Here is a 115,343-nt window from a genome sequence, read left to right as displayed (position 1 = left end):
AGGCCAATCATCGAGCGCGCGCGACATGAATTCGGTGCCGTGATCGACGGTGATCGAGCATGGCACCGAGTCCCCGGCGATGGCCCGATCGAGGGCCACGCTCACCGTGCCCCCTGACATGCTGGACGCCGCCTCCAAGATCGGACTCTGGCGACTTCACTAGATCGACGACCTTCAACACCCGAAACGGCCGTTCATCGGCCAACGCATCGTAAACGAAATCCATGCTCCAGCGCTCGGTCGGACCAGCCGGCACGGGTGCAGGTCCGCGCAGCGGTGCAAAGCGACGTGTTTCCGTCGACGGACCCGCATCCGCAGCTGCAGGCCGTCGAGCCGATACAGCGGCCAGCTCGCGGCGCTGTGGGGCCTCAGACTGTTTTTCGCAGGGCCTCGGTGAGGATGTGTTTGTCGAGCGACAGGTCCGCGACGAGCCGCTTCAGGCGCGCATTCTCATCCTCGAGCGATCGTAGCTACCGCAGCTCAGCGACGCCTAGCTGCGCGTATTTTCTTCTTCCAAATGTAGAACGCGCCGAGTTCAGCCGCGTGCACGTCCTTGAAGGCGCCACCGAACTTGCCGATTGGGGGGCGGGCGGCGCCCAGAATCACGACCTGCGGGGCTGGCTGGGAGGTGGGGGGCATTTGCAGAGGAGATGATATCAAACGAACGTTCGAATAGACCGGTTGAGAGTTCTTGTCTTGATGGCCGTCTATCTCAATAGCGGTCAGGAATAGGTGGCCAGCCGAAATCGGCTGCTTGGTTTCTCGATCGCTGCAACTCAACCAGTCACGTCGGAGACGAGGGATTGATGAAAACTAAGTTCATTGCGTTAATGTTTCTAGTGTCCACGGCCGTCGCTGTCGCTTCAGTGGCCAACCTACAGGCCAGTCGCGAGTACTCGACGGTGCTGGCTTACTACTCAGACAGTTCGCTAACGGAGCAAGTCGGCGAGGGGTTCATTGACTGCCAGTGGCATTTCACTCTGATGTGGGGTTCAACATCGGATTTCTACACCGAGTCGAATGATCCATGCGGCAACGGCGGTTTCGGCTGTTGGCCTGAATGCACTGGTGGCTGGGTTTGCTACGCCGGGGCTTGCATACCGTAGCTGCGGAGGCATTGCCTCTCGAACGAACTCTCGTGACTACCCGCGTTTGAATGCGGGCGTGAAGGAATACCTCGGTGGCTGCAGGATATTTCGCAATGGTGGGAGTGTCGCAAGGCCATCTGCGACACTTGTTGGCCCACTAGGCGTGGAGACGTCCTGCAGTTACCGCGGGCAGTGCCGCCGTTCTTACTGGGCTTCTAAGAGGGGAATCAACTATGAGATGGCTGGATAGGATTCTACTCATCGGCACTGTGGTCATGCTGCTCATTGCAATTGGCGTAATGGGTCCGCCGCTCCTGCAACGTTTCAGGAAGACCGTCGATGTCGGTTCGCAGGTAGAGCCGAGATTGGCGGAGCGCCAGTGGACAATGGTAGCAGCCCTATCGCCTCAGTGCCGCTTCTGCACGGAGAGCATGCCATTCTATAGTCGGTTGCGCAGCACCTACGCCTCTGTCCCGCTCGTCGTGGTCGGACGGGCAGGGCCGGCGGAACTAAAGGCATATTGCGAAGCAAACGGACTAAAGGCGCTTCGCTACGAGAATGTTACGCCCCGTGATCTGGAGTTGGCCGCAACGCCGACTTTACTTCTGGTGGACCCTTCGGGAGTCGTTCGGTCCATCTGGAGAGGACGCCTGTCTCCAGCCGCAGAGAGGTCGGTTGAAGCGGCACTCACGGCCATTCGGTAGGTCTTTCATTAGTGGCTCAGTCAATGCCCATCGACGGGTTGAACCATGACGTGTCGCGTGACCCGCGGCACGTCGGCCGCGTCGATCGGGAATGGCTCGGGGCTCGTGTTCTCGATGCCGTCAGCGAGGGCGACGTCCGATTCGCCCAGCAGGATGCTCTGCGCGCCCGACGCCACCGCCTGCATGCCGCCCGCGCACGCCTTGTTGATGGTGTAGGCCGGCGCCGTGTGCGGCACACCGGCGCGGTGCCCGACCTGGCGAGCCGCGTTGGGGCCGACACCGGCGGGGCGGCCGTGCCCCATTAGCACTTCGTGAATGTCGTCGGCGGTCACTCCGGCGCGCGCCAACGCCGCCCTCGCCGCCACGGCGCCGAGCTCCGCCGCGTGCACGTTCTTGAAGGCGCCACCAAACTTGCCGATTGGGGTGCGGGCGGCGCCCAGAATCACGACCTGCGTGGCTGACTGGGATGGGGAGGGCATTTGCAGAGGAAATGATATCAAACGAACGTTCAAAAAAACCCAGCAATTACGCGCAAAAACAGCGAATTCCGAGTGTGTCCGACCCCTGAAACCCTGCACTTAATCACACGAATTCGTCGATTCGTCCCACATTTGGCCCCTTGACTGGACTACCATTCCATTGTTCCCGAATTCCGGGAATCGGAGCGGCGGTGACCCTGCCGGCCCGGGTTGGTTTTTCCCTCGTTGTTGTTGCTTTCCAAAGGAGGAAAGGTAATGTTCGCAAGACCTTTCGCAATACTGTTACTGATCGGTGCGTTGGCTGCTCCCGCATGGGCGCAGGAACAGCGTGGCTCGATCGAAGGCGTCGTCAAAGACGCTTCCGGCGCCGTGCTGCCGGGTGCCACCGTCGAAGCTGATAACAATGGTCGCGTCACTTCGACGGTGACCGACTCAGTTGGCGTCTACCGCTTCCCGTCCCTCGCTCCCGGCAACTACCGCGTGAGCGCGAACCTCCAGGGCTTCGTGGCCAAGGAAGTGTTCGAGGTCCGCGTGGGCCTGGGCCAGATCAAGAAGGTTGACTTCGCGCTGCCGCTCGCCGGCGTCGCCGAGTCGGTCACCGTCACCGCGGAAACCCCGTTGGTGGACGTGCGCCAGAGCGCGCGCCAGACCAACATCCGCGCCGAGCAGCTCGAGTTGCTGCCTCAGGGCCGCGACTTCACGACGCTGGTCACCCAGGCGCCCGGCGCCAACAACGAGTCGAAGCTCGGCGGTCTCTCGATCGACGGCGCCAGCGCCGGTGAGAACCGCTACATCATCGACGGCATCGAGACCACTGACATTCAGGACGGCACTTCGGGGACGAACCTGATCGCCGACTTCGTGGAAGAAGTGCAGGTAAAGTCCAGTGGATACACCGCAGAGTTTGGCGGCGCGACGGGCGGCGTCATCAACGTGATCACGAAGAGCGGAACGAACAACTTCACCGGCACGGCTGGCTTCCAGTTCCAGGGCAGTTCCCTGGCGGGAGCACGGCGTCCGACACTGCGATCCAGCCTCACTACTCCCGCAACCGCGGCGGAGTATGTCAGCTATCCGAAGGACGATGAGACTCGAATCGAGCCGGGGTTCGCCGTGGGCGGTCCAGTGGCGAAGAACCGGGCCTGGTTCTTCGGCGCCTACCAGCCGGCCATCACCAGCACCGACCGAATCGTGAGCACGTCGACGGCAGTCAACCCGTCGGCGAGCGCGTTCAACGAGGACCAGAAGATCACCACGCACAACGTCACCGGCAACCTCACGACGCAGCTGAGCGATAACATGCGCGGGCGCGTGGCCTACAACAACAGCTGGCGGAAGGAAGACGGGCTTCTCCCGTTGTTGGCGGGCACCGATGCGGCCGGCACCAACTATTCCAAGAGCACCACCTTCCCGAACTACTCCGTGTCGGGAAACTTGGACTGGGTCGTGTCGCCCAAGGTATTCTTCGGCATCAAGGGCGGTTATCGCTTCTCTGATGTGTCTGACGAGAACGTCCCGGAGATTGCACGCATCATCTTCTCCACCGGCAACAACCTCGCGTTCCCAGAGGTACCGGCCAGCCTGCGGCAATCGACCGGCTACCAGAACATCCCGTCCAACACCAAGATTACGCGCGATCAGCAGACGCGCCTGTACTTCCAGGCTGACGGCACCGTGTACGGCAACCTGGGTGGTGCCCACCAAGTGAAGTTCGGTGTTCAGTACGACCGCCTTGGCAACAACGTGCTGAGCGGCGAAGCGAACAACCTCGTGCGGCTCCGCTGGGGTACACAGCTGGTGTCGAACGACCCGACAACGCGTGGCACCTACGGCTACTATCAGGTGCGTAGCAACGGCGTGAACCCGAAACAGGGGTTCATCACCGAGGGCGACATCCACATGAACGTGCTGGGGCTCTTCATCCAGGACGCGTGGACCATCAACAACAAGCTGACCGTGAACCTCGGCGTGCGCACCGAACAGGAGAAGGTGCCCACTTACACGACCGGCGCTGATATTCCAGAATTCGGCGTCGAGTTCGGCTTCGCCACGAAGTTGGCGCCGCGCGCTGGCTTCGCCTATGACGTCAAGGGCGACGGCAAGTGGAAGGTCTCCGGTTCGTGGGGTGTCTTCTATGACATCTTCAAGCTCGAGCTGCCTCGCGGCTCGTTCGGCGGCGACAAGTGGCTCGAGTACTACTACACGCTCGACACTTTCGACTATACGAACCTGACGGCGAGCGCCAACTGCCCGCCCGCTTGCCCAGGACGACTGCTCCGTGGCCCGGTGGACTTCCGTCACCCGTCGTTCGGCTCCGACGCGATCGACCCGGACCTGAAGCCGATGAAACAACAGGAAGCGACCTTCGGCCTCGATCACCAGTTTAACGACGTCATGGCCCTCGGCGTCCGCTACGTTCACAAGCAGGTGGACCGCGGCATTGAGGACACCGGCTCCCTCGACGCCCAGTCCAACGAGATCTACATCATCGCCAATCCGGGCGAGGGCCTGGCGGCGCTGGCTCATCCAGGCGTTGCGCTCCCGAAGCCGGTTCGCGACTACGACAGCGTCGAAGTGGCGTTCGACAAGCGGATGGCCGACCACTGGTACCTTCGGACGAGCTACCTCTGGAGCCGGTTGTATGGCAACTACTCTGGCCTCTCGCAGTCTGACGAGAACGGCCGCACCAGCCCCAACGTAGGTCGACTCTATGACTATCCGTTGATGATGTTCGCTGATGGCGGCAAGGCCGTCCTGGGTCCGCTGCCCACCGATCGCCCGCATCAGTTCAAGACACAGTTCATTTACCAGTTCGGCTTCGGCACGAGCGTCGGGCTGAACCAGTACGTGGCCAGTGGCTTGCCGGTGACGCGCGAAATCGGCATTTACCCTCCTAACACACTGCCCGTGCAGTACCTGGGACGAGGGAGCGACGGCCGCACGCCGATTTACTCGCAAACCGACTTGCTCGTACAGCACGGGTTCAAGGTCGGTGGACGCGAAGTGCAATTGAGCCTCAATGTGCTGAACTTGCTCAACCAGGACACGGCGGTCGGGAAGTATTCGACCTATCAGTACAGCGGTGGCGTGATTCCTGATGAGGACGCGTTCTACGGCGGCCGTCAGACGCTGGCCTCCTTGATCACCTCGCAAGGTGTGGCAAAGGATCCGCGCTTCCTGATGGACAATGGCTTCCAGTTGCCCATTCAGGCACGCGTGGGCGTGAAGTTCCTGTTCTAAACGCTCTCACCGCCCGGCTCCTCGACGAGCCGGGCGGAGTTCGGCTATCGTCAGCCCCGCGGGCCCACAAGGGCTCGCGGGGTTTTCTCTTGGAGTCGCCCATGCGCAGCCTAATCGCCCTCGCCCTTGCGTTCCTGAGCCTCGCCCCGACGTTGTCGGCCCAGTCCGTGTCGCCCGGGGATCGCGAGAGGTCGCGCGCGCAGAACCGCCTCGGCTGGGAACAGATGCGCAGCGAGTCATTCGAGCAGGCCGTCAAGCACTTCCAGGAGGCGGTCGCGATCGACCCCGAGTTTGAGATGCCCTTCTACGGCTTGGGTCGCGCGCACATCGCGCTCAAGCAGTATGTCTCAGCCATCTCGGCCCTGTCGCGATGCCGCGATCTGTATCGGGCGCAGGTTGGCCGCCAGTTCTCGAACCAGCAAGAGGCTCAACGCTATCGCAGTAATCGCATCGTTGAGCTCGACGAAATGGTCCGGCAAGTGCAGTCCGGTCCGCAGACCACTCAGGCGCAAGACCAACTCCGGCAGCTGCAGGAACAAAGGCGCCAACTCCAAGACATAATCGCTCGGGGCAATAGTGTCACCATCGAAGCGGCCGTGCCGGCGTGGGTGTCGTTGTCTCTCGGCAGCGCGTACTTTCGCTCGGGCAAGATCGCCGACGCCGAACGCGAATACAAGGCCGCAATCGAGGCCGACCGCCGGTCTGGCGAAGCACACAGTAACCTCGCTGTGGTGTATCTCGAAACGGGACGTCTCGTGGAGGCCGAAGAGGCTTTGAGGGCCGCCAAGAAGGCCGGCTTCAAGGTGAACCCGCAACTCGAGCAGGCGATCAAGGACAAGAAGAACGCTCGTCCATGATTGAGATGTCATTGGTCCCAGCACTGGTACCAGTCGATCCAATACTTTGAGCGACTCTCACCAAATATTGGCGTTTTCGTCCCTGCTCGAAAGTAGTCCCTCCCGTATTTCGTAGCGATCAGCGCGCTATTCGTCCCGTGGCGGGTGGCACGGCTTTTCCTTTACTGAACAACTGTTCGACTCTGTTGTTTGTCGTTTCTTCAAAGGAGAAAGTCTCTTATGCGTATCCGCACGAGCGCCATTTTCATGGCCCTCTGGCTCGTCTTTACCGGCGTCGCCTCCGCCCAGGTCACCAATACCGGCACCATCGAGATCGTGGTGGCGGATGCTGACGGCGGCCGGTTACCGGGCGTCACCGTCACCGCTGCCGCGGCTGACACCATCACCAAGCGCACGGTCGTCACCGACGGCCAGGGCGTGGCCAAGCTCGAAGCGCTGGCGCCATCGGCGCAGTACACGGTCACGGTGGTCCTCCAGGGCTTCAAGGACCTGACCCGCGAGAAGATCCTGGTCCGTTCGGGCCAGACCGCCTCGCTCACCGTCACCATGTCGATTGCCGGCCTCACCGAAGCGGTGCAGGTGACGGCGGCGACGCCCCTGGTGGACGTCCGCAGCGCCACCACCGGCCAGGACATCACGCTGGAGCTGACCGAGTCGCTGCCGACCGGCCGCAGCTACCAGAGCTACCTGCAGCTGGTGCCGGGCGTGCTGCCTGACGACCAGGCCTCTGGCGGCAACCCCGCGGCGCGGTCGGGCCTCAACTACAGCGACATCGGCGGCAACGTCGGCATCTCGGCCGACAACGTCTACTACTTCGACGGCATCAACGTCACCGATCCGGTCAGTGGCACCTTCGGCGCCAACCTGAACACCGAGATCATCCAGGAGCAGCACGTCATCACCGGCGCCATCCCGGCGGAATTCGTCGGCGCGCCCGGGCTGATCTCCAACGTGATCACCAAGTCGGGCAGCAACACCTTCCACGGCTCGGCCAACTACTTCTTCCAGAACAGCAACCTGGTCGCGGAAAACAAGAACGGCGCGGCCGAGGAGTTCTCGACCAAGGACAGCGCCTTCACGTTCGGCGGCCCGGCGTTCAAGGACAAGGCGTGGTTCTTCGGCAGCTACCGCTACACCAACCGCAAGGACGACGTGTCGACGCTGGACACCAACACGTTCATGCGCTCGGTGGACAACACCCAGCACCAGGGCTTCGCCAAGGGCAGCTGGGCGGCGACCACGTCGGACCTGTTCAGCGCCAGCTACATGAGCGACCCGACGAAGATCAACGGCCGTCGCCAGCGCGACATCACCAACGCCCGCGACCGTGCCCGTGAACAGGGCGGCGCGCGCTACGGCGCCACCTACACCCGCGTCTGGGGCGGCACGCTGCTCGAGCTCGGCGCCAACAAGCACAACGGCGAGGTGACCGACCTGTCGGCCATCCGCTCGTCGCGCAACGACGTGCTGTTCCAGCGAACCGATGCGCGCGTGCTGACCGACGAGCAGGTGGGCGGCTTCGGCCGCGACCTGATCGACGAGCGCGATAACCAGGCCATCCGCGGCTCGCTCCAGCACGTGTGGAAGAACCACACGTTCAAGGGCGGCGGCGAGTGGAGCCGGTCCGACAACTTCCGCGACACGCTGTACGTGGGTCAGCAGGGCTTCACGACCCTGGCCGACAAGTACCGCGGCGCCGGGATCACCGCTGCGCAGGTCGCGGGCGGCAGCTGGACGGGCCTGCAGTTCGATGTCACCAACACCAGTGACTTCAACGGCCTGATCCGCACCATCGACGCCAGCAGCGACCGTGCGGCCTTCTACGCCGCCTACGACGCCAACCGCGACGGCGTGATCTCGCAGGCTGAAGCCGGCACCGGCATGGTGTTCAACACCGCCAACTCGGCGGGCGGCGTCAACTACGACCGCGACTTCCAGGCCGCGACCGGCCCGCAGGAAACCTACTCGAAGGGCCTGAGCTTCTTCGTGCAGGACGAAATGACCTTCAACCGCCTGACGCTGAACCTCGGGCTGCGCACCGAGCGGTGGGAGCACTTCGCCACCACCGGCGACAACATTTACACCTTCCCCTGGGAATTCGCCCCCCGCCTGAGCGCGGCGTACGACATCTTCGGTGACGGCAAGCACAAGGCCTCGGCGTTCTGGGGCCGCTACTACGACCCCGTCCGCAACAACATGACCAACTTCGCGGGCACGCTCACCGGCTCGATCCTCGAAGAACAGGTCTTCGTGTCGGCGCTCAACAAGTTCGTCACCTACCGGACCCGCGGCGGTCCGGCGGTGCAGGACGCGTTCTTCTCGCCGACCACGCAGACGCCCTACACCGACGACATGCAGTTCGGGTACGCGGTGGACCTCGGCCACAACATGAGCTTCGACGCGCTCTACTTCAACCGCAAGAGCCGCGACATTCTCGAGGACTACGACCTCGAGCTCTACGCGGATCCGAACGGCTACCCCGGCCCGGTCAACCACCCGGACTCGCTGTTCCTGGGCTATGACTACTTCGGCTACACCCAGAACCCGGGCTCAAACTTCGTCATCGGCACGCTGGCCGGCGGCGAGCGCAACTTCCAGGGCCTCGAGTTCGTGTTCCGCAAGCGGTTCGCGAACAACTGGCAGATGCTGACCTCGTACAACTGGAACGACGCGGAGGGCAATACCAACTCCGACTCGAACGCCGACTTCCAGGGTGACGTGGACTTCCTCGACCCGCGCGCGCCGAACCAGTACGCGACGCAGCCCGGCTTGATCCGCAACATGGTGAAGGGCGCCGGCTCCTACACGTTCCCATTCGGCCTCCAGCTCGGCGGCACGTTCACGTGGAACTCGGGCACGGTGGCCAGCCGCACGTTCCTGGCCTCGGGCCGCAACCTCCCGCTCCGCGTGACCACGGCGAACGCCTTCGAGTTCGCCGGCTACACCACCCGCTGGCTGGCGCCGGACTCGGTGGGCTCGCTGACCAACCCCTCGTGGGGCCAGGTCGACCTGCGGGCGCAGTACAACCGCAAGATCATCGGCGAAGCGTCCGCTGAGCTGTTCGTGGACGTCTTCAACGTGCTGAACGCGCAGGGCGCGGTTCGCAACCAGGACCTGGTTGCGGGCTCGGGCGGCAAGGCATACGGCGCGCCCATCCTGTGGGTGAACCCGCGCCGCGCCTTCGTCGGCGCACGCCTGAAGTTCTAATGTGACTTGGGGCTTGGGGCTTGGGACTTACCCAAGCCTCAAGTCCCAGGCCTCAAGCCTTCTCCAGTCAGACCTTCCTCAGACATCCCTGCCATTAATTGGCGCTACCAGTGACGTCCTGTGTCACTTTCTGACCGCAGCACACGTCTATTTGTGTAGGAATCACGCCAATTCTGAGTGGCGCGGTTCTTGTAGGTCAACGGAGCGAGGGTCGTCGGCACATGTCCGACGGCCAGGGAGGCAGCCATGAGGCCCGTGCAGGCGCAGGTGGAAAGCAGCGTAATGCGGCAAGCCCTGATTGTCGGGGCGGGTCCGGAGGCGCTCGTCGGCATCGAGCCGATGCTCGGCACCAACCGCTTCCGCGTGGACTTTCTCGACAAGAACGCCACGCCGTACATCGCCATCCGCGAGCGGCGTCCCGATCTCGTGGTGCTGTGCTTCGCGCCGGACGACGAGGAGGCCTGCCAGGTGCTGCAGATGCTGCAGCTCGATCCGGCCACGCGCCGGCTGCCCATCCTCACCTACGTCAACGGCGAGGCCTACGCTATAATTCCGAGCCAATGGAGTCGGACGACAAGAGAGATTCCGAGCGCGTCGAACTCCTGGGGGCGTTACACGGCGAGGTAATGGTGTACCAGCCGACCGCCGTGCGCCAGATGAGCCACGGCGGCATGCAGGTGGAGACCGCGTTTCCGCTACAGCTGGATTCCCTCCATGAGTTCCGCCTGACGCTGGGCAGCCGCTCGGTCGTCGTGAAAGGCCGCGTCGCGCATTCGCGCATCAGCGACGTCGATCAAGACATCATCACCTACCGCACGGGCGTCGAGTTCATCGAGCTGTCGGATCGCGTCGCCGCCGCGATTGCCAGCTTCGTGGACGAACTCGCCAAGTAGAGTGAAAAATACTTTTCACCTTCTACTTTCCATTGAGGTGTTCCAGGTAATCGCCTGATTCGATGCGCCGCGCCTGACCGAGCGGCGCGTTGTAGAAATACGCCCACGCCTTCTCCGCGCGCCCATCGTCGAGCGTGACGTCGGTGAGAATGCGCGTATACAAGCTGCGCTCCGGCTCGTTGGGCCGGTAGCCCTCGATCTCGTCGAGCGCGGCCAGCACCGATGGGGTGTCTTGCGTCTCGTAGACCTCGCCCCAGACCACGCTCGCGTCTTCCGCCGGCACGGCCGCGGGGTAGATGCCCAGGTCGAAGAGCGCAGCCTTGATGGTGGCGCGGCCGGTATAGGTGAGCTTTGGGGTGATGCGCTGGCGGCCTGGCCGGTTGAACGGCGACATCAGGGTTCCGTAGAAGAAGACGTGGTCAGGCACGTCCGGGTATTTTACACCCGGCCGCGGGCGCCGTACACGCGAAGGGCGGCACTGAAGTGCCGCCCTTCTGGCACGCTACTGGATGGCGCCGACGGACTTGCGGCCCTTGGCGAGCCCTTCGAGGACGTCGAGCACTTCGGTGGGCACCGAGAACGACAGGGCCACCGTCTTGCCGTCGCCCGAGAGCACCAGCGAGTCGGCCATCTGCTGCATGCCGGGCTTGTTGCCCGCCTGCATCTTGGCCAGCGCCAGCAATCCCTTGAGCACGTCGCGCAGGTTCTGCGCCGAGGCCTCGTCCTTGGTTTCGGCCTTGAACACGCCGCTCAGGCCGCCGTTGATGTGGCCGGCCGCCGAGAACCAGGAGATGGCGGGCATCTGCGACGCGATTTCGGTCGGCAAGCCCGCCTGGCCGGCGATGGCGTCGAAGCGGCCGACGGCCCATGCGTTGGCGTTATCGAGCTCGTTCACGAGGCGCATCATTTCGTTGTTCGACACCACGTTGCGGTTGTCGCGGTGGGCGTCGATCGCGGCGTGCACGGTGTTCACGCTGCCGAAGGCGATGAGGTCGGCTTCGACGAAGCCCACGGCCATGTCGTCGGCCGCGGGGTCGTTGACGTCGTTGTCGTGATGGGTGATGAGGCGCTTGCCCTGGTAGTCGCCCACCGTGGCGCCGTGCTCGAGCGCGAGGGCCTCGAGGCGGGCCGCCTGGAAGCGGCCGCGGGCGAGGATGAGGAAGGCTTCCTGCGGCTTGTTGGCGAGGTTGCCCTTGGGCATGACCGCCGCGACCACGCTGTCGATGTCTTCTTCGAAGTTGAGGCCGGTCTTCTCCTCGAACTCGTTCCGATGTTCCTGGGTGGGTTCCAACTCGCGGAACCGCTGGCGGAGCTGCGAGTTCATGACGTCCCGCACGTTGGCGTAAGCCACGACCGCCGCATCGGCCGGCACGTACTGGAGTTCGTCAGGACCGGCGGCGCTCGAGAACACCGAAACCGGCAGGCCCATGTAGGACGCCACGATGCCCGTCCCCAGGCCAATCACCAGAATCGCTCCCGAAACCGCCACGAAGTAACGCGTCTTGTTCGACATGCGGGTCTCCCTGCCTGAGTATACGGACTGCCGGGGCCTAAGTTCCATTCGGCTGGCCATTTCCGGTGACGGACTCCCCCGGGCCGCCCGCACTCCCCCCGTGGCTCCGGGGGGGCCGGGGGATCAGGGGGCCGGGACGACCTCGAAGGCCCGGCTGACCCGTCCCACCGGCTGGCTGTCCAACATTGCCACCACGCTGGCCGTATAACGCCCCAGAGGGAGGTCGGCCGTGTTGATCTCCGCTCCGTTCAGCAGGATCGCATCGGAGCTTCCGGTCCGGGCCGCCATCAGAATCCTCCGCACCGGTTCGGCCGAACCGGCCGGGATCACCTCCATGACGGCGCGTGCCGTCTCCAAACGAGTTGGGTCCACCGACATCAATTCGATTAGAGCCGACAACGGCGTCCCCTGCGTAATCCGGGAGCGCGGCTGCAGCTTTCCGCCATCGGCGACCCCGACAATCAAGTCGCTCATCTGCAGGTCGCCCGCGGCGCGCAGCCCGACGACCAAGGGCACATCGGCGACTCCCACGCGGCCGTCTGCGTCTTTCGCGGCCACGCGGAGCCGGTAGCGGCCGGGCAGGAGCTTGGCCGAAATCGTCACGGCCGGCGGACCCGGCGTTCCGGCATCGATTCGCTCGCGGCCGGTGGCAATGACGTTGCCTTCGTTGAGCACGACAAATCCCCAGCCGGCCGGCAGGTGCGCGCGTTCGGCCCCGAGTTCAGACGAGATGAGCACCCGCAGCGTGCTGGCTTCGGTGCCGCGCGTCGAATAGGCGGTCGCGCTGAGTGCCAGCTCACCAATGTCCGTCGGTTGCGCCAGCAGCGTCGCCAGCGGATCCGCGGCCGTTAGGACGGGCAGGCCGGCACGGGACACGACGTCACGACGCGATCGCACCGTCACACCCGGCCGGCCCACGGCCACCTTCACCTCACGGGGCGCCCCTGACGCATCGTCCGACTCGCTCTCGACGCCCAACACGTAGAAGTTGTTGATCTCGGTCGTGATGCGGGCAAATACCCCGGTGGCGCGGCCCACGCCCATGAAGAGCGCGCCGCCGGTCATGCCGGTCAGGGCGCCGAGGCCCGCGGTCATGTCGCGCCCGCCGAAGGCGGACGCGATGGTCCGCCGATTGGTGACGTCGGAATCGGGCTGGTCCAGATGCAGGGCGTGGAGCACCAGTTGCGCCTCGGCGGCCCTCTTCGCGAACCGCTCGAAGTGCACGACGAGATCCTGGCCAAACGGCAGGCCGCCAGAGATCAGGATGACGTGTTTCGATCCACGCAGCGGCGCCAGCTGCGCGGCCAGGCGTTCCAGCGCCGACGTTGTGCTCTGGACCTGCGCGCGGCCGGCTTGCAGCAGTTCGCGGGCCTGGCCGACCAGGTCGTCCGGGCAGCGGTTCTGCAGTCCCCCGGGGTCGACCGGGATGCGATAGCACTCGCGCTCGATGACCTCGGCAATGACCCGCGGGTCGCGCCGCTCGTAGGCGACCGCCTCCTCCCAAGTGACGTTGCGGTCGCGATACATGTCCTGTCGCGGGCGCGTGCCGGTCATTAATGGCAGCGCCGCGCGCACGCGGTCGTGATCGCGGGTCAGGTCCACGGCGCCCACGGGAATGCCGAGCAGGCCCACGGCGTCGGCGGGACCAAGGCTGTCAAGCACGGTCGATGCGGTTTGCAGCAGCGCGGCCTCGTTCCCGGGCGCCAGCGAGTCGCGATCGATCACGAAGACCACGATGCGGCCGTCACCTCCGGTCGCGCCGGCGCGCCGCGCGCGCTCGGCGGCGACCGCGTCGGTCACCGGTTCCATTCGATCGCCATGGAAGTCCGCGAACACGACCTTGCGCGACCGTCCGCCGACCGTGACCGAGAAGTCGCCGGGGCCCAGATCTCGCGCCGGTACGCCGTCGCGATCGAGCACCGTCGCCTCGAGGGTGATCAGATCGATGCCCGCACGGAATGCGGCAGCCGGCTGCTGATCGGGTTCGGCCGCGAGCGGCGGCATCGCGATGATCGTGATCCCGAGCCACAACAAGGCAGCGGTACAGCGCACGTGGACTCTCCTGACGAGATCTATTGCTTGGGGACCACGAGCGTCCCGGCGGTGGCGAACTGCTTGAAGTCCGAGTAGGTGGCGCGAGTCGTCGATCGGCCGACCGACGGGTTCACCGTCAGGGTAATAGGGCCATTGTAGAGCTCCTCCATCACGGCAGGCAGCCACACACCGACCTCTGGGCTCCGCTTGTAAGTGACTTCGATGTCGGCGGAGCTCTCGATCTTTTGCCAGTACATGGTCGGCACCGCCGCGGAGCGCCGCCCCTGCGGCTTGGACGGATCCATCTCCGGCCGCTGAGCCGGGGCGCTCTGCACCGGCGACGTCATCTGGTCGGCGAAGTTGTTCATGCGCAGGCGCGTCCGCACGACCGTGCCGTCGTCGGGCTTGACCCACAGGGTGCCCGACACCGGCACGTCGGCGCCGGCGCGGGTCATGATGAATGTGGGCGTCCGCGTTTCCTTGAACGCGATCTCCCACGTGTCGACGCCGTCGATCTTCCTGGAGCCCTTTCGCGTGAACTCAAAGCGCGGGAGGTGCGCCGGCAGGAAGAAGAACATGGCCGTCGTCGGCACGTTGAAGTTGCGGCTGACCGGCCCGGCATTGAACCGCGCGCTCTCGTTGGCGATGCGGGTGACCTCGCTGGCGTCGGTGTTCGCGGTCGAGGTAAACAACGAGACCAACCGGTCGCGTCGATCCGTCAGCTTCTTGCCGTCCACTTCCACCACGTCGCGAAAGCCCACCCAGCCCGAACCGTCGCCGGTCTTGACGATCGCGAATTCCGCGACCAGGCGGCGCGGCTGAGCGGGGGCCGGCGCGCCCTCGAACATCACGGTTTGCGTGTATTTTTCGACCGCGACAATGAGGGCGGCCTTTTCGCCGTAGGCGCTGATGTACGCGCCCATTTTCGCCAGCACCGGCTCCAATGCGGGGTCGGCCGGCGATTGCGCGAACCCGGCGTCGGTCACGCCGGTCACCAGAGTGACAACTAGAACCGCGCGACCAAGCAAGGAATACCTCCGGGCAAGGAGAGACGACCTGTCTGAGGGATTCTAGCAGGGCTCGACCGGGACCGTCGGCTTCAGCTTGAAGCCTGCGCGGGGAGGCGCGTTGGCTCACCCTCAGTAGAACTTCGACAGCATCTCCATGTGGCTGCTGATCGTGTTGATGACCTTGGCCACCCCGAGCCCGCGCGCCTCGAGATCGCGGAGGCGCGCCAGGATGCTGCCCGCATCGCCCACCGTCGTGCCAATCGCCTCGTAGTCGGCCCCGATCGTCGTCCACTGGGTCCTGAGCGCCCGCAAGCGTGACGCGCCGGCGGCGTCGCCAGCCGCCTCCGCGGCCTTGAGCTTGTAGTCGATGTAGGGCACGACTTTCGTGTTCACGTCTTTACCCAGGCCGCGGGTTGCCTCCTGGACCTTCGAGACCTCCGACAGCGACGTCGTGTTGATCGCATGCCGCGCCTTGAACGCCGCGACCTCGCCGGCCTGAGCCGCGCTCGGATCGATCCCCTCGAAATTGATCTTCTTGGTGACTTTGTCCCCGAGCCATGCGAGATCTGCGTAGGCTTCGGGGTGGCTGCTGGTCGTCAGGTTCAGGAACGACATCTCCGGGTTGCGGGCCATCCGCTTGTAGTACACGTCGTTGAGGACTGCCTGCGCGTCTTTCTCGAAGGTCAGCGCGCTCACCCGCTCGCCGTTCTTCCTGATGATCAGGCCGGGCTGCTGCTCCAGCATGAGATCGAAATCCATGCCGACAGACCCTTCGCTCGACGCGTTCCGGATGGCCTTCAGGCGGATGTTCGCAACGTCGTAGCCTTTCTGCTCGAGCGCCTTCAGCAGCGGATCGGACATGTCGTCGTACACGGTCGTCATGACCTGGCTGTACGCGCGTCCCGTCTCTTTGTCCACATACTTGAGCCGCAGCTTCGCTTGGTACGACGCGTTGATGTCGGCCGCCGCCTCCTGCTGCACCTGTTTGAGCGCGAGGATCCGCTCGGAAGGCGCGCCGGCGGCCTGCGCGCCGGACAGTTCGTCCGACACGCGCTTGAAGGAGGCGATCTTCTGCTCCGCGCCCCGCAGCTCCTGCTGATAGCGGGCGACGTTCAGCCGAGGAGCCGCCGAAGGCGCCGCCGGTCCGAACAACGCGGCGCCGAACTGAAACGTCTTCTCGATCAGCTTCCCGCCGACGTACGCCTCGGCACCGCGAGACGCCCCCGCGGTCGCCGCGGCCCGCCAATCGCCCGACTGCGCCATCTCCTGTTCGTAGCCGTTGAACGCCTCGACGGCGACGAAGGAGACGCCTGACATCCAGGTGAGCGCTCCTTTCACCCCCTCGACGGGACCGCCTTCCCGGTACCCGGTCACGCCTCCGTAGACGAAGCCGGCAGCCTTGGGCGCCCAGCTCATGACCAACGCCGACTCTCCGAGCATCGCGACGGCCGCCGGCGCGCTGAGGCCGACGAGGGCAACCCCGATTGCCACCTTCGAGATCGTCTTCGGCGTGTTCTCCACCCAGTCGTAGTACGCCGCCTTCTCGAGATTCCGTCCCGCTTCGCGGCTCCAGTACGACTGCACCGAGTTACTCACCGACAACAGCGCCTGTTCGGCCTTCGCCATGTCGTCGACGCTCGTCCCTCTTCGATTCGCCTGCTCGTTGACCGACATCCGCCAGTTTTCCCCGAGATTGTCTGGCAGGATGGCAATCTGTTTGTCGATCGCGGTCCAGATGCGCCCCATCGCGCGGCTGCGGGCCGCCTCCTCGACGCTCTTCTGGTATTCCATCCCCCGGACGTAATCGCCGAGCGCGGTGCGGATGAACGCGGGCTGGCCGTCCGATGCCGGCTGGAGGCGGGCCTGCTCGAGCTGAATCTCGGAGACCGCAATCAGCTTGAGATACTCGAGGTCGGAGCGCCGCTTGGAATCCGTCTCAGTGGCGAGCTGCTTGTCGTACTCAGAGACGCGCCGCGTGATCGCCTGGATGTACTGCTGCCGCGCGGCGTCTTCGTTGACGATCGGAGCGGCCGGCGGTGTGGGCTTCGAAATGGAAGGCCCAGGACCGCGTGTAGCTGTGTTTCGGGAGGGCACATTGCGGCCGATGAGGCCCCTTTCGTAACCAAGTTCGATGCTGATAGCCTGCCGCTGCAACCGAAGGCGTTCTCGCATCGCGGGAGAGATCTCAGCGCCATTCTCGTCCTTTCCCGATTTCAACTGCGCGTCAATTTTGTCGATACGGCCTTGAAGGCCCGCGATGAAATTGCCGCGCCCTGCCCAGGTATCGATCCCAAAGAGATTCGAGCCGTACGAGATCCGCCATTCCACATTCGTCGTCTTCGCATCGAGCGTGAACGCGTCGAGCCCAGTCGCCGCCGGCGTGCCGGCGGCCGACAATGAGTCACCGCAAAAGAGCACCTGATCCATCAGCATGCGGGTTCCCTGGCGATGGGCGGCCCGAAACTCACGGGCGACCGTGTCGAGATCGCGACCGTCAGGATCATGGATGCGGACGCGGTACAAACCTGGCATAAGCGCTGACAAGGTCAGCGTTCCGGTGCTGTCGGCAACGCCTCGCGCAGAGGTGGGCCCCTCCAGAACAACCGTTGCGCCCACCAGTGGGCGCGTGCCGACAAAGCCGCAGATCTGTGGCGCCAGAGCCATCGACATTGCCTCGTCTTCGACATACAGGTGGAACGTGGCGCTCCCCTGCGCTTCGAAAATCGACAGCGCCTCCTTGGCCCGCTTGCCTGCACGGCACTTCAGATCGTATGGGCTCGGCGGGTTGCCCAGGGCCTCGATGGCGGCGACGAGCTCTTTGAGCCTGGCCTCGTACGACGCCATCAACTCGCGATAGGCTCGCGCCTGCAGCCACGCGTCGTTCGCCCCTTCCTCGCTGCCGTTGGCCATCGCGAGCCCGCCGTCGTGCAGTGCCACGAACAGACCGTTGGCGGCCGCCGCATACCCCGACCGCGCGACCAGGAACTGGCCGAGCAGGGGATTGAGCCGGTTCAGGTAGGTGACGATCTCGATCGTCGGAAAGTCGAGCAGCGGCGCCCATTTCTTCTCGAACCGCGCCGTGTCCTCTGGCGACAACGGACCGTAGACGAGCCGCATGCTTTCCATTGCCGCGGAAACCGCGCCGCCGTACTGGACGGATGTCACCGTGCCAAAATCGAGCGGTGGCGCGACCGACGCCGCTGCGGTGTCAGCCTTCGCGGCCGGCGTCGGCGAACCCGGCTGACTCTGCCACGGCACGTCCTTGGTCGGCCACCGCGACTGATCGCACACGCTATCGTCGGTGAACTTCGCCGTCGGCACGCCAACCGCGCCGGATGGCAACTGCGCCTGCGGCACCGTTGTTGAGGGTGCCTGCGTCCCCCCTGGGGATTGGGCGGCCGTACCCGCGGGTAGCGCCGGTTTGCCTGCTGGCGCAGGAGGCGGCGCAGGCGTGGCGGCGGTAGGCTTGTCCGGTGGCGTGGAAGCCACCGGAGGTGTGACGGCCGGGCGAGACGCGGCCGGCGGCGGCTCGACGGTGAATCGGGCTTCGGCCGCCAACGTACCCGCTATGAGCAGGTCAACGCGGTACGATCCCGGCGGCCAGACTTTACCTTGCGCCAGTTCCAAACTGAATTGTCCCCAGTCATGGGTCGGCTGAGTCGTGATCGTGCCTTCGCCGATGGGGAACGGTGGAGCGACGCCAAGGTAGTACCAACGCGCGGTGATCGTCGCGCCCGCGGGAACGTTCTCGTGCCGGAACCACACGTAGACAGGATCCCCCGCCGGTGCGAACACCTCGGTTGGTCCCACGGGCTTGCCAGACGTCACACCGCGCGCCGCCGTGACATCAAAGACCCGCGCGGGAGACTGCGTGGATCCGCCGCGGGTCTGCGGGGCTGCGGGCCCCGCAAGAGTGAGCACGATCAGGAGGGTGGCCAGCAGCAGTCGACCGTCAGGCGAGCGCGGCATGTCATGTTCCGTGCATCACGCGTGCCGGACCATAGGCGCAAAGCCTTGAGAGGTCGCCCGGCAGATAAACTCAGCGTGCGTGATATTCCGCCCGGCGTGGCAAAAATCCGCGAATTCACCGTCCAGCGCCCCGACGCCCTATTGCTCCAGAATATATTCCTTCCGCTCGACCACCCGGGTCGCCAGATAGAGAAAACCAACCAAGTACGAGAAAAGCCACGCCAGGCAGACCGCCATGGGCGGGTTCTCGCGGAACATTCCCTGGAGAATGCTGGTCACCCCGTCGGACGGCATGGCGTGGGGGACCAGGGCCTGCAGGTAGTAGGCAATGGTGAACTGCTTCAGGTAGCCCGGCAGGGCCATGACCACCTGTTCCCAGCCGAAGGCGAACAGCAGGCCGATGACCAGGGGGCGCTTGAAGAAGGCGCCCACGAAGGCAAAGACCGCCCCGTAGACCGCCAGTCCCAGCCCGAGCAGCGCCATGTCGATCGCGAGCGAGCCGAAGGTTTCCGGCAGCGCCGAAAACGGTACCAGCAGGAAGTAGACGACCATCACCGACGGCAGCACCACCAGCAGCGTGCAGGCGAGGTAGGCGAGGTACTTGCCGACCAGCACCGCCCCGCGCGGAATGGGCCGCGTGAACAAGTAGGTGATGGTCTTGTCTTCCACTTCGTCGGCCATCAGCGCCGTGCCGTAGAAGACGCCCAGCACCGGGACGATGAAGCGGAGGAACAGCATCCAGATCATCACGCCGAAGACGCCGAAGCCGGCGACGCGCTGGCCGTTCACGCGCAGCGCCGACATGCCGAACATCTCCACCACCTTGACGATCACCGCCAGCAGCACGGGGCCACCGACCACCAGCGCCATGAAGATGGTGCGGCGCGACCACAGCATCTCGCCGAGCGACAAGTCGAACACCCGGCGTGACGCATTCCAGTAGCCCAGGCTTCTGCTTTTCTGCGTCATCTGCGTCATCTGTGGCCCTGGGGAATCTGCGTTCATGACTTCACCAGGTATTTGAAGACCGCCTGCAGGTTGTCGTCGGGCGACTGCACCTCGTCGATGCGGCCGGCCTCGCCGGAGGCGGCCAGATCGGTGAGCCGTGCGTAGAAGTTGTCGGGCTTCGAGGTTTCCACGATCACCGCGCCCGGCTCGAACTTCAGGCTGAGCACGTCGTCTTCGGCCATGAAGCGGCGCGCCAGCGCGCGCGGGTCTTCGCCGCGCACGAACACCGTGTGCGGATGAGTGTCGATCAGGTCGCGAATCTGGTGCACGTTGCCTTCGGCCAGGATGCGGCCGTTGTTGATCAGCAGGATGTTCGAGGTCATCGACTCGATCTCGTGCAGGATGTGGCTCGAGACGATGATGTGCTTGCCGGCGCGGGCCCAGTCCTTGATCAGGCGGATGGTCTTGCGCCGCATCAGCGGGTCCATGCCGGTCAGGGGCTCGTCCAGGATCAGCAGCTCGGGATTGTGGACCAGCGCCTGCGCCAACTTGACGCGCTGGCGCATGCCCTTGCTGTAGGCGCCAATCTTCTTGCCGGCCGCGTCGAGCAGGTCGACCTTGTCGAGCGCGGCCTTGGTGGCGGCTTCCGCCTCGGCGTCGCTGTAGCCATTGAGCCGCACGAGGGCGTGGATCCACTCGAACCCGGTCATGCGGTCGTAGAAGGCGTCCTGCTCGGGACAGAAGCCGATGCGCGCGTAGACGCCCGGGTTGCCCCAAATCGGCTCGCCCAACACGTGGATGGCGCCCTGGCTCGGCTTGAGCTGCCCGGTCATCAACTTCATGAACGTGGACTTGCCGGCGCCATTCGGCCCCAGCAGTCCCGTGATGCCCGGCGGAATGGACACGGTGACGTCGTTGAGGCCACTCACCTGCCCGTACCACTTCGACACGTGATCGGCCTGGACGAGCACCATGCCCGCCGGGTGTTGCCCTCCCGACGAGAATTGCCCTCCCGGGGGCATCACGTCACGATCTCCACGCCACGCACGCGGCGGTGCAGGATGTAGAACGACGCCGCGATCAGCACCAGCACGGTGACGCCGGCAATGCTCGGCGGCAGTTGATACCGCGGCGGCAGGCGGAAGATCACGTCGCCCAGCTGTTCGAGGGCGGCCGTCGGCGACAGCCACGCGAAAGTAGTCTTGCCGGTGATGCCGCGCAGCGCGTTGAACAGTGCGGTGGTGAAGAAGAACAGGCCGGCGTACATCACCGCCACGAACCGGCTGCTCTTGGACAGCGACGACAGCGCCAGCATGGTGGTGGAAGCAAGCAGCACCTGCGCGAGCGAGAACAAGGTGATGGCCGGCAGCAGATAGAGGTTGTTGCTGACGAAGGTGAGGCTGCCGGCGAAGATGGCTTGCGTGAGCAGCAGCATCATGGCGGGCAGGAACGTGACCGACACCAGGAACAGGAACAGGATGGCGAGCTTGCCGGCGATGTACTCGGCACTGGTCATCGGCTTCGACAAGTACAGCTGAAGCGCGTTGGCTCGCCGGTCGTTGGCGATGAGGCCGGCGCCGACGTAGATGGTCACGAAGAAGACGAAGGCGCCTTGCTGGTCGAGGAACTCGCGGAAGGTCTCGCCCTTCGGCGCCAGGAACGAGGCCTGCTGGAAGTTGGAGGCCACGTAAATTTGCACCGCGCGCACGACGAACGGCGCCCAGGCGAACAGCATCAGGCCCAGGAACTTCCGGTTGGAGATGATCGACAACACGCCGGCGCGGGTCATCACCTGCCAGGCGTGGCCGACGGCGGTGCGGGTCCCCCCGTAGCGGCGATAGCCCTGATCATGAATCGGCATCGGCTACTTCTCTCCCACCGCGCGGGCGAACACGTCTTCGAGCGTCGGCACGCTCGGGCGCACGTGGCGGACCTGCACGCGCTCGCGCGCCGCCAGCTCGAACAGCACCTTGGGATTATCGCCGCTGGCGCCGGGCACGAACACGCGCATCACGTCTTCGTCCGAGTCGTGCACGTCGTAGCCTTCGCCGCGCAGCGCGCTGATGAAATGCGCCTCGTCGCCCTTGATGCGCAACTCGTACACCCGCCCCGTCGTCCCCTTGAGCGCATCGATCGGCCCGAAGGTCGCGACGGTGCCCTTGTCCATCACCACGACGTGGTCGCAGGTGAACTCGACGTCGGGCAGCAGGTGCGATGACAGGATCAGGTTGACGTTCTTGTTGTGCGCCAGGTCGTGGATCAGCTCGAGCATCTCGTCTCGGCCCTTGGGATCCATGCCGTTGGTGGGCTCGTCCAGGAACAGCAGGTCGGGGTCGTGGACGATGGCCTGGGCGAGCTTGATGCGCTGCTTCATGCCGGTCGAGTAGGTCTCGATGTTGCGGTAGCGCGCCTCGCCGAGGCCGACGTAATACAGGACCTCGTGGGCGCGCTGCATGGCGTCGGTGGCGGGCAGGCCCGATAACTGGCCGCAGTAGGCGACAAACGAAACCGCGTTCATGCCGGGGATGTGCGAGTCGCTCTCGGGCATGTAGCCGATGCGCTCGCGAATCTCGAGCGGCGAGGTGGCGACATCCATGTCGATCACCTTCATGCTGCCCTTGTCAGGCTTGATGAAGCCGAGCAGCGACTTGAGCAGGGTGCTCTTGCCGGCGCCATTGGGACCCAGCAGGCCCACGGCGCCGGCCGGAAACACCGCCGTGACGTCGTTGAGCGCCCAGTTCTTGCCGAAACGGACGCTGAGGTTCTGGCACTGGACCACGGGTCCGGCAAAACGTGTGGCGTCCAAGGGATGGGCCTGACCTTCACCCGATTGGGTCATCTGCGTTGAGTATACGGGGGTAACGGTTACAGCGTTCCCCGTAAGCCGAGGGCATCGGCCTGGAGGCGCAGGAACCCGATCACGTTGGTCACGTGCTGGTCAAGCGGCAGGCCCATCAGCTCGGCGCCGCGGATCAAATGGTCACGCGGCACCTGCCGGGCGAAGGCCTTGTCTTTCATCCGCTTGATGACCGAGGCGGCCTCCAGGTCCAGCACGCTCTTCGACGGCCGCACCAGCGACGCGGCGGTCACAAAGCCGGCCAGTTCGTCGCAGGCGACCAGCGTCTTCTCCACCGGCGACTCCGGCTGCACGCCGGTGATCTCGGACGCGTGCGACAAGATGGCCCGCATGACCCATTCGGGATAGCCCAGCGAGCGCAGGTGCTCGCACCCCTTGTTCGGATGGTCGCCCAGGGTCGGGTACTTCTCGTAGTCAAAGTCGTGGAGGAGGGCCACCACGGCCCATTCCTCTTCGTTGGCGCCCTGCTGCCGGGCGTAGCCGCGAACAGCGGCCTCGACCGCCAGCGCGTGCTTCCGCAGGCTTTCACTCTGGGTCCATTCGGTCAGCAATTGCCAGGCGGCGTCGCGTGAAAGGGTCATGACGGAAAAGGATACTCCAAGCCCTTTCGAATCACGGCCGCGGCGTGGGCGTTGACGCCGTAGGCGTCGAGCTCGCCGGCAGTGACCCAGGCCACCGCTTCCGCGTCGGAGCCGGCCACCGCCTCGCCATGCGGCGACTCGCACACGAAGTCCACGATCACGAAGTGATACCGGATGCGGCCGTCGGTATCACGATGCACGCGATCGAAGGTTTCGATGATGGGCCCCGGGTGCACGTCGAGGCCGGTCTCTTCCTTGACCTCGCGGCGCATGCCGTCGGCCAGGGCTTCACCGAGGTGGAGGTGGCCGCCCGGCAGCGACCACTCCCCTTGGCGCGGCTCGTGGGCGCGCTTGACGATCAGCGCCCGGCCGTCGCGCACGACGACGGCGCCGACGCCGACCACCGGTTGAGCGGGGTATTCTCTGGCCATATGAAGTCGCACACAGAATATCTGACGTTCAACATTCCCGCGCGGGTCGGGTTCGAAAACATCACGCCCAAGGTCGACGCGGCCGTCCGCAAGAGCGGCGTCCGCGAGGGCCTCGTGCTGGTCAACGCCATGCACATCACCGCCTCGGTGTTCATCAACGACGATGAGCGCGGCCTGCACCAGGACTACGCGAAGTGGCTTGAATTACTGGCGCCGTTTGATGCCTCGCCGGCCCGCTACGCCCACAACCGCACCGGCGAAGACAACGCCGACGCCCACATGAAGCGCCAGCTCATGGGCCGCGAAGTGGTGGTCGCCATCACCAACGGCGCGCTCGACTTCGGGCCGTGGGAGCAGATTTTCTACGGGGAGTTCGATGGAAAGAGAGCGAAGCGAGTGCTGATCAAAGTGATCGGTGATTAGCGGATTTCGTGATCTGGTGATTTGGCGATCTGGTGATTACAGCGTGAGGCTGGCCGACGCGTTCAAGTCGGCTGGGGCGATACGCCCGGCATCAAGCAAACGGATACCGGCGGCCGCAATCATCGCCGCGTTGTCGGTCGAGAGCGCCAGGCTGGGGATGTAGACCGGGATCTCGCTACGCCCGGCCTTGGCCAGCGCCTCGCGCCGCAGGCGCGAGTTCGCCGAGACGCCGCCGGCGATGCCAATGGCGCGGGCGCCGTGCCACTGCGCGGCGGCAAACGCCCGCTCGATCAGCGTGTCCACGACCCGCCGCTGAAAGCTCGCCGCCAGATCGACGATTTCGTTCTGAGGCAACTGCTCGGTGCCGAGTACCGCCTGGCGTTGCCGCACGTGGCGCAGCACCGCCGTCTTCAGGCCGCTGAAGCTGAAGTCGAAACGGCCGTCGCGCTCGGGGGCGTTGCGATCCGGATTGGTCAGGCGCGTCCCGGGCCAGCGGATGGCCACGTCGTTGCCGTCCTGGGCCAGGCGATCGAGGATCGGCCCACCCGGATAGCCGAGCCCCAGCAGCTTCGCCACCTTGTCATACGCCTCCCCCGCCGCATCGTCTCGCGTGCGGCCGAGGAGTTGGTAGTCGCCCACCTGTTTCACGAGATACAGGCTGGTGTGCCCGCCCGACACCACCAGGATGATGGCGGGCAGCGGAATGGTCCCGTGCTCGAGCCAGATCGACTCGATGTGGCCGGCGAGGTGATGCACGGCCACCAGGGGCTTCTGCAACGCCCAGGCCGCGGACTTCGCGAACGACACGCCGACCAGGAGCGAACCGACCAGCCCGGGGCCTTGCGTGACCGCCAGGGCATCCACGTCCGGCCAGGCGGCGCCGCCGTCGGCGAGCGCACGCTCGACCACGCCACAGATGTCGCGCACGTGCTGGCGCGAGGCCAGCTCGGGCACCACGCCACCCCACTCGCGATGAATCTCGACCTGCGAGGCGACCACGTTCGACCGCATGAGCCACGGCCGGGCGGCATCATCGGTGGTGGCGACGAGGGCGGCCGCGGTCTCGTCGCACGAAGTCTCAATCCCAAGAACCAGCAATGGCACCTTTCAGAACGGTTCAGAACCGTTCAGAACCGTTCTGAACCCATCCCCAAATGGCGGGCGGACAATGCCGCGCTCGGTGATGATGGCGGTAATGAACTCGCTCGGCGTCACGTCGAACGAGGGATTGCGGATGTGCGCGCCTTCAGGGGCGAGCCGCGTGGATCCCACGTGCGTGACTTCCCGCGAATCGCGCTCCTCGATCGGGATGGCATCGCCATCCGGAGTCGCCAGGTCGATGGTGCACCACGGCGCCGCGACATAGAACGGAATGCCGTGCGCCCGCGCCAGCACGGCCACCGAGTAAGTGCCGATCTTGTTCGCGGTGTCGCCGTTGGCGGCAATGCGATCGGCGCCCACCACCACCAGGTCGATCTCGCCCGCCCGCATGATGGCGCCGGCCATGTTGTCGGTGATCACGGTGGTGTCGATGCCGTCCTTGACGAGCTCCCACGCCGTGAGCCGCGCGCCCTGCAGGAACGGCCGCGTCTCGTCGGCGATCACGCGCACCTGACGGCCCGCTTCGACCGCGCCGCGGACGACGCCGAGCGCGGTGCCGTAGCCGGCCGTGGCCAGCGCGCCGGCGTTGCAGTGCGTGAGAATGGTGGCCACCGCCGGCACCAACGTCGCGCCGTGCGCGCCAATCGCCCGGCAACTCGCCACGTCGTCATCGTGAATGCGATCGGCCTCCGTCCGCAGGCGCGTCTTCAACTGGTCCACCGACTCACCGGCGAGGGCACCGTCCGCGAAGGAGAGCTTCATCCGCTCGATCGCCCAGAACAGGTTGACCGCGGTCGGCCGCGTCGCCGCGAGGATCTCGCAGTTGCGCTGGAACTCGGTGGTGAACTGCTTGGTGCCGGTGGCCTTGCTGCGGGCGGCGCCCAGCGCGAGACCCATGGCCGCGCTCACGCCAATGGCCGGCGCACCGCGAATGACCATGGTCTTGATGGCCTTGGCCACCTCGTTGACAGTGCGGCAGGTCACGTAGACCTCCGCGGCCGGCAGCTTGCGCTGATCGACCATCACGATGTCGAAGTCTTGCCACGCGATTGTTGGAAGCATGTCTTGACCGATCATACCGGGAGGGCACTGCCAGTCGGGAGGGCAATTCGCCCCGGCCGCTACAAGAGGCGCCGGTCGAACGGCAACGGCAGGAGGTCCTTCATCTGCAACGTTGCCGTCACCGCCGTCTTGTTGGCGAGAATCACTTCGATGTCGCCGGCGAACTCCCACAGGATCTGCCGGCACGCGCCGCACGGCGGGGTCGGTGATTCGGTGTCGGCGACGACGACGATGCGCGTGAAAGAACGTTGGCCTTCGGAGATGGCCTTGAAGATGGCGACGCGCTCGGCGCAGATGGTGAGGCCGTAGCTGGCATTCTCGACGTTGCAGCCGGTGATGATCTGGCCGTCGGTGGTTTCGAGGGCCGCGCCCACCTTGAAGCCCGAGAAGTCGGCGGCGGCCCGTTCGCGCACGGCGCGCGCGGCGGCGAGCAGCTTGGCCGCCGAAGCTTCAGCGGAGGGGGCGGCGTCAGAGGCGGCCAATGACCCCCTCCAGCAGACCGATGAACTGTCCCTTCACCTGACGCGCGGTCTCCATCACCTCGTCATGATGAAGCGGCTCGGGGAACACGCCGGCGGCGGCGTTGGTGATGCACGAGATGCCCAGCACCTCCATGCCCATGTGACGCGCGACGACCGCTTCCGGCACGGTGGACATCCCCACGGCATCGGCACCGAGCGTCCGGAACGCGCGAATCTCGGCCGGGGTTTCGTAGCTGGGGCCCAGCACGGCCACGTAGACACCGTGCTGAACGGGCAGGCCCTGTTCCGTCGCGGCCTCGTCCGTGAGGGCGCGCAGCCGGGGGGAATAGACGTGGGTCATGTCGGGAAAGCGCGGGCCGAGCCGATCGTCGTTGGGTCCCACGAGCGGGTTGTTGCCCATCAGGTTGATGTGATCGTCGATCACCATCAGGGCGCCGCGCGAGCACTTCGGCGAAATGCCGCCGGCCGCGTTGGTCAGGATCACGCGCGGCACGCCGAGCCGTCCCATTGCCCGCATGGCAAAGGTCACGGTCTTCAGGTCGTGGCCTTCGTAGGTGTGCACGCGCCCGGACAAGGCCAGCACGCGCTTGCCGCGGAGCGTGCCGCCCACCAGCTTGCCGGCGTGGCCGATCACCCGCGACTCCGGCCAGTGCGGAATGTCGGCATACGGAATGGTGAACGCGTCACCAAGATGATCCGCGAAATCCCCAAGACCGGACCCGAGCACCACGGCCACGTCGGCGCCGCCGCAGCCGTGCCCGCGCAGCCACTCGGCCGCTTCCGTCGCCTGGGCGAAGTCGCTCACAGTAAGAAGCCCACGATGATGGCGGTCAGGAAGTTGGCGAGCGTGCCCGCCAGCATCGCCCGCAGGCCGAGCCGGGCCAGGTCGCCGCGGCGGCTGGGCGCGAGCGCGCCGATGCCGCCGATCTGCATGCCGATCGAGGCGAAGTTGGCGAAGCCGCACAGGGCGAAGGTGGCGATGGTGAACGACCGCGGATCGAGCGCGTCCTTCATGCCGCCCAATTGCGCGAACGCGATGAACTCGTTGAGCACCATGCGCGTGCCGAGCAGGTTCCCCACCGCGGCGGCGTCCTTCCACGGCACGCCCAGGCTCCACGCCACCGGCGCGAAGACCCAGCCGAAAATCGTCTGCAGCGAGAACCCCTGCAGGCCGATGGTGCCGCCGATGGCGCCGAGCATGGCGTTGACCAGCGCGATCAGCGCCACAAACGAAATCAGCATGGCGCCGACGTTCATCGCCAGGTGCAGGCCCTCGCTGGTGCCGCGGCCGGCGGCGTCGATGATGTTGACGTCCTGGTTCACCACCTCGAGCTTCACGGTGCCGCGCGTTTCCGGGGTCTCGGTTTCCGGCACGAACATCTTGGCCATCATCAGCGTGCCGGGCGCCGTCATGATCACGGCGGTGAGCAGGTGCTTGGCGTCGATGCCGAAGGCAATGTAGGCGGCCATGATGCCGCCGGAGATGTGGGCCATGCCGGAGGTCATCACGGTCATCAGCTCCGACTGCGTCATCTTGGCGAGGAACGGCCGGATCGTCAGCGGCGCCTCGGTCTGGCCCATGAAGATGCTCGCCGCCACGTTCAGGGACTCGGCGCCGCTCGCGCCCATCACCCTGTTCATGACGACGGCCAGCAGGCGGACGATGACCTGCATGATCCCGAGGTAGTAGAGGATCGCGAACAGCGCGGCGATGAAGATGATGGTGGGCAGGATCTGGAACGCGAACACGACGCCGTAGCGCGCGCCTTCCTCCCCCAGCGCGCCGGTCATGACGCGGCCCCACACCGAGGCATCGCCGAGCGCGCCGAAGACAAAGCCCGACCCGACGACCGAAAAGTCGAGCAACTGCCGCATCTTGTCGCCGAGCACCTGGAAGACGCGCTGCCCGAGGTCGGTCTTCAGCACGATCAACGCGAACAGGAGCTGCAAGCCGAGGCCCCATCCCACCACCCGCGGACTGATGGCGCGCCGGTTGGTGGACAACCCATACGCCAGCGCGAGGATGCCCACCAGGCCGATCAGCGGTTGCAGCGTGCCCAGGATTCCCACATGTCCCTCGCTAATCGTTATCGTGGACCCACTCGAGGACCAGCGACTGCCCCGTCGGGGCGGTGTCGCCAATCACGATCGCCTGCGTGACCAGCGCCACCGCGGCCTCCAGCCGGGCGGGATCGTTGTAGCGGAGTTCGACCACCGGCTCCCCGGCCTGGACCGCCTCGCCGGGCTTCTTGCGCAGGATGAGTCCGGCCGACAGGTCCACCTGGTCGCCCTTCTTGTCGCGTCCGGCGCCCAGGGCGACCGCCGCCCGCCCAATCGACAGCGCGTCGAGTTCCACCACAAATCCTGAACGCGGGGCCGGCACCAGGTGCGTGAACTTCGCCTGCGGCAACAGGCCGGGGTCGTCGGCCACCGCGGGATTGCCGCCCTGGCGCGCGACCATCTCCTTGAATTTCGCGAGCGCGGCGCCGGATGAGAGCGCGGCTCGCACCCTGGCCGCGGCGTCATCATCGGTGGCCGCCAGCTCCGCCACGCGCAGCATGCGGGTGGCGAAGGTGACGACCAGGCCAGACAGATCGGCAGGCCCGCCGCCCTTCAGCACCTCGATGCACTCGGCGATCTCCACGGCGTTGCCGACCGCCCGGCCGAGCGGCACGTCCATCTGCGTGATGAAGGCCTCGGTGTGCACGCCGGCGGCGTTGCCAATCGACACCAGCGCGCGCGCCAGTTCGCGCGCATTGGCGCGGTTCTTCATGAAGGCGCCGCGGCCGCACTTGACGTCGAGCACCACGGCGTTGCTGCCTTCGGCCAGCTTCTTGCTCATCACCGACGAGGCGATCAGCGGGATGCTCTCGATGGTCCCGGTCACGTCACGCAGCGCGTAGAGCACCTTGTCGGCGGGCGCGATGGTCGCGGTCTGGCTGATCAGGCAGCAGCCCACGTCCGCCAGCATCGCCCTGAACTCGTCGATCGACAGGGCGACGCGAAACCCGGGAATGCTCTCGAGCTTGTCGAGCGTGCCGCCGGTGTGGCCGAGGCCACGGCCCGACATCTTCGGCACCACCACCCCGCACGACGCCGCCAGCGGGGCCAGAATGATGGAGACCTTGTCGCCGACGCCGCCGGTACTGTGCTTGCCGACCTTGATGCCGGGAATGTGGCTCAGGTCAACCCGCTCGCCCGATCGCACCATGGCGTCGGTGAGCCAGGCGGTTTCCTCGGCGGTCATGCCCTTGAGGACAATGGCCATCAGCAGCGCCGAGGCCTGGTAGTCGGGCCACGATCCGTCGGTCACGCCCCCGACAAATGCCTGGATCGCCTCACGCGACAGGGCCTCGCCGTCCCGCTTCGCGCGAATGATGTCGACGGCTCGCATGGGCGGCGGCAGTATATCGTAGTAATCCGCATGGCCCAGCGAACGGCCTCACCCGCCGACCTCACCCGGAGCGCCATCAACCTGGCGCGCGCGATCACGATTGCGCTGCGCAGTTGGGGGTTCTATCCGCCCGAACATCCGGCGGTCGTGCTCGCCGTGGACCGCCTGGTCGCGGCCGCGGCCGACGCGGCAAACAGCGGCCTGATGCAGCTCGCCGTCACGCCCCACCAGCTGCTGCTCGACGGCGTCGCCCTCGATTCCACGGAGCTGGCGGTGGTGGAATGCGCGGAGCTGCTCCACGACCGCGACATCCTGCAGGTCAGCATCATGGTGGCGCCGGCCGAACCGGTGGTGCGGGCGCTGCTGGCCGTGCTGTCGCTCGACCGTGACACGCGGCGCGCGCGCGGCGGCCCCGCCGCGCTGTGGGCCGCGGAAGACCAGAACGCGATCCTCGTCGAGCAGATCGACTACCAGGAGATTCTCGAACGCGAGCTGGACGAAGGGCCGGCGCGGCGCGATGCCACCTGGAAGGCCATTGTCCGGTCCATCATCATGGGCCGCTCGACGTTCAGCGCCGAGGAACAGCAGCGCCTGCTGGACATCTCGCGCGACGTCGGCGCCATCGGCGAACTCGCCAAAGACAGCAAGGAGCCGTTCACCACCCCCGACGGCTCGCCGCTGGTCACGACACAGGCGGCGACGGTGCTGGCGGTGTATCGCCACATCGCGAAGACGGTGGCCGCCCTCGAGCCCGAACGCGTCCAGGAGGTGATCCAGTCGCTGGCCCTGGCGGCGTCCAATCTCGACCCGTCCACGGCGCTGGAGCTGATGCTGCAGGAAGAGAGCGCCGGCGAGAACGTGCAGATTGTCGGCGCGCTCAAGCAGGCCTTCGACGACCAGCAGGTGGCGATGTTGCTGGCCCGCGCCTGTTCGGCCCCGGGGCATCCCACCAACCGGCTCGCCAAGGTGCTCGACACCCTCGCGCCCGACGCCGACCGCAAGCGACGCGTGCTGACGCTGGCCAAGCGGTTGATCTCGGAGCGCGATTTCGGCAGCAAGCGGCCGATCGATGACATCCGGCAGTCGCTCGACGAGCTGCTCCTCAAGTACGACGAGTCCAGCTACGTGTCGGCCGAATACCGGGAGTCGATGGACCAGGCCGCGGCGCGGGCCGTGGACCTCTCGGCCCGCGGCCTCCCGCCCGAGCTCGGCGCCTGGCTCGAGACGCTCGGGCACGACAGCGTCCGCCGGCTGTCGGGCCAGTTGCTGATCGACCTGCTGCGCAACGAGTCGCAGGCCGAGCGCATGGCGGAAACGGCGCGCGACATGGCGGCCTTCGTCGAAGAGCTCCTGCTCGCCGGGGCCTTCGCCGATGCCGTGCCCGTGGTCGGCGAGCTGCTCGCGGCCACCACGCGCAAGGCTGGATTGGCGCCGGAGGCCTGCCGGCGCGCGCTCGACGGCCTTGGCGCGGCCGCCGCGCTGGCCGAGGCCACCACCGGGCTTGCCGATCAATCGAAGGATGAGCTCGCCAGCTTCGAGTCCGTGGTTCGCGACATTGGCGCCGCGGCGGTGCCGGCGCTGTTGAGCGCCTATCAGCAGGAAGCGGGCGGCGTCGCCACCGAGCGGGCGTCGGCCCTCCTCGTCAAGCTCGGGCCGTCGGCCATCCCCGGCCTGGCGGCGGCCGTGGACGACAAGCGGTGGTTCGTGCAGCACGAGGTGGCGCAGGTGCTGGGCCAGATCGGAACGCCGGCCGCCGTGCCACCGCTCCAGGTGCTGCTGCGCCGCACCGACCTCCGCGTGATGCACGAGGCGGTGTCGGCGATGGCGCGGATCGACGACCCGGCCGCGGCGCGCGCCATGCACATGGCGCTGAAGGCAACTTCGGGCGAGGCGCGGGCCGCCGTGATCGCGGCGCTGGTCGGCCTCAAGGACCCGCGGGTGGTGCCGATGCTGGGCCGCATCCTCGGCGACAGCGACCCCTTCGGCGAAGACTTCTCCATCGTGCTCGACACGCTGGGCGCGCTGGCGTCGTTCCGCGACGACCGTGCGCTGGCCCAGATTGCGGCCACCGCGAAACGCCGCCGCTGGCTGGCCTGGGGCAAGACCACGCAGCTGCGCGAGGCGTCGCTGCGGGCGCTCGCGCGCATCGGCACGGCGAAGGCCAGGCAGACGGTCGATGACCTGGCCCGCACCGGCGACTTCTTCCTGCGGCGGATGGCGGCATCCGCGGCGACGCGGCCACCGCTATGAGCGTTCCACACGAAGACATCATCCGGCGCCTCGGCGCCGCCGTGCGGGCCGCCGAGCTGTACGCGCCCAGCCATCCGCTGGTGCAGCGGTCGGCCACCGGCCTCCACGGCATCCTGGCGCCGGCGCTGGTGGACACCCCCACCGTGATCGTCGGCTTCCTCGAAGACGACGTGGTGATCAACGACTTCCGGCTGCCGCGCGGCTCGGCGGCGCTGGCGGGGCTGCTGCGGGACATGCGCGAGCGGCAGATCGAGAAGATCACGTTCGCGCGCGGGCTCGAGGTCCCGGACCTGCGCGCCCTGATGGATGAACTGACGGATCGCACGTCGCGGACGGGCGTCAACGACCGCCTGACCTCGCGCGGCATTCGCCGCATCCAGGTGTCGAAGGTCGCCGCCGAGGAGGAAGACGACTCGGAGGTCGGCCTCGCCGCGGCGAAGCAGATGTACTCGAAGGCGGTATCGACCGCGGAGACCATCTGGACCGCGGCCAAGGCCGGCGAGCAGCCCGACCCGGCCGACGCCCGCGGCATCATCGACAGCCTGTCGAAGCTGGTCTACCAGGACCGCACCTCGCTGCTCGCGCTCACCGCGCTCAAGCGCCACGACAACTACACGTTCACCCACATGGTGAACGTCGCCGCGCTGTCGATGGCGATGGCCCGCTCGCTCGACCTCGAGGGCCCGATGCTGCGGGAGTTCGGCTTCGCCGCGCTGATGCACGACATCGGCAAGGTGCACACGCCGCTGGAGATCCTGAACAAGCCCGGCAAGCTGACCGAGGAGGAGTTCACCATCATGAAGCTCCACGTGGTGAACGGCGCGCACATCCTGCGCCGCACGCCGGAGACCCCGGCGCTGGCGCCGGTGGTGGCGTTCGAGCATCACCTGAAACAGGATCTCAGCGGCTACCCCGAGAACATCGGCGCGCGCACGCTGAACCTGTGCACGATGGTGGTGAGCGTGGTGGACGTGTTCGACGCCCTCCGCAGCAACCGCGCCTATCGGGAAGGGCTGGCCACCGATCGCATCAAGCACATCATGGGGCAGCAGGACGGCACCGCCTTTCACCCGGCGCTGCTCCGCCGTTTCGTCAACCTGATGGGCCTGTTCCCGGTGGGCACGCTGGTGCGGCTCAACACCGAGGAAGTGGGGGTGGTCACGCAGACGCATCCGGAGGACCCGTTCCGGCCGCAGGTGAAGCTGGTGCTCGACGGGACGGGGGCGCTCTATGAAACGCCCCTCCTGACCAACACCTGGGACCGCGATGCGCGCGGGAATTACCCGCGCGCGGTCGTCGAAGCAGTAGACGGGCCGCAGGTAGGCATCGACCCGCTCACGTATCTATAATTCCTGATTACCTCTGTCATGGCGTCCCCTTCCCCCACCAAGCCGGAACCGCTCTCACCCGAGACCGCCGTCCGGCTGTCCGAGTTCGCCAAGGCCTGCAAGGCGGCGACGCGCGTGGTGTCGATGTACCCGCCCAGCCACCCGACCATCCAGGCGGCGCTGTCTCGCATCACCGAGGCGGGCAAGAATGCCGTCTACAACGGGCCGCTGCCGATCACGGTGCTGCCCGATGCCCTGCTGGTGGGCGGCCGCGGGTTCGCCAAGCCGGACGCCGCGGCCGGCGAGCTGGCCTCGCTCCTCCACCAGCAGTTGATTGGCGAAATGACGTTGCTCGGCACGCTCGACAACGACGAGTGGCACGCCTTCCTGTCGCTGCTGGCGAAATCGCCCGAGGATGCGCGGGCCATCGGCGGCGTCGCCCACGCCTGGGACGCCTCGGGCAACAAGTCGATCGCCCTCAAGGAGATCGACTACGCCGAGGTCCTGCGCGAGCGCGCCGGCAGCGGCGAGTCGGCGTCGTGGGACCGCATCCTGGCGACGCTGGGCGAAGAGCGGCAGGAACTGGGCGGCGGCGGACTCGAGCCGGGCGGCATGGCCGACATGCTCGAGATGGCCAAGGATTCGGCGCGCCTGGCGCAGTTCGCCGATCGCCTGCAGGCTCACGGCCGCGCGAGTGGAGACGACTCGATTCAACAGCGCAAGTCGCTGCTCGAGCTGATGCACGGCCTGGCCAACTACGCCGCCGAGCGCCAGCCCGCGGAGCTCGATGCCGTCCTCGACAAGATGGCCGGCGCGGCGGCGCAGATGTCGCCCGAGATGCTGCTGACCCTGATCACCGATCCGCCGCCGCTGCAGCCGCCGGGCACCACCGCGCCGCGCATGGACCTGGGCGGCGAGCTGCAATCCCGGCTCACCGACGAGATGCTGACCAAGTTCCTGGTCGAGAACGTCGTCAAGGACCGCGGCGCGAGCAACCGCCTGGCGGCGGCGTTCCAGACCCTGGTGCCCGACCCCGAGCGTCAGCACAGCATTCTCGCCGCCGCCACCGAGCAGGCCGCCGCCCTGTTCGGCAAGGATCCGCAGTTTGAAAGCATCTGGTCGAGTTCCACCGAGATGCTGACGTCGTATTCCGACTCGCAATTCGTGTCGGAGGACTACGCCCGCGAGCTGACCTCGGCGCGGACCCAGGCGATGGAGGTGGACAAGATCGGCGATGACCCGCCGGTGCGAATCCGCGCCTGGGTGTCCACGGTCAGCAACGAAGAGGTGCGCGCGCTCGACCAGCGGCTGCTGTTGGACCTGCTCACCATCGAGGCGCGGCAGGACGCGTGGGCCGGCGTGCTCGACCTGACCGTCGGCAGCATCGAACAGCTCGTGCTGGTGGGCGACCTCGCGCTGGCCGCCCAGTTGGTGGACGCCGTCGTCAACGCCTCGAACCGGACCGAGGCGCCGTCCGCGGCGTACGCCGCGGCCGGCGTGACGCGGCTCGTGGACGGCGCCCTCGTGCGCCACCTCGCGCTGTTCCTGCGCCAGGCGACGGATGGCGAGGTCGGCCTCGCGGCGCAAATCTGCGCGACGATTGGCCCGGTGCTCGTGGAACCGCTGGCGGATGCGCTGGCCGCCGAAGACAACGCGCGCACCGTGCGCCGCCTGCGCGACATCCTGATCGGGTTCGGCACCGCGGCGCGCCAGTACGCGGACGAGCTGCGCACCTCGCCCAACCCCGCGGTGCGGCGGGCGGCCGTGGACCTGCTCCGTGCGCTTGGCGGCGAAGCCGCGCTGCCCGACCTGCGCGGCCTGCTGGACGATGCCGACCCGCAAGTGCAGCGGGAGGCGCTGCGGGCGATCGTGCAGATTGGCACCAACGAGGCCTACGGGGCGCTCGAGCAGGCGCTCAAGAGCGGCAAGCCCCACACGCGTGACGCGATCATGCAGGCGCTCGGGTCGCTGCGCGACGAGCGCGCCGCTCCCCTCTTCGTCCACCTCCTCACGCACACCGGGTACACGGGATCGCTCGAGGGTGACTACCTGTCGACGATCGAATCGCTGGGCCGCGTCGCCAACGACGAGCGGTCGGTGGCAACGCTGAAGGACATCCTGCATCGCGGCGAGTGGTACGCGCCGGGCCGCACCGCGCGCATTCGCAGCGCCGCGGCCCGGGCGCTGCGAGGCATCAGCCTGCCGAGCGCCGAGCGGGCGCTGACCGAGGCGGCCGAGCGCGGGGCGGGCGGCGTCAAACGCGCCGCCAAGACCGCGCTCGCCGAGGCGCCACCGATGCGGCCTCCGATGCGGAGGGCCCAGTGATGGATCCCGTCACCCGGTTACGAACGGCCGACGAGTTCATGCGGCGTCTGGGCGCCGCGTTACGTGGCGCCCAGCTCTACGCGCCGGCGCATCCGCTGGTGCAGCGGGCGTTCGACGCCCTCAACGAATCCGTCACCCTGCTGCTGACCGATCAACCGTCGATCGCGATCGGCATCATCGGCAACGAGGTGATCGTCGGCGACACGCCGCTGCCGCGGGCGGCCGAATCGATGGGCGAGATGATCCGCCGCCTGAAGGCGCTGGGCATCGAGCGCATCGTCTTCGACCGCGGCGTCACGCCCGAGGAGTTGTCGACCCTGGCGCAGACCATCGCGCATCCCGAGCGGCGCCCCGGGCAGAGCGGCCCCGGGGTCGAGCCGAGCGATCCGCTCGGCGTGCTCGCCGCCCTGCCGCACATTCGCGTCGGCCGCATCCAGACCGAGCAGAAGGTCGAGGCCTCGGCGGCCGACGTGGCGACCATCCGGCGCTTGTACGCCGACGCCTCGAATGTGGCCGGCGCGGTGTGGGAAATGACCAAGGCCGAAGGGACGCCGGATCCCAAGGCGGCGCGGGTCCTGATCGACTCGCTGGCGCAGGCGGTGTCGGCCAACCGCACCGCCCTGATCGCGCTCACCGCGCTCAAGAACTACGACAACTACACGTTTACGCACATGGTGAACGTGTCGATTCTCACCATGTCGCAGGCGCGCGCGCTCGGCATGGAGGGTTCGATGCTGCGCGAGCTCGGGCTGGCGGCGCTGATGCACGACATCGGCAAGGTGCGGACGCCGACCGAGATCCTCAACAAGCCCGACAAGCTGACCGACAGCGAGTTCAACATCATGCGGATGCACGTGGTGGACGGCGCCGAGATCCTGCGGCGCACGCCGGAGATGCCGGCGATCGCGCCGGTGATTGCCTTCGAGCATCACCTGCGCCTCGACGGCACCGGCTACCCGTTTGGCGTCTCACGGGCCGGCCTCAACCTCGGCACCATGCTGTGCAGCATCGCCGACGTCTATGACGCCATGCGCTCGCAGCGCTCCTACCAGCAGGCGTTCCCGTCGGACCGCATCCTCCAGGTGATGAAGCGCAACGACGGCCAGCAGTTCGACCAGCACCTGGTGCGGCGCTTCACGCAGTTGCTCGGCATCTACCCGCCCGGCAACCTGGTGCGACTCGATTCCGGCGCGCTCGCCGTGGTGATCGCGGTGCACGCCCCGGAACCGTACAAGCCCCGGGTCCGCGTCATTGTCTCGCCGTCGCGCGAACGCCTGGACGTGCCGCTGGACGTGAACCTCTGGGAGGCGCCCGACGAGGGCCCCGGCCCCAAGGCGATCACCGCGCCGCTCGATCCCGCCGAGTACGGGATCGATCCGCTCAGCTACTTGTAGACGTGTTTTTCGGCCGCGGCGCCGCAGCCTATACTCGGCGCATGCGAATTGCCGCCGTCTTCGCGTTCCTCGTTCTCGCGGCCTGCCAGGTCACCGAACCGCTACCGCTCGCCGACCTCATCATCCACAACGCCGTCGTCTACACGGCCAACGACACCCAGCCACGCGCCGAGGCGGTGGCGGTGCGCGGCGGCCGCTTCGTGCTGGTGGGCACCAGCGCCGAGGCGCTGAAGCGGCGCGGTCCCAACACCCGCGTCGTCGATGCCGAGGGCCGCGCCGTGCTGCCGGGCTTGCAGGACGCGCATGGCCACTTCACGAACCTCGGTGAGAGCCTGCAGATGTTGAAGCTGCGCGGCACCACCTCCTTCGAGCAGATCGTGGCAATGGTGCGCGCCCGCGCCGCCACGGCGCGCCCCGGTGAGTGGATCCTGGGCCGCAGCTGGGACCAGAACGACTGGGACGACAAGGCCTGGCCGACGCACGACCAGCTGACCGCCGCCGCGCCCAACAATCCGGTGTATCTGACCCGCGTCGATGGTCATGCGGCGGTCGTGAACAAGGCGGCGCTGGACGCCGCCGGGGTGACGCGCACCACGCGCGATCCGGATGGCGGTCGCCTGATTCGCGACACCGCGGGCGCGCCGAGCGGCGTGCTGATCGACCAGGCCCAGCGCCTGGTGGCCGGTAAGATTCCCGACATCTCCGAGGCGCAACTCGAGGAGCAGATCCTGCTGGCCGACGCCGAAGCGCGGCGCCTCGGCCTCACCATGGTGCACGACGCCGGCGCGTCGGTGCGCGAGGTCGCGGCCTACCAGCGGCTGATCGATCAGGGCAAGCTCAAGACGCGCATCTACGCGATGCTCAGCGGATCCCTCGACACGCTGAAGGAGGAGTTCAAGAAGGGGCCGATCAAGGACTACGGCAACCGCCACTTGTCGGTGCGGGCGATCAAGATCGTCGCCGACGGCGCGCTCGGCTCCCGCGGCGCGGCGTTGCTGGAGCCCTACACCGACGAAGCCAAGAACACCGGCCTGCTGACGACGCCGCCCGGCGAGGTCTACGCCCAGACGCTGGCGGCGGCGCAGGCGGGCTTCCAGACCGGCATCCACGCCATCGGCGATCGCGCCAACCGCGAGGTGCTGGACCTGTTCGAGAAGGTCGCCGCCGAGGTCCCCGCGGCCCGCGACCTGCGCCAGCGCAACGAGCACGCGCAGATTCTGGACGAGGCCGACATCCCCCGCTTCAAGGCGCTCAACGTGATCGCCTCGATGCAGGCGACGCACGCCACCTCCGACATGCCGTGGGTGGCGGTCCGCATCGGCCACGCGCGCACGGCGGAAGGCGCCTACGTGTGGCAGAAGCTCCTCAAGACCGGCGCGGTACTCGCCAACGGCTCCGACTTCCCCGTCGAAGAACCCAACCCGATGCCGGGCCTCTACGCCGCCATCACCCGCCAGGACCCCTCGGGCAACCCGGCGGGCGGGTGGATGCCAGACCAGCGCCTGTCGCGGGCCGAAGCCCTGAAGTCGTTCACGTGGAGCGCGGCCTACGCGGCGCATGCCGAACATGACCTTGGCTCGATCGAGACGGGCAAATACGGCGACCTCCTGCTGCTCGATCGCGACGTGATGACGGTCGAGCCCGCCCAGATCCTGGGCACCTCGGTGTTGCTCACGGTCATCGGCGGCGAGGTCGTCTACGAGAAGTCCAAGTAAATCGTCGGGGACGCGGCCCCGGCTCCCGCCCGGGCTAACATGGCGCTATGACTGTTGCGCGACCAGTGTGGCGGGCCGTCCGCGGGGCGGGACTCGTGGGCGTCACGGTGGCCGGCCTCCTCACCGCCGCCGGCTCCGGTCAGGAGCGGCCGGCGCCCGCCGCCTCGCGGCTGTTGGTGCAGGACGCCGCCTTGCCGCCGCTCGATCGCGGCCTGCGCGACCAGGAGCCGCCACGCGCGGCGCGCAATCACGACGACGCGGATCGCGTGCGCGCCGATCGCAGCGCGGCCGCCCTGCCCTACGTGCGCGGCTCGGTGATCGTGAAGTTCAGGGACGGCACCGGCTCCGCCGCCATCACCGCCGCGACCCGGCAGGTTGCCGGCGACACGGTGGATCGCTCCGGCTGGGCCAACTTCGACATCATCGACATCCCCGACTCCGCGGATCCCGAGGCCGCGTCCGCTGTGCTGCGCGCGCGCCCCGACGTGGAGTACGCGCAACCGCGGTACAAGAACTACGCGCTGAGCCGGCCCAACGATCCGCTCTACACGAACCAGTGGAACTTCCCCGCCATCGACATGGAACGGGCCTGGGACATCCAGCCTGGCGCCACCTCCGACATCATCGTCGCGGTGCTCGACAGCGGCGTCGCCTTCAAGTCGGGCACCTTCCGCTACAACTCCCGCTTCAACTTCCGCATGACGCAGAACGGACCGATCTATCCCGCGCTCGGCGTCGTCGACGTGCCGTTCGCGGCGGCGCCGGAACTCGGCGCCAGCGGCTCCACCCGTTTCGTCGCGCCGCACGATTTCATTTGGGATGACGACGCGCCGGTGGACCTGGATTCACACGGCACGCACGTGACCGGCACCATCGGCCAGCTCACCAACAACGGCATCGGCGGCGCCGGCATGGCTTACAACGTGCGCATCATGCCGGTGAAGATCATCCAGGCGCTGTGGGACGAGATCTTCTCGAGCCCCAACGAAGGCACCGATGACGTCGTCGCCCGCGGCATCCGCTACGCCGCCGACAACGGCGCCAAGGTGATCAACCTCAGCATCGGCCGCGACGATGGTGGCCCGGCGCCGGTGGTGACCGATGCCGTGCGCTACGCCGTGAGCAAGGGCGCGTTCGTCGTGGTGGCGGCGGGCAACACCCGCGACAGCGGCAACCAGGCCAACCGCCTGGCGCAACCGGCGCCCGACATCAACGGGATGGTCGCCGTCGGCGCCGTCGGCCGCACGCTCGAATCGGCGTACTACTCGACGTCCGGCTCCTTCGTGGAACTCTCCGCGCCCGGCGGCGATCAGCGCGCCGGGGGCACCAGCGCCGGCATCCTCCAGCAGACCCTCGACCTCGACCTGCTCGAAACCTACGAGCGGCCAGTGTCGCGGTTCGGACCGCCGCGTGCTGATTCGTTTGCGTTCTACTACTTCCAGGGCACGTCGATGGCGACCCCGCACGTGTCGGGCTTTGCCGCCTTGTTGATGCAGCAGGGCGTGACCAGCCCGGCCGCGATCGAAGCCGCCATGAAGGCATTTGCCACCGACAAGGGGACCGCCGGCCGCGACGACCTCTTCGGCTACGGCCTCATCAACCCTCGCGCCACGCTGCGCGGCCTCGGCCTCGCCCGTTAGGACCTCATCGATGACACGCCGATTGCCTTTTCTCGCCGCCGTCGCCATGCTCGTGGCGGTGGCCAGTGCCAATCCGGCCGCGGCGCAAACACGGCGGCCGGCGCGGCGGCCCTCGTCGACGTCGAGCAGCATCCAGATCGGCGGCTACGCGACGGTCGGCCGGTTCACCTTCGCGGCGACCGAGAGCTTTGACGCCATCCTCGGCAAGACGGCCGCGCCCATCGTCGGCGGCGGCGCCACCGTGGGCCTGCCGTTCGGCGGGCTGTTCGTGGACGTGGGCGCCTGGCGCTTCGCGGGGTCGGGTGAGCGCGTGTTGGTGCTGGACGGCGACGTGATCCCGCTCGGCATCCCGCTCGACGTCACGATCGTGCCGATTGAATTCAGCGCCGGGTGGAGGTTCCGTATCCCGCGAGTCCCCAAGCTGGTGCCGTACGCGGCGGCCGGCTACACCTCGTTCGGCTACCAGGAAACTTCGTCGTTTGCAGGCGCGGGCGAAGACGTGGACGAGCGGTTTGGCGGCTATCACCTCCGCGGCGGCGCGGAATACAAGATCACGCGCTGGCTGGGAGTGGCCGGCGAAGTGGCGTGGACGACGGTGCGGGACGCCATTGGCGAAGGCGGCGTGTCGGCCTCGTTTCACGAGACCGACCTGGGAGGGACCAGCTTCCGGGCGCGCATCACGGTAGGCCGGTGACCCCCTTCGAGCGAAAGGTGCTGACCATCGTGTCCCGCATTCCGCCTGGCCGGGTCACGACCTATGGCGACGTGGCGCGCCTGGCAGGCAAGCCGCGCGCGGCGCGGGCGGTCGGCAACATCATGCGCACCGCCGACCGTCCGGGCCTCCCCTATCACCGCGTGATTGCCGCCGGCGGGCGGCTCGGCGGGTATTCAAGCCTCCTCCTCAAGCGGTCGCTGCTCGCGGCGGAAGGCCTCACGGTGACCCCCGCGCGGGTGGTGGGATTCGCCCGGCGGCGTTGGCCCGCCTCCGCTCGCGAAGCGAGCTCCAGCGAGGTCGCGCCGAAGCGGCCTGCGGCCGCGAAGGCGGATAAGTAGATCCGAACCAACCGGGGGTTTAACACGTCTGTGTGGGAGTGGCTCCGGCCCTCATCAACCCCCGACCCCATGCCGCCGTCTAACCCTACAGGTGACGTGAAAAGCGCCGATCTCGAGCTGATTGGGCGCATCCGGGCGGGCGACGGGACGGCCTTCGAGACGCTGTACCGCCAGCACGCGACCCGGCTCTACAATCTGGCCAGCCGTATGATCGGCGCGAACGGCGAGGCCGACGACCTGCTGCAGGACATCTTCCTGCTGGCGTATCGCAAGATTGGGAGCTTCCGCGGCGAGTCGTCGCTCGGCACCTGGCTGTACCGGCTGGCCATGAATCACTGCCTGGACGTGCTGCGCAACCGGCACACGCGCATGGGCCAGCAAACAGACTCGCTGGACGAGCCGGACGCGACGCCCGTCACCTCGCCGGTGCCGGTGTTGAGCGCGGTCAGCCGCATCGACCTGGAGCGGGCCATCGCGGCGTTGCCGCCCGCCTGCCGGGCCGCCTTCCTCCTCCACGACGTCGAGGGGTTCGGCCACCAGGAAGTGGGCGCCATGCTGGGCGTGTCGGAAGGGACGTCGAAGTCGCAGGTGCACAAGGCGCGCCTGCGCATCCGGGGTTACCTGGCCGACGGGCTGAAGAAGAAGCGGGAAAGCTAGAAGTGGGAAGTCATGAACTGTAGCGACCTCAACGAAGCCCTCGTCGACTTTGTCGATGGGCGTCTCGCGCCCGCTGAACAGCGGAACGTCGAGCGGCATCTCGAGGGCTGTGACAACTGCAGCGCCCTGGTCACTGACCTGCGGACCATTCGCGCCGCCGCGTTCATGCTCGATCGGCACGAGCCGAGGGCCGAGACCTGGACCCGCCTGCAGGCGGCCGTTGCCGCCGAACCGTCGCCCAAAGGCCGGCTGCTTACCCTGCCGGCGCGTGGCCGCCGGCTTGTCCGCCGTAGCCCTGGCGAAGGTCGCAACTGGCCGGTGTGGCTCGGCGCCGCCGCCGCGCTGGTGCTGGCCACCGTCATTGGCCTGATGCCGTTGATGAACCGCGCGACGGATCCGAACGGCGCCGCGACGGAGGCGGCGGCCGAACCCGAGATCAGCGTCGAATCGGTGGCCGCGGAATTCGAGAAGGCCGAGCAGCACTACCAGAAGGCGATCGACGACCTGCAGACCATCGCCAACAAGGACACCGGCGAGCTCGACCCGCAGGTGGCCACCGTCCTGCAGAAGAACCTGTCGGTGATCGACCAGGCGATCAGCGAGAGCCGCGCCGCGCTCAGGTCGCAGCCGGCCAGCACCAACGCGCAAGACGGGTTGTTCGACGCCCTCCGCACGAAGGTGGCGTTGCTGCAGCAGACCGTGGAATTGATCAACGAAATGCGGAAGGGCAATCAAGCCGAGGCGGGGCGCAAGATCCAGTCCCTGTCGCAGTAGCCGACTTATGCGGAACAGAATTCTCACACGCCTGATCGTGGGCCTCGCCCTCCTCCCGGGCGCGGCGCCGGCGACCGCCGCCGTCACGCTGCGCGGCATCGTGCCCGAAGACGGCCCGCGCACCGGATGGTTCGAGCGCTACCAGGAGACCCGGCAAGGGCCCGAGACCGTTGACAAGGTGACGCAGACCTTCAAGGTCGGCGCCGAGGGCGCGCTCGACCTGGCCGGCCTGTCAGGGGACGTCCGCGTCACCGGCGGCTCCGGCAATGAGATCAAGGTCGAGGCCACCAAGCGCGTGCGCCACCGCGACGCCGGGGAAGCGCGGCGGCTGCTGAACGACCTCCGCGTCGAGATGAACAACTTCAACGGCCGCGTCGAAGTGCGGACGGCGTATCCGCGCCGCGGGGCCTACGACGAGCGCGGCCTCGTCGCGCGCGTCGACTACGTGATTGCCGTGCCGGCCGGCGCGTCGGTGTCGGTCAAGTCGATTTCCGGTGACATCATCGTGTCCGGGGCCCGCGGCGAGGTCCGCGCCGAAACCGTGAGCGGCGACGTGGACGTCAGCGCCACCCCCAACGTGACGGTGGCCAAGACGGTGTCCGGCAACGTGATCGCCCGCGACATCGGCGGCGCCACCACGCTGGTGTTGAGCACGGTCAGCGGTTCCGTGATCGCCTCGGGCCTCCGCGTCCGCGCCCTCGAGGCCGGCTCGGTCAGCGGCGACGTCAAGCTGTCGGGCATGCAGGTCGAACGGGTCGAGGCCAGGTCGATGTCGGGCAACATCGAATTCGACGCGCCGTTCACCAGGGCCGGGCGCTACGAGTTCACCTCGCATTCCGGCAACGTCCGCATTGTCGTCTCCGGATCCACCGGGTTCGAGCTCGATGCCGACACTTTCAGCGGCAGCGTCCGGTCGGACCTGCCGGTGACGCGCCGGGCCCTCGGCCGGGAGGACCGCGACCGCCGTGGCGGCGCCGGCAACCGGGCCATCCGGGGATCCTACGGCGACGCCAGCGCCATCCTGTCGGTCCGCAGCCACAGCGGCTCGGTGGTAATTACCAAGAAGTGACCCTTCGACTCGCGACAAGGCGTCCAGTGACGCCTTGCCGCTCGCTCAGGGCAAGGCTCTGCCATTGTTCGGCCTTGGCCTACCCCCTTTTAGCAATGGCCTGCCATGAGCGAGACCCGGCCTGGCCTGCCAGACGGGGTCGAGTCGAATGGCAAGGTTCTGGCATAATGAGAGCCGTAGGCGATCCACCGGATTGCCGCTGGAGGAGAACTCATGAAGGTCAGGTTTCTTATCGCAATGCTTGCGGGCGTGCTCATGGCGGGTGTCGCATCCGCGCAGACCACTCCGCAAGGCCAGGTTCCCGCTGGTGAGGCCACCCTCGGTTCGGTGCGTCTGCCCCGCAGCGTGATGGCCGATGGCAAGGCGCTGAAGGCCGGGACCTACCAGGTCCGTCTGACCGCTCAGGCCGCCGCGCCGGCCGTCGCCGGACAGTCGATGGAGCGCTGGGTCGAATTCGTGCAGGGCGGCAAGGTCGCCGGCCGCGAAGTCGTCAGCATCATCCCCGCCTCGGAAGTGAAGGACCTGCAGCCCGGTCCCGACGCGCCGGCGTCAACCCGGTCGGGCTCGAAGGTGGAAATGCTGAAGGGTAACGAATACCTGCGCGTGTGGATCAATCGCGGCGGTGTCGGCTACCTGATTCACATGCCGCCGTCGGCAATGTAGACCGCCAACCGTACCAGACAAAGCCGGGACCGCCAACGCGGTACCCGGCTTTTTCTGTTTCTAGCCGCCGATCGACATGACGTCGAACTGCTCGTGGTGCAGGTGCACGTCGGGCTTGACGATGATGTCGCGGCGCAGCAGTTCCTTGAGATCGCGCAGCACGCCCTTCTCTTCTTCCTGCAGCGCCCGCGCAATGTCGGGATTGACGCGCAGCAGCACGCCCGGGCCGTCGAGGTCCGCCCCGACCTTCCTCACCTCCGACAGGATCTCGTAACACACCGTCGCGCTCGACTTGATGGTGCCGGCGCCCGAGCAGTACGGGCACGGCTCGGTGAGCACGCGCTCGAGGCTCTGCTTGACGCGCTTGCGGGTCACGATCACGAGGCCGAAATCCGAGACCTGGAGGGCCTTGGAGGGCGCCCGATCCTTGCGCAGCTCCTGCTCCACCGCCCCGAACACCTTCAGGCGGTTCTTCTTCTCCTCCATGTCGATGAAGTCGCAGACGATGATGCCGCCGAGGTCGCGCAGGCGGATCTGGCGGACGATCTCCTTGGCGGCTTCGAGGTTGGTCTTGATGATGGTGTCTTCGAGGCGCCCGGCGGTCTTCTTGCCGACGTAGCGGCCGGTGTTGACGTCAATGGCGACCAGCGCCTCGGTCTGGTTGATGACGATCGAGCCGCCCGACTTGAGCCACACCTTGCTGCGCAGCGCCTTGTCGAGCTCGGCCTGCACGCCGTATTCCTCGAAGATCGGGAAGTCCTTGTCGTACAGCTTCACGCGCGGGGCCAAGCTCGGCATGATGCGGCCGATGAACTCCAGCGCGCGCTGGTATTCCACCGGGTGATCGATGCGAATCGCCGAGTAGTCGTCGGTGAGCAGGTCGCGGAGGAGCTTGGCGACCAGGCTGGGCTCCTGGTAGACGGTGACCGGCGAGCGCTTCTGCTCGCCGCGCTGCCGCATGTCCACCCAGATCTTGTAGAAGTAGTTCAGGTCGGCGAGGATGTCTTCCTTCGAGCGGTTCGACGCCGCGGTGCGGATGATCACGCCGCCGCCGAAGTGATGCTGGTCGCGGAACTCCTTGACGATGCCGCGCAGGCGCGTGCGCTCCTCGCGGCTGTCGATCTTGCGCGAGATGCCGATGTGGTCGACCGTCGGCATGAACACCAGGAAGCGCCCGGGCAAGGTGACGTGGCAGGTCAGGCGCGCGCCCTTGGTGCCCAGCGGCTCCTTGGCCACCTGGACGATGACGTCCTGGCCTTCCTTCAGCAGCTCTTCGATCTTCGGCTCGGGGGCGCGCTCCTTGCCTTCCTCGCGGTCGCCGCGGCCGCCGCGGCCACGGCCGCGCCGTTCGGGCTGAGGGCCGCCGGTCGCCACCGCCTCGCCGTTGGCGGCGTCCGCCGCCGGCTCGGCGGCCGGCGTCTCGTCGTCTTCCTTGTCGTAGTCATCCAGGTTGGCGATGACGTCGGAGACGTAGAGGAAGCCGTCGCGCTCGAGGCCAATGTCCACGAACGACGACTGCATGCCGGGCAGCACCTTCGAGACGCGGCCTTTGTAGACGTTGCCGACCACGCCGCGGTTCTGCTCGCGCTCGACGAAGAGTTCAGCGAGCTGGTCGTCCTCGAGAATGGCCACGCGTGTCTCGTGGCCATTCGAGGCAATGATCATTTCTTTGTTCATGGACAGGGTCCTGCGGAAATCGGCATCAGTTGGTAAACCGGCGCATCCGCACGTTGAGGATGAGCCCGAACCCGGCCAGCGTCGCGATCATGGAGGAGCCGCCGTAACTCATCAGCGGCAGCGTGAGCCCCTTGACCGGCGCCAGACCCGCCGACATGGTGATGTTGTAGACAACCTGGAACGTAAACGACGAGAGTACGCCCAGGACGAGATAGGCGCCGAGTCGGTCCTTGGCCAGACGGGCCGCATCGAGCGCGCGCACAATCACAAACAAGTACAACCCGAGCGCGACGAGCACCCCGACCAGCCCCTGCTCCTCGGCGAGCACCGAGAAGATGAAGTCGTTGTGCGCGACGGGAAGGAAGCGCAGCTGACCCTGCGTGCCCCCCATGAAGCCTTTGCCCCACACGCCGCCGGAGCCGACGGTGATGCGGGCCTGGATCTGCTGGTAGCCGGCGCCACGGGGGTCCTGCGCCGGATCGAGGAAGGTGGAAATGCGTTCCCGCTGATAGTCCTGCAGGCCGAACTTGTAGGCGATGGGCGCGGCGAGCACGGCGACCAGCACCATGGCGTAGACGTACTTCATCGGCATGCCGGCCACGTAGGCGACCACCAGCAGGATGGGCAGCAGGGTGACGGCCGTGCCCAGGTCGGGCTGGCGCGCGATGACCAGGAACGGCACCGCAGTGAGCACCACGGCGATGGCCAGGTCGGTGTTGGTGAGCGCCGCGCGCCGCTCTTCGCCCAGCATCTTGGCGAGCATCAGCGCCAGCGTCGCCTTGGCGAACTCCGACGGCTGCAGGTTGAAGAAGCCCAGGTCGATCCACCGGCGCGAGCCGCCGCGGACGGCGCCAAAGAACAGCACGCCGATCAGCGCCGCGACCATCGCCAGGTAGAAGAAATGCGACTTGTCGGCGAGCGACCGGTAGTCGAACATCAGGCACAGCACGAACGCCATCGCGCCCAGGCCGACGGCGTAGACCTGCGTCCAGTAGACGCGGCCGGCGCCCCCGGTGGTGCTGTAGATCATCGCCAGGCCGATCGCGACGATCGCGATCACGGCGCCGATCAGCAGCCAGTCGATGTGGTAATAGAGCCGGCGCTCGAACACTAGCGTGTGCCTCCGCCCGGCCCGCTGATGACGGCGGCGCGCACCAGCGCCGGCGCGGGGGCCGGCACGGTCAGCACCGGCAACGGCTGGCCGTCGCGCTGCGCGTAGTAGGTCTCGATGATGTGCCGGGCGATGGTCGCGCCTTCGGAGCCGTGCTCGGCGTGCTCGGCGAAGATCACACCGGCCAGTTCCGGGTTGTCGCGCGGGGTCACGAACACGAACCAGCCGTGGTCGCGCAGATCCTTCTCGCTGCCGCGGGCGCGCTCCTTGCCCTGGTTCGAAATCACCTGCGCCGTGCCGGTCTTGCCGGCGACGTCGCGGCCGGCGACCATCGCGCGTCTCGCCGTGCCGGCGCCGTTCACCGCCATCCACAGGCCATCGCGCACCGCCGCAATCGTGGCCGGCTTCAGGAGGAATGGCGCATACGGGCTGGGCGGGATCGGCACTGGCATCCAGCCCTGGCCATCATCGAACGCCTTCACCAGCCGCGGGATCACGCGAGTGCCGCCGTTGCCGACGGTGGCCATCATCACCGCCATCGACATCGGGGTCACCGACAGCTGGCCCTGGCCGATGGCGACGGAGATGGTCTCGCCCGCGTACCACTTCTCCCCAGTCCGCTGTTTCTTCCACTCGGTCGAGGGGACGATGCTCTCCACTTCGTTGGGCAGGTCAATCCCGCTCTTGCCGGCCAGCCCGAGCTTCTCGGCCCAGAGGTGCATCCGGTCCACGCCGAGCATGTCGCCCAGCGTGTAGAAGTAGGTGTTGCACGACTTCTCGATGGCGTGCCGCATGTCCATGTAACCATGCCCGCCGGCCAGGTGGCACTTGAAGAAGCGGCCGTAGAACGTGCCGCCGCCCGGGCAGTAAATCTGGCGCTCGGGAGTGATCACGCCCTCTTCGAGGGCGGCGGTGGCGACCACGATCTTGAACGTCGAGCCCGGCGAGTAGCGGCCCTGGATCGCGCGGTTCTGCAGTGGCCTCAACTTGTCGGTGTTGAGCTGGTTCCAGGTCGCGCGATCGATGCCGGTGGCGAAGTCATTGGGATCGAAGGCCGGCAGGCTGGTGAGCGTCAGCACGTCGCCGGTCTTCGGCTCGAGCACGATGGCCGAGCCCCAGCGGCCGTAGGCCTTGAACGCGTCCTCGGCCGCCTGCTGCATCGCGTAGTTGATGGTCAGCTGCACGCGGCGGCCCTGCACCGGCGGCACTTCCTCGAGGGTGCGGATTTCGCGGCCCATGCTGTTGACGACCACGCGGCGCGCGCCGTCTTCGCCCATCAGCATCTTGTTGTAGACGCGCTCGATCCCGAATTGCCCGACGATCGAGCCGCTGGCGAGCCGGTCGGCGGCCACCTGGTCCTCGCTCGCCTCACCGACGTAGCCAATCAGGTGCGCCGCCATCGACTGGTCCGGGTATTCGCGCGTCGGCACTTCCTGGACGATGACATCCGGCAGCTCGAAGTCGAGGCGCCGCGCCGTGACGGCCGCGACCTGGGCCAGCGTGGCGTCCTGGATGATCACGATCGGGCGATAGCTCGGCTCGCGGCGCTGGCGATCGACGATCTCGCGGACCGTCTTCTCCTCGACGCCGGTGACCGAAGCCAGCGTGCGCACCGTGCGATCGAGGTCCTTGGTGTGCTCGCGGACAATCGAGATGTTGAAGGAGTTGCGGTTTTCCACGAGCAGGCGGCCGGTGCGATCGAACATGATGCCGCGCGGGGCGCGCAACGTCAGCGTGCGCTGATGGTTGTTCTCCGCCATCTCCTGGAACTTGGCGTGCTGCACCACCTGGAAGAACCAGAAGCCGCAGGCGAGCAGGCCGAACGCCACCGCCACCGACACCCGTAGCACGATGAGCCGGGTGGTGAGACGGCGCCGATCTTCGCCTATGGCCATACGATCCTGTAATTATCGCTTCAAAAACCGCCCGGCGCGACGCCGGTCTACGAAGCCGGGCAGCCATTCGATCAGCTGGAACCCGACCACCCCGACAAACCCGTTCCCCAGGGCCTGCCCGATCACCGCCGGCGTCGGGTTAGGAAACTGACGAAGGTCCAGCAACACGTAGAGCCCCATGAAAATGGCGGCGTGCAAGGCCGTGGCCATGACCAGCAGGACAAACCTCGGCAGCGGCCCGGTCAGGATGAACTGCGTCGCCAGCACCCCCGACAGGAAGCCGACGATGGTCTTGGCCAGCCCGCCGATGCCCAGGATCGGGTTCGACATCGCGTCCTGGATCAGCCCGGCGACCGTGCCGGCCAGGAGCCCGGTGACCGGCCCCGACTTGAGCGCGATATAGACGACCACGATCAGCACGAGGTCGATCGCAGCCGTGCCGCGGATGACGACCCCCGCCAGCGTGGTCTGCGCCGCCAGCGCGGCCAGGATGGCGGCCGCCGCGGCGGCGGTCCTCACGACTCACCCTCGGGCACCTCGCGCGACGCCGGCGGCGTCCGCACGATCAGCACTTCCTCGAGGCGGGTGAAGTCCACCGCGGGCCTCACCGTGATCTGATGATAGCCGCCGCTGCCGCGATCGACCTGCTCGATGGTGCCGATGACGAAGCCCTTGGGATAGATGCCGTCGATGCCCGAGGTCACGACCAGGTCGCCGGGTTTCACGTCCGACGTGGCCGGCACGTACTCCATGCGGAGCGAACCGTCGCCGAACCCTTCGACCACGCCTTGCACGCGGGTGCGTTCGATGAGCGCGCCGGCCGCGGCGTTGCGATCGATCAGCAACTGCACCTTCGAAGCGCGGCCGCTCGGCAGAATCACCCGCCCGACGACCCCGGCGGGCGAGATCACCGCCATGTCGGTCCTGAGGCCGTCCGAAGTGCCCTTGTCGATGGTGACCGTGCGGAACTCGGGGCTGGCGGCGCCGGCAATCACTTCAGACGCCGTGGTGTCGAGGTTGGCGCGCTCGCGCAACTCGAGCAGCTGGCGCAGGTTGTCGGTGCGCTGGGCCTGGGCGTGTTCTTCCTGCAACCGCACCTGCAGGGTCTGCAGTTCGCCCTTGAGCGCCTCGTTCTCGGTGCGGACCTGGCGGAGCGCGATGTAGCCCGACCACAGGTTGCTGACGCCGTTGACGACGGCCATCGTGCCGCGCTGCACTTCCGCGAACGACCCGAACGTCACTACCTGGAGCACCGGCAGCCCCGAGGCGGTGTTGACCTGGGCGGAGATCAGCACGACGTGCAGCAGGATGGCTGCGCCGAGCAGCATGCCCGGCCGTTGTCTGATGTCGGCGATCGCCATGGGCCACCCGGCCTTAGTCGATGGCGATCTTGCGGAGCAGATCGAACTCGCCCAGCATCTTGCCGGCACCGAGCACGACCGACGACAGCGGGTCTTCCGCACTCGACACCGGCAGGCCGGTCTCTTCGCGCAGCCGCTTGTCGAGGTTCTTCAGCAGCGACCCGCCGCCGGTGATGACGATGCCGCGATCGACGATGTCGGCCGACAGCTCGGGGGGCGTGCGCTCGAGCGCGATGCGGACCGCGTCCACGATCACGTTGACGGTCTCGGCGAGGGCCTCGCGGATTTCCTCGTCGCTGATGGTGATGGTCTTCGGCACGCCTTCGATCAGGTGGCGGCCCTTGATCTCCATGGTCAGCCGCTGGTCCAGCGGATACGCGGAGCCGAGCTCCATCTTGATCTGCTCCGAGGTGCGCTCGCCGATCAGCAGGTTGTAGGTCTTCTTGATGTACTGGATGATCGCTTCATCCATCTCGTTGCCGGCGACGCGCACGGCCTTGCTGTAGACGATGCCCGCCAGCGAGATCACGGCGATGTCGGTGGTGCCGCCGCCGATGTCGACGATCATGCTGCCGGCCGGCTCGGTGATGGGCAGGCCGGCGCCGATCGCCGCGGCCATCGCCTCTTCAATCAGGTGCACCTCGCTGGCCTTGGCGCGATACGCCGAGTCTTTCACGGCGCGCTTCTCGACCTGGGTAATCTCCGACGGCACGCCGATGATGATGCGCGGCCGCACCCAGACGTTGCCGTTGTGGGCCTTCTTGATGAAGTACGTCAGCATCTTCTCGGTGACGTCGAAGTCGGCGATCACGCCGTCCTTCATCGGTTTGATGGCGACGATGTTGCCGGGCGTGCGCCCGAGCATCTCCTTCGCGCCGGTGCCGACGGCCTCAACCCGGCCGGTGACCTTGTTGACCGCCACCATGGAGGGCTCGTTGACGACGATGCCTCGTCCCTTGGCGTACACGCAGGTATTGGCCGTGCCGAGATCGATGGCCAAGTCGGTGGAGAGAAATGAGAGAAACGAACCAAGACCCATGTTTTGCAGAACCGTGTAATTCCCGCCGGCCTATTCGGCTTGGGCGATGCGAACCCCGTTTTTACCCGAATCCTTGACTTGGTACATCGCCATATCGGCCGCACGCACCAACTCTTCAGCAGACGCAGCGACGTCGGGCAAGGTCGCCACGCCAACTGAGGCGGTCAGCCGCAGGTTCAAGCCGTTCCCAGCCAGGAACGGATGAGCCGCCACGCGCTCCCGCACACGATCACCAACCGCCACGGCACCCTCCGACCCCGTGTCGGGCAGGACGATTGCAAATTCGTCGCCACCAAAGCGGGCGACCATGTCGGTTTCACGGGCGCACCGCCGGATCACGGCGGCGGCCTCGACCAGTGCCGTGCTGCCGGCCTGGTGCCCGTGGTTGTCGTTGACGCCCTTGAACCCATCCAGATCCACGAACAGCAGTGAAAGAGGACGGCCCGAACGCGACGCGCGCTTGGCTTCACGCCGCAGCACCTGGTTCAGGTACCGCGAGTTGTAGAGCTGCGTCAGGTCGTCGGTAACCGACAGCGCCTCGGACCGCCGCAGCCGCAGGGCGTTGTCGAGCGCCTGCGCGGGGCCTTCCAGCATCACCCCGAGCAACTGGCCAACGGCCGGTGTCAGTTGCGGCGCCGACGACGCCGCCTGCCGTTCGGCGACCACCAGCGCGGCCACGGTTTGCGCCCGGCAGCGGAGCGGCCACGCCAGCACGGCGCCAGCGGCGCCGGCCGCCCTCGGGTCTTTCCGGAGGTCCGCCGACGCGAGTTCACGCCCGTGCGCCATCACCCAGCGCGCCACACCGATCGCCGCGGGCGTGAGCGCCGGCCCCATGCCCTTTGACGACAGGCCCACGACTTGTCCGTCGAGGTCGGCCGCGAACACCCCGCACGCCGGCGCCTTGAACCACTCGTCTGCACGGGCCACGACCAGTTTGCCAATGCTTTCGGGGTCAAGCGTGTCGTGTGCGATGCGAAGTAGTGCCAGGACGGACTCAGTCCGTCCGAGACGGTTTTTGAGCGCGCGCTGACCCCGACGCAGGCGGGCGGCCAGATCCGGACGGCGAGAACCGCCGTAAGTCATTCAACTGTCAGAATATATCATGCGACACCGGCTTCCGCACGGGGGTTCCACCAAGGAATACCCTTCCGGCGGTTCCGCCCGGGGTTCGTGCTACGATTCTTTTTTCCCAGAGGACTCACAGCGATGACGATGCTCGACCGGATGCGGAGACACAAGGGCTGGCTCAAGTGGAGCCTGGCGTTGGTCGTCTTGACCTTCGTGGTCTTTTACATCCCAGACTTTCTGACCACCCCCACCGGCGCGGCGCCCAGCGAAGTGCTGGCCGACGTGGAAGGCGAGCCCATTCTCGTGGGCACGTTCACGAGGCGGTACAACGCGCAAGTCACGGCGTACCGCAACGCTTACGGCGCGCAGATGAACGACCAGTTGCTCAAGCAGCTCGGCATCGACCGCCAGATCCTGCAGCAGCTCGTGGACGAAGAGGCCATGGTCGCCGAGTCGCGCAAGCAGGGCATCACCGTCAGCGACGTCGAGATTCGCGAGCGCATCCTCGCGCTGCCCGGCTTCCAGGAAAACGGCAAGTTCGTCGGCGAGCAGCGCTACCGGCAGATCCTGCAGTTCCAGAACCCGCCGCTGTCGACCACCGAGTTCGAGACCAGCCTGCGCCGCGCGCTGCTGATCGAGAAGCTGCGGACCGCGCTCACCGGCTGGATGTCGGTCAGCGACGCCGACATCGCCGCCGAGTTCCGCAAGCGGAACGAGAAGGTCAAGCTCGACGTCGTGCCGGTCACGGCCGACGCGTTCAAGAGCCAGGTCACGGTGACCGACGCGGAACTGGTCCCCTACTTCGAGAAGACCAAGGACAAGTACCGCATCGGCGAGAAGCGCAAGATCAAGTACGCGATCGTCAACGTCGATCAGGTCCGCGCCACGGTCACCGTGCCCGAGGCCGAGATCGCCGCGTTCTACCAGCAGAACCTGACGCAGTACCAATCCCCCGCGCAGGTGCGCGCCAGTCACATCCTGTTCAAGCTCGAAGGCAAGGACGAAAAGACGGTGCAGGCGCTGGCCGCAGACGTGCTGAAGAAAGCCAAGACCCCGGGTGCCGACTTCGCCGCGCTGGCCAGGCAGTACTCCGAGGACGACACCAACAACACCAACGGCGGCGACCTGGATTACTTCGGCCGCGGCCGCATGGTGGCGGAATTCGAACAGGCCGCGTTCGCGATGAAGGCCGGCGAGATCAGCAACCTGGTCAAGACCGCGTTCGGCTTCCACATCATCAAGGTGGTGGACAACAAGCCCGACGCCACGCGCGCGCTGGCCGAGGTCCGCGCCGAGATCGAGGATCAGCTGAAGTGGCAGAAGGCGCAGGCCGAGGCCGAGCAGATCGCCAAGTCGCTCGAAGCCACCACCAAGACGCCGGCCGACCTCGACAAGGTCGCCAAGGAGCGCGGCCTGACGGTGGTGGAGACCGGCCTGATCGCGTCGGACGAGGCGATCCAGGGCGTCGGCGCGCAGCCGGAACTGTCGGGGCGCGTGTTCGGCATGAAAGAAGGCGAAGTGACGCCCGCCATGCGCGTGGCCACCGGCTGGGTGTTCGCGACCGTGACCGGCCGGCAGGATTCGTACGTGCCCAAGCTGGATGAGGTCAAGGCGCGGGTGGCGGATGACGTGCGCCAGGAGAAGGCCGCGGAGCTGGCCAAACAGCGCGCCACCGCGATCGCCGCCGACCTGAAGAACGCGAAAGACTTCGCCGCCGCCGCCAAGCGCGCCGGCCTCGAAGTGAAGACCACCGAGTTGATCGCGCGCGGGACGGCCATTCCGGACCTCGGCATCAGCGAAGCGGTCGACGCCGCCGCCTTCGCGCTGCCCCAGGGTGGCGTCAGCGACGCGATTTCCACGCCGGCCGGCACCGCCGTCATCCGCGTGGCGGAGAAAGTCAGCGTCACCGACGCCGAGATTGAAGCCGGCAAGGACGTGCTGCGCGATGAGCTGGTGAACACGCGCCGCGACAAGTTCTTCGGCGCCTACATGCAGAAGGCGAAGACGGGCCTGAAGATCGCCATCCGCGAGGACACGCTGGCGCGGGTGGTGGGCGGGGTCTAGGGTTCGCGGGGACTGCCCCCGAGCAAGGGGACTGACCCCGACCAAGTAGTGCGGAGGGGTCTGTCCCCTCCGCGCGGGCACAATCGCGAACGGGTCAGACCCCTCCGAACCACTTGGTCGGGGTCAGACCCTTATCTGACAAACACATACGGCATGTGCGCGAGCACCTGTCCCGAGCGGAACAGCCGCGCCGGCGCCAGCAGCGCCGACAAGGCCTTCCGCTCGCGCGGGCCCAGCAACTGGACCAGCGCGTCGGCGGCGGAACGTTCCTGGATGCGCCCGATCGGTGACTGCAGTTCCTCCGCCAGCACCTCGTAGACGCTGCGGCGCGGCGGGTAGACCACCAGCTCCACTTCTTCGTCAGCCGGAATCCTGGCGCGCTGCTTGGCCAGGTCGATGGCGGTGTAGAGCCCGCCGAGTTCATCCACCAGGCCCAGCTGCCGGGCCTGCTCGCCCGTCCAGACGCGGCCCTGCGCGACCTCATCCACTTTTTCCGGCGGCATGTGGCGCGCCGCCGCGGTGCGCTCCACGAACTGGTCGTAGACCGATTGCATCGACTCCTGGATCTTGGTGCGCTCCTCCGGTGAGAAGCGGCGGTCCGGTGAGTACATCTCGGCGTGCTTGCCGCGGCTGATCGACTCGATGTTGGCGCCGAGCTTGTCGAGGCTGCCGGCGGTCACGAACTTGCCGGTGTAGACGCCGATCGATCCGGTGAGCGTGCCGGGCTGCGCCACGATCGCGTCGCCCGCCAGCGCGATGTAGTAGCCGCCCGACGCGGCCAGGTCCGACATCGAGACAATCAGCGGCCGCGTGTTCTCGCGCGAGATCGACAACTCGCGCCAGATCACGTCGGAGGCCGTGGACGAGCCGCCGGGGCTGTCAACGCGCAGCACGAAGGCGCGGATCGAGCGGTCGGCGCGCGCTTCGCGGATGTACTTCACGAGCGAGTCGGAGCCGACCACGGCGCCGTTGACCGGGTCGAAGCCGCTCTGGCCGGAGTTGATCACGCCCACCGCGTTGATCACCGCCACCTTGGCGCGGCGCGTCACGCCGGTCGCGCTCCACGACACCTGGGCGTAGTCTTCGGCCTTCACCAGGTGGGCGTCGCGCAGATCCGGGTTGATGTCGTCGAGCTCGTCCTCGTAGGCGACTTCGTCGATCAAGCCCAGGCGCAGCGCGTCCACCGGCAGGAACGGGCCCTGGTCGATCAGCGCCCGGACGTCGGCTTCCGATTTCTTGCGCGCGTCGGCAATGCCGCGCACCAACTGGTCGTACTGGCTGCGATTGAGCGAATCGGCCATCTCGCGATGAGCGGGCGTGAACGACTTTTCCAGGTAGGTGTTGACGGCGCTCTTGTAGTCGCCAACGTGCAGGAAGTCGGGGTAGGTGCCGATCCAGTCGAAGGCGCCGCGGAGAAACACCTCGTAGCTCGCAATGCCGGTGAGGTCGAGCGTGGCCGACGGCAGGAGGTAGACCCGATCGGCGGCGGTGGCCAGGTAATATTCGCGGTCGCCGGCGTACTCGAGCCAGGCGTGGACGTACTTCCCGCTGGCGCGGAAGTCATCCAGGGCGTCGCGCACCTCCTGGATCTTCGCCCAGAACGGCGAGCTGAGGTTGCCCGGCCGCAGCAGGATGCCGGCAATGCGCGAATCGCCCTTGGCCTTGTGGATGAGCTCGATGTATCCGCGCACGGTCAGGTCGTCGCCGCCGAACACCACCTCGGGCAGCACCTCGGGCAGGTCGCCGGTGGGGCTCAGGACGAGCGTGGCGCGGGCGGGCACATCGGGCTCCTGGCCAACCACGAAATACAGCATCAGCAGGGCGGCGGCCGAGACGAGGGTGGCCACGACCAGGAATCCGAAGACGAACCCGGCAGCACGTTTCACAGGGATCAGTATACCGGCGCGATTTTCCTGCACAAATCTATGCGGCTGAGCCGCCTTTCCCTACACTTCGGAGCGTGGTGTTCGCGCAAGACCGCGTCGTGCCCAAGGCGGCGGCCATCCTGATTGGCGCCGCGGCCCTGCTGCTCGCCCTCGCCGACGCGCCGGTGGCCCACCGGTATGCAGATACCGACCTGATCGCAATCGTGCTATCGCTGGTGATCGGCGCCACGGCGGTCATCACCGCGTTAGGGCCCGGACGGCTGTGGTTCGCGCTGGCGCGGCGGTGGCCGCACATCGCCCTTGGCCTCACGGTCAGCGCCGTCACCGCCGCCATTGCCCTGGTGGCGGCGGAGTACACGACGAGGTGGCTGTATCGCGACATCACCACCACGTCGGACGACCGCGGGTATTTCTCCCATCGCTGGCAGCGCACGGCGCTGTCGCTCAACACCCACGGGTTTCGCGATCGTGAGTTTCCCGAGGGCAAACCGGCGGGTGTCTTCCGCGTGGCGGTGCTCGGTGATTCGTTCGCCTACGGCAACGGCATCGCCGCCGGGCAACGGTTTTCGGATCTCGTGCGGGGTGCGCTGCCATCCGGCGTCGAGATCCTCAATTTCGGGGTGCCGGGACACAACACGCCGGAGCTCGTCTCGGAGTTGCGCTCGCGCGTCGTCCGCTTCGCGCCCGACTTCGTGCTGGTCCAGTGGTTCGTCAACGACGTGGAGGGCGACAACCGCGAGCGGCCCCGCTACCAGCCCTTGCTGCCCTTCCCTGCCGCGCATGAGTGGCTGCACGAGTCATCCGCGGCCTACACCTTGTTCGACACCTGGTGGACCCGCCGCCAGGTCGCCGGCCTCTCGGGCACGTCGTACGCGGGCTACATGCGCGCCAGGTTCGGTGACCCACAGAGCGAGGCAGCGCGGCTGGACCGGCAGGCCCTGCGCGCCCTCGTTGCCGAAGCGGAAGACCGGCACATCCAGATCGGGTTTGTGCTCTTCCCCGACATTGCCTACGAGCTTGGGGACGCGTATCCGTTCACGTTTCTCCATGAGCGAATGCAGGCCTTCTGCGCCGAGCGCGGGCTGACCTGCCTGGATCTTCGTCCCGACTTCGCGGGCGTGCGGAACCGGCCGTCGCTGTGGGCCAACCGGCTCGACACGCATCCGGGCGCGCTCGCCAACGTCATCGCCGCCACCCGCATCGTCCAAACCTTTGAACCCCACTGGCCAGGCCAACGCCGATAGGAGTATCCCCATGTCCGTCGAGCGCAATCGTTCCCTGACGACTTTCCTGCTGATCGTGATCGTGATCCTGTTGGGCCAGATCGTGTGGCAGGGGCTGCGCCTGCGCGCACTTCGGGAGGAGATGGGGTTCAACCAGCGGCACTTCGACGAGCAGATCGGCCGGCTCGCCACCGAGCGGCTGCAGGGACACCGCGAAGACATCGTGCGAACGACAGCGTGGCTGCACGAGTTCTACGCCTCGCCCGATGGGCTCGCGCGCCCTGACGGCTTGTGGATCGCGAACGGGAAGCACCCAGACTTCGAGGCCATCGGCGCGTGGGTGTTCGACGTCTACCTGAATGCCCGGGTCAACGGCGCGACCGATGCCGACGCGCGGCAGGCCGTGGTGGATGCCATCCGCGGAACCGACGAGTGGCGCCGGGTCCACGCCCGCTAGCGGCTCGGGCAAAAAAATGCCGGGGCCCGAAGACCCCGGCATCAGGAGGGACGCGAGTTGTGGGTTACGGGTTGATCGAGCCGAACAGTACCAGCCGGGCCGCTTCGCGCAGGCCGCGCGCGGTGAACGGCTTCTCGAGGAACGCGGCGCCATCTTCCAGCTCCATGCGGTTTTCGAACAGCATGTCGCTGAAGCCGGTCTGGTAGAGCACTTTCACCGACGGAAAGCGCTGGCGCACATGGTCGGCCAGTTCCCGGCCCTGCATGTCTGGCATGGCGTAGTCGGTGACCAGCAGATCGACGTCACCGGAATGCTCGCTGAGCTTCTTGATGATTTCAGGACCACCGTTGGCCATGATCAGCTCGAAGTTCTCACGCTGCAGGATGCGCGCCAGCACGTCGAGCATCATCGGGTCGTCGTCCACCACGACGACGGTCTTCTTGATGCCGATGGGCTTGAGTTCCGCCTGGGGCGCCTTCGGGCGCGAGTCGTCGTTGGGCGCCGTCAATGGGTTCGAGGTCAGCGGGATGTCGGGGATCTCGAGCGGCGGGCGCTCCGCAATCGCGGCGGCTGAGGTCGGGTCGGCCAGCTTCGTCGGCAGCACGGTGACGTTCGCCGGCTGGGCGGCCACCGGCTCCGGACGCGGCGGCGCGGGCGGCAGGTCAACGTAGTACGCGTGCGGCAACTCGCCGTGTCCGACGGCTCCCCACAGTTGATTGAGCAGGTGTTGCGGCAAGCCGATGTCCACGCCGGCGACGAGCACGTCGGTGCAAAGCGATTCGAGTTCACGAATCCGTGCGCGGAGTTGTTCCTGATCCTGTTGATCCGCCACAACTTTGCCTGCGGACCAGACGCGAGACCCTGCCCCGTCCAGCCCGCCAAAGAAGCTTACCGCCATACTATCCTGCTTCCAGCCGGACTCGCGCACAAGGCCGCACATGGGCGCGCACGCCTCGGACTGTGCGCCAGTGTCGCAGATTTCCGCGAAAACCGGCCAAATTGCTTGCGTTCCCATTGACGTCTTGCCTCCTGATGCCCATCCCTGGTTCAGGAGTCGTGCCAACCGGGACCGACTCAACCACACCGCCTTCGTCTGTATTAGTAGACGGACAGACCCGGCAGCCTTCTCACCGCATTCGGCCCCGAAATAAATCCTTCCGTGTCCGTTACCGTCCTTGTGTTAGCGGCGGCGCGTCCAGATAATCGTACGGGTTCCCATCCAAATTCACGTGGATTATCAGCGGCTGCTCATCGACCACCTCGATCTCGTTGAGCAAATCGTGAGGACGACCGGCCATCGCCGCCATATGTCGGCGGCCGAACAGGACGACTTTGGCGGTTTCGTCCGCCTGCGCCTGATCGACAACAACTACGCGGTCCTTCGCAAGTTCCAGAATCGCAGTTCGTTACGGACCTACCTGGCCGCGGTCGTCGAGCGGCTGTCGCTGGATTATTGCGTGGAGCGCTGGGGCCGGTGGCGGCCCTCGGCGGTGGCCAACCGGCTGGGACCGGTGGCCGTGCTGCTCGAACGGTTGGTGACGCGCCATGGCAAAACCCTCGAGGAGGCGATCGAAATCGTCCGCACCAACCACAGGGCTCCGGCCTCGGAGGCGGAGCTGCGCGCCATCTGGAGTCAGCTCCCGGTCCGCATCAAGACCACGGAGGTGAGTGAGGATGCGGCTGCCGCCGTCAGCGCCAACGACAGCTCCGAGACGACGATTGAAGATGCAGAGCGACACCAAGACATCCAGCGACTCGAACGCACGTTGCGATCGGCCTTCGACGCCGTATCGGACCAGGATCGCGTGTTGATTGCACTGCGATTCGACCAGGATCTCCCAATGGTCGAGATAGCCAGACTGATGGGGAGCTCGGTCCCCACGGTGCATCGACGGCTGGAGCGGGCGGTCGGGCTGTTGCGGCTGGCACTCTCACAATCCGGCGTCGATCCGCGCGAAGTATCCGGCCTGATCGGCCACGCCACCATTGCCCTGCCACCGATGCTGCGGGCGGAGGTTGAGAGATTTATGGGACCTGTCCGTCTACCTAATCGAGATGGTTAATCCACACGCGCGCTGCCCGGAGCCGGAACTCCTGGCGGCGTACATCGACCGGGGCCTCAGTTTGGCTGAACGTGCCCGGGTGGAGCGCCATCTTGCCTCGTGCCCTCAGTGCGTTGCACTGGTGGCCGGGGTCGTGCGAACGGTCGCGGAGGTGTCAGAGTTCACACCCCACGTCGAGGTCGCGATGGAGGCAACTTCACGCGTGGCCCGGCGAACCCTGGTGGGTGTGCTGGCAGCCGCGGCTGCCGTGCTCGTGTCCTTGTTCGCGCCCTCACTCGTGAGGCCGTGGCTGGGTCGCGACACGGGGCTCGTGAGTCTTGTCGGCGTTGGTGAGCAGCGATCGGTTCTCGGCCGGCTGACCGGGGGGCTCCCGCATGCCCCACTGGGTGAGCCATCTGCTGGGGGGCAAGGTGGCCGAGCCGCCGAGACCGATCGCATTCTCCTGATGGCCGCCAAGATTCGCGAGTCGTTCGGCGAACGTGACACCCCGTCGCGGCTGCACGACCTGGGCCGGTCGCAACTGCTCGCCGGCCGCTACGACGACGCCGCCGAGTCGTTGCTGGCGGCGTCGCGCGAACAGCCGGCCAACGCGCGGTATCTCAACGACGTGGCCGCCGTGCAACTCGAACGCGCGCGCCTGGGCCTGCGTCCCGACGACCTGCCGCGCGCCCTCGCCTCCGCGGATCGGGCGCGCCGTCTCGATCCGTCGCTGAACGAGGCGTGGTTCAACCGCGCGCTGGCGGCGACGGCCCTGTCGTTGCACGATCAGGCCAGGAGCGCCTGGGTTGAATACCTCGCCCGCGACTCCTCCTCGGCATGGTCCGCGGAGGCCCGCGCGCGGCTGGACCAACTGTCGAAGCCCACGGCCGCGGCCGCCTGGGTGAGCCTGGAGCGGCGGCTGGATGGATCGATCGATGCCGCGCTCGCCGACGAGGCCGTGCGCACGCAGACCACCGAGGCGCGCAAGCTCCTCGACAACACCCTGCTGCCTGACTGGACCGCGGCCGTCCAGGGCGGGCGTAGCGCCGCTGGTGAACTGGCCCGCATCAGGAGCATGGCCGACGCCTTTGCCCGTGTCGCCGGGGATTCACTCTACCGTGACGTCGTCGCGGCGATCGATCGGGCCGAGGCGCGAGGCCCGGCGGCCGTCACCGCGCTGGCCGCCGCTCATGCCACCTACGCCACCGCCGCCGCGTTGTACGCGGAGGATCGCTTCGCGGAGGCCGCGCCTGGCTTGTCTGCATCCAGGTCGTTGCTCGCCGGTTCGGGGAGTCCGTTTGCCGACCGCCCGGCGCTCGACCTGGCGACCATCCTCTACGTGGGCGGCAAGGCCGACGACGCGCTCGCGACGCTGAGCAGCACGCTGGCGTCCGCGCAAGCCAGCGGCTACGCCTTCCACGAGGCGCGAGCGACGTGGATCCAGGGCCTGATTGCGTTTGGCCAAGGTCGATTGGCGGAGGCGCAGTCGCGGTACGAGCAGACGCTGGCGAGTTTCGAACGGATGGGCGATGCCGAGCAGGTGGCGACCGCGCACACGCTGTTGGCGGCACTGCACTTCTACCTGGGCGATCGGGCCACAGAGTGGCATCATCGGCTTCGATCGCTCGAGGGCCTCGGCGTCTCCAGGTCGCCACGGCTGCGGCATGCGGTCCTGAGTACGGCCGCCGCCGCGTTGCGATTCGACAACCCTGACATTGCCCTTCTCATCCAGGACGCCGTCCTCGAGAACGCCACCAATTGGGGCCGCAAGGCGGCGATTGCCGAGACGCTGTCACAGCGTGGTGCGGTATTCCTCGCACTCGGTCGCCTGTCTGAGGCCTCCACCGACCTCGCCAACGCCCGCAAGACGTTGCTCGAGGTGCCCGACGCACAATTCCGGAGCCGCCTCGAAGTTGCGCTGTTGGCTTCCGAGAGCGACCAGTTGCGCGGCAGTGACCCTGAAGCCGCCGTCGCCGCGGCGACGCGCGCGATCGCCCTGGTTAGCCAGCGTCGCGATCAACTCAGGCTGGCGCAACTCAATCTCAAGCTCGCGACTGCCAACCTCGCGTGGGGACGCATACCGGATGCCGAAGCCGCGATTGACCGTGGTCTTCGCGCGTTCGAAGCGGAGCGGGCATCGCTTGCAGACGAAGGCAGACTCTCGACGCTGGACGAATCGTGGCGTTTGTTCGACGTTGCGGTCCAGCTCGCGTTGAAGAAGAAGGACTATCCTCGAGCGTTTGCCCTGACCGAGAACGCACGCGCGCGGACGCTGGTCGAGGCCAGGCGGAACGCGCGGCCGCGCACGCTCACCGATGTGCAACGCGTCGTCCAGCCGGATGAAGCACTCGTGGCCCTGAGCCAGTTCGACGACGAGCTGGCCATCTGGGTCATCAGGCACGACGGCACCACCGTGGTGCATCGCCCCGTCACCAGACTCGATGCGGTCCGCCTCGTCGCCAGGCAGCGCGACGAGATTCGCCACGAGGCGCGCAATCCGGACGCCAGCGCGGACCTCTTCAACCAGATCCTGCGCCCGATCGCGTCCCAGTTGAAGGGCGTGTCGAGGCTGATCGTGGTGCCGGACGCCCCGTACGAAGATGCGGCCTTCGCGGCATTCTGGGATCGGTCCCGGCAGCGCTTTCTCGTGGAAGACGTCTCGGTGAGCATGTCACCCAGCGCCTCGCTGTTCGTGTCCGCCGCCGGACTGCGACAGTCCGCAGGCAACAACGACCCGCTGATTCTCGGCGGTCCCGGTTCCAAGGCGGAAGCCGAGGCCCGCGCGGTGGCCGGCGTCTATCCCGCCCGCACCTTGTTGACGGGTGCGGACGCCACCAGGACGCGGTTCCTGGAGCAGGCCGCCGGCCGGCGCGTGTTGCATGTCGCGGCCGGCACCGCCACCAACGCGACCCACCCGATGCTCTCGCGCGTGCTGTTGGCCGACGAGCCGGGCCGCCGATATTCCGGCGCGCTGATGGGGCTGGAGATTGCCCAACAGGCCATGCCGACGACCAGTGTCGTGGTCATCGATGAGGTCGAGCCTGGCGAAAATAACCGCGGCGAAGGCACGCTCGCGCTAACCCGGGCATTCATGGCGGCTGGCATCCCGGCCGTCGTCGGAACGCTGCCGGGCGCCGACGAAGCAGCCGCCCGCGAATTGATGGTGGGCTTTCATCGCCAGATGTCCACGGGCATCTCCGCTGAGCGGGCCCTCGCCACTCTCCAACGCAACGTACTGCACAGTAACGGCCGTCGACTCGGCGCTTGGAGTGCGTTGGTGCTATACGGCTCCGATCGATAGCCCCCCAACGACAGGAGCGTAGAATGAATCGCCGTCAGTTTGTCAGCCGGGTCTCCCTCGGCGCAGCAGCCGCTTGCGCCCTCACGCCGTCCACGCTTGCCGCATCCGCCCCCGGACAGGTCAACGTCCGCTTCGTCGGCATGATGACCTTCATGGAGCGGGCCGACCGTTCGTTCCTGGTGGCCACACCCGGCCACCACGCGTTCCATCACATGACCCACACGCCGTTCCTGATGGCGCGCAAGGGTTCGGCCATTGCCAAGGCGCTTGGCATGTCGCCGGTCGCCGGTGTGGTCCCCGCCGCGTTCGACACGAGGCTCATTGGTTCCCGCGCCGATGATTTCGTTTACCGGAATCTCGACAACGTCTCACTCGACATCACGTCCGGCGCGAACGATGCGGTGACCAACGAGGCCACCGAGATGGCCTTGATGAACCGCATTGCGCCGGGCAAGCGCGTCCGCGGCAACGTCGAGAAGTGGGCATCGTCCACCGTCTCACTTCGCGGCGGCCGCATCGAGAATTCCGCCGGGCATCCCGATGCCGGGAAGGTATGGTCGTTCGGCGGCTACCGGCAGCAAGTGACCGACGCGGTGGATTTCCGCAACCTGAGCGGCGCCACCACGACGATCCGCCTGACGAGCGCACTCGAGGCAGCCTCGTTTACGGCGCAGGCCGGCGCAACAGCCGACCTGTGGGTGTTCAGCGCGGCGCAGCCGGGCGAGAGCGTCGGCGAGCCGACCATGCTCGAACACGCCGAGGTGCTGTTCGACTACCTGGTGGACGCCAAGCCGGTGGTCGCGACGTGCCCCGAGGCGACCGGCCGCATGGTGCCACCCACCGCGCTGCCGTTCGTGAAGCCGACGAGCGCCAGCAACGGGCTCGTGGCCGGCGAAGCGGTCATGCCACCGCTCTCGGAGTTTTGCTTTATCGCGGCAATCTTGTTTGGTGACGGCAGCAAATAACCAGTTCCCCCGTCGAAGGCCGGGCTACCTGGGCCCGGCCTTCATTTTTTCCCACTCCGCCAGCGCCGCGTCCACCGCGGCGGCCGTTGCCTTCCACGCCTCTCGCACGACCGGTGTCGGCGCGGCATCCGCGGATTCCACGGCGCCAAACAACTGACCGAGCGGCGCGCTGGCCCGCGACAGGCGCTGCTCCAGTTCGGTGAGCGCGGCGGTCTTCGCCTGGGCGGCGCGGATGTCGCGAATGGCGGCGTTGCTTCGCCGCAGCGCCGCATCAATCGCGCGCGACATGTCGTACTGCAGCTTGAGGTCGGCCGCCGTCGCCCTGACGCGCGGATCCATCTTCACCACCAGCGGCTGCGTCAGGGTCTTGCCGTCCACGGACAGGCGGACTGTGTACTTGCCGGGCGCCGCGAATGAGCCCGCGGGCGTGCGCGGCGTGTTCGCCAGGATGGCGGAGATTGGATAGCTGAAGCCGGCGACAGCGGGACGCTCGTGATGCAGGTCCCACACGAAGCGATGCAGGCCGGCCGATGCGGCCAGCGGCCGATGGGGCCGAATCCAGTAGTCCGGCGTGTTGCGGCCCTCCACCAGCGGCTCCACCGGGTCGGCACTCGAGTAGCGGCGCACCACGCCGCCCTGCCCATCGAGAATCTCGATGGTGACCGGCCCGTTTGACGCCGCCTTCAAGTAGTAGTGCAGCACGGCGCCATCCGGCGGGTTCTGGCCGGCCGGTTCGTCTGGCGGCAGCGGCGTATCGGTGTTCTTGTTCCACCGGAAGCGCCACGCGTCCTGCGGCGCGAACAGGTGAGCATCCGGAGCGGCCGCCATTGCGGCCGACACCTGCCGGAGCGGGGTGATGTCGTCAAGGATGTAAAACGAACGGCCGTGCGTGCCCACCACCAGGTCGTTGTCCTTGATCACCAGGTCGCGAATGGACGTCGCCGGCATGTTGTTTCGCAGCGACTGCCAATGGTCGCCGTCGTCGAACGACAGGTAGACGGCCTGTTCGGATCCCGCGAACAACAGGCCCCGCCGCTTCGGGTCCTCGCGGACCACGTTGATCGCGCCGCCGTCGGGGATGCCACTGGTGATGTGCGTCCAGCTCTTGCCGCCGTCGCGCGTGCGATAGATGTGCGGGCGAAGGTCGTCCAGCCGGAAGGTGTTGATGGCGGCGTAGGCGGTGTTCGCGTCGAAGTGGGAGGCGTCCATGATCGACACCTTCGCCCACGGCGTCAGCGCCGGCGGCGTCACGTCCTGCCAGGTCTTGCCGCCGTCGCGCGTCACGTGAATCAGGCCATCGTCGGTGCCGGCCCAAATCGTGCGTTCGTCGAGGTACGACGGCGCAATCGTGTAGATGACGCCGCGCTGTGTCGGCTGCGCCTCCGGCGAGGTTGAGTAAACGCCGACGTTCCCGGGAATCTCCCAGGTCTTGCGGGTGAGATCCGGGCTGATCTGATCCCACGACTGTCCGCCGTTGACGGTCTGCCACAGCACGTTGGAAGAGAAGTACAGCTTGCGCGGATTAACCGGCGAGAACAGCACCGGCATGGTGCGCACGACGCGGTAGCCGGGGTCACGGCCGAACTTCGGACCGACCTGCTGGACCTGGCCCGTGCGGCGGTCCCAGCGCGACACCTTGCCACCGTAGACGATGTCGGGATCAAGCGGGTCTGGCGCGACGTAGCCGTACTCCTCCACGCCCACCGGCGACCATTCGCGGAAGGTGATCTGCCCGTGATCGCCGCGACTCTGCACGCACGCCGATCCGCTTTCCTGCTGTCCGCTGCACACGCGGTACGGGAACGCATTATCGGTGGTCACGTGGTAAAAAGCGGCGGTCGCCTGGTTGTACCAACTGCTCCACGAGTCGCCGCCGTTCAACGAGATCACGGCGCCCTGGTCTGACGTCAGCGCCAGGATGTCGGGGTTGTTCGGGTTGAACCACACCTTCTGATAATCGTCGCCGCCGGGCGCGCCGCGAATCGCGGTGAAGGTGCGGCCGCCGTCCGTGGACTTCCACGTCACGATCGTCGGCACGATCACGATGTCCGGATTGGTCGGATGCACGCGGACGTCGCTGGCGTCAGAGGGGCGGGCCAGCACGCGCGGATCGCTGTTGACCCGCGTCCAGGTCTCACCAGAATCGTCCGAGCGGAACAGGCCTGGGTTCCGCGCCTCGACGACGGCGAAGATGCGGGAGGGGCGGCTGGGGGCAATGCCAATACCGATGCGGCCAATGCGATCGGCATCCCAGGTCGGCAGTCCGGTAGTGAGCTGGCGCCAGGTGGCGCCGCCGTCGGCGGACTTGAACAGTCCGCTGTTCGGCCCGCGGAAGTCGCCGTTCTCCCATGGGCCCTGGCGGGCTTGCCACAGCGAGGCGTAGACGACGTCGGGGTTCGACGGATCGATCTGCACGTCCACGCCGCCAGTGTTCTCGTCCTTGTAGAGCACGCGCGCGAACGACTTCCCGCCGTCGGTGGATCGGAAGATGCCGCGCTCGGTATTCGGGCCGTATGGATGCCCGAGCGCCGCCACGAACACGCGGTCGGCGTTGGCCGGGTCGACGACGACCTGCGCAATCTGCTGGGTGTCACGCAAGCCGAGGTGGATCCACGTCTTGCCGGCGTCGCTGGACTTGTAGATGCCGTCACCGGTGGCGAGGTCAGGGCGCTGCTGCGCTTCCCCGGCGCCCACATAGATCACGCTCGGATTCGAGGGCGCGACGGCAAGAGCGCCGATGGCGCCGGTCGGGGCCGAGTCGAAGATGGGCGCCCACGTGCGGCCGGCATCGGTGGTCTTCCAGACCCCGCCGTTGACCACGCCGATGTAGAAGGTATGCGGCTGGCTGGGCACGCCGTCGAGCGCCTTGGTGCGGCTGGCGCGATGCGGGCCGATGTTTCGCCACTCCATTTCGCGCAACTGTCCTTCCGCAACAACTACGGAGGGTAAGCCCGGTGCGAGGGTCGCCGGCCCCTGGGCATGTGCTATCGGCCACCCCACGACTGCCGCCAGGACCAATGCCGCAAGAGATATCGCTGTTCGCATGCGGTGAATATACCCTTCCTGCATGCGATACTTTTCGCCATGCGCAAGCTCACCCTTCTCTCGCTGACGACCGGCGCGCTGATTGCGGCCATGACCCTCCCTGGCGCCGCCCAGTCGCGCGCCGCGGTCACGGCCGCCGACTACGCGCGCGCCGAACAGTTCCTGGGTTACAACACCTCGCCGCTGGTCTCGAACGGCCCGGTGCAGCCCAACTGGCTGCCGGATGATCGCTTCTGGTATCGCAACGTGACCGTCGCGGGCAGCGAGTTCATCCTGGTGGACCCGGCGCGCGCGGCCAAGGCCCCGGCCTTCGACCACGCCGCGGTCGCGGCGGCGCTGACCTCCGCGATGGGCAAGCCGGTGACGCCGGCGCGGCTCCCGTTCCAGCAGTTCACGTTTGCCGCCGGCCAGCAGTCCTTCTGGTTCGACAGCGACCTCAAGCGGTGGACCTGCGACGTGCAGGGCAAGCAGTGCACGAGCGGCGATCGCCCGGCGCGGCTCCAGAACAGCGTGGTGTCCCCGGATGGCAAGCTGGCCGCGTTCATCCGCGACTACAACCTGTGGGTGCGCGACCTCGCCGCCGGCACCGACCAACAGCTGACCAGCGACGGCATCAAGGACTACGGCTACGCCACCGACAACGCCGGCTGGATCCGCAGCGACAGCCCGGTGCTGGTGTGGTCGCCCGATTCGAAGAGGATCGCCACCTTCCAGCAGGATCAACGCAAGGCGGGCGACATGTTCCTGGTGAACACCGTGGCCGGCCACCCCAGCCTGCAAGCGTGGAAGTACCCGCTGCCGGGCGACGAGTTCGTGACCATGATCGAGCGCGTGATCATCGAGATCGAGGGACCGAAGGTCGTCCGCCTGCAGATGGGCCAGGACCAGCACCGCTCCACGCTCTGTGACGATGTGAAGTGCGGCGGCGAATGGGTGGACGTGCAGTGGAGCCCTGACGGCAGCCAGGTGTCGTTCGTCTCGACCTCGCGCAATCACCAGCAGGCCAACCTGCGCGTGGCCGACGCCGCCACCGGCGGCATTCGCGAGGTGCTCGAAGAGAAGGGTGAGACCTTCCTTGAAGCCGGCAACGGCAAGGTGAACTGGAAGTACCTGCCCGGATCGAACGAGGCCATCTGGTTCTCTCAGAAGGAGAACTGGGGCCACCTCTACATGCACGACCTGCAGACCGGCAAGCTGAAGCACCCGATCACCAGCGGCGACGGCAACGTCACGCAACTGACGCGCGTCGACGAAGCCACGCGAACCCTCTACTTCCAGGGCGTCGGCCGCGAGCGCGGGCGCGACCCGTACTTCCGCCACTTCTACCGCGTGGGCATGGACGGCAAGGGCGTGCAGCTGTTGACGCCGGACGACGGCGATCACACGGTGTCGGTGTCACCGGACGGGAAGTACTTCGTCGACACCTATTCGAAGCCCGACGTGCCGTCGGTGTCGGTGCTGCGTGACAACACCGGCAAGGTGGTGCTGCCCCTCGAAAAGACCGACATCTCGCGGCTGGTCGCCACCGGCTGGAAGCCGCCGATGCCGATCACCGTGAAAGATCGCGGCGGCGTCGGCGACCTGTACGGCCTGCTCTACCGGCCCACCAACTTCGACCCGACGAAGAAGTACCCGATCATCAACAACATCTACCCGGGACCGCAGACCGGCAGTGTGGGCAGTCGCAGTTTCTCGGCCGCGCGCGGCGATTCACAAGCCCTCGCCGAACTCGGCTTCATCGTCGTCCAGATCGACGGCATGGGCACACCGTGGCGCTCGAAGCGGTTCCACGCCGCCTACTACGGCGACATGGGCGACAACACGCTGCCCGACCAGGTCGCCGGCATGAAGGAGCTGGCGGCACGCTACCCGTGGATCGACATCGATCGCGCCGGCATCTACGGCCACTCGGGCGGCGGGTTCGCCACCGCCGCCGCCATGTTCAAGTACCCAGACTTCTTCAAGGTCGGGGTGTCGCAGGCCGGCAACCACGACAACCGCGTGTATGAAGACGACTGGGCCGAGAAGTGGCAGGGACTGCTCGAGAAACGGCCCGACGGCACCACCAACTACGACAGCCAGGCCAACCAGAACTTCGCCAAGAACCTGAAGGGCAAGCTGCTGCTCGCCCATGGCTCGATGGACGCCAACGTGCCGTTCTACAGCACGCTGCTGGTCGTCGACGCGCTGATCAAGGAAAACAAGGACTTCGACCTGATCATCTTCCCGAACCGCGGGCACGGCTTCGGCAACGAACCGTACATGGTTCGCCGTCGCTGGGACTACTTCGTGAAGCACTTGTTGGGAGCGGAACCGCCGGCGGGATTTCAGTTGAAGGGCCCGCCTTCGCCTACTTCGTAGGCTTACGGCGAGGTAAAGCCGGCGAGAGAAGGCGGGCCCGAAGGCCCGCCTTTCTTGTTAGCCCCGAGCCGCGGCGACCTTCTGCGGGAAGATCTTCTTGAACGCCGTCATGAACTTCTCCATGTCCTCCGGCGTGCCGACCGACACGCGCAGGTGGTTCAGCATGGGCGGGAACGGACGGCCGACCAGGATGCCCATCTTGCGGAACTCCTCGATCACGCCCTGCACCTGGCGCTCGCCCAGGCTCACCATGAAGAAGTTGGCCTGCGACGGGATCACCGGGTAGCCCCACGACTCCAGCACCTTCGTGGTCTTGTTGCGCATGTCGACGATCTTGGCCTTGACGTCGGCCTCGGCGGCCTTGTCCTTCAGCGAGGCGACCGCGCCCCACTTGGCCAGCACGTTGACGCTATTGGACGCGTAGATGCGCATGTCGCGAATCATCTCCGCCGGCGCCACGGAGTAACCGATACGCATGGCGGCCAGCGCCGCGATCTTCGAGAAGGTTCGGGCCACGACGACCGGCCGGCCCTCGAGCACGTACGGGATCGCGGTGCCATACGCGGGATCATCCACGAAGTGATGGTAGGCCTCGTCGATCAGCACCGGCATGTCCTTCGGGATGTTGTCGAGCAGGTCCTTGATTTCCTTGGCGGTCACGATCGCGCCGGTCGGGTTGTTCGGATTGCACATGTAGACGAAGCCGATGTCGCGCGCGTTGCGGTTCGTGGCCTCGATCATCTGGCTGATGTTCTGCCGGTAGTCCTTGGTCAACGGGATCTGAATGGAGCCGGCCTTCACGTTGGCCGCCTGCTGGAACACGCTGGCGTAGGACGGGCTGACGCCCAGTACCTTCTTCCCCGGCCCGAGGTAGGTGGTGGCCATCACGTTCAGCCCTTCGCCGGACCCGGCGGTCAGCAGCACGTTCTCGCGCTTGACGCCGTGGTGATCGGCAATGACCTGGGTGATGTTGCCGTCCGGGTAGCCGTAACGGTTCGCGTATTTCCACGCGTCGTTCATGGCCTTCATCACCGATGGCGGCGGTCCGTAGTTGTTCTCGTTGCTCGCCAGCTTGACGAAGGCGTCGTACTCAGCATCGCCGCCGGTGAACTGCTGGGTCACCCCCTGCGCGAGCAGTTCGGCCTCGGGCCGAAGACTGAGGGCGCCAACGGCAGCGGCCACTCCCCCAACAAACTGACGACGAGAAAACGGCGACCGAACGTCCATGTATGCCTCCAAAAGGAACGAAGAATTCGCTGAATTCTACTCCGAGACCCGGCAATCCTAAAGAACTGTTGGCGCATGGCCATCAGAAGGAAAAGTAACCAACAGCCGGGCTGCCCGGTCGTATCCATTACCATGTCGCCCATGCTTCGTCTCGTTTCCCTCGCGTTGTTGGGTTTGTCGCTGGTATTGCTGGCTGTGGACGCGCCGGGAGCCACCTGGCGGGAACTGCTGTTCCTGGGTGAAATCCTGTTGATCACCGTCGCCACGCGATCGCTGGCGGCCGGCTCGGCGCTCTCGACGCTGGCGCTCGGCCTGGGCCTGGTCGTGCCGTTGATGGTCGGGGCGGGGCACGCCCTGGCCACCGCCGGCCTCGACACCACCGCCGGCTTTGCCAATTGGGGTTTAATCCCCGCCATCGAGGAAGGGCTGAAGCTGATCCCGGTCGCCGTGGTCGTCCTGCTCTACCGGCGCCGATCCGGACGGGCGCCGAACCCGTCCGATCTGCTGATGCTCGGCTGCTTCGCCGGCGCCGGGTTCGCGCTCGCCGAGAACGCCTTGCTGGTCCGGAACAGCGCGGGCATCGCGCGCGACATGGCCCGTCAGTACGGCCCGCACCTCGGCACGTTCTACGTGGTGCCCGGCGCGTGGGGCGCGGCGGGTTACGTCGGACACGCGGCCGCCACGGGGCTCGCGTGCGCCACGGTCGGCTTGGGCCTCGCGCTCCGCGGTCGGCTGGGGTCGTCGTGGCGGGCGGTGGCGGTGAGCGGCCTCGCGTGGGTGGGGCTCGAGCACCTGTTGACCAACTACTACGTCGGCAGCGGATCGGGCGCGGCCCTCATGCTCGGCAACGGCCGGCTCACGCCGTGGATTTTCGTCGCCGTCGCGGTCGCGGTGGTCGCCTTCGACTGGTCGCGGGCGCGCGCCACGCTGGCGCACTCCGCGAGCCTGCGCCGCCGCGTGGCCATGGCGCGAGCCGCCCTGCTCCGCACGAAGCCGCCGCTGCCGAAGTCGCGCGTCGCGGCGGTCACGATCTACCTGTCGCAACTGCGCAATCTGAACGCCACCGCCTGGTTCGTGCGCCAGGATCCGCGCCTGGCCGGAGGGACAACGTCATGAGCGCCGAATTCGCCGACCTGATTCAGCTGGTCTCCACGGCCGCGCGCAATCTCTACGGCGCCGGCGGCGGCAGCGTGCACCAGTCCGCCTACGCCGCGGCGCTCGGCGGCCTCGCCTGGGCCTGGGCCAACGAGGCCGCGCTCCGCGCCGGCCAGCACGTTTACGACCACGGCGGCGACACCACGCTGATCGAAGAGGCGTTCAAGGACAGCTTTGCCGACAGCCTGGGCTGGAGCGACGAGGAGTTCGAACAGTTCTGGAACGATCCCGACTACGGCTTCACCGCGTCCGACGCCCATCGCTACGACGAGACGTGGGACGCCTGGGAGTCGATGACGAAGAAGCGGTAGCGGAATTCCGCCACGCCAGGGTCATGGCCTCGCCCAGGGCCTCTTCGTCCACCGTGGCGAACAGCACCCGGGTGCAGCCCTGGCGGCCCCACGCGCCGCTTTCGGGCATGAACGACTGGGGATCGCCGGCAATGAACCTCTCCTGTTGTTCGGGCGTGAGCTTGACCATGCCGCGCTCGGCCGCCTGGAGGCTGGCGAAGACCCGTCCGTGTGCCCGGAAGTCGGGATGGCCCATATGCGCGCCCTCGATCGCGCCGTCTAACCCGAGGGCGATGCGGCGAAAGTCTGTGGCGGTAATCACGGCTTGACCCTCATCGAAAAATCCCCGGGATTATGGGAGTCTAGCCCAGGGCCGAACCTTCCGCGGGCGGCCTCGTATGTTTAGGGAAAGGAGCCTATGGTGTTTGGACCCCTGCGCCGCGTGAAGTTCCTCGTCACCGCGCCGTTCATCGTGCTGATGCTGTTCATCATCAACGTGATGACCTCGCCCGGTGAATGGTGGGTGCAGTGGGCGGCCTTCGGCATTGGCATCGCCTGGGTGATCAACCTGTTCAAGTTGATCCGCGACGTCATCCTGCTGGGCGGGCTGGCCGCGTTGGGCGCCTACCTGTTCAACCGCAACCGGCAGCACTGAGGCCTCAGCGGCCGGCGACGCTGCGCAACATGGTGAGCAGCAGATCCACGGCCACCGTGTTGTGGCCGCCGAGCGGGATCAGCACGTCGGCGTAGCGCTTGCTCGGCTCCACGAACTCCAGGTGCATCGGCTTCACCGTGCTCTGGTACTGGTCGATCACCGAGTCCATGGTCCGGCCGCGTTCCGCCACGTCGCGCTGCAGGCGGCGGATGAACCTGGTGTCGGAGTCGGTGTCCACGAACACCTTGATATCCATCAGCTCGCGGAGCGCCGGGTCGGTCAGCACCAGGATCCCTTCCACAATCAGGGCGCGTCGCGGCTGGAACGTGTCGGTCTCGGCGAGCCGCGCGTGCCGCGTGAAGTCGTACTGCGGAACCTCCACGGTCTGTCCCGCCTTCAGCGCCCGGACGTGCCGCACCATCAGGTCGGTTTCGAGCGCATCCGGATGGTCGTAGTTCAGCGCCGCCCGTTCCTCCAGGCGCAGGTCGTTGCGGTCCCGATAGTAGCGGTCGTGATCGAGACGCGTGACGTGGTCAGGGCCAAGGCTGTCAACGATCCGCCGGACGACGGTGGTCTTTCCCGACCCGGAACCACCGGCCACGCCAATTACGAACGATGCCATTTGTGAGATCGATCATAGCCGGTTGTGAGACTCTTGCCAGAGTCAAGTGAGCACGTCGACACCCTCTCCGCGCAGCCAGCCGTCGCCGTTCCGGCACCCACCGCGGACCGCCCGGCGGAGCTATCGGCCGGCCCTCGATCCGCGGACGACGAAGCCGAAGGGAAGCTCCACCGCGTGGACGCGGATCCGCCATGTCATCTGGTCGTGGTGGGTGTGGGCGGGCCTGGCCGTGTATTTGATGAACATCGGCGCGTGGTGGCTGGCGATTGCCGCGGCCGCCGTGGCCGGCATCTGCTCGATCTCCACGTCGGTGGAGATTCCGCCGCAGTGGGGCCTCGACCACAGCCTCGAGGTCGGGTCGCCCGAATTCCTCGACACCATGGCCGGCGCGGCCGGCGTGCCGTTTGCGCCCGGCAACACGCTCGAGATCCTGAACAACGGCGACCGCTTCTTTCCGTCGATGCTGACGGCGATCCGCGAGGCCGCGCGCTCGATCACGATGGAGGCCTACATCTACTGGGCCGGCGAGATCGGCGTGACGTTCGCGCGCGCGCTGGCGGAGCGCGCCGCGAATGGCGTGCGGGTCAAGATCCTGCTCGATGCCGTCGGCTCCTCCAGCGTGGGCGAGGAGATCCTAAAGATCCTCCGCGACGGCGGCTGCCACGTCGCGTGGTACAACCCCCTCAGGTGGAACCGGCTGCGGCACTTGAACAATCGCACGCACCGCAAGTCGCTGATCATCGACGGCCGCATCGGTTTCACCGGCGGCGCCGGCATTGCCGACCACTGGGCCGGAGACGCACAAGACGAGAAGCACTGGCGCGACTTGCAGATCCGAGTGGAGGGGCCGGCGGTCAGGCCCCTGCAAACCGGCTTCGCCCAGAACTGGCTTGAAGCCACCGGCGAACTGGTGACCGGCCCCGACTTCTACCCGCCGATCGAAGCGGTGGGCCCGGTGGCGCTGCAGACCGTGATGAGTTCACCGGACACCGGCGCGTCAACGGTGCGGGTGATTCACTGCCTGGCCATTGCCGCGGCCCACCTGTCCATCGAGATTGCCAACCCGTACTTCATCCCGGACCACCTCGCCATCGACCTCTTCCGCGAGGCCGTGAAGCGGGGCGTGCGCGTGCGCATCATGGTGGCCGGCAGGCGCAACGACAACCGCGTGGCGCGCCTGAACAGCATCCGGCTGTACGGCGCGCTCCTCGAAGCCGGCGTGGAGTTGCTCGAATACAACCGCACGATGATGCATCACAAGACCATGGTCGTGGACGGCTTGTGGGCGACGGTGGGAACCACCAACTTCGACAGCCGTTCGTTCGCGCACAACGAGGAGAGCAACGTGTGCGTGTGCGACGCGGCGTTCTCCCGTCAGTTGAACGAACTATTCGCCCGCGACGCGGAGCTGTGCGAGCCGGTCAGCCTCGAGGCGTGGCAGTCGCGGCCGCTGGTGGACAAGACCCTGCAGGCCCTGGCCTCGATCTTCCAGGACCAGGTCTGATGACGATGCGGCTGAGGTTGATGTCTACCTTCGGCCAGGCTGTCGGCCGCGTGGCCCGCCATGAGCGAACCGACGATTCGCCGCCGGCGAATTGTTGGTGAGTCGAATGGTGCGGAAGAGAGGACTCGAACCTCCACCCGGTTGCCCGGACTAGCTCCTGAGGCTAGCGCGTCTGCCAATTCCGCCACTCCCGCACGGAGGGTATTCACGAAGGCAGTGAGTCCTTGAGTATACCTAGCGCTCGGCCGCGAACGCAAACCTTCCCCGCTTTAGCGCGCTCTGCGCTTCCACCACGGTCAACATCGCCTCCGCCGCATGCGACAACGCGCCCTCGCGGCGATGGATGAGCCGAAGCTTGCGGTCAAAGGCCAGCTCGGGCACCTCGACACGGACCAGCTCCTTGTGCTGCAGCTCGTGCTCCACGGTAATGGCCGGCAGCAGCGCGACCCCGTTCCCCATCGCCACGAACTTCTTGATCGCGTCGATGGTGGGCATCTCCACCGGCATGCGCAATTCGACCCGGCGCTTGCGGAAGGTGTCGATTACCTTCTGGCGGTACGGCGACGACACGTGGTGCGCCACGAACGACTCGCGCGCCAGTTCCGCAATCGACACCTTGTCGCGCCGGGCCAGCGGGTGCGACGGCGGCACCACGAAGGCCAGCTCGTCGTGGTAGACGACGATGGAATGGAGGGCGGTGGTGTCGGGGCGGAAGGTGACCACGCCGAAGTCGGCGCCGTAGTCGAGCACCTGCGCCGGCACGCGGCTGCCGAGCGCGCGCTGGACCGTGATGTGCACATCCGGGTAGAGCCGGCGGTATTCGTGCAGAATCGGCAACAGGTAGAGGCACGTCAACTCGTTGGCCGCCACCGTGAGCCGCCCGGTGCGCAACTGCCGCACGTCATCCAGCGCTGCCATCGTCCGCTGCCGGAGGTTGACGAGGCGCTCGGCGTGGTCGGCCAGGACCCGGCCGGCGTCGGTCAGGACGCCGCGGCGGCTGGAGCGGTCGAACAGTGGCCGGCCAATCTCATCCTCGAGCTTCTTGATGGTCTGGCTGATGGCGGGTTGGGTCCGGTAGAGCGCCTTGGCGGCGGCCGAGAAGCTGCCTTCACGCACCACCGCGAGAAACGCTTCGAGTTGGAATAGTTCCATCGCGACTCATACTATAAGCGAAGACCCTTCCATCCATAGATATTATTACTTTGACTTATCTTGGTCGCCCGCCCGAGACTATTGCGGAGCTTGGACACCATGGCCACCAGATCCCGCATTCACGTGTTTGACACGACGCTCCGCGACGGCGAGCAGGCCCCCGGCTTCAGCATGACGCCGGCCGAGAAACTGCGCCTGGCGCAGCAGCTTGACCGCTTGGGCGTGGACATCATCGAAGCCGGCTTCCCGATCTCGTCGGACGGCGACTTCGAAGCCGTGAAGACCATTGCCGGCGCGGTGCGCCGGCCGATTATCGCGGGCCTGGCCCGCGCCGTCCCCGCGGACATCGACCGCGCATGGGCGGCCCTCTCGGGCGCCGCCCGGCCCCGCATTCACGTGTTCCTGGCGACCTCGGACATCCACCTCGAACACAAGCTGCGCATCACGCGCCAGCAGTGTGTCGAGCAGGTCACGAAGGCGGTAGCCCACGCCCGGGCGTACTGCGCCGACGTGGAGTTTTCCGCGGAAGACGCCACCCGGACCGAGCTGGCGTTCCTGTGCGACGTGGCGGCCGCCGCCGTTGACGCCGGCGCCACCACCATCAACCTGCCCGACACGGTCGGCTATGCGCTGCCGGCCGACATCGAGCGGATGTTCTTGACGGTCAAGAAGCGCCTGGGCGACCGCGCCGTGCTGTCGGCCCACTGCCACAACGACCTGGGCCTGGCCGTGGCCAACTCGATTGCCGCCGTGCAGGCGGGCGCGCGCCAGGTGGAGTGCACCATCAACGGCATCGGCGAACGCGCCGGCAACGCCTCGCTCGAAGAGATTGTCATGGCCTTCGAGGTGCGGGCCGACGCCCTGCCCCACATGACCGGCATCCACACGCCCGGGCTGGTGCCGGCCAGCAACACGCTATCGGCCATCGTCGGCGTGTCGGTGCCGCCGAACAAGGCGATTGTCGGCGCCAACGCGTTCGCGCACGAGGCCGGCATCCACCAGGACGGCATGCTCAAGAACGAACTGACCTACGAAATCATGCGGCCCGAAAGCGTGGGCGCGCCCGGCACCCGCCTGGTGCTCGGCAAGCACTCCGGCATGCGCGGCCTCGACGCGCGGTGCCGCGCGCTCGGTCACCGGCTGCGGCAGCCCGAACTCGAGCGCCTTTACACCAAGGTCACGGCGCTGGCCGATCGCACCAAGTCGGTGGACGACGATCAGCTGGCGGCCATCATCCGTGACGAAATGGCGGCGCCGCTGGCCATTGGCGCGGGCGCCGGCGCGGGCGCGCGCCGTGGAGACGCTGCATGTCACTGAAGATCGCCCTGCTGCCCGGCGACGGCATTGGTCCGGAAGTCACGGCCGAAGCCGTGCGGATCCTGAAGAACGTGGCCGAGCACGCGGGCAAGACGTTCACCTTCACCACGCATCGGATTGGCGGTGTCGCGATCGACGCCGACGGCACGGGCCTGCCCGAGGCCACGCTCGAGGCCTGCCTCGGCGCCGACGCGGTGCTCCTGGGCGCCGTCGGCCATCCCAAGTTCGACGGCCTGCTGCCGTCGGAACGGCCGGAAGCGGCGCTGCTGGCCCTGCGGCAGGCGCTCGGCGGGTTCGCCAACCTGCGCCCGGCCATCTGCCATGCCTCGCTCGCGAAGCGGACGGCGTTCCAGCCCGAAAAGGTGCGCGGTGCCGACCTGCTGATCGTCCGCGAACTGCTGGGCGGCTTGTATTACGGCGAGCCGCGCGGCTTCGAGGCCTCGGGGAACACCGCGTTCAACACCTTGATCTACTCGCGTCATGAGATCGAACGGGTGGCGCGCGTGGCGTTCGAGCGGGCGCGCGAGCGCAAGCACCGCGTCGCCTCGATCGACAAGGCCAACGTGCTCGAAACCTCGCGCCTGTGGCGCACCGTCGTCACCGAGGTGGCGAAAGACTACCCGGACGTCGCGCTCGAGCACGTTTACGTTGACACCGCGGCCATGCGGCTGGCGACGTCGCCGACCAGCTTCGACGTGATGCTCTGCGACAACCTGTTCGGCGACATTCTCAGCGACCAGGCGGCGTCGATCGCCGGCTCGCTCGGCGTGTTGCCGTCGGCGACGCTGGGCGGCCGCGTCGATCTGTACGAGCCGGTGCACGGCTCGGCCCCCGACATCGCCGGCAAGGGCTGGGCCAACCCGATCGGCGCCATTGCCAGCGCCGCCATGCTCCTGCGCTTCACCGCCAAGATGGAGAAGCAGGCGGCGGAAATCGATCACGCGATCGAAGACGCGCTGGCGGCCGGCGCGCGGACCCGCGACCTGGCCGGACCGGGCGAGCGCGTGCTGTCCACGCAGGAAATGGGCCAGGCCATCGAAGACGCATTGACCGACGTGCGAGACAGGCGGCATTCCTACCATGCCGTCTAGTGGCCCGCGGACGCTGCTCGACAAGGTGTGGGACGCGCACGTCGTGCGCGTGCTCGACGACGGCCGCACCCTGCTCTACGTCGATCGCCACCTTGTGCACGAAGTCACCTCGCCCCAGGCCTTCGAGGGCCTGCGGCTGGCCGGGCGGCCGGTCCGCCGGCCCGACCTGACCTTTGCCACGGTCGATCACAACGTGCCCACGACGGGCCGTGAATTGCCAATCGCCGATCCGCTGGCGCGCGCGCAGGTCGAGGCGCTCCGCCGCAACGCGGTGACGTTCGGCGTGCCACTGTTCGACTTCAACAGCGGCCGCCAGGGCATCGTCCACGTGATCGGGCCCGAGCTGGGCCTGACCCTGCCGGGCACCACGATCGTCTGCGGCGACAGCCACACCAGCACGCACGGGGCGTTTGGGGCGCTGGCGTTCGGCATCGGCACCAGCGAGGTCGAGCACGTGCTGGCCACGCAGTGCCTCGTCCAGCAGAAGCCCAAGGCCATGCGCGTGCTGCTCACCGGCACGTTGAGCACCGGCGTCACCGCGAAAGACGTGGCGCTGGCGATGATCGCGCGCCTCGGTTTCAGCGGCGGCACCGGCTACGCGCTCGAAATTGCCGGCCCGCTGGTGTCGGGGTTGTCGATGGAAGAGCGCATGACGCTCTGCAACATGAGCATCGAAGCCGGGGCGCGCAGCGCGCTGGTGGCGCCGGATGACACGACGTTCGCCTACCTGAAGGACCGTCCCCACGCGCCCAAGGGCGCCGATTGGGACGAGGCCGTCGCGCGATGGCGGCAGTTGCGCAGCGATGACGCCGCCGCGTTCGACGCCGAGATCACCATCGACGTGACCGCGCTGGCGCCGGTCGTCACCTGGGGCACGCGGCCCGACATGTCGCTGCCGATTACCGGGCAGGTGCCCGACCCGAAGGGCGCGGGATCGGAAGGCGACGCCAAGGCCATGGAACGGGCGCTTCACTACATGGGGCTTACGCCCGGCACGCCACTCGAGTCGGTGCCGGTCGATCGGGTCTTCATCGGCTCCTGCACCAACGCGCGGCTGGCCGACCTGCGCGCCGCGGCGCAGGTGGTGCGCGGCCATCACGTGCACGCCAGCGTGCGGGCGCTGGTCGTGCCCGGCTCGCAGCAGGTCAAGGCGGATGCCGAGCGCGAAGGCCTGGATCGCATCTTTGCCGACGCCGGCTTCGAGTGGCGCGAACCGGGCTGCTCGATGTGCCTCGGCATGAATGACGACGTGCTGGGGGAAGGCGAACGCTGCGCGTCCACCAGCAACCGGAACTTCGAGGGCCGGCAGGGCCGCGGCGGGCGCACGCACCTGGTCAGCCCGGCCATGGCCGCGGCCGCCGCCATCCAGGGCCACTTCACCGACGTGCGTCACTGGGAGTATCGGTAATGTCCGCGCCTTCGACTCCGCTCAGGACCGGCCGCGAACCGTTCCGCGTGCACCGGGGCCGCGTCGCGCCGCTGCGGCGGAGCCACGTCGACACCGATCAGATCATCCCCAAGAACTTCCTGAAGCGGATCGAACGCACGGGGTTCGGGCCGTTCCTGTTTCACGACTGGCGGCGCACGCCGGCGGGCGATCTGGATCCGGCCTTCGTGCTCAACCAGCCGGCCTACCAGGGCGCGACCATTCTCGCGGCGGGGCCCAACTTCGGCTGCGGGTCGTCTCGCGAGCACGCCGCCTGGGCGCTCCAGGACGCCGGCTTTCGCGTCGTGATTGCGCCGTCGTTCGCCGACATCTTCAAGAACAACGCCGTCGGCAACGGCCTGGTGCCGGTGGCGATCGCGGAAGCCGCGGTCAACACCATCCTGGACCGCGCCGAAGCCGGCAACGGCTACGAGCTGGAGATCGACCTCGAACGGTGCGAAGTCCGCGACTCGCAGGGACTGGCCGAGCGCTTTGCGTTCGACGAGGCCTCGCGGCAGCGATTGCTCGAGGGCAAGGACGAGATCGACCTGATTCTGGCGCACGAGTCCGACATCGCGGCGTTCGAACACCAGCGGCACGACGTCATCGCGTAGGGCGAAGGCGCCCGAAAGACACAACTATGAAGCAGCGCGGAGCTCACATCATCTGGTCGTGCCTGGTCGAACAGGGCGTTGACACCGTCTTCGGCTATCCCGGCGGCGCCATCCTGCCCGCCTACGATGCGCTGCTGGACCACCCGATTCGCCACGTCCTGGTGCGCCACGAACAGGGCGCGGCGCACATGGCGGATGGCTACGCGCGCGCCAGCGGACGAGTCGGCGTGGCCATCGCCACGTCCGGACCTGGCGCCACCAACCTCGTCACCGGCATTGCCACCGCGATGATGGACTCGATTCCGGTCGTGTGCATCACCGGGCAGGTCCCCGAGGCGCTGTTGGGCACGGATGCGTTCCAGGAGACCGACATCACCGGCATCACGCTGGGCATCACCAAGCACAACTACCTCGTGACCAGGGCCGCCGACATCGCACCGACCATCCGCGAAGCGTTCCGGGTGGCCACCTCGGGCCGGCCCGGCCCGGTGCTGGTGGACATCACCAAGAACGCGCAGCAGGAAGAGACCGAGTGGGAGCCGGGCACGCGGACCAGCGCCGACAAGGCCCAGAAGCCGGTGGTCACGAAACTGGCGACCGGTTCGCTCGAGCAGGCCACCGACCTGCTCGCGTCCGCCAAGCGCCCGGTGATTCTCGCCGGCCACGGCATTCTCAAGAGCGGCGCGATGGCCGAAGTGCTGACGCTCGCCGAACGCGCGCACATCCCGATTGCCATGACCCTGCTCGGCATTGGCAGCGTGCCCGCCCAGCATCCGCTCAACCTCGGCATGATGGGCATGCACGGCGAGGCCTGGGTCAACGACGCCATCCAGGAAGCGGACCTCCTGCTCGCCTTCGGCATGCGCTTCGACGACCGCGTCACCGGCAAGCTGACGCAGTACGCGCCGCACGCCAGGAAGATCCACGTCGACATCGATGCGTCGGAACTCCACAAGAACGTGCGCGCCGACGTCGCCGTGCACGGCGACCTGAAGACGGTGTTGCGGGAATGGCTCCCGCAGATCGAAGCCGCGCGACACGACGGCTGGACCACCCGCATTGCCGAACTCGCCGGCGGCCTCACCGTCCGCGACATCCAGGAGCTCCCCGACGACGGCCGGCTGTGCGCGGCGCATGTCATCCACGACATCTGGAAGGCGACCGAGGGCAAGGCCATCGTGGTCACCGATGTCGGCCAGCACCAGATGTGGACCGCGCAGTACTACAAGGTCCACGAGCCCGGCACCTTCATCACCTCCGGCGGCCTCGGCACCATGGGCTTCGGGCTGCCGGCGGCGATTGGCGCCAAGATGGCCCGCCCCGACAAGGAAGTGTGGGCGATCGTCGGCGACGGCGGCTTCCAGATGACGCAGGCCGAGTTGCAGACGCTGGTGCAGGAGAACGTCAAGGTCAACATCGCGATCATCAACAACGGCTACCTCGGCATGGTGCGGCAGTGGCAGCAGTTCTTCCACAATCGCCGCTACTCGTCGACGCCGATGTTGTCGCCCGACTACGTGAAGCTGGCCGACGCGCACGGCCTGCCCGGCGTGCGCGTCACGCGGCGGGCCGACGTCAACGATGCGCTGCGCCACGCCCGCGCCTCGGCCGGCACAGTGGTCATGGAGTTCAAAGTGGTCCAGGAAGACACCGTGTATCCGATGGTGTCGCCCGGCGCCGCGCTCAACGACATGATCCGGCGGCCCGGCTCGCCGTCGCTCGTCGAGGCCGGAGCGGACGCATGACCGCCGATGACGCCAAGCCGCGGACCATCGTGGTCCGCTACGAGCACGAGATCGACGCCCTCGATCGGGTGGCGTCGATCCTGCGGCGGCAGCGCGTGCGCGCGGAAGCCTTCACCGCCGTGGCCTCGCACGATCGGGCCACCGTGCAGGCCACGATCATGTTCGACAGCTCCGACCAGACCGCGGCGCGCATCGTGTCGCTGCTCGAACGGCAAGTCGGCGTGCTGGCCGTCGAGGACTGGACCTCGATGGCGAGTCCCCTCGAAGAGTAAGTCCGGGCCGCGCCGAACCGACGGGCGGCTCCCAACCTTTCACCGTTGACCGAATGATCGGGTAGATGAGGCAGACGATGGCGAAGATGATTCACGACTCTGATGTGGACGTGGCGGCAATCCTGGGACGGCGCGTGGCCGTGATGGGCTTTGGCTCGCAGGGCCATGCCCACGCGATGAACCTGCGCGACAGCGGCGCCGACGTGCGCGTCGGGGTGCGGCCGAACAGCCGCGGCTGGCGCGCGGCCGAGGCCGCGGGCTTCGCGCCGATGGCACCGGCGGCGGCCGCCGCCTGGGCCGACGTCATCATGATGCTGGTGCCCGACCTCGTGCAGCCCGAGTTGTTCAAGACGGCGATCGAGCCGCACCTGACGCCCGGCAAGATGCTGATGTTCGCGCACGGCTTCGCGATCCGCTTCGGCTGGATCACGCCGCCGGAGGGCGTGGACGTGGCGATGGTGGCACCGAAGGCGCCGGGCCATCGGGTGCGCGAGGTGTTCAAGGAAGGCGCCGGCGTGCCCGGGCTGATCGCCGTCCACAAGGACGCCACCGGCACGGCGCGGGCGGCAACGCTCGCCTACGCCAAGGCCATCGGCTGCACGCGCGCCGGCGTCATCGAGACCACGTTCTCGGAAGAGGCAGAGACCGACCTGTTCGGCGAGCAGGCGGTGCTGTGCGGCGGCGTGAGCGCCCTGGTCACCGCGGGCTTCGAGACGCTGGTGGAAGCCGGCTACCAGCCCGAAATCGCCTACTTCGAGTGCCTGCACGAGCTGAAGTTGATCGTCGACCTGATGTACCGCGGCGGGCTCAACTTCATGCGTTACTCGGTCAGTGACACCGCCGAGCACGGCGACTACACCGGCGGACCGCGCCTGGTGACCGACGAGACCAAGAAGGAGATGCGGCGGATGCTGGCCGAGATCCGGTCGGGCGCCTACGCCGAGAAGCTGGCGCGCGACACCCAGAGCGGCTGGTTCGCGGCCGAGCGCGCCAAGCTGCGCGACCACCAGATCGAGCAGGTCGGCGCCACGCTCCGCGCGCGCATGCCGTTCCTGGAGCCGGCGGCCAAGCCGCAGGAAGAGCCGGCGCTCAAGGCATGACCTGAACGCGCGCAGGCGCCGCTCCCTGCCGATGTTGAAGGATGATGGGCTGGTGCAGCTCCGGAATCTCTGCTGAGGCCCGCCTTGGCCATCCACGTCGTACTCGTTCACCCCGACATTCACTGGAACACCGGCAACGTGGGCCGGACGTGCCTCGCCACCGGCGCGACGCTCCACCTGATCGAGCCGCTGGGCTTCTCGCTTGACGACCGCCGGGTCAAGCGCGCCGGGCTCGACTATTGGGAGCATGTCGATCTGCGGGTGTGGCCGAACTGGGGCGACTTCGAGCGGCAACTGCCGGCGCTCGGCGAGCCGTACTTCTTCTCGACGAAGGCGGCGCAAGTCCTGTGGGACGCGCCGCTGGGCACACCCGAGGGGGTCGTGCTCATCTTCGGGCGTGAGACCGGCGGGCTGCCGCCCGAGCTGCACGAGCAATATCGCGATCGCTTTGTCGCGATGCCGATCCTGTCGCCGTGGGTGCGGTCGCTCAACCTGTCAACGAGCGTGGGAATCGCGGTCTACGAGGTACTTCGTCAGCGCCGGGCTCCGGGCGCTGACTAGTCTAGATGCCGTGCCCGTAGCCGGAATCCTGGCTGAAGCCCGAGTCGAACACGTCCACGTAGACGGGTATCGGCGAGACCGGCTCGGCCTGCGGACGCGGGGCGGGCGGGTCCACCATCAGGATCACGGCGCGCACGCCGGCACCCTGGTGCGCGCGGACGGCGCGCTCCACGGCCTGGCAGAGTGAGGTCAGCGCCGCATCATTGCGGTCCGCTTCGTGCAACCGGCCGTTCATCCACACCTTGGGACTGCTACTACTGCCATCCATGATCGTCACCTCGTTATCGGTCTCAAGCGCCAGGTCCATCAATCGCCAAATCGCCAAATCACCAAATCACCAAATGAAAAGGGCCACCACCCCTGCGGGTGATGGCCCTTTTTAAACTTTGCTGTTTCGGTTTGGGCTACATCATCCCGCTGATCGCGGTGGGTCGAAGGTGAATAAGGCTAATCAGCAGCCACAACCCCAGCCCGACGCCCGCAAGAACAACCAGCGCGTACCCAAACGCCACGCCCGCGCGCACGACGACCGTGTTGGGGACACCCAACAGGGAACGGCGGGCGGCGATTGCGACGGCCTTCATGTGTGTAAGCAAAGCTTATCGAGCCACAGGCCCACCGGTCAAGTGCCTTATGGCCGGGGGTAGCGCTTGAGGATCTCCCGGACGCGGTCAACGGGCAGCGCCTCGGCGGCGCCCCACCGGCTCTTCACCGGCGTGGCCTTGAGCAGCGAGTTGTAGATCGCCTCTTCCGTGGCCTCGAGGGCGGCTTGGAACAAGGGCGACACGCCGTCGGCGGGCAGCAGCGTGCGGGCCTGCGGCGCGGAGGAATTGAACCGCGTGCGGAGATCGGGTGCGGTCGAGAAGGCGACGGCGAAGTCACCGCTGCCGTTGCTGTAGGAGGATCCGGTGCGGGCGAGGCCGAAAATGGCGCGGGCGGCGACGCGCTTCAGGTCGCGGGCATCAATCGGCGCGTCGGTGGCCACCACGATCATGCACGAGCCGTCCGCCTGGTCGCCGCGCGGCGTCGGCGGCTGATAGGCGTAACGTCCGAGCAGCTGCCCCACTGGCGCGCCGCCCATCGTGAGCACGCCGCCGTAGTTCGACTGCACGATCACGCCCAGTGTGTAGCCGCCGAGGTTCGCGGGCAGCTTGCGCGAAGCGGTGCCGATGCCGCCCTTCCAGCCGAACGCCTGGGTCCCGGTCCCGGCGCCGACGGTGCCCTCCTGCACGGCGCCGGTCGAGGCCGACTTCAGGGCGTCCAACACGTGCTGCGGGCGCACGTGCTGGCCGCGGATGTCATTCAGGCCGCCGTCGTTGGTCTCGCCGACCAGCGCGTTGACGGAGCGGACGTTCTGGTTGCCGGGCTGGTCGAGCGTCCACCGTACGAGTCCATCCATCGCCGCGCCCACGCTCAACGTGTTGGTGAGCGCGATGGGTGTCTCGATGGTGCCGAGTTCCTCGACCTGCGTGGAGCCGGCGAACTTGCCGAACGCGTTGCCGACGAACACCGCGCCGGCGACCTTGTCCTGGAACACGTTGCCGCCGTGCGGCACGATCACGGTGACGCCGGTCCGCACCGTGTCGTCCTGAATCAGCGTGGCCTGCCCGACGCTCACCCCGGCCACGTCGGTGATGGCATTGAGCGGCCCCGGCTCGAACACGCCCGGCGCCAGCCCAATTTCCCGGGCTCGAGGCCGCGCGCCAGTCTGCGCCAGCACACCGGCGGCGCAAACGACAACCAACGCGGCAATCAGTCTGATCTGTTTCATCACTCCCACCCCGGCTGTTGAATGATACGATTTTCGCTACCGGTATGCGGCAAATCCCCATCGAGGCCATTGACGAAGCCGCCAAACACGTCTACGAAGCCGCGGTTCGCACGCCGCTGATCAAGCTCGACTTGCCGTTCGAGGCATCCGGACAACACCGGCCCGACGTCTACCTGAAGCTCGAGTCGCTCCAGCCGATCGGGTCGTTCAAGATCCGCGGCGCGTGGAACGCGGTCCGCAAGCTCAGCGCCGACCAGATGAAGGACGGGGTCTGGACGGTCAGCGCCGGCAACGCCGCGCAGGGCGTGGCGTTCGCCGCCAGGCGCGCCGGCGTGCCGTGCTCGGTGATGGTGATGGACACCGCCCCTGACACCAAGCTGCGTTCCATCGAGCGTCTCGGCGCCACCATCGTCAGGGCGAGCTACGACGAATGCTGGCGGACCGTGGAGTCGCATGCCTCGCCGCGGATGCGCGGCCACTTCGTCCACCCGTTCGACGACGACGACTTCATCGCCGGCAACGGCACGGTGGGACTCGAGATCCTGGAAGACCTGCCGGACGTGGATGCCGTGGTCGCCTCGCTCGGCGGCGGCGGGCTGCTCGCCGGCATCGGCACGGTGATGCGGGCCCGGAAGCCGTCGGTGAAGGTCTACGCCGCCGAGCCGGCGACGGCCTCGCCGCTGGCCACCTCGCTCGCCAAAGGCGAGCCCTGCTACTTCGACGGCTGGACTGCCTCCTTCGTCGATGGCGCCGGCGGCAAGTCGGTGCTGAAGACCATGTGGCCGCTGCTGAAGGACCTGGTGGACGACTCGATCGTGATGGAGCTCGACGACATCGCCGCGGCCATGCGCCTGGCCGCCGAGCGCGTGCACGTGGTGGCCGAAGGCGCCGGCGGCTGCGCCATCGCCGCGGCGCTCAGCGGCCGCGCCGGCGCCGGCAAGGTGGTGGCGGTGGTGTCGGGCGGCAACATCGACCTGGGCAGGTTCGCCAAGCTGGTTGGCGCCGCATAAATCACCAACTCGCCAACTCGCCACTTCACGAGATCATCAATGTCTGAGGAACGTTTCGCCACCGCCGCGCCGCTGCCCGCGCGCATTCATCGCCTGCACGAACTCGCCCTCGACCTGTGGTGGAGCTGGGACCAGCGCGCGCGCGAAGTGTTTCGCCGTCTCAACTACGAGCTGTGGCGTTCGACCGCGCACAACCCGGTGCGCATGCTGCAGGGCATCACCGCCGGGCAGTTGGCGTCGGCGGCGATCGATCCGGCGTTCCTGAAAGCCTACGACCAGGCGATCTTCGGCCTCGACGAGGCGCGCACGCAGGCGCACCCGTGGTGGAAGGAACGCGCCTCGATGATGAACGGCGGCAGCATCGCCTACTTCTCCGCCGAGTTCGCGCTGCACCAGTCGCTGCCGATCTATGCCGGCGGCCTGGGCGTGCTCGCCGGCGATCACTGCAAGGAAGCCGCCGACCTCGGCGTGCCGCTGGTCGGCGTCGGCTTCATGTATCCGCAGGGCTACTTCCTGCAGCGCATGAGCAACGACGGCTGGCAGGAAGAGCGCTACCAGCGCATCAGCTGGACCGAGGCGCCGATCGAGGCCGCGCTCACGCCCGAGGGCAAGCCGTGCATCACGGCGGTGCCGCTCGGCGACCGCACGGTGCTGGCCGCGGTGTGGCGCGTGCGCCTCGGCCGCGTGCGGCTGTTCCTGCTCGACACCGATCTGGCCGAGAACGCGCCGTGGGACCGCGAGCTGTCGGCGCGGCTCTACGGCGGCGATCGCGAAACCCGCATCCAGCAGGAGATCATCCTCGGCATCGGCGGCGTGCGGGCGCTGCGCGCGCTCGGCATCACGCCGACGGTGTGGCACCTCAACGAAGGCCACGCCGCCTTCGTGGCGTTGCAGCGCATCCGCGAGGGCATCGAGAAGGGCCAGTCGTTCGACCAGGCGCTCGACGCCGTGCGCCGCTCGACGGTGTTCACCACGCACACGCCGGTGCCGGCGGGCCACGACGCCTTCCCCTTCCACCTGGTTGAGAAACACCTGGCCGGTTCGTGGGGTGAGATTGGCGAGCACCGGCCGCAATTCCTCGCCCTGGGCGAATACGACAACGGCGGCGGCTCGCAGTTCAACATGACCGCGCTGGCGCTGCGGACCTCGGCGCACGTCAACGGCGTCAGCGCCCTGCACGGCGAGGTCACCCGCACGATGTGGCGGCCGATGTGGCCCGACCTCCCGGCGGATCAGATCCCGGTGCGAAGCATCACCAACGGCGTGCACGTGCCGACCTGGATGGCCGGCGCCGTGCTCGAAGTCCTGAACCAGCACTTCGGGGCCGGCTGGCTCGATCACGTGGACGAGCCGGAACTCTGGGAGCGCCTGCTCGACATCCCGGATTCCGAGATCTGGACCATGCGCAACGCGATGCGGATGGACCTGTTCTCGTTCATCCGCGAGCGCATGCGCTCGCGGTGGTCCGACGAACAGGTCAGCCCGGCCCGCATTGTCGCCGCCGGCAGCATGCTCGATCCGCACGCGCTGACGCTGGGCTACGCGCGGCGATTCACCGCCTACAAGCGGCCGGAGCTGATCTTCCACGATCCGGATCGCCTGGCGCGCATCCTCAACGCCATCGACCGGCCGGTGCAGATCGTGTTCGCCGGCAAGGCGCACCCCGCCGATGAGCCGGCCAAGCACCACCTGCAGAGCGTGTTCAAGCACGCGCTCGATCCGAGGTTCGGCGGCCGCCTCGCCTTCATCGACGACTACGACATGCACCTGGCCCACTACCTCGTGCACGGCTGCGATGTCTGGCTGAACAACCCGCGCAAGCCGCTTGAAGCCAGCGGCACGAGCGGCATGAAGGCGGCGCTGAACGGCGTGCCCCACCTGAGCATCGGCGACGGCTGGTGGGCCGAGGGCTACAACGGCAGGAACGGCTGGCTGATCGAAAGCCACACCAATCCGGACGATCAGGACGCCACCGACGCCGCCGACGCCGAATCGCTGTATACCCTGCTCGAGAACGACATCGTCCCGCTGTTCTACGATCGCGACCAGCGCGGGCTGCCGCGCCGCTGGATCCAGGTGGTGCGCGAGGCCATGCGCTCGAACGTCCCGCGCTTCTCGACGCGGCGCATGGTGAAGCAGTACATCACCGAGATGTATGCGCCAGCGGCACAGGTGCCACCCCGTCCGGAGTTCCCGGCGTAGACCACCATGCCTGCCCGCACTGTCGTCCTCTACGGCGGTAGCGACATCCTGCACGGCCCCGTGCGAGAGGCCTTGGCCGGCGCCGGGTACTCCATCCGCGAGGTCCCGGACTGGGCGGCATGCCGGGCCGGGCTGGAGCAGGACCAGCCGGACCTGGTGCTGGTCCACGACCCGGCAGCGAGTGGCGGCGCGGCCGATCTGGCGCGACAGCTCCGAACCGGAGCACTGTCCCCGGACGCGATCCTGATCCTGCTGGTCGACGGCGGCACTCCGCCGGCAGATCGCGCGGCCGCCCTCGAGAGCGGCGCCGATCTCTGCCTGCCCCGTGATGTCGCCGCACCCGAACTGCTCGCGGCAGTCGCGGCGTGCCTGCGCCGCAAGACGACCATCGATACGCTGCGCGCCAGCGAGTCGCGATTGCGCGCCATCGTCGAGACGGAACCCGAGTGCGTCAAGGTGGTCTCCCTCGACGGCCGACTCTTGGACATGAATCCCGCCGGGCTGCGGATGATCGAGGCGCAGGATGCCGGCGAGGTCCTCGGTCGCCCGGTCGTGGAACTGGTGCATGCCGGCGACCGCGGGGCGTTTCTGGCTCTGCACCAGCGGTCCGCGGCCGGCGAGGCCGGCCGCCTGCAGTTCCGCATCGTCGGCCTGCGCGGCACGCCACGATGGGTGGATACCCACTCGGTGCCGCTCAGGGCCGCTGACGGCACGATCACCTCGATCCTGAGCGTCACCCACGACGTCACCGACCGAAAGCGGGCGGAGGACGCCCTGCAGCAGAGCGAGGCGCGGTTCCGCGAGTTGGCCGACAACCTGCGCGACGTGTTCTATACCTTTGACCCGCGCAGCGGCCGTACGCTGTATGTGAGCCCGGCCTACGAGCAGATCTGGCAGCGCACGTGCGAGAGCCTGTATCGGGTGCCGTTTTCGTATCGAGAGGCGGTGTATCCCGACGACCTGCCACTGGTGGTCGACGCGAACCGGCGGCAACAGCAGGGCCTGGCCACCGACATCGAATATCGCATCCGCCGTCCAAGCGGCGAGATCCGCTGGATTCGCGATCACTCATCGCCCGTGCGCAGCGCCACCGGAACATTTGAGCGCGTCGTCGGCACCGCCCACGACGTGACGGAGCACCGGTTGGCCGGCGATCGCGTGCGCGAGCAGGCGTCGCTGCTCGACAAGGTTCCCGACGCGATCATGGTCCGCGACCTGAATCAGCGGATCACCTACTGGAACCACGGCGCCGAGCGCATGTACGGGTGGGCAGCGGCTGAGGCGACGGGGCGCCCCGTCCACGGCCTCCTGCAGACGGAGGGGCGGGCGTTCCAGGCCGCCTGCGAGCAGGTCGTCGCAACCGGCGAGTGGGCAGGCGAACTGCAACAGAAGGCCAGGCACGACCGGAACGTGACCGTGGAGGGACGCTGGACCCTGATGCGCACGCCGCAGGGCGAGCCGCAAAGCATTCTGGCGATTGAAACGGACATCACGGCGCGCAAGGCGCTGGAGCTTCAGATCCTGCGGGCGCAGCGCATGGACAGCATCGGCACCCTCGCCGGCGGCATCGCCCACGACCTCAACAACATCCTGACGCCCATCATCATATCGGTCGACCTCCTCAAGAAGAGCGTGACCAGCGACGCCGGTCGCCGGGCAGTCTCGACCATCGGCAACAGTGCCAGGCGTGGCGCCCAATTGGTGGGCCAGGTGATGTCGTTCGCCCGCGGCATCGAGGGCCAGCGACTCAGCGTCGCCGCCGCGGACGTGATTGCCGAAGTGGCGGCGATCGTCCGCGAGACCTTTCCCAAGAACATCCGGCTGCGGATCACGTGCGAGCCCGGCACGTGGACGCTGTTGGGAGACCCGACGCAGCTGCACCAGGTGATGCTGAATCTCTGCGTGAACGCGCGCGACGCGATGCCGAACGGCGGCGAGCTGACCCTGTCGGCAGGCAACCAGGTCTTCGACCAGCGCGATGCGGCCGTCAACCTCGAGGCCCATGCCGGCCCCTACGCGGTCCTGGGCGTGGACGACTCGGGCACCGGCATTCCGCCGGACCTGCTCGAGAACATCTTCGACCCCTTCTTCACAACCAAAGAGGTTGGCAAGGGGACGGGGCTCGGGCTGTCCACCGCGCTGGCCATCATCAAGGGCCACGGCGGCTTCATCCGCTGCGATAGCACGCTCGGCGCCGGCACACGCTTCCGGCTTCATCTGCCGGCGCAGACGAACCCGGTGGACAAGGCGCCGGTGGACAAGGCGCCGGACCTGCCCCGTGGCGACGGTCAGACGGTGCTCATTGTCGATGATGAGGCGGCGATCCGCGAGGTCACCCGCGACGCTTTGGAGGCCTTCGGGTATCGCGTGCTGGAGGCCGCGAACGGCCGGGAAGGCCTGCGGGCGTACGTCGATCATCAGGGGGACGTCGATCTCGTGCTCGTCGACATGATGATGCCCGTGATGGACGGCGCCACCACCATCCAGGCGCTCGTCCAGATCGATCGCGCCGTCCGCATCGTGGCTATCAGCGGCGTCGCGACGGATGCCAGCATGGCCAGCGCCGCCGCATCCGGGACCCATCACTTTCTGCCGAAGCCATTCACCATCGAAGGCCTCCTGCAGATCCTGCGCCGGGCCCTGACCACACCGGCCCGCCAGCCCCCGCCCGAGACCGGACACAGCCGCAGATTCGATACCGATTGAATACGGATTTGTCTAATCTGCGTCTGATCGGTGACTAATCTGTGGCTGTCTGGTCTGCGGCTTAGCGAAGCCGTTCGACGCTCTCGATCGCTTCGACGTACCACCTGCGCCACGCCTCGAGAATCTCGGGCGTGGCGTTATTCGCTTCCTCAGTGGCCCTCCGCGCCGCGCGCGCCGCGCCCAGCAACCGCGTCATCGGCCCGACGTCATCCGCGCCCGCCGTCGCCAGGTACAGCGCCGTCGTCGCCACCGCGATCCCGACGTGCTGCATTTCGGCCGGGCTGGTGTTCTCCAGCGTGTCGAGATTCGTGTGGTAGTAGCGATCGGTGAAGTGCCAGTTGAGCAGCGCCGGCACGCCGGCGTTGGTGAACACGGTGTGGTCGCTGCCGCCTTCGTAGGGATTGGTCCGCACCACCCAGCCGGTGTCGCGGGCCCGCCGCAGGCTCACCGCGAGGTGGAGGTCGTTCAGAAAGCTTCCCCGCACGGTGGCCGGGTCCACCTTGCCGGCGCCCCACTCCGAATGCGGATCCGAGGGACGCTCCCAGATCGCCGACGGGTCCGGGCCTTTCTCGATCAGGAAGGTGCCGCCGGTCCTGGCCGTGTCTTCACCGGTCATGTCGAGCGACAGCATCGCCAGCACGCGTTTCGCCTGGTCGGGATGGTCCTTGATCCACTGCTGGCTGCCGCGAATCTCGTCCACCCACAGGAAGGTGATCGTGCGTTCCGGCGCCGGCAGCGCGCCGCGGCGCACGGCGTCCTGGATGGCCAACGCCGCCGCCAGCAGCGTACCGCACCCGCTGGCGTTGTCGTTCGCCCCGGGTTCCTGGACGTGCGCCACGAGCATGACGCGCTGGTCCGCTTTCGATCGGCCCGGGATGTCCACGGCGAGCGTGCGATTCGGCCGCCGGTGGAAGATCGTGTCGGCCGCCACGTGCACGGTGACCGGTCCCGCGGCCAGCGCGTCGTGGAGCCGGCGCGCCGCGCGCGGCGTGGCCTTGAACCCGAACGACTTGAGCGCCTCGTCGAACGGGATGCTGCCCCACTGCAGCACGTCCGGCGTCTGGTCGGGCCGCGTGTATGCGGGCAGATCCGACGAGATCACGCCGGCGGCGCCGCGGTTGCGCACGGCTTGCTGCCAGGCCGCGCCGAGCGGCCCGCCGGCGAGCACCACCGCTCCCTTCACGTCCTTGCCGTCGTAAGCGGCGGCGGTGTTGCCGGCGCCCACGTCCACGAGCCGGAACGACGCCCCGCCCGGCGGCGTGCTGAACGAGTTGATGGCCAGCGCGACCCGATGGGTCTCGCGCGACAACAGCACGTCCCCGTTCGCGTCGCCAATCCGCAGGGTCCCGGTTCGCTGTTCCCAGCCCATGCCTGAGTCGGTGAACGTCTCGAACCGCGGCGACAGGCCGGCCGCGGCGAGGCGCTCGAAGATGAACTGCTGCGACTGCTCGAACGCCGGGTTGCCCGCCAGCCGCCACAACGGCGCCATGGTCCGCACGGTGTCCATGGCCACCTCGGCGTCGACCCGCATCGCCAGCGCCAGGTAGATCGACTCGGCCACCGGCGGCAGCACCCGGTCAAGGGGCGGCAAGTGGGGTGCCTGCGCTACGAGCGACGCCGACAACAGCAGAACGAGTGCGCACCCCTGCCCGCCTCCGCGCGCGACAGCACTGCCCGCGCACTTCGGCGAGGTCTCGCCGTAGCGGCCTTCGGCCGCGTCGGCGGACACCCCCGTCCCCTTGCACCTCTGCACCATGGGGTACAATTCGCTAGTCATGTCTCGCAAGTCAATTGGGAACAAGAAGGGCTGCGCGTTGTGCGGGGCCAAGGAAGTCTCGGAGCCTCGCGGCGAAGAACGCTACTGCCGCGACTGCTGGGACAAGAAGATCGCGGTTGAAGAAATCGTCGCGCGCGAATTCGCGCTGAAGCGCTACATCCGCGCGCACAGCGCCGAGAAGTACCTCGTCTATCACTCCACGCAGAAGCGCCCGATCGGACAGATCATCGTGGTCGACGACGGCTACGACCTGTTCCTGACGATGACGATCTACCCGAACTTCGCGTGGGACGACCCGGCCTACCACCTCGAGGGCGACCCCGAAGGCCGCACGTTCGCGGAACTCCTGGTGGATGTCGTCGCCACGGAAGTGATTGAGCCGTGGGGCGGCGGCAAGTGGCACCTCGAAGTATTCCGGTCAACGGCTGCCGAGCCTGAAGACTGGAACGGCGAAATGTAGGTCCGCCTTCGCCCTAAGGGCTACGGCGCGACTCGGCCGGTCTTAAAAGGCAAAAGGCGGGATATAATCCGGCCTCGGAGGGTTCATCGTATGAAATTGCAACAGCGGTTGGCAGTGGCGGCGACAATCGGACTGCTACTCGCCCCGGCGGCGTTCGCAGGCCAGACACCTGCGCCGGCGCCCGCGGCCCCGGCCGCACCTCGGAAGCTGATCTCGCCCGTGCGGGGCGAGGCCACCGTGGAGTACACCAAGCCCAATACCAAGGTGACGGGCGCGAACGTGGTCACCGTGATCACGATCAAGAACACCTCGGCAGCTCCGATCGCCGGGTTCAAGCTGGAAGAAAGCTGGATCGACAAGGCCGGCACGCTCTCGGGCGGCGATACCTATCGCCATCCCAAGCCGTTCATGCCCGGTGAGATCATCACGGTGACGCTCACCACCCCGAAGAATCCCCGCATGTCGAGCAACAGCTACAACTTCTCCCACGCCAACGGCACCGTGAAGCCGAAGGCCGTGCCGAAGATCACGCCGACCACCTAACCGGCGGTCGCGGTCAACCAGAGGGCGGGCGTCGTTCCCCTACGCGGGGGACGATCCCCGCCCTTTTCTCATCTGTTTATGAGCTTGTCGGCCAGGTCGGCGGCCAGCGGCACGCGCCACGTTTCTCCCCGCCACGTTTTCAGCAGCAGCACCAGCCACAACGCCACCGCGCCCAGCCACACCACGTTGCCGGCGGCCTGGAGCAATTGGAACGACGGGCCGGCGACGAAGAAGGCCACCGCGCTCAGGCCTCCCGACGCCAGCATGACGGCCGAGAAGACGCCGAAGACGATTAGCGACTGGGCGGCGTGGAAGCGAACCCCGCGATGCTGGCGTTCGGCAAACAGGAAGACCAGCCCCGTCACCCACCAGCCGGCGTAGCAGAGCACCGAGGCCAGTCGGGCGTCAACGCCCGTGCTGGTGGGCTCGGTCACTTACCGGCCTTCTCGAACCTGATCGGGCCGGTCACTTTCGGAACGGTCACGATGTGCGCCGGCGACGTCAACACCTGCGCCGCCACCGTGCCTCGCTCTGGACTCCGCTCGCTCCACTCCACGACCAGGCCCGCGCCCTCGGCGCGGGTGCCGACAATCTCCACGGCGTAGCCGGCCGACGGCCGGGTGCCGAGGAACACGGCGATGACCGTCCGCGTGGCGAAGTCCACGCGCGGCGCGGGCTGGTCGCCGGCGTGCTGGCGCCACAGCGCGGCCCAGTCCTCGGCCGAGCGGGCCACGGCCTCTCGCGGCTCTTCGATGCCACTCATCATGTCGCGGGCGATGGTCTGCATCGGTGCCGGCGCGGTCTGCAGGATGGCGGCGACCAACAAGGGTAACAGGTTCATCATGGCTGGCTCGCGGCGGGCGTGGGCAGCACCCGGAACACAACTTCCTGGAACGTCGTCTCGCGGTCGCCGATCTGCGCCGTGGCCTCGACCCGAAGCACGTAGAGGCCCGGCGCCAGGCCTTTCATCGGGATGCGCGCCTGGAAGCCGTAGCCGCCGGCGGCGCCGGCCAGTTCGGAACTCTCACGCGTCTCGCGCGTCTGGAACACGGTCTGGCCGCCTTCGGCCTTGATCATCGCGTTGATCTCGACCTTGTGGGCCTGCTTGATGTTGTCGTAGACCTCGGCGAAGAACGCGAGTTCATCGCTCTGCGGGAAGTCGCGGTAACTCGACAGCGGTCCCGGGAGGAGCTTCTCGAGCGGATCCTTGGGCCGGATGGTCGGCGCCGCGCCGCTCAGGGCGCTGGTCAGCGCGAGGCTGCTCATCGACAGCGGCGTCTTCGCAAAGTCGGGCACCTCGAGGTCGAAGGTCACCGACCCGGCCTTCCGGGTGTTGCCTTCGCGCACCGCGACCCGCAGCTGATACCGGCCGGGCGCCAGGTCAATCGACTGGATCACGCGGAAGCCGGTCACCTTGACGCGGTTCGCGGTGTCGGGCTTCATGTTCAGGTTCACCGTGTTGCGGTCGCTGTAGGTGGTCTTGCCCTTCTCGTCGGTGGCCATCGCCATCACTTCGAGATCGTTCTTGAACATGCCGCCCGCTTCCGCGAACGGCAGCGTGCTGCCGTTGACCAGCGTGGAGATGACGACCGCGCCCTTGGGCGCGGGGCCCTTGAACACGGCCGCGGTCATGCCGAGCGGCAGGCCGGGCAGCGGCAACGGGCTTTCGATCGCCTCGCGCAGTTCTGCCGACGCCGCATTCGGCGTGGCCGGCTTGACTTCCGGCACGCGTCCGCGCGGCGCGACGTAGCCCTTGCGGGCGCGGACCACGAGGCCCGACTTGTTGTTCAACTTGACTTCGATCTTGCGGAAGCGGCCGTCGCGCCGATCGTTGGTCGAGTAATAGCCCATCACGTAGTAGGCGCTGTTGTCGTCAACGATGCGCTGGAAGGCGGTGGCGAAATCGTTGCGGTTGACCACGGCGAAGCCGCCGGTCTCTTCCGACAGCACCCGCAGGCTGTCTTGCGCCAGCCGCACTTCGTTGAACATCGCGCTGCTGCCGAGACCGACCGTGGTGTCGTCCGGGAACGACTGCACTTCGATGAGGTCGTCGCCCGCCGAGGCGATGCCGCGCGGGTCAACGCCGTAGACGGCGACGTTGGCGCGGGTCGCCGCGGCGATCAGCTCGCGCGTCGCGTCCATCACCATGGTCGCCTCGGTGTTCTCGAACACGTTGGTGATGTCGTAGTCGATGCCCTCGCTGAACATCACCAGCGCCTTGCGGCGGCCGCGGATGTCGCCCAGGTACTGGGCCAGGTTGCGGACGGTCTCGAGCGCGTTGCGCGCCTGGTAGCCCCGCTCCTTGTCGTCGAGGTCCACCGGATTGCCGGTGTCGGAGGTGCCAGCCCGCCGGAAGTAGTCATCCACCTTGTTCATGGTGGACGACCGCAGCTTGCGGCCCAGGAATTTGTCCACCGACTGCAGCAGCAGCCGCTGGCTGCTGGTGAAGTCCTGGGCGGCGTCGGTGCGCCCGCCGGTGAAGACCACGGCGGCGAGGTCGTTGCTGCCGATGTAGCGCTCGATGAACTGGCGCGCCGCGTTCCGCGTGCGCTGCGAGCGCAGCGCGTTGGTGTGCAGGTCGTCCAGGACCAGCAGGTAGATGCGCCCGTCGGCGGCCTGCAGGTTGGTGCGGACGTCGGACTCGATCGGCTTCGACGCGAACAGCGGCCGTTCGGGACGCTCGACCGGGATGTTGACCAGTGAAAACGCCGTCACCTTCTGCGGCTTGCCGTCTTCGAGCACCTGGAAGTCGCCGGCCTTGAGATCCGGGATGAACTTGCCCTGCGCGTCGAGCACCCGGGCATCGACCTCGACGTAGTTGACCTCGGCGCGAAACGTGATGGGCGGCTGCTGCGGAGCCGGTGGCTGGGGTGCCGCGGGCTGAGCCGCCTGGCCGTGCACTGGTCCGCCGGCGGCAAGGATGGTCAGCAATAGGGCGCAAAAAATCGTTCGTGTCGTCATAACAGTTGGCTCAGAGGCTGGCACCGCTGATTATAGGACGCCAGGCGGTACCGGGCGGTTCTGGGCGTCCGCTATAATCGGAGGAATATGCCCATTGACGTGGCCGCCGTACAGGAGGCCCTGCGGGCCCACGGCCTGGATGCCTGGCTCCTCTACGACTTCCAGGGTTCAAACCCGGTCGCCTACCGCATGGCGGGTCTCGCCGGCGCCGGCCACCTGGCCACGCGGCGATGGTTCTACCTGATTCCCGCCACCGGCGAGCCGCGCGGCCTGGTCCACGCCATCGAGCGCTACAACCTGGACCACCTGCCCGGTGCCAAGGCCGTCTACGCCGGCCGCGAGCAGTTGGAGACCGGCCTCGCCTCGCTGGTGAACGGCGTGAAGCGCGTGGCCATGGAGTACTCGCCGCGCTGCGCCATCCCCTACGTGTCGCGCGTTGACGCCGGCACCATCGAGCTGGTGCGCGGCCTCGGCCTCGAGGTGGTGTCGTCCGGGGATCTCATCCAGCAGTTCGAGGCGCGGTGGAGCGACGCCGCGATCGTCACCCATCGCAAGGCCTCAGAAGCGCTGTACCGCATCAAGGATCGCGCGTTCGCATCGGTGGCCCGGCGGCTACGCGACGGCGTGCCCACCACCGAGTACGACATCCAGCAGCAGATGGTCGGCTGGTTCGGCGACGAAGGCCTGGTCGCCGATTCGGCGCCGTGCGTGTCGGCGCAGGAAAACGCCGGCAACCCGCACTACCTCGCGTCCGCCGCCCAGCATCGGGTGATCCGCAAGCACGAGCTGGTGCTGCTCGACCTGTGGGGCAGATTGACCGAGCCGGGAGCCGTCTACGCCGACATCACGTGGATGGGATTTGCCGGCGCCGAGGTCCCGGCGCGCATGACCCAGGCGTTTACCGCCATCTGCGGCGCGCGTGATGCCGCCGTCGCCGCGATCCAGGACGCCGCGAAGGCGGGACGCGACATCCGTGGCTTCGAGGCCGACCGCGCCGCGCGGCGCGTGCTGGTCGAGGCGGGGTTCGCCGACGCCATCCTGCACCGGACCGGCCACAGCCTGGGCGAAAACGTCCACGGCAATGGCGCCCATCTGGACGATTACGAAACCCACGACGAGCGGCGCCTGCTGCCCGGCAGCGGGTTTACCATCGAGCCAGGGCTCTATTTCAAGGATTTTGGCGTTCGGACCGAGATCAATATGGTCTGGACCGGCAACGGCCCGGAGGTCACAGGGCCTCGCCAGGCGTCCTTCGTCACGTTAGTGTAGGCAGTGCAATCGGCGCCCCGTGAAGGGGTGCCCTACGAAATACGCGGGTTTTGGAGGAAGTCTCATGTCGAGCCGGAAAACGACGCTGTTCTATTCGTTCCTGATCATGGTGGCCTCGCTCGCGGTCGGGATGGTCATTGCCTCCCGCCTCGAGCTGACGCCGGCCTCGTCGGCGCAGACCATGGCGCCGCCGCCCATGAACAGCGCCCCCTTGAGCGGCCCGGTGGACGCCGCCACGTTTCGCAACATCGCCAAGGCGATGAGCCCGGCCGTGGTCAACATCCGCAGCACCTCGACGCAGCGCGCGCAGGAGATGACCGAGTTCTTCGGCGGCGGCGGCGGCGGCGGCGGCGACGACCTGCTCGAGCGCTTCTTCGGCGGCCAGGACCGCGCCCGCCCGAAACAGCCGCGCGAGCAGCAGACGCAGGCGGCCGGCACCGGCTTCGTGATCAACAAGGAAGGCTACATCCTCACCAACAACCACGTGGTCGAGGGCGCCACCAAGATCGAAGTGAACTTCCTGGGTGAAGAAGGCGACGTCTATCACGAAGCCAAGCTGGTCGGCCGCGACCCGCTCACCGACAGCGCCCTCATCCAGCTGGTCGAGCCGAAGAAGGACCTGATGGAAGTGAAGTTCGGCGACTCCTCCAAGATGGAGCCGGGCGACTGGGTGATGGCGATCGGCAACCCGTTCGGCCTCGCCCACACCGTGAGCGTGGGCGTGATCAGCGCCACCGCGCGCTCGTTCCCGATCGCCGAGCAGCGCTTCGCCGACGTGCTGCAAACCGACGCCGCGATCAACCCCGGCAACTCGGGCGGCCCCCTGCTCAACGCGCGCGGCGAAGTGATCGGCATCAACACCGCCATCTACACGGACTCGCGGGCGCAGGGCAACATCGGCATCGGCTTCGCCATTCCGATCAACAGCGTGCGCGAGCTGATTCCGCAACTGCGCACCGGCAAGGTGACGCGCGGCGTCATTGGCGTGCAGGTGACCCCGGTCCCCGCCGACGCGCTCGCCGAGTTCGGCCTCAAGGAGCGGAAGGGCGCGCTGGTCGGCGCCGTCACCCGCGGCCAGCCGGCGTCGAAAGCCGGCATCGAACCCGGTGACGTCATCCTGGAATTCAACAGCAAGTCGATCAAGAACCGCGACGAGCTGGTCGCCACCGTCATGGCGACCAGGCCCGGGGCGACCGTGCCGGTGAAGGTCATGCGCGATCGCGAAGAGAAGACGCTGAACCTGACCGTCGGCGAGCTGGACCTCGAGGATGAAGGCAATCGCGCCGCGGCCACCCGCGAGACCTCGGCCGAGCCCGACGAGCAGGCGTCGCAGGGTTTCGGCATCACGCTGACGCTGCTGACCGCCGACGTCGCCCGCCGCTTGCGCGCGCCGGCCGACACGCAGGGCGTGCTGGTGTCGGACGTGGAACAGGGCAGCCCGGCGTTCCGCCAGGGCCTGACGCGCGGCGACATCATCACCCAGGTGAACCGCAAGGCGGTCCGCACGCCGCAGGAAGCCAGCAAGGCGCTGGCCCAGGTGTCATCGGGCGGCACCGCGTTCCTGCTGGTGATTCGCGGCGGCCAGGAACAGTTCTTCACCGTCCGCAAGGAATAACGGGGCGTTTGCGGTGGCGCTCGAGCGCGAGATCAAGCTTCGTTTCGACAGTGCCGACGAGGCACGGGCGAAGATTCTCGCGCTTGGCGCCACGCCGCTCCACGGCCGCCGCCTCCAGGAAGACGCGCTGCTCGACACCGAAGACGAGGCGCTGCGCCGCCAGCGATCGACGCTGCGCGTGCGATCCGAGGGCGGCAAAAGCATCCTGACGTTCAAGGGACCGCCGCTGCCGGGGATCGTCAAGCTCCGCGAGGAACACGAAACCATCGTCGCCGACGGCGCCGCGCTGCTCACCATTCTCGAAAGCCTCGGCCTCCACATCTGGTTCCGCTACGAGAAGTACCGCGAGGAGTTCGAGGCGGACGACGTGGTGATGGCGGTGGACGAGACGCCGATGGGCGTGTTCGTGGAACTCGAAGGCGGCGAGGCCGCCATTCACGCGACGGCACGCGCGCTCGGCCGCCTGCCGTCCGACTACATCAGCGATTCGTATCGCTTCCTGTTTCTCCAGCATCGCGACGCGAACGGCCTGGCCGGGTCCGACATGGTGTTCGCCGGCTTGGCCACCGTAGCGCCCGTCGCGAAGGTGGGCCACGCCGACGAATGAGCAGCCTGTCACGCTGGCCGGCGCTGGTGCTCACCGCCGGCCTGGGCACCCGCCTGCAACCGCTCTCGTCGGTCCGCGCCAAGGCGGCGCTGCCGGTGGCCGGCGAGGCGCTGGTCGTGCGGATCCTGCGGGCGCTCCGCGCCGCGGGCGTCACCCGCGTGGTCCTCAACCTGCATCATCGTGCCGAGACGATTGCACGCGAAGTCGGCGACGGCTCCGGCGTCGGACTCGGCGTGCGCTACTCGTGGGAACCGGACGTGCTGGGGTCCGCGGGCGGCCCGGCGCGGGCCTTGCCGCTGCTCGACGCGGATCGCTTCCTGATCGTCAATGGCGACACGCTGGCCGGCGTTGACCTGCCGGCGCTGGCGGCGCAGCACGTCAACACCAACGCGCTCGTGACCATGGCGGTGGTGGACGGCGATCCGAAGTACAACGGCATCATCGCCGACGAGGCGGGAATCGTCCGCGGGTTCGGCCGCGAGCCGGGCGCGTACCACTTCATCGGGATACAGGCGGCCAATGCGGCGGCGTTCGCGGGTGTCAGCCCCAACCACAAGTCCGAGACCGTGCACGGCATGTATCCCGGCCTGATCGCGCAGCGGCAGGGCAACGTGCGTGTCATGCGGACCACCGCCGAGTTCTTCGACATCGGCACGCCGCGCGACTACCTGGCGACGGCGCTCGCGATCGCCGCGCGCGAAGGCCGGCCGGCCGACCGCGGCCCGGGCTGCACGATCGCGCCCGGCGTGACGCTCACCGACACCATTCTCTGGAACCACGTCACGATCGGCGCCCGCGCCTCCCTCACCCGCTGCGTCGTGGCCGACCACGTCACGGTGCCGGTGGATGCGCAACATGTCGAATGCTCGCTCGTTATGCGCGACAATAGGGTGGTCGCCGAACCCTTCTGACCCTTTCTGAACCTTTCAGCACCCTTCGAACCTTGGACCCACGCCTCGAGCAATACCTCAGCCTCCAGAACCTGACCGCCCGCGTGACGACGGTCATGCCCCTGACCGGCGATGCCTCGGATCGCCGCTACTTCCGCGTGCTGATAAAGGGCGAGAAGCCGATCGTCCTGGCCCTGCACCAGGGGCCCATCGACTTTGCGACCATGCCGTTCGTGGCGGTGGCGCGCCTGCTGCAGCAGATCCCGCTGCCGGTGCCGGCCATCCTGCATCATTCGGATGAACTGGGCGTGCTGGGCCTCGAGGACCTGGGCGACGTCACGCTGCAGGCGCACCTCGGCGCCGCCACGCCGGCGGAGCACGCCGCCCTCTACCGCCAGGCGGTGTCGTTCATCGCCCGCCTGCAGCAGCGCGGCGAGGCGTTGCGGTCCAATGCCTATCCGCCCTACAACATTGCCTTCGACGTGGACAAACTGACCTGGGAGCTGGAGTTCTTCGTCAAGCACTACCTGGTCGCCTACAAGGGCGCGGCGCTCACCGGCCCGCAGCGCGAGGCGGTGCGCGCCGAGTGGTCGGCGATCGTCGCGGAACTGGCCGGCGAGCCCCGCGTGTTGTGCCATCGCGACTACCACAGCCGCAACCTGATGCTGCACGACGGGTCGCTCTACATCATCGACTTCCAGGACGCGCGCATGGGCCCCGACACCTACGACCTGGTGTCGCTGCTCCGCGACTCGTACGTGGATCTCACGGGCGCGCAGGTGGACGAGCTGATCGCCTTCTTCCTGGCGCTGAAGGGCGAGGGCCGCGCCCAGGACGAGGCCGGGTTCCGGCGCCGGTTCGACCTGATGGCCCTGCAGCGCAACCTCAAGGCGCTCGGCACCTTCGGCTACATGACGACGACGCGCAACAACACGGTGTACATCCAGTACATCCCGCGCACGCTCAGCCATGTGAAGGCCAACCTGGCCAGGTACCCGCGCTTCGCGCGGCTGCGGGAACTGCTCGACGAGTGGCTATAGACTAACGACTTGGGGCTTGTGACTTGAGGCTTGGGGCCTGAGGCAGCTGACCGTGTTTGGCATTTCCACTCACCTGTATCTGAGCGACCGATTGGACCGGGACCACCTGGTCGAGATTGCGGCACACGGATTCGATGCCGTCGAAGTGTTCGCCGTGCGCGATCACTTCGACTACTTCGATCGCCGCGCCGCCATCGCGCTGGCCGAATGGCTGGACGACACCCGGCTCACGCTGCATTCGTTCCACGCGCCGATCGCGGCCACCTACGTCAAGGGCACGTGGCAGGACGGCTACACGCTGGCCGCGTCGGACGAGCCCAGGCGGAAGCGCGCGGTGGCGGAAACCACGGCGGTGCTGAACGTCGCGGCGGTGCTGCCCTACCAGGTGCTGGTGCTCCACTGCGGCGTCCCGGCGCCGCACGGGCTGCCGGCCGACAACCACCTGCCGTCGCTCATCCGCAGCCTCGAAGAGCTGTCGCCGGTCGCCGCCGGTGTCGGCGTCAGGCTGGCGGTCGAAGTGATCCCGAACGGGTTGTCCACCCCGACGTCGCTGGTCGAACTGCTCGAGAGCGACCTCGACGCCGACGACCTCGGCATTTGCATGGACGTGGGCCACGCCCGGCTGATGGGTGACGTGGTGGACGCGATCGAAGCGTGTTCGGGCCACCTGCTCACGACCCACCTGCACGACAATCGGGGCCGCGGTGACGATCACCTGGTTCCCGGCCAGGGTGTGGTGGATTGGGACGCGACGCTGCTGGCCTTCCAGAAGGTCGGCTACGACGGCGCGTGGATGTTCGAGCTGGCGGTGGCCGCCGAACGCCGCCCGGTGCTCGAGCGCGCGGTGAAGGCGCGTGAACGGTTTGAGTCGCTCCTGAATATCGGCGACGAGATGTTGGGACCGGGGTCCGACCCCGAGTAGAGATTGCCGAGGGGTCGGACCCCGACGCAGAGCACATACACATGCAGACATACATCAACAAGATCGGCGACCACGTCGGCGAGTCGGTGACCATCAAGGGCTGGCTGCACAACCGGCGGTCGAGCGGCAAGATCCACTTCATCGTGATCCGCGACGGCACGGGCTTTCTGCAGGTGGTGATGGGCAAGAAGGACGTGGACGAGGCCACCTTTGCCGTGGCGGATCACCTCAGCCAGGAAAGCGCCATCATCGTTACCGGCACGGTCCGCGCCGATGAACGCGCGGCGGGCGGCTACGAGTTGATCGCCAGCGGCCTCGAGGTCGTGAACGAGGCGCACGACTACCCGATCACGCCGAAGGAACACGGCGTCGACTTCCTCATGGACCGGCGCCATCTCTGGATTCGCGCCGAGCGGCAGACGGCGATCCTGCGGGTCCGCCACGAGATCATCAACGCCGTCCGCGACTTCTTCAACGGCCAGGGCTTCATCCTGGCCGACACGCCGATCTTCACGCCGGCGGCATGCGAAGGCACCACCACGCTGTTCCCGGTGGAGTACTTCGAGCACGAGAAGGCCTACCTGACGCAGAGCGGGCAGCTCTACAACGAAGCCAACGCCATGGCGCTCGGCAAGGTCTACGCCTTCGGCCCGACCTTCCGCGCTGAGAAGAGCAAGACGCGGCGGCACCTGACCGAGTTCTGGATGGTCGAGCCCGAGATGGCCTACGCCGACCTGAACGACGTGATCACGCTGGCCGAGGGGCTGATCACCTCGGTGGTGGCGCGCGTGCTGGATCGCCGGGCGAAGGAACTGAAGACGCTCGAGCGCAACACCAGCAAGCTCGAAGCGGTGAAGGCGCCGTTCCCGCGCCTCCACTACGACGAGGCCGCGAAGATCCTGCTCGACAAGGGCCTGCCCTTCCAGGTGGGCGGCGACTTCGGCGGCACCGACGAGACCGTGCTGTCGGAGCAGTTCGATCGCCCGGTGTGCGTGACGCACTACCCCGCCGCGATCAAGGCGTTCTACATGAAGCCGGATCCGAACGAGATGGACAAGGCGCTGTGCGTGGACGTGCTCGCGCCCGAGGGCTACGGCGAGATCATCGGCGGCGGCCAGCGCCTCGACGATCTCGATCTGCTGCTGCAGCGCATCAAGGAGCACGACCTGCCGCAGGAAGCGTTCGAGTGGTACCTCGACCTGCGCCGCTACGGCTCGGTGCCGCACGGCGGCTTCGGCATGGGCATCGAGCGCTGCGTCAGCTGGATCTGCGGGCTGGAACACGTGCGCGAGACCATTCCGTATCCGCGCATGCTCTACCGGATCTACCCATAAACAGAAGATCAGGAGGTTAGGAGCCGTTTCTCCTAATCTCTTTAACTCCTGTTAAACTGGCTAGTTCGCAATGAAGATAGGGTTCGTCTCCTTAGGGTGTCCCAAGAATCTCGTCGACTCCGAGGTCATGCTCGGCATGGCCGAGAAGGACGGGCACGAGATCACCGCGGATGCGTCGCAGGCCGACGTGCTCGTGGTGAACACCTGCGCCTTCATCGATCGCGCCAAGCAGGAATCCATCGACACCATCCTCGAGATGGCCGAACTCAAGAAGCAGGTGCCCGGCCGCAAGCTGGTGGTCACCGGCTGCATGGCCGAGCGCTACCGCGACGAGCTCAAGAAGGCAATTCCCGAGATCGACGCGATCTACGGCACGGGTGAAGTCGAAGGGCTTGCCGGGTTCATGGCGGGCCAGGTGCGCGAACCGGGCGCCGCAGTGCCGATGACGTTCCACAAGAAGCCCGTCTTCGGCGTGGACCTGCCCACCTACATTTACGACGCCAACACCCCGCGCAAGCGCGTCACTCCTGGCCATTACGCCTACGTGAAGATCGCCGAAGGCTGCGACTACAAGTGCGCCTTCTGCATCATCCCGAAGATGCGCGGCCACTATCGCAGCCGGCCGATCGACTCGATCGTGCAGGAAGCGCACCAGCTCGCGGCGCAGGGCGTCAAGGAACTGCTGCTGATCTCGCAGGACAGCACGTTCTACGGCATCGATCGTGGCGAGCGCGGCGCGCTGCCGAAGCTGCTCACGGCGCTCAACGAGGTGGACGGCATCGAGTGGATCCGCCTCCTGTACCTCTACCCCACCACCATCAACGACGAAGTGATCGACGCCATTGCCGATCTCGACAAGGTGGTGAAGTACATCGACCTGCCGCTGCAGCACGCGTCTGACGCGGTGCTCAAGCGGATGAAGCGTCCCGGCACCCGCAAGTCGTACGTGCGGCTGCTCGAGAACATCCGCGCCCGCATCCCGAACGTCGCCCTCCGCACCACCTTCATCGTCGGCTTCCCCGGCGAGACCGCGGACGACTTCGCCGAGCTCGAAGCCTTCATCTCGGAAATCGGCTTCGACCATGTCGGCGTCTTCACGTATTCGCACGAGGAGGGCACCTCGGCGCACGACCTGAAGGACGACGTGCCGGCGGCCACCAAGCGGAAGCGGCAAGACCGGCTGATGGCCCGCCAGCGGGACATCGTCGCGGCCCGCCAGCAGAGCCGGCTCGGCGAAAAGACCCGGTTGGTCGTGGACGGCCCCTCTCCAGAGCATGAGCTGGTCCTCCAGGGCCGCCTGCCGGGCCAGGCCCCCGACATCGACCCGGTGGTCTACCTGACCGAATGCGACCCCTCCAGCTTCCCCATGGGCACCTTCGTGGACGTCGAAATCGTCGGCGCCCAGGATTACGACCTCATCGCCCGCCCCCTCTGACCCCCACGAGCGGCGAGGCCGCGAGCCCCACGCGGGGCCCTGCCCCGCGCCGTCGTGTTACACTATGAGGTCGGTTCTTAGTCTGGGTAACCAGAGTGGGCCTTTTAGCCCACTCTTTGTGTTTATAGGGGGCTTTTTTTGAGCCCGCTCGAACGCGTCCGCGAAATGGCGGCCCGCATCGCCGGGTCCTACGGCCTCGACATTTTTGATGTCGAGTTGAAACGAGAAGGTGGCCAGCATGTGCTGCGGGTCATCGTCGATCGGCCGGGGCCTGCGTCGAAGCCGGAAGAAAGTGTGAGCATCGAAGACTGCGCGCGCGTCGCCGAGGAATTGGGCACGCTGCTCGACGTCGAGGATGTGATGCCCGGTGAGTACACCTTCGAGGTGTCGTCACCGGGTTTGGACCGGCCCTTGCGGCACGCCGACGATTACCGGCGGTTCGCCGGGCGCTGGGCCAAGGTCGTGACCTCGCAGCCGGTCGGGCGCCAAACGGCGTTCTCGGGACGGCTGAAAGGCGTCGAGGGAGACGACGTACTGTTCGAGTCGGAGGGCAAGAAGCTGGTGAAGCTGCCGTTGAGCCTCATCAAGCGCGCCCACCTCGACCTGGAGTTTTAGAGTACCTGCGGGCTGCGGCGATGTCGCGGCCCGGCATGCAAGGTTGATCACCGAATCATGACTACCAACCCGTTGATGCAGACGATTGAAGCGCTCGCCAAGGAAAAGGGCATCGAACCCGATGTCGTGATCCAGGCGATGGAAGAGGCGGTGCTGACCGCGTCGCGCAAGTTCTACAAGGGCGACGAGGACCTCAAGGCCAAGTTCAACTCCGAGAACGGGCAGATTGAGCTCTTCGCGGTGAAGACGATCGTCGACGAAGTGACCAACCCGGCGAAGGAAATCTCGATGGCGGAAGCCAAGGAGATCTACGGCGAGGATGCCGAGGTCGAGGTCGGCTACCAGATCGAGTTCCCGAAGCGCACCGACGTGCTGGGCCGCATCGCGGCGCAGACCGCCAAGCAGGTGATCTTCCAGAAGGTCCGCGAGGCCGAGCGCGAGAACGTCTACGCCGAGTACAACCAGCGCGTCGGCGAGGTCATGAACGGCCTGGTCAAGCGCTTCGAGCAGGGCGACATCATCGTCGAGGTGGGCCGCGTCGAGGCGGTGCTGCCGCGCAAGGAACAGTCGCGCGCCGAAAGCTACGCGCAGGGCGACCGCGTCCGCGCCGTGATCCGCGGCGTCAGCAAGAACGCCAAGGGTCCGCAGATCGTGCTGTCGCGCACCGATCCCGCCCTGCTGATCAAGTTGTTCGAGCAGGAAGTGCCCGAAATCTACGACGGCACCGTGATGATTCGCGGCGCGGTCCGCGAAGCCGGCGATCGCGCCAAGGTCGCGGTCTACTCGCGCGAGCGCGACGTCGATCCGGTGGGCGCCTGCGTCGGCATGAAGGGCACCCGCGTGCAGGCCATCATCCGCGAGCTGCGCGGCGAGAAGATCGACATCGTCGACTTCTCCGACGACCCGGTCCAGTTCGTGATGAACGCGCTCAGCCCGGCCAAGGTGCAGCGCGTGACCATCGTCAGCGACCTGGACAAGGTCATGGAAGTGGTCGTCGAAGACAGCCAGCTGTCGCTCGCCATCGGCAAGAAGGGCCAGAACGTGCGGCTCGCGGCGAAGCTGACCGGCTGGCGCATCGACATCAAGAGCGAAGAAGAGAAGCGCAAGGAAGTCGAGGCGGAGTTCGGCGCGATCGAAGCCGCGAGCGCCGAAGCCGACGCCCCCATCGAGGGGGAGACCGCAGCGGTCGAGGGCGAGGCCGTCGCGGTTGAGGGCGAGCCGGCGAGCGCGGACGTGGTCGCCGACGAGCCGGCCGCCGAAGAAACAAAGTAGTCGAGACCAGAGGAAACGCGTTTTGTCCACTGTCAGGATTTACAAGGTCGCCGAGTTGCTGAACACCACCTCCCAGGAGGTGTTGGCTCTACTCAAGAAGGCCCACGGCATCGAGCTCAAGAGCGCGTCGAGCACGCTCGAAGAGATCGTCGCCCGGCAATTCGTGGATCGCCTCGCCAAGCAGCGCGGCATCACGCTGCCGAAGGGGGACGTCTTCTCGGAACAGGCCTCGCAGGCGGTGAAGAGCGCCGCCAAGTCGAAGGCCACCGCGGCCAAGAAGGGCACCGCTGCGCCGGAGCCGGCCAAGCCGGCCGCCCCGACGCTGGGACCGCCCCGCCTGATCAAGAAGGCCAAGCCGGTCGAAGCCAGGCCCGACGAGCACGGCGAAGAGCCGGTCGAGATGCCGGCGCCGGTGGACCACGAGGTCGTCGAGCACGTCGACCACGTCGAGCACGTCGAGCATGTGGAGCCGGTGGTCGCCGCCGCCGAGCCTGCGCCAGTGGTCGAGGAGCCGGTGGAAGTCGCCGGGCACCCGTCCGCGCCCGCTCACGCTCACGCGCACCCGCCCGCCACGGCTCACGAGCCCGAGCGCGAGCCGGAACCGGCCGTCGCCGCGTCGGCTGCAACGCCCGCACCGGTGCGCGAGAAGGCCGCCGGACGCTTCGTGCCGCCCAGCATCCGGCTGCGCGTCGAAGAACCCGGCAAGGCGCCGCCGAGCGCGCCGCCCCTGCAGCCCAAGCGCCAGCTCGTGCCGCAGCCGGCGCGCGTGGTGCCGCCGTCAACCAAGCCGCCGCAGGCGGCCACGGGCAACCTGGCGCGGCCCGCCGGCCAGCGTCCGCCGTACGGCCCGCCGCGTCCGACCAGCAACACGGCGGCCATGCTGGGTGGTCCGCGCCCGCTGCCGTCGCAGCCGGTGCGCCCCACCACCGGCCTGCCGCCGCGTCCCGGCATGCCGGGCATGCGTCCCGGGGGCTTCCGTCCCCAGTATCAGCAGCGCCCGACCGGCCGCAGCTCGTCGCAGCGCCGTGAATCGGCGCGCCCGCAGGCGCCGGCGCCAGCGGTGCCGCCGCCGCCCATCACGCGCACCATCACCTTCTCGGAAGGGATGACCGTGAAGGACCTCGCCGATCGTCTCGAAATCCGCGTCAAGGACGCCCTCAAGGCCCTGCTCGATCGCCGCCTGATGATGACCATCAACTCGGCCATCGACCTCGACACCGCCAAGATGCTGGCCGCCAGCTTCGGCGCCGAGATCCACACCCGCAGCTTCGAGCAGGAAATCATCGAGGAGAGCGACAAGACCGCGAACCCCGAGGACCTGGTCACGCGCTGGCCCGTGGTCACCATCATGGGTCACGTCGATCACGGCAAGACGACGCTGCTCGACGCCATCCGCACCACGCGGGTCGCCGAGCGCGAGGCCGGCGGCATCACCCAGCACATCGGCGCCTACCTGGTGAGCGCCGGCGAGAAGACCGGCAAGCAGATCGTGTTCCTCGACACCCCCGGCCACTCGGCCTTCACCATGATGCGCGCCCGCGGCGCCAAGGTGACCGACGTCGTGGTGCTGGTGGTGGCGGCCGACGACGGCGTCATGCCGCAGACCAGGGAAGCAATCGACCACGCCAAGGCCGCGAACGTCAAGATCATCGTCGCCGTGAACAAGATCGACAAGCCGGGCGCGAACCCGGAGACGGTCAAGCGCCAGCTCACCGAGCTCGGACTGATGCCCGAGGACTGGGGCGGCAGCACCGTGTTCGTCGAAGTCTCGGCGAAGAAGAAACAGAACCTCGAAGGCCTGCTGGAAATGATCCTGCTGGTCACCGAAATCGACGACCTCAAGGCCAACCCCAAGCGCAGCGCCATCGGCACGGTGCTCGAAACCAAGCTCGATCGCGGCCGCGGCCCGGTCGCCACCGTGCTCGTGCAGGACGGCACGCTGCGCGTCGGCGACAACGTGATCGCCGGCCCCGTGGTCGGCAGGGTCCGCGCGCTGATCGATGACCGCGGCCGCAACATCAAGGTCGCCGGCCCGTCCACGCCGGTCGAACTGCTCGGCCTCGAGTCGCTGCCCTCGCCCGGGGATTCGTTCCAGGCGGTGGCCGACCCGGCCAAGGCGCGGCAGATCGCCACGTTCCGGCAGGGCCAGGCCAAGGAAAAGTCGCTCGGGTCCAAGGGCTCGCGCATGACCCTCGAGTCGCTCCAGGCCCAGCTGGCCGAGGGCGGCGCCAAGGAACTGGCGCTGATCATCAAGGCCGACGTGCAGGGCTCGGCCGAAGTGCTCGCCGACACGCTGTCGAAGCTGACCGACGAGAAGACCAAGATCAAGATCATCCACTCGGGGGTGGGCGCCATCAACGAGTCGGACGTGCTGCTGGCGTCGGCGTCGAGCGCCATCATCATCGGCTTCAACGTGCGGCCCGATCGCAACGCCGCCGATGTCGCCGAGCGCGAGAAGGTGGACATCCGCCACCACACGGTCATTTACCACGTCACCGACGAGATCAAGAAGGCCATGGCCGGCCTGCTCGATCCGACGTTCAAGGAGGCCCGCATCGGCGCGGCCACCGTGCGCGAGACGTTCAAGGTCCCGAAGATCGGCACCATCGCCGGCTGCATGGTCAACGAAGGCGTGATCAAGCGCTCGGGCGACGCGCAGGCGCGGCTGCTGCGCGACAACGTCGAACTGTGGACCGGCAAGATCGGCTCGCTCAAGCGCTTCAAGGACGACGTCGGCGAAGTCAAGACCGGCTTCGAGTGCGGCATCGGCCTCCAGGGCTACAACGACCTCAAGGTCGGCGACGTCATCGAGGTGTTCCACATGGAGCGCGTCGCGCAGCCCGCGTAAGACAGGGTTTCATCACCGGGGGTGCCTCACAAGGGTGCCCCCGGCTCGGTTTCTCACCAAGGTCCGGCAATACCCATGGCTCTCACCCATCGCGTCGAGCGCATCCAGGAACAAGTCCGCGAAGAAGTGAGCCAGATGCTGGCCACCGAGGTCCGCGATCCGGGCGTCGGCCTCGTCACCGTGACCCGCATCAAGGTCACCGGCGACCTCTCGCTCGCCCGCATCTACTGGACCATCATCGGCGACGCCGCCGAGCGCAAGAAGACCACCAAGGCGCTCGAGCGCGCCACCGGCTTCGTCCGGCACCTGCTGGCCGAGCGCCTCGGGCTGCGCCGCGTCCCCGAGGTCAAGTTCATCTTTGACGAGTCGGTCGCCGCCCAGGCCCGCATCGAGGAGATCATCCAGGAGATCCACGCGGAAGAAGCCGCGCGCACGGTGGCGAGCGCGGACTTCGTCGAAACGCCGGCGGCGACGCCCGCCGACGCCGCGCCGAAGCATGACGAACCCAAGTAGCCCGGCGAAGGCGGCCCCGGCGGCGCTGGTCGCGGCCATCCACGCCGGCCGCCGCTTCGTGATCGCCTCGCATCAGCGGCCCGACGGCGACGCCATCGGCTCCGCCGTGGCGATGGCGCTGGCGCTCCGCGCCATGGGCAAAGACGCCATCGTCGTCACCGACGCGGTGCCGCCGCTGTTCCTCCAGCCCTTCCCCGCTGTTGACGGCATTCGCATCACCACCGAGATCACCGAGACCTTCGATGCGGCGCTGATCATGGAATGCAGCGACCTCTCGCGCACCGGCGTGAAGGGTCTCGACCGCTCGCCGGTGTTCAACATCGACCACCATCCGGGCAACACCGGCTACGGCAGCCTGCAGTGGATCGATCAGTCCGCGGCGGCGTGCGGCGAGATGGTGTGCACCCTGATCGATGCCCTTGGCGTGCCGCTGACGCCCGACATCGCCACGCACATCTACCTGGCGGTGCTGACCGACACCGGCTCGTTCCACTTCTCGCACCTCTCGCCCCGCACCTACGAGGTGGCGCGGCGCTCGGTCGAGGCCGGCGCCAACCCCCAGTGGATCGCGCGCACGCACTACGACAGCAACAGCCTGGCGCGGGTGCGGATTTTCGGTGCCGTGCTCAACGACATGGTGATCCACGGCGACGGCAAGGTCGCGCTGCTCGCCATCACGCAGAAGCTGATGGACGACCTCGGCGGCAGCAGCGACGACCTCGAGGGCCTGATCAACTTCCCGCTGACGGTGAAGGAGATCGAAGCGGTGGCCTTCTTCAAGGAGGCCGGCGATCACGACTGGCGCGTGAGCATGCGTTCGAAGGGCGCGGTTGACATCGGCGCCGTGGCCCGGAACTTCGGTGGCGGCGGCCATACCAACGCCGCGGGCTGTTCGACGACCGGCGACCTGGCGGCGGTGCAGAAGCGTTTCGGCGAGTTGCTCGTGCAAGCGACGAAGGGGTCAGACCCCTTGTGAGCACGGCCGCGCGGGGTCAGACCCCGGCCTTTCCAGACGGCGTGCTGGTCGTCGACAAACCGCAGGGGCCGACCTCGCACGATGTCGTGTCGCTCGCGCGCCGGGCGCTGGGCGTCTCGCGCATCGGCCACACCGGCACGCTGGACCCGATGGCCACCGGCGTGCTGCCGCTGGTCATCGGCCGCGCCACGCGCCTCGCGCAATTCCTGACCGCCAGCGACAAGGACTACGAGGCCACCGTGGCCTTCGGGCGCGCCACGAACACCTACGACGCGATGGGTGCCGTGACGACCACCTCAGCCGATCGCCCCACCCGCGAGCAGACCGAGGCGGCGCTGGCGCGGTTTCGCGGCACGTTCGAACAGACCCCGCCCGCCTTCTCGGCGAAGAACATCGACGGCGAGCGCTCGTACGACCTGGCCCGGAAGGTAAAGGCCGGGGATGTGCAGGTGCTGCCCAAGGCCGTGACGGTGACCGTCCGGCAACTCGACCTGATCTCGTTCGACGGCGAAGCAGCGGTGCTGCGGATGCGGGTGACTGCCGGCTTCTACGTGCGCTCCCTCGCCCACGACCTCGGGGCGGCGCTCGGCATGGGGGCGGTGCTGGTGGGCCTGCGCCGCACGCGGTCCGGGGAATTTGGGCTGGAGGGTGCCGTGCCGCTGGCCGACGTGTTGCAGGCGGGCCGGGAGGCCCTGGCCGCACGCCTGCTGCCGTTCAACGCCCTGCTCCCGGACCTGCCGGCCGTGACCCTGAGGGGCGCGGAGCACGTGGAACGGGTCAGAAACGGCCTGGAAATCGCCCCAGGCGACCTCCAGGCGGTGCTGAACCCCCTGCCCGACCTGGTCAGGCTGATCGGGCCTGACGGGGCCCTGGTGGGCCTGGCCAAGCCGGGCAAGACGGCGGGATTCCTGCACGCGGCAGTGGTTCTGGCCTAGGCCCGTGGGGCGGCCCCGGCACCCCTAAAGGGGTGCCCTACCAGAGGGCTTTTCGGCTAACATAGACAGGTTACAGGCGATGCTGTTATCGCCACATACGGCGGCTTGGTAGTGCGACCTGTCGTGCCGAAGCTCACTCGAAAGTGCGGAGCGAAGGCGGATCGGCTACTCGGCCGTGCGTGGAGGTTTCCGTGGGACTGACGAAAGACAAGAAGACCGCCATCATTGGCGAATACAAGACGCACGACACCGACACCGGCTCACCCGAAGTTCAG

General features: G+C 67.3%; 97 protein-coding genes and 1 tRNA gene (2 of these 98 only partly in view). 57 read left to right on the top strand and 41 right to left on the bottom strand.

Annotated elements, in window-relative coordinates:
* On the bottom strand, nt 1–7 hold the 5' end (the start) of the coding sequence (locus WC815_06190) for a transposase (GenBank protein ID MFA5908345.1). 263 nt of this gene lie to the left of the window's left edge; 7 of the gene's 270 nt are visible here — the first part of the coding sequence; its start codon is at nt 5–7; its stop codon lies off the left edge, out of view.
* 1,805 nt (nt 8–1,812) lie between these two features.
* Entirely contained in the window at nt 1,813–2,271 is a 459-nt protein-coding gene (locus WC815_06185) for a beta-ketoacyl synthase N-terminal-like domain-containing protein (protein ID MFA5908344.1), read from the bottom strand.
* A 297-nt stretch (nt 2,272–2,568) separates the two neighbouring features.
* On the opposite strand from WC815_06185, the gene WC815_06180 reads away from it, so the two are divergent.
* From WC815_06180 to WC815_06160, 5 genes are all read left to right on the top strand, one after another.
* Nucleotides 2,569–5,511, top strand: a complete 2,943-nt coding sequence (locus WC815_06180; GenBank protein MFA5908343.1) for a TonB-dependent receptor — start codon at nt 2,569–2,571, stop codon at nt 5,509–5,511.
* A gap of 101 nt (nt 5,512–5,612) precedes the next feature.
* Nucleotides 5,613–6,368: a tetratricopeptide repeat protein gene (locus tag WC815_06175; protein ID MFA5908342.1), complete on the top strand. Its 756-nt coding sequence runs from the start codon at nt 5,613–5,615 to the stop codon at nt 6,366–6,368.
* A gap of 219 nt (nt 6,369–6,587) precedes the next feature.
* Entirely contained in the window at nt 6,588–9,575 is a 2,988-nt protein-coding gene (locus WC815_06170; protein MFA5908341.1) for a TonB-dependent receptor, read from the top strand.
* A gap of 246 nt (nt 9,576–9,821) precedes the next feature.
* Entirely contained in the window at nt 9,822–10,202 is a 381-nt protein-coding gene (locus WC815_06165; GenBank protein ID MFA5908340.1) for a hypothetical protein, read from the top strand.
* Nucleotides 10,202–10,468 (top strand): PilZ domain-containing protein, encoded by a 267-nt coding sequence (locus WC815_06160; protein ID MFA5908339.1) that lies wholly within the window; start codon nt 10,202–10,204, stop codon nt 10,466–10,468. The genes WC815_06165 and WC815_06160 overlap by 1 nt, the downstream gene beginning before the upstream one ends.
* A 22-nt stretch (nt 10,469–10,490) precedes the next feature.
* Here the strand turns inward: WC815_06160 and WC815_06155 are convergent, their stop codons facing one another.
* From WC815_06155 to WC815_06105, 11 genes are all read right to left on the bottom strand, one after another.
* Complete coding sequence (locus WC815_06155) at nt 10,491–10,895, bottom strand: gamma-glutamylcyclotransferase family protein (protein ID MFA5908338.1); 405 nt, start codon at nt 10,893–10,895, stop codon at nt 10,491–10,493.
* Between the two features lie 75 nt (nt 10,896–10,970).
* Nucleotides 10,971–11,981 carry a DUF3352 domain-containing protein gene (locus tag WC815_06150; GenBank protein ID MFA5908337.1) on the bottom strand — a complete coding sequence of 337 codons (1,011 nt, stop codon included), beginning with the start codon at nt 11,979–11,981 and terminating at the stop codon, nt 10,971–10,973.
* Between the two features lie 123 nt (nt 11,982–12,104).
* Nucleotides 12,105–14,033, bottom strand: a complete 1,929-nt coding sequence (locus WC815_06145) for a VWA domain-containing protein (protein MFA5908336.1) — start codon at nt 14,031–14,033, stop codon at nt 12,105–12,107.
* Nucleotides 14,034–14,053: 20 nt separating this feature from the next.
* Complete coding sequence (locus WC815_06140; GenBank protein MFA5908335.1) at nt 14,054–15,010, bottom strand: hypothetical protein; 957 nt, start codon at nt 15,008–15,010, stop codon at nt 14,054–14,056.
* A 144-nt stretch (nt 15,011–15,154) separates the two neighbouring features.
* Nucleotides 15,155–18,994, bottom strand: a complete 3,840-nt coding sequence (locus tag WC815_06135; protein MFA5908334.1) for a hypothetical protein — start codon at nt 18,992–18,994, stop codon at nt 15,155–15,157.
* Between the two features lie 138 nt (nt 18,995–19,132).
* The gene (locus tag WC815_06130) at nt 19,133–19,963 is read right to left on the bottom strand and encodes an ABC transporter permease (GenBank protein ID MFA5908333.1); all 831 of its coding nucleotides are present in this window, start codon (nt 19,961–19,963) and stop codon (nt 19,133–19,135) included.
* A gap of 32 nt (nt 19,964–19,995) precedes the next feature.
* Nucleotides 19,996–20,964, bottom strand: coding sequence for an ABC transporter ATP-binding protein (locus WC815_06125; GenBank protein ID MFA5908332.1), 969 nt, complete (start codon nt 20,962–20,964; stop codon nt 19,996–19,998).
* Nucleotides 20,964–21,803, bottom strand: coding sequence for a hypothetical protein (locus tag WC815_06120; GenBank protein MFA5908331.1), 840 nt, complete (start codon nt 21,801–21,803; stop codon nt 20,964–20,966). The genes WC815_06125 and WC815_06120 overlap by 1 nt, the downstream gene beginning before the upstream one ends.
* Nucleotides 21,804–21,806: 3 nt before the next feature.
* Nucleotides 21,807–22,748 (bottom strand): ABC transporter ATP-binding protein, encoded by a 942-nt coding sequence (locus tag WC815_06115; GenBank protein MFA5908330.1) that lies wholly within the window; start codon nt 22,746–22,748, stop codon nt 21,807–21,809.
* 59 nt (nt 22,749–22,807) lie between these two features.
* Complete coding sequence (locus WC815_06110) at nt 22,808–23,380, bottom strand: HDIG domain-containing metalloprotein (protein ID MFA5908329.1); 573 nt, start codon at nt 23,378–23,380, stop codon at nt 22,808–22,810.
* On the bottom strand, nt 23,377–23,811 hold the full coding sequence (locus WC815_06105; GenBank protein ID MFA5908328.1) for an NUDIX hydrolase: 435 nt from the start codon (nt 23,809–23,811) through the stop codon (nt 23,377–23,379). The genes WC815_06110 and WC815_06105 overlap by 4 nt, the downstream gene beginning before the upstream one ends.
* On the opposite strand from WC815_06105, the gene WC815_06100 reads away from it, so the two are divergent.
* Nucleotides 23,812–24,234 carry a secondary thiamine-phosphate synthase enzyme YjbQ gene (locus WC815_06100; protein ID MFA5908327.1) on the top strand — a complete coding sequence of 141 codons (423 nt, stop codon included), beginning with the start codon at nt 23,812–23,814 and terminating at the stop codon, nt 24,232–24,234.
* A gap of 36 nt (nt 24,235–24,270) precedes the next feature.
* Here the strand turns inward: WC815_06100 and tsaD are convergent, their stop codons facing one another.
* Genes tsaD through WC815_06070 form a run of 6 tightly spaced genes read right to left on the bottom strand, consistent with a single transcriptional unit; the run spans nt 24,271 to nt 30,273 of the window.
* The gene (gene tsaD / locus WC815_06095; protein ID MFA5908326.1) at nt 24,271–25,338 is read right to left on the bottom strand and encodes a tRNA (adenosine(37)-N6)-threonylcarbamoyltransferase complex transferase subunit TsaD; all 1,068 of its coding nucleotides are present in this window, start codon (nt 25,336–25,338) and stop codon (nt 24,271–24,273) included.
* A gap of 3 nt (nt 25,339–25,341) precedes the next feature.
* Nucleotides 25,342–26,397 carry an S-methyl-5-thioribose-1-phosphate isomerase gene (gene mtnA / locus WC815_06090; protein ID MFA5908325.1) on the bottom strand — a complete coding sequence of 352 codons (1,056 nt, stop codon included), beginning with the start codon at nt 26,395–26,397 and terminating at the stop codon, nt 25,342–25,344.
* Nucleotides 26,398–26,456: 59 nt separating this feature from the next.
* Entirely contained in the window at nt 26,457–26,879 is a 423-nt protein-coding gene (gene cdd / locus WC815_06085) for a cytidine deaminase (GenBank protein MFA5908324.1), read from the bottom strand.
* Nucleotides 26,866–27,684, bottom strand: coding sequence for a purine-nucleoside phosphorylase (locus tag WC815_06080; GenBank protein MFA5908323.1), 819 nt, complete (start codon nt 27,682–27,684; stop codon nt 26,866–26,868). Before WC815_06080 ends, cdd begins: the two co-directional genes overlap by 14 nt.
* Nucleotides 27,681–28,949, bottom strand: a complete 1,269-nt coding sequence (locus tag WC815_06075; protein MFA5908322.1) for a NupC/NupG family nucleoside CNT transporter — start codon at nt 28,947–28,949, stop codon at nt 27,681–27,683. The genes WC815_06080 and WC815_06075 overlap by 4 nt, the downstream gene beginning before the upstream one ends.
* A 10-nt stretch (nt 28,950–28,959) precedes the next feature.
* Nucleotides 28,960–30,273: a thymidine phosphorylase gene (locus WC815_06070; protein ID MFA5908321.1), complete on the bottom strand. Its 1,314-nt coding sequence runs from the start codon at nt 30,271–30,273 to the stop codon at nt 28,960–28,962.
* A 30-nt stretch (nt 30,274–30,303) separates the two neighbouring features.
* On the opposite strand from WC815_06070, the gene WC815_06065 reads away from it, so the two are divergent.
* The 12 genes from WC815_06065 to WC815_06010 all read left to right on the top strand — a co-directional run bounded on the left by WC815_06065 (nt 30,304) and on the right by WC815_06010 (nt 45,141).
* On the top strand, nt 30,304–32,523 hold the full coding sequence (locus tag WC815_06065; protein MFA5908320.1) for a HEAT repeat domain-containing protein: 2,220 nt from the start codon (nt 30,304–30,306) through the stop codon (nt 32,521–32,523).
* Nucleotides 32,520–33,872: an HD-GYP domain-containing protein gene (locus tag WC815_06060; GenBank protein ID MFA5908319.1), complete on the top strand. Its 1,353-nt coding sequence runs from the start codon at nt 32,520–32,522 to the stop codon at nt 33,870–33,872. Before WC815_06065 ends, WC815_06060 begins: the two co-directional genes overlap by 4 nt.
* Before the next feature lie 18 nt (nt 33,873–33,890).
* Nucleotides 33,891–36,176, top strand: coding sequence for a HEAT repeat domain-containing protein (locus WC815_06055; GenBank protein ID MFA5908318.1), 2,286 nt, complete (start codon nt 33,891–33,893; stop codon nt 36,174–36,176).
* Entirely contained in the window at nt 36,176–37,570 is a 1,395-nt protein-coding gene (locus WC815_06050; protein MFA5908317.1) for an HD-GYP domain-containing protein, read from the top strand. Before WC815_06055 ends, WC815_06050 begins: the two co-directional genes overlap by 1 nt.
* A 41-nt stretch (nt 37,571–37,611) precedes the next feature.
* The gene (locus WC815_06045; GenBank protein MFA5908316.1) at nt 37,612–39,285 is read left to right on the top strand and encodes an amidohydrolase; all 1,674 of its coding nucleotides are present in this window, start codon (nt 37,612–37,614) and stop codon (nt 39,283–39,285) included.
* A 47-nt stretch (nt 39,286–39,332) separates the two neighbouring features.
* Nucleotides 39,333–40,925, top strand: coding sequence for a S8 family serine peptidase (locus WC815_06040; protein ID MFA5908315.1), 1,593 nt, complete (start codon nt 39,333–39,335; stop codon nt 40,923–40,925).
* A gap of 10 nt (nt 40,926–40,935) precedes the next feature.
* The gene (locus tag WC815_06035; GenBank protein ID MFA5908314.1) at nt 40,936–41,619 is read left to right on the top strand and encodes a hypothetical protein; all 684 of its coding nucleotides are present in this window, start codon (nt 40,936–40,938) and stop codon (nt 41,617–41,619) included.
* The gene (locus WC815_06030; GenBank protein ID MFA5908313.1) at nt 41,616–41,978 is read left to right on the top strand and encodes an MGMT family protein; all 363 of its coding nucleotides are present in this window, start codon (nt 41,616–41,618) and stop codon (nt 41,976–41,978) included. Before WC815_06035 ends, WC815_06030 begins: the two co-directional genes overlap by 4 nt.
* Nucleotides 41,979–42,074: 96 nt before the next feature.
* Nucleotides 42,075–42,635 (top strand): RNA polymerase sigma factor, encoded by a 561-nt coding sequence (locus tag WC815_06025; protein ID MFA5908312.1) that lies wholly within the window; start codon nt 42,075–42,077, stop codon nt 42,633–42,635.
* 12 nt (nt 42,636–42,647) lie between these two features.
* Nucleotides 42,648–43,409: a zf-HC2 domain-containing protein gene (locus WC815_06020; protein MFA5908311.1), complete on the top strand. Its 762-nt coding sequence runs from the start codon at nt 42,648–42,650 to the stop codon at nt 43,407–43,409.
* Nucleotides 43,410–43,416: 7 nt separating this feature from the next.
* Nucleotides 43,417–44,478 (top strand): DUF4097 family beta strand repeat-containing protein, encoded by a 1,062-nt coding sequence (locus WC815_06015; GenBank protein MFA5908310.1) that lies wholly within the window; start codon nt 43,417–43,419, stop codon nt 44,476–44,478.
* A gap of 213 nt (nt 44,479–44,691) precedes the next feature.
* The gene (locus WC815_06010) at nt 44,692–45,141 is read left to right on the top strand and encodes a hypothetical protein (protein MFA5908309.1); all 450 of its coding nucleotides are present in this window, start codon (nt 44,692–44,694) and stop codon (nt 45,139–45,141) included.
* Between the two features lie 60 nt (nt 45,142–45,201).
* On the opposite strand, the gene WC815_06005 is transcribed toward WC815_06010, so the two are convergent.
* From WC815_06005 to WC815_05975, 7 genes are read right to left on the bottom strand one after another with little or no spacing between them, the layout of a single operon-like run.
* Entirely contained in the window at nt 45,202–46,818 is a 1,617-nt protein-coding gene (locus WC815_06005; GenBank protein MFA5908308.1) for an Rne/Rng family ribonuclease, read from the bottom strand.
* A 25-nt stretch (nt 46,819–46,843) separates the two neighbouring features.
* Nucleotides 46,844–47,929, bottom strand: a complete 1,086-nt coding sequence (rodA, locus tag WC815_06000) for a rod shape-determining protein RodA (protein MFA5908307.1) — start codon at nt 47,927–47,929, stop codon at nt 46,844–46,846.
* Nucleotides 47,929–49,824 carry a penicillin-binding protein 2 gene (mrdA, locus tag WC815_05995; protein MFA5908306.1) on the bottom strand — a complete coding sequence of 632 codons (1,896 nt, stop codon included), beginning with the start codon at nt 49,822–49,824 and terminating at the stop codon, nt 47,929–47,931. The genes rodA and mrdA overlap by 1 nt, the downstream gene beginning before the upstream one ends.
* Nucleotides 49,825–49,836: 12 nt before the next feature.
* Complete coding sequence (gene mreD / locus WC815_05990) at nt 49,837–50,343, bottom strand: rod shape-determining protein MreD (protein MFA5908305.1); 507 nt, start codon at nt 50,341–50,343, stop codon at nt 49,837–49,839.
* Complete coding sequence (gene mreC / locus WC815_05985; protein ID MFA5908304.1) at nt 50,340–51,185, bottom strand: rod shape-determining protein MreC; 846 nt, start codon at nt 51,183–51,185, stop codon at nt 50,340–50,342. Before mreC ends, mreD begins: the two co-directional genes overlap by 4 nt.
* A 13-nt stretch (nt 51,186–51,198) precedes the next feature.
* Entirely contained in the window at nt 51,199–52,224 is a 1,026-nt protein-coding gene (locus tag WC815_05980; protein MFA5908303.1) for a rod shape-determining protein, read from the bottom strand.
* Nucleotides 52,225–52,254: 30 nt separating this feature from the next.
* Entirely contained in the window at nt 52,255–53,151 is an 897-nt protein-coding gene (locus tag WC815_05975; GenBank protein MFA5908302.1) for a GGDEF domain-containing protein, read from the bottom strand.
* A 279-nt stretch (nt 53,152–53,430) separates the two neighbouring features.
* On the opposite strand from WC815_05975, the gene WC815_05970 reads away from it, so the two are divergent.
* Entirely contained in the window at nt 53,431–55,356 is a 1,926-nt protein-coding gene (locus WC815_05970; protein MFA5908301.1) for a peptidylprolyl isomerase, read from the top strand.
* A 131-nt stretch (nt 55,357–55,487) separates the two neighbouring features.
* Here WC815_05970 and sppA read toward each other — a convergent pair whose 3' ends face one another.
* Nucleotides 55,488–57,242, bottom strand: a complete 1,755-nt coding sequence (gene sppA / locus WC815_05965; GenBank protein MFA5908300.1) for a signal peptide peptidase SppA — start codon at nt 57,240–57,242, stop codon at nt 55,488–55,490.
* 74 nt (nt 57,243–57,316) lie between these two features.
* On the opposite strand from sppA, the gene WC815_05960 reads away from it, so the two are divergent.
* Together WC815_05960 and WC815_05955 are read left to right on the top strand one after the other, a co-directional pair.
* Nucleotides 57,317–58,486 (top strand): SGNH/GDSL hydrolase family protein, encoded by a 1,170-nt coding sequence (locus WC815_05960; protein MFA5908299.1) that lies wholly within the window; start codon nt 57,317–57,319, stop codon nt 58,484–58,486.
* 10 nt (nt 58,487–58,496) lie between these two features.
* Nucleotides 58,497–58,922, top strand: a complete 426-nt coding sequence (locus tag WC815_05955) for a hypothetical protein (GenBank protein MFA5908298.1) — start codon at nt 58,497–58,499, stop codon at nt 58,920–58,922.
* Nucleotides 58,923–58,986: 64 nt separating this feature from the next.
* On the opposite strand, the gene WC815_05950 is transcribed toward WC815_05955, so the two are convergent.
* Nucleotides 58,987–59,685 carry a response regulator gene (locus tag WC815_05950; GenBank protein MFA5908297.1) on the bottom strand — a complete coding sequence of 233 codons (699 nt, stop codon included), beginning with the start codon at nt 59,683–59,685 and terminating at the stop codon, nt 58,987–58,989.
* A gap of 466 nt (nt 59,686–60,151) precedes the next feature.
* On the opposite strand from WC815_05950, the gene WC815_05945 reads away from it, so the two are divergent.
* From WC815_05945 to WC815_05935, 3 genes are all read left to right on the top strand, one after another.
* Complete coding sequence (locus tag WC815_05945) at nt 60,152–60,985, top strand: sigma-70 family RNA polymerase sigma factor (protein MFA5908296.1); 834 nt, start codon at nt 60,152–60,154, stop codon at nt 60,983–60,985.
* Nucleotides 60,986–61,430: 445 nt separating this feature from the next.
* The gene (locus WC815_05940; protein ID MFA5908295.1) at nt 61,431–64,265 is read left to right on the top strand and encodes a CHAT domain-containing protein; all 2,835 of its coding nucleotides are present in this window, start codon (nt 61,431–61,433) and stop codon (nt 64,263–64,265) included.
* A gap of 23 nt (nt 64,266–64,288) precedes the next feature.
* A complete protein-coding gene (locus tag WC815_05935; GenBank protein MFA5908294.1) occupies nt 64,289–65,230 on the top strand; it encodes a hypothetical protein in 942 nt (313 codons plus the stop codon).
* Nucleotides 65,231–65,254: 24 nt separating this feature from the next.
* Here the strand turns inward: WC815_05935 and WC815_05930 are convergent, their stop codons facing one another.
* Nucleotides 65,255–68,140 carry a hypothetical protein gene (locus WC815_05930; protein MFA5908293.1) on the bottom strand — a complete coding sequence of 962 codons (2,886 nt, stop codon included), beginning with the start codon at nt 68,138–68,140 and terminating at the stop codon, nt 65,255–65,257.
* A 174-nt stretch (nt 68,141–68,314) separates the two neighbouring features.
* Between WC815_05930 and WC815_05925 the strand changes: the two genes are divergently transcribed.
* The gene (locus WC815_05925; GenBank protein MFA5908292.1) at nt 68,315–70,636 is read left to right on the top strand and encodes a DPP IV N-terminal domain-containing protein; all 2,322 of its coding nucleotides are present in this window, start codon (nt 68,315–68,317) and stop codon (nt 70,634–70,636) included.
* Between the two features lie 57 nt (nt 70,637–70,693).
* Here the strand turns inward: WC815_05925 and WC815_05920 are convergent, their stop codons facing one another.
* Complete coding sequence (locus WC815_05920; protein ID MFA5908291.1) at nt 70,694–71,818, bottom strand: aminotransferase class I/II-fold pyridoxal phosphate-dependent enzyme; 1,125 nt, start codon at nt 71,816–71,818, stop codon at nt 70,694–70,696.
* Between the two features lie 186 nt (nt 71,819–72,004).
* Between WC815_05920 and WC815_05915 the strand changes: the two genes are divergently transcribed.
* Together WC815_05915 and WC815_05910 are read left to right on the top strand one after the other, a co-directional pair.
* On the top strand, nt 72,005–72,979 hold the full coding sequence (locus tag WC815_05915; protein MFA5908290.1) for a PrsW family glutamic-type intramembrane protease: 975 nt from the start codon (nt 72,005–72,007) through the stop codon (nt 72,977–72,979).
* A complete protein-coding gene (locus WC815_05910) occupies nt 72,976–73,329 on the top strand; it encodes a hypothetical protein (GenBank protein MFA5908289.1) in 354 nt (117 codons plus the stop codon). Before WC815_05915 ends, WC815_05910 begins: the two co-directional genes overlap by 4 nt.
* On the opposite strand, the gene WC815_05905 is transcribed toward WC815_05910, so the two are convergent.
* On the bottom strand, nt 73,259–73,630 hold the full coding sequence (locus tag WC815_05905; protein ID MFA5908288.1) for an MmcQ/YjbR family DNA-binding protein: 372 nt from the start codon (nt 73,628–73,630) through the stop codon (nt 73,259–73,261). The genes WC815_05910 and WC815_05905 overlap by 71 nt on opposite strands.
* 96 nt (nt 73,631–73,726) lie before the next feature.
* On the opposite strand from WC815_05905, the gene WC815_05900 reads away from it, so the two are divergent.
* Complete coding sequence (locus tag WC815_05900) at nt 73,727–73,963, top strand: hypothetical protein (protein MFA5908287.1); 237 nt, start codon at nt 73,727–73,729, stop codon at nt 73,961–73,963.
* Nucleotides 73,964–73,967: 4 nt separating this feature from the next.
* On the opposite strand, the gene udk is transcribed toward WC815_05900, so the two are convergent.
* Entirely contained in the window at nt 73,968–74,585 is a 618-nt protein-coding gene (gene udk / locus WC815_05895; protein MFA5908286.1) for a uridine kinase, read from the bottom strand.
* 46 nt (nt 74,586–74,631) lie between these two features.
* Here udk and WC815_05890 point away from each other — a divergent pair, with 46 nt between their 5' ends.
* On the top strand, nt 74,632–76,089 hold the full coding sequence (locus tag WC815_05890; protein MFA5908285.1) for a phospholipase D-like domain-containing protein: 1,458 nt from the start codon (nt 74,632–74,634) through the stop codon (nt 76,087–76,089).
* Nucleotides 76,090–76,196: 107 nt separating this feature from the next.
* Here the strand turns inward: WC815_05890 and WC815_05885 are convergent.
* Nucleotides 76,197–76,283: transfer RNA gene (locus WC815_05885), tRNA-Leu, on the bottom strand.
* Nucleotides 76,284–76,323: 40 nt separating this feature from the next.
* A complete protein-coding gene (locus tag WC815_05880) occupies nt 76,324–77,241 on the bottom strand; it encodes a LysR family transcriptional regulator (protein MFA5908284.1) in 918 nt (305 codons plus the stop codon).
* 99 nt (nt 77,242–77,340) lie between these two features.
* Between WC815_05880 and WC815_05875 the strand changes: the two genes are divergently transcribed.
* From WC815_05875 to WC815_05840, 8 genes are all read left to right on the top strand, one after another.
* Nucleotides 77,341–78,558: a 2-isopropylmalate synthase gene (locus WC815_05875; GenBank protein ID MFA5908283.1), complete on the top strand. Its 1,218-nt coding sequence runs from the start codon at nt 77,341–77,343 to the stop codon at nt 78,556–78,558.
* Nucleotides 78,549–79,649 carry a 3-isopropylmalate dehydrogenase gene (gene leuB, locus WC815_05870; protein MFA5908282.1) on the top strand — a complete coding sequence of 367 codons (1,101 nt, stop codon included), beginning with the start codon at nt 78,549–78,551 and terminating at the stop codon, nt 79,647–79,649. Before WC815_05875 ends, leuB begins: the two co-directional genes overlap by 10 nt.
* Nucleotides 79,639–81,057, top strand: coding sequence for a 3-isopropylmalate dehydratase large subunit (leuC, locus tag WC815_05865; GenBank protein MFA5908281.1), 1,419 nt, complete (start codon nt 79,639–79,641; stop codon nt 81,055–81,057). The genes leuB and leuC overlap by 11 nt, the downstream gene beginning before the upstream one ends.
* The gene (gene leuD / locus WC815_05860) at nt 81,057–81,689 is read left to right on the top strand and encodes a 3-isopropylmalate dehydratase small subunit (GenBank protein MFA5908280.1); all 633 of its coding nucleotides are present in this window, start codon (nt 81,057–81,059) and stop codon (nt 81,687–81,689) included. Before leuC ends, leuD begins: the two co-directional genes overlap by 1 nt.
* 26 nt (nt 81,690–81,715) lie before the next feature.
* Nucleotides 81,716–83,434, top strand: a complete 1,719-nt coding sequence (ilvB, locus tag WC815_05855; protein MFA5908279.1) for a biosynthetic-type acetolactate synthase large subunit — start codon at nt 81,716–81,718, stop codon at nt 83,432–83,434.
* A complete protein-coding gene (locus WC815_05850) occupies nt 83,431–83,706 on the top strand; it encodes a hypothetical protein (GenBank protein ID MFA5908278.1) in 276 nt (91 codons plus the stop codon). Before ilvB ends, WC815_05850 begins: the two co-directional genes overlap by 4 nt.
* Before the next feature lie 65 nt (nt 83,707–83,771).
* Nucleotides 83,772–84,806, top strand: coding sequence for a ketol-acid reductoisomerase (ilvC, locus tag WC815_05845; GenBank protein MFA5908277.1), 1,035 nt, complete (start codon nt 83,772–83,774; stop codon nt 84,804–84,806).
* A gap of 84 nt (nt 84,807–84,890) precedes the next feature.
* Nucleotides 84,891–85,367 carry a tRNA (cytidine(34)-2'-O)-methyltransferase gene (locus WC815_05840; GenBank protein MFA5908276.1) on the top strand — a complete coding sequence of 159 codons (477 nt, stop codon included), beginning with the start codon at nt 84,891–84,893 and terminating at the stop codon, nt 85,365–85,367.
* Nucleotide 85,368: 1 nt separating this feature from the next.
* Here WC815_05840 and WC815_05835 read toward each other — a convergent pair whose 3' ends face one another.
* The 3 genes from WC815_05835 to WC815_05825 form a co-directional block, all read right to left on the bottom strand.
* Complete coding sequence (locus WC815_05835; GenBank protein MFA5908275.1) at nt 85,369–85,674, bottom strand: hypothetical protein; 306 nt, start codon at nt 85,672–85,674, stop codon at nt 85,369–85,371.
* Nucleotides 85,675–85,771: 97 nt separating this feature from the next.
* The gene (locus WC815_05830; protein MFA5908274.1) at nt 85,772–85,951 is read right to left on the bottom strand and encodes a hypothetical protein; all 180 of its coding nucleotides are present in this window, start codon (nt 85,949–85,951) and stop codon (nt 85,772–85,774) included.
* Nucleotides 85,952–85,998: 47 nt separating this feature from the next.
* A complete protein-coding gene (locus WC815_05825; protein MFA5908273.1) occupies nt 85,999–87,138 on the bottom strand; it encodes a P1 family peptidase in 1,140 nt (379 codons plus the stop codon).
* Between the two features lie 44 nt (nt 87,139–87,182).
* On the opposite strand from WC815_05825, the gene WC815_05820 reads away from it, so the two are divergent.
* From WC815_05820 to WC815_05810, 3 genes are read left to right on the top strand one after another with little or no spacing between them, the layout of a single operon-like run.
* Nucleotides 87,183–88,148: a pyridoxal-phosphate dependent enzyme gene (locus tag WC815_05820; GenBank protein ID MFA5908272.1), complete on the top strand. Its 966-nt coding sequence runs from the start codon at nt 87,183–87,185 to the stop codon at nt 88,146–88,148.
* Nucleotides 88,149–88,187: 39 nt separating this feature from the next.
* On the top strand, nt 88,188–90,350 hold the full coding sequence (gene glgP / locus WC815_05815) for an alpha-glucan family phosphorylase (GenBank protein MFA5908271.1): 2,163 nt from the start codon (nt 88,188–88,190) through the stop codon (nt 90,348–90,350).
* A gap of 6 nt (nt 90,351–90,356) precedes the next feature.
* Nucleotides 90,357–93,056 (top strand): PAS domain S-box protein, encoded by a 2,700-nt coding sequence (locus tag WC815_05810; protein MFA5908270.1) that lies wholly within the window; start codon nt 90,357–90,359, stop codon nt 93,054–93,056.
* A gap of 61 nt (nt 93,057–93,117) precedes the next feature.
* Here WC815_05810 and WC815_05805 read toward each other — a convergent pair whose 3' ends face one another.
* Nucleotides 93,118–94,812 (bottom strand): M28 family peptidase, encoded by a 1,695-nt coding sequence (locus WC815_05805; protein ID MFA5908269.1) that lies wholly within the window; start codon nt 94,810–94,812, stop codon nt 93,118–93,120.
* A 19-nt stretch (nt 94,813–94,831) separates the two neighbouring features.
* Here WC815_05805 and WC815_05800 point away from each other — a divergent pair, with 19 nt between their 5' ends.
* Nucleotides 94,832–95,293: a hypothetical protein gene (locus WC815_05800; GenBank protein MFA5908268.1), complete on the top strand. Its 462-nt coding sequence runs from the start codon at nt 94,832–94,834 to the stop codon at nt 95,291–95,293.
* 90 nt (nt 95,294–95,383) lie between these two features.
* Nucleotides 95,384–95,836, top strand: coding sequence for a hypothetical protein (locus WC815_05795; GenBank protein ID MFA5908267.1), 453 nt, complete (start codon nt 95,384–95,386; stop codon nt 95,834–95,836).
* Between the two features lie 68 nt (nt 95,837–95,904).
* On the opposite strand, the gene WC815_05790 is transcribed toward WC815_05795, so the two are convergent.
* From WC815_05790 to WC815_05780, 3 genes are read right to left on the bottom strand one after another with little or no spacing between them, the layout of a single operon-like run.
* Nucleotides 95,905–96,270, bottom strand: a complete 366-nt coding sequence (locus WC815_05790; protein ID MFA5908266.1) for a hypothetical protein — start codon at nt 96,268–96,270, stop codon at nt 95,905–95,907.
* Nucleotides 96,267–96,680 (bottom strand): protease complex subunit PrcB family protein, encoded by a 414-nt coding sequence (locus WC815_05785; GenBank protein MFA5908265.1) that lies wholly within the window; start codon nt 96,678–96,680, stop codon nt 96,267–96,269. Before WC815_05785 ends, WC815_05790 begins: the two co-directional genes overlap by 4 nt.
* Nucleotides 96,677–98,767 (bottom strand): VWA domain-containing protein, encoded by a 2,091-nt coding sequence (locus tag WC815_05780; protein ID MFA5908264.1) that lies wholly within the window; start codon nt 98,765–98,767, stop codon nt 96,677–96,679. Before WC815_05780 ends, WC815_05785 begins: the two co-directional genes overlap by 4 nt.
* Nucleotides 98,768–98,884: 117 nt before the next feature.
* Between WC815_05780 and WC815_05775 the strand changes: the two genes are divergently transcribed.
* The 15 genes from WC815_05775 to rpsO all read left to right on the top strand — a co-directional run.
* Nucleotides 98,885–100,066 carry a M24 family metallopeptidase gene (locus WC815_05775; protein ID MFA5908263.1) on the top strand — a complete coding sequence of 394 codons (1,182 nt, stop codon included), beginning with the start codon at nt 98,885–98,887 and terminating at the stop codon, nt 100,064–100,066.
* Nucleotides 100,067–100,130: 64 nt separating this feature from the next.
* The gene (locus WC815_05770; GenBank protein ID MFA5908262.1) at nt 100,131–101,681 is read left to right on the top strand and encodes a Do family serine endopeptidase; all 1,551 of its coding nucleotides are present in this window, start codon (nt 100,131–100,133) and stop codon (nt 101,679–101,681) included.
* A gap of 13 nt (nt 101,682–101,694) precedes the next feature.
* Entirely contained in the window at nt 101,695–102,288 is a 594-nt protein-coding gene (locus WC815_05765; protein MFA5908261.1) for a class IV adenylate cyclase, read from the top strand.
* Complete coding sequence (locus tag WC815_05760; protein MFA5908260.1) at nt 102,285–103,199, top strand: sugar phosphate nucleotidyltransferase; 915 nt, start codon at nt 102,285–102,287, stop codon at nt 103,197–103,199. Before WC815_05765 ends, WC815_05760 begins: the two co-directional genes overlap by 4 nt.
* 32 nt (nt 103,200–103,231) lie before the next feature.
* Nucleotides 103,232–104,218: a phosphotransferase gene (locus WC815_05755; protein ID MFA5908259.1), complete on the top strand. Its 987-nt coding sequence runs from the start codon at nt 103,232–103,234 to the stop codon at nt 104,216–104,218.
* A gap of 91 nt (nt 104,219–104,309) precedes the next feature.
* Nucleotides 104,310–105,140, top strand: coding sequence for a sugar phosphate isomerase/epimerase family protein (locus tag WC815_05750; GenBank protein ID MFA5908258.1), 831 nt, complete (start codon nt 104,310–104,312; stop codon nt 105,138–105,140).
* Between the two features lie 41 nt (nt 105,141–105,181).
* A complete protein-coding gene (asnS, locus tag WC815_05745; protein MFA5908257.1) occupies nt 105,182–106,474 on the top strand; it encodes an asparagine--tRNA ligase in 1,293 nt (430 codons plus the stop codon).
* A 70-nt stretch (nt 106,475–106,544) separates the two neighbouring features.
* The gene (gene rimO / locus WC815_05740; protein ID MFA5908256.1) at nt 106,545–107,909 is read left to right on the top strand and encodes a 30S ribosomal protein S12 methylthiotransferase RimO; all 1,365 of its coding nucleotides are present in this window, start codon (nt 106,545–106,547) and stop codon (nt 107,907–107,909) included.
* 138 nt (nt 107,910–108,047) lie between these two features.
* Nucleotides 108,048–108,524, top strand: coding sequence for a ribosome maturation factor RimP (gene rimP, locus WC815_05735; GenBank protein MFA5908255.1), 477 nt, complete (start codon nt 108,048–108,050; stop codon nt 108,522–108,524).
* A 57-nt stretch (nt 108,525–108,581) separates the two neighbouring features.
* A complete protein-coding gene (gene nusA, locus WC815_05730) occupies nt 108,582–109,796 on the top strand; it encodes a transcription termination factor NusA (protein MFA5908254.1) in 1,215 nt (404 codons plus the stop codon).
* Between the two features lie 22 nt (nt 109,797–109,818).
* Complete coding sequence (gene infB, locus WC815_05725; GenBank protein MFA5908253.1) at nt 109,819–112,644, top strand: translation initiation factor IF-2; 2,826 nt, start codon at nt 109,819–109,821, stop codon at nt 112,642–112,644.
* Between the two features lie 75 nt (nt 112,645–112,719).
* Nucleotides 112,720–113,157, top strand: coding sequence for a 30S ribosome-binding factor RbfA (gene rbfA / locus WC815_05720; protein MFA5908252.1), 438 nt, complete (start codon nt 112,720–112,722; stop codon nt 113,155–113,157).
* Nucleotides 113,141–114,133 carry a bifunctional oligoribonuclease/PAP phosphatase NrnA gene (locus tag WC815_05715; GenBank protein ID MFA5908251.1) on the top strand — a complete coding sequence of 331 codons (993 nt, stop codon included), beginning with the start codon at nt 113,141–113,143 and terminating at the stop codon, nt 114,131–114,133. The genes rbfA and WC815_05715 overlap by 17 nt, the downstream gene beginning before the upstream one ends.
* Nucleotides 114,130–115,068 (top strand): tRNA pseudouridine(55) synthase TruB, encoded by a 939-nt coding sequence (gene truB, locus WC815_05710; protein ID MFA5908250.1) that lies wholly within the window; start codon nt 114,130–114,132, stop codon nt 115,066–115,068. The genes WC815_05715 and truB overlap by 4 nt, the downstream gene beginning before the upstream one ends.
* A gap of 191 nt (nt 115,069–115,259) precedes the next feature.
* Nucleotides 115,260–115,343 carry the 5' portion of a 30S ribosomal protein S15 gene (rpsO, locus tag WC815_05705; protein MFA5908249.1) on the top strand. Its footprint extends 186 nt past the window's final position, so only the first 84 of its 270 coding nucleotides appear in the window; the start codon lies at nt 115,260–115,262; the stop codon falls past the right edge of the window.

The organism is Vicinamibacterales bacterium (assembly GCA_041659285.1).
In the GTDB taxonomy this organism is placed as follows: domain Bacteria; phylum Acidobacteriota; class Vicinamibacteria; order Vicinamibacterales; family UBA2999; genus 12-FULL-67-14b.
This window is presented reverse-complemented; position numbering and strand designations above follow the sequence as displayed.

Coding starts and splice junctions, on each gene's coding strand:
- WC815_06185 (MFA5908344.1), bottom strand. CDS start 2,271: ATGCCCTCCCCATCCCAGTCAGCCACGCAGGTCGTGATTCTGGGCGCC.
- WC815_06175 (MFA5908342.1), top strand. CDS start 5,613: ATGCGCAGCCTAATCGCCCTCGCCCTTGCGTTCCTGAGCCTCGCCCCG.
- WC815_06170 (MFA5908341.1), top strand. CDS start 6,588: ATGCGTATCCGCACGAGCGCCATTTTCATGGCCCTCTGGCTCGTCTTT.
- WC815_06165 (MFA5908340.1), top strand. CDS start 9,822: ATGAGGCCCGTGCAGGCGCAGGTGGAAAGCAGCGTAATGCGGCAAGCC.
- WC815_06160 (MFA5908339.1), top strand. CDS start 10,202: ATGGTGTACCAGCCGACCGCCGTGCGCCAGATGAGCCACGGCGGCATG.
- WC815_06150 (MFA5908337.1), bottom strand. CDS start 11,981: ATGTCGAACAAGACGCGTTACTTCGTGGCGGTTTCGGGAGCGATTCTG.
- WC815_06135 (MFA5908334.1), bottom strand. CDS start 18,994: ATGCCGCGCTCGCCTGACGGTCGACTGCTGCTGGCCACCCTCCTGATC.
- WC815_06130 (MFA5908333.1), bottom strand. CDS start 19,963: ATGACGCAGAAAAGCAGAAGCCTGGGCTACTGGAATGCGTCACGCCGG.
- WC815_06125 (MFA5908332.1), bottom strand. CDS start 20,964: ATGCCCCCGGGAGGGCAATTCTCGTCGGGAGGGCAACACCCGGCGGGC.
- WC815_06120 (MFA5908331.1), bottom strand. CDS start 21,803: ATGCCGATTCATGATCAGGGCTATCGCCGCTACGGGGGGACCCGCACC.
- WC815_06110 (MFA5908329.1), bottom strand. CDS start 23,380: ATGACCCTTTCACGCGACGCCGCCTGGCAATTGCTGACCGAATGGACC.
- WC815_06105 (MFA5908328.1), bottom strand. CDS start 23,811: ATGGCCAGAGAATACCCCGCTCAACCGGTGGTCGGCGTCGGCGCCGTC.
- WC815_06100 (MFA5908327.1), top strand. CDS start 23,812: ATGAAGTCGCACACAGAATATCTGACGTTCAACATTCCCGCGCGGGTC.
- mtnA (MFA5908325.1), bottom strand. CDS start 26,397: ATGCTTCCAACAATCGCGTGGCAAGACTTCGACATCGTGATGGTCGAT.
- WC815_06070 (MFA5908321.1), bottom strand. CDS start 30,273: ATGCGAGCCGTCGACATCATTCGCGCGAAGCGGGACGGCGAGGCCCTG.
- WC815_06065 (MFA5908320.1), top strand. CDS start 30,304: ATGGCCCAGCGAACGGCCTCACCCGCCGACCTCACCCGGAGCGCCATC.
- WC815_06060 (MFA5908319.1), top strand. CDS start 32,520: ATGAGCGTTCCACACGAAGACATCATCCGGCGCCTCGGCGCCGCCGTG.
- WC815_06055 (MFA5908318.1), top strand. CDS start 33,891: ATGGCGTCCCCTTCCCCCACCAAGCCGGAACCGCTCTCACCCGAGACC.
- WC815_06050 (MFA5908317.1), top strand. CDS start 36,176: ATGGATCCCGTCACCCGGTTACGAACGGCCGACGAGTTCATGCGGCGT.
- WC815_06045 (MFA5908316.1), top strand. CDS start 37,612: ATGCGAATTGCCGCCGTCTTCGCGTTCCTCGTTCTCGCGGCCTGCCAG.
- WC815_06040 (MFA5908315.1), top strand. CDS start 39,333: ATGACTGTTGCGCGACCAGTGTGGCGGGCCGTCCGCGGGGCGGGACTC.
- WC815_06035 (MFA5908314.1), top strand. CDS start 40,936: ATGACACGCCGATTGCCTTTTCTCGCCGCCGTCGCCATGCTCGTGGCG.
- WC815_06020 (MFA5908311.1), top strand. CDS start 42,648: ATGAACTGTAGCGACCTCAACGAAGCCCTCGTCGACTTTGTCGATGGG.
- WC815_06015 (MFA5908310.1), top strand. CDS start 43,417: ATGCGGAACAGAATTCTCACACGCCTGATCGTGGGCCTCGCCCTCCTC.
- WC815_06010 (MFA5908309.1), top strand. CDS start 44,692: ATGAAGGTCAGGTTTCTTATCGCAATGCTTGCGGGCGTGCTCATGGCG.
- WC815_06005 (MFA5908308.1), bottom strand. CDS start 46,818: ATGAACAAAGAAATGATCATTGCCTCGAATGGCCACGAGACACGCGTG.
- mrdA (MFA5908306.1), bottom strand. CDS start 49,824: ATGGCCATAGGCGAAGATCGGCGCCGTCTCACCACCCGGCTCATCGTG.
- mreC (MFA5908304.1), bottom strand. CDS start 51,185: ATGGCGATCGCCGACATCAGACAACGGCCGGGCATGCTGCTCGGCGCA.
- WC815_05980 (MFA5908303.1), bottom strand. CDS start 52,224: ATGGGTCTTGGTTCGTTTCTCTCATTTCTCTCCACCGACTTGGCCATC.
- WC815_05970 (MFA5908301.1), top strand. CDS start 53,431: ATGACGATGCTCGACCGGATGCGGAGACACAAGGGCTGGCTCAAGTGG.
- WC815_05955 (MFA5908298.1), top strand. CDS start 58,497: ATGTCCGTCGAGCGCAATCGTTCCCTGACGACTTTCCTGCTGATCGTG.
- WC815_05940 (MFA5908295.1), top strand. CDS start 61,431: ATGGCCGCCAAGATTCGCGAGTCGTTCGGCGAACGTGACACCCCGTCG.
- WC815_05935 (MFA5908294.1), top strand. CDS start 64,289: ATGAATCGCCGTCAGTTTGTCAGCCGGGTCTCCCTCGGCGCAGCAGCC.
- WC815_05930 (MFA5908293.1), bottom strand. CDS start 68,140: ATGGAGTGGCGAAACATCGGCCCGCATCGCGCCAGCCGCACCAAGGCG.
- WC815_05925 (MFA5908292.1), top strand. CDS start 68,315: ATGCGCAAGCTCACCCTTCTCTCGCTGACGACCGGCGCGCTGATTGCG.
- WC815_05915 (MFA5908290.1), top strand. CDS start 72,005: ATGCTTCGTCTCGTTTCCCTCGCGTTGTTGGGTTTGTCGCTGGTATTG.
- WC815_05910 (MFA5908289.1), top strand. CDS start 72,976: ATGAGCGCCGAATTCGCCGACCTGATTCAGCTGGTCTCCACGGCCGCG.
- WC815_05900 (MFA5908287.1), top strand. CDS start 73,727: ATGGTGTTTGGACCCCTGCGCCGCGTGAAGTTCCTCGTCACCGCGCCG.
- udk (MFA5908286.1), bottom strand. CDS start 74,585: ATGGCATCGTTCGTAATTGGCGTGGCCGGTGGTTCCGGGTCGGGAAAG.
- WC815_05880 (MFA5908284.1), bottom strand. CDS start 77,241: ATGGAACTATTCCAACTCGAAGCGTTTCTCGCGGTGGTGCGTGAAGGC.
- WC815_05875 (MFA5908283.1), top strand. CDS start 77,341: ATGGCCACCAGATCCCGCATTCACGTGTTTGACACGACGCTCCGCGAC.
- leuB (MFA5908282.1), top strand. CDS start 78,549: ATGTCACTGAAGATCGCCCTGCTGCCCGGCGACGGCATTGGTCCGGAA.
- leuC (MFA5908281.1), top strand. CDS start 79,639: ATGCCGTCTAGTGGCCCGCGGACGCTGCTCGACAAGGTGTGGGACGCG.
- leuD (MFA5908280.1), top strand. CDS start 81,057: ATGTCCGCGCCTTCGACTCCGCTCAGGACCGGCCGCGAACCGTTCCGC.
- ilvB (MFA5908279.1), top strand. CDS start 81,716: ATGAAGCAGCGCGGAGCTCACATCATCTGGTCGTGCCTGGTCGAACAG.
- WC815_05850 (MFA5908278.1), top strand. CDS start 83,431: ATGACCGCCGATGACGCCAAGCCGCGGACCATCGTGGTCCGCTACGAG.
- ilvC (MFA5908277.1), top strand. CDS start 83,772: ATGAGGCAGACGATGGCGAAGATGATTCACGACTCTGATGTGGACGTG.
- WC815_05835 (MFA5908275.1), bottom strand. CDS start 85,674: ATGGACCTGGCGCTTGAGACCGATAACGAGGTGACGATCATGGATGGC.
- WC815_05830 (MFA5908274.1), bottom strand. CDS start 85,951: ATGAAGGCCGTCGCAATCGCCGCCCGCCGTTCCCTGTTGGGTGTCCCC.
- WC815_05825 (MFA5908273.1), bottom strand. CDS start 87,138: ATGAAACAGATCAGACTGATTGCCGCGTTGGTTGTCGTTTGCGCCGCC.
- WC815_05820 (MFA5908272.1), top strand. CDS start 87,183: ATGCGGCAAATCCCCATCGAGGCCATTGACGAAGCCGCCAAACACGTC.
- glgP (MFA5908271.1), top strand. CDS start 88,188: ATGTCTGAGGAACGTTTCGCCACCGCCGCGCCGCTGCCCGCGCGCATT.
- WC815_05810 (MFA5908270.1), top strand. CDS start 90,357: ATGCCTGCCCGCACTGTCGTCCTCTACGGCGGTAGCGACATCCTGCAC.
- WC815_05805 (MFA5908269.1), bottom strand. CDS start 94,812: ATGGTGCAGAGGTGCAAGGGGACGGGGGTGTCCGCCGACGCGGCCGAA.
- WC815_05800 (MFA5908268.1), top strand. CDS start 94,832: ATGTCTCGCAAGTCAATTGGGAACAAGAAGGGCTGCGCGTTGTGCGGG.
- WC815_05795 (MFA5908267.1), top strand. CDS start 95,384: ATGAAATTGCAACAGCGGTTGGCAGTGGCGGCGACAATCGGACTGCTA.
- WC815_05785 (MFA5908265.1), bottom strand. CDS start 96,680: ATGATGAACCTGTTACCCTTGTTGGTCGCCGCCATCCTGCAGACCGCG.
- WC815_05775 (MFA5908263.1), top strand. CDS start 98,885: ATGCCCATTGACGTGGCCGCCGTACAGGAGGCCCTGCGGGCCCACGGC.
- WC815_05770 (MFA5908262.1), top strand. CDS start 100,131: ATGTCGAGCCGGAAAACGACGCTGTTCTATTCGTTCCTGATCATGGTG.
- WC815_05760 (MFA5908260.1), top strand. CDS start 102,285: ATGAGCAGCCTGTCACGCTGGCCGGCGCTGGTGCTCACCGCCGGCCTG.
- asnS (MFA5908257.1), top strand. CDS start 105,182: ATGCAGACATACATCAACAAGATCGGCGACCACGTCGGCGAGTCGGTG.
- rimO (MFA5908256.1), top strand. CDS start 106,545: ATGAAGATAGGGTTCGTCTCCTTAGGGTGTCCCAAGAATCTCGTCGAC.
- nusA (MFA5908254.1), top strand. CDS start 108,582: ATGACTACCAACCCGTTGATGCAGACGATTGAAGCGCTCGCCAAGGAA.
- rbfA (MFA5908252.1), top strand. CDS start 112,720: ATGGCTCTCACCCATCGCGTCGAGCGCATCCAGGAACAAGTCCGCGAA.
- WC815_05715 (MFA5908251.1), top strand. CDS start 113,141: ATGACGAACCCAAGTAGCCCGGCGAAGGCGGCCCCGGCGGCGCTGGTC.